General features: G+C 62.1%; 115 protein-coding genes and 2 tRNA genes (1 of these 117 only partly in view). 45 read left to right on the top strand and 72 right to left on the bottom strand.

The genetic code is table 11. The features are described 5' to 3' along the window. The 3 genes from AC1DWZ_RS08175 to AC1DWZ_RS08165 all read right to left on the bottom strand — a co-directional run. On the bottom strand, nt 1–113 hold the beginning of the coding sequence (locus AC1DWZ_RS08175) for an adenylate/guanylate cyclase domain-containing protein (RefSeq protein ID WP_477168385.1). It extends 991 nt beyond the left edge of the window; 113 of the gene's 1,104 nt are visible here — the first part of the coding sequence; the start codon lies at nt 111–113; its stop codon lies off the left edge, out of view. 69 nt (nt 114–182) lie between these two features. After that, a complete protein-coding gene (locus tag AC1DWZ_RS08170; protein WP_477168384.1) occupies nt 183–629 on the bottom strand; it encodes an SRPBCC family protein in 447 nt (148 codons plus the stop codon). A 227-nt stretch (nt 630–856) separates the two neighbouring features. Then, nucleotides 857–1,744 carry a LysR substrate-binding domain-containing protein gene (locus tag AC1DWZ_RS08165; RefSeq protein WP_477168383.1) on the bottom strand — a complete coding sequence of 296 codons (888 nt, stop codon included), beginning with the start codon at nt 1,742–1,744 and terminating at the stop codon, nt 857–859. 122 nt (nt 1,745–1,866) lie between these two features. On the opposite strand from AC1DWZ_RS08165, the gene AC1DWZ_RS08160 reads away from it, so the two are divergent. The 10 genes from AC1DWZ_RS08160 to AC1DWZ_RS08115 all read left to right on the top strand — a co-directional run bounded on the left by AC1DWZ_RS08160 (nt 1,867) and on the right by AC1DWZ_RS08115 (nt 15,432). Further along, a complete protein-coding gene (locus AC1DWZ_RS08160; protein WP_477168382.1) occupies nt 1,867–2,571 on the top strand; it encodes an SDR family oxidoreductase in 705 nt (234 codons plus the stop codon). 80 nt (nt 2,572–2,651) lie between these two features. Beyond that, nucleotides 2,652–3,779, top strand: coding sequence for a DMT family transporter (locus AC1DWZ_RS08155; protein ID WP_477168381.1), 1,128 nt, complete (start codon nt 2,652–2,654; stop codon nt 3,777–3,779). Between the two features lie 312 nt (nt 3,780–4,091). Further along, nucleotides 4,092–4,937 carry an ABC transporter permease gene (locus tag AC1DWZ_RS08150; RefSeq protein WP_477168380.1) on the top strand — a complete coding sequence of 282 codons (846 nt, stop codon included), beginning with the start codon at nt 4,092–4,094 and terminating at the stop codon, nt 4,935–4,937. Further along, the gene (locus AC1DWZ_RS08145) at nt 4,937–5,857 is read left to right on the top strand and encodes an ABC transporter permease (RefSeq protein WP_477168379.1); all 921 of its coding nucleotides are present in this window, start codon (nt 4,937–4,939) and stop codon (nt 5,855–5,857) included. Before AC1DWZ_RS08150 ends, AC1DWZ_RS08145 begins: the two co-directional genes overlap by 1 nt. 54 nt (nt 5,858–5,911) lie before the next feature. Further along, nucleotides 5,912–7,654, top strand: coding sequence for an ABC transporter substrate-binding protein (locus AC1DWZ_RS08140; RefSeq protein ID WP_477168378.1), 1,743 nt, complete (start codon nt 5,912–5,914; stop codon nt 7,652–7,654). Nucleotides 7,655–7,708: 54 nt separating this feature from the next. Continuing rightward, nucleotides 7,709–9,373, top strand: coding sequence for an ABC transporter substrate-binding protein (locus tag AC1DWZ_RS08135; RefSeq protein WP_477168377.1), 1,665 nt, complete (start codon nt 7,709–7,711; stop codon nt 9,371–9,373). A gap of 90 nt (nt 9,374–9,463) precedes the next feature. Continuing rightward, entirely contained in the window at nt 9,464–11,074 is a 1,611-nt protein-coding gene (locus tag AC1DWZ_RS08130) for an ABC transporter substrate-binding protein (protein ID WP_477168376.1), read from the top strand. 20 nt (nt 11,075–11,094) lie between these two features. Continuing rightward, nucleotides 11,095–12,066 carry an acetamidase/formamidase family protein gene (locus AC1DWZ_RS08125; RefSeq protein ID WP_477168375.1) on the top strand — a complete coding sequence of 324 codons (972 nt, stop codon included), beginning with the start codon at nt 11,095–11,097 and terminating at the stop codon, nt 12,064–12,066. Between the two features lie 169 nt (nt 12,067–12,235). Then, nucleotides 12,236–14,011 carry an ABC transporter ATP-binding protein gene (locus tag AC1DWZ_RS08120; RefSeq protein ID WP_477168374.1) on the top strand — a complete coding sequence of 592 codons (1,776 nt, stop codon included), beginning with the start codon at nt 12,236–12,238 and terminating at the stop codon, nt 14,009–14,011. An 11-nt stretch (nt 14,012–14,022) separates the two neighbouring features. Next, nucleotides 14,023–15,432, top strand: a complete 1,410-nt coding sequence (locus tag AC1DWZ_RS08115; RefSeq protein WP_477168373.1) for an amidase — start codon at nt 14,023–14,025, stop codon at nt 15,430–15,432. Between the two features lie 128 nt (nt 15,433–15,560). On the opposite strand, the gene AC1DWZ_RS08110 is transcribed toward AC1DWZ_RS08115, so the two are convergent. Continuing rightward, the gene (locus AC1DWZ_RS08110) at nt 15,561–16,061 is read right to left on the bottom strand and encodes a winged helix-turn-helix transcriptional regulator (protein ID WP_477168372.1); all 501 of its coding nucleotides are present in this window, start codon (nt 16,059–16,061) and stop codon (nt 15,561–15,563) included. Between the two features lie 239 nt (nt 16,062–16,300). Between AC1DWZ_RS08110 and AC1DWZ_RS08105 the strand changes: the two genes are divergently transcribed. The 8 genes from AC1DWZ_RS08105 (at nt 16,301) to AC1DWZ_RS08070 (ending at nt 26,196) form a co-directional block, all read left to right on the top strand. Further along, a complete protein-coding gene (locus AC1DWZ_RS08105; protein WP_477168371.1) occupies nt 16,301–16,747 on the top strand; it encodes a MaoC family dehydratase in 447 nt (148 codons plus the stop codon). Nucleotides 16,748–16,886: 139 nt separating this feature from the next. Beyond that, nucleotides 16,887–17,876 carry a bifunctional riboflavin kinase/FAD synthetase gene (locus AC1DWZ_RS08100; protein WP_477168370.1) on the top strand — a complete coding sequence of 330 codons (990 nt, stop codon included), beginning with the start codon at nt 16,887–16,889 and terminating at the stop codon, nt 17,874–17,876. Nucleotides 17,877–17,900: 24 nt separating this feature from the next. After that, a complete protein-coding gene (gene ileS / locus AC1DWZ_RS08095; protein WP_477168369.1) occupies nt 17,901–20,774 on the top strand; it encodes an isoleucine--tRNA ligase in 2,874 nt (957 codons plus the stop codon). Nucleotides 20,775–20,979: 205 nt separating this feature from the next. Further along, nucleotides 20,980–21,504: a signal peptidase II gene (gene lspA / locus AC1DWZ_RS08090; protein WP_477168368.1), complete on the top strand. Its 525-nt coding sequence runs from the start codon at nt 20,980–20,982 to the stop codon at nt 21,502–21,504. Nucleotides 21,505–21,507: 3 nt separating this feature from the next. Then, the gene (locus tag AC1DWZ_RS08085; protein WP_477168367.1) at nt 21,508–22,104 is read left to right on the top strand and encodes a DUF3035 domain-containing protein; all 597 of its coding nucleotides are present in this window, start codon (nt 21,508–21,510) and stop codon (nt 22,102–22,104) included. A 94-nt stretch (nt 22,105–22,198) separates the two neighbouring features. Then, nucleotides 22,199–23,536: a M16 family metallopeptidase gene (locus tag AC1DWZ_RS08080; RefSeq protein WP_477168366.1), complete on the top strand. Its 1,338-nt coding sequence runs from the start codon at nt 22,199–22,201 to the stop codon at nt 23,534–23,536. Further along, on the top strand, nt 23,533–24,864 hold the full coding sequence (locus tag AC1DWZ_RS08075) for a M16 family metallopeptidase (RefSeq protein WP_477168365.1): 1,332 nt from the start codon (nt 23,533–23,535) through the stop codon (nt 24,862–24,864). Before AC1DWZ_RS08080 ends, AC1DWZ_RS08075 begins: the two co-directional genes overlap by 4 nt. 129 nt (nt 24,865–24,993) lie before the next feature. Beyond that, the gene (locus AC1DWZ_RS08070) at nt 24,994–26,196 is read left to right on the top strand and encodes a multidrug effflux MFS transporter (protein WP_477168364.1); all 1,203 of its coding nucleotides are present in this window, start codon (nt 24,994–24,996) and stop codon (nt 26,194–26,196) included. A gap of 9 nt (nt 26,197–26,205) precedes the next feature. Here the strand turns inward: AC1DWZ_RS08070 and AC1DWZ_RS08065 are convergent, their stop codons facing one another. After that, entirely contained in the window at nt 26,206–28,272 is a 2,067-nt protein-coding gene (locus AC1DWZ_RS08065) for a transglycosylase domain-containing protein (RefSeq protein ID WP_477168363.1), read from the bottom strand. Nucleotides 28,273–28,498: 226 nt separating this feature from the next. Continuing rightward, entirely contained in the window at nt 28,499–29,629 is a 1,131-nt protein-coding gene (locus tag AC1DWZ_RS08060; protein WP_477168362.1) for a DUF2336 domain-containing protein, read from the bottom strand. Between the two features lie 552 nt (nt 29,630–30,181). On the opposite strand from AC1DWZ_RS08060, the gene AC1DWZ_RS08055 reads away from it, so the two are divergent. The 4 genes from AC1DWZ_RS08055 (at nt 30,182) to AC1DWZ_RS08040 (ending at nt 33,428) form a co-directional block, all read left to right on the top strand. Continuing rightward, nucleotides 30,182–30,266: transfer RNA gene (locus AC1DWZ_RS08055), tRNA-Leu, on the top strand. A 198-nt stretch (nt 30,267–30,464) separates the two neighbouring features. Beyond that, nucleotides 30,465–30,779, top strand: coding sequence for an ArsR/SmtB family transcription factor (locus AC1DWZ_RS08050; protein ID WP_477168361.1), 315 nt, complete (start codon nt 30,465–30,467; stop codon nt 30,777–30,779). A gap of 64 nt (nt 30,780–30,843) precedes the next feature. Beyond that, on the top strand, nt 30,844–32,205 hold the full coding sequence (locus tag AC1DWZ_RS08045; protein ID WP_477168360.1) for an FAD-dependent oxidoreductase: 1,362 nt from the start codon (nt 30,844–30,846) through the stop codon (nt 32,203–32,205). Continuing rightward, nucleotides 32,202–33,428 (top strand): MFS transporter, encoded by a 1,227-nt coding sequence (locus AC1DWZ_RS08040; RefSeq protein WP_477168359.1) that lies wholly within the window; start codon nt 32,202–32,204, stop codon nt 33,426–33,428. Before AC1DWZ_RS08045 ends, AC1DWZ_RS08040 begins: the two co-directional genes overlap by 4 nt. A 40-nt stretch (nt 33,429–33,468) precedes the next feature. Here the strand turns inward: AC1DWZ_RS08040 and AC1DWZ_RS08035 are convergent, their stop codons facing one another. After that, nucleotides 33,469–34,392 carry a LysR family transcriptional regulator gene (locus tag AC1DWZ_RS08035; protein ID WP_477168358.1) on the bottom strand — a complete coding sequence of 308 codons (924 nt, stop codon included), beginning with the start codon at nt 34,390–34,392 and terminating at the stop codon, nt 33,469–33,471. Nucleotides 34,393–34,432: 40 nt separating this feature from the next. Here AC1DWZ_RS08035 and AC1DWZ_RS08030 point away from each other — a divergent pair, with 40 nt between their 5' ends. The 3 genes from AC1DWZ_RS08030 (at nt 34,433) to AC1DWZ_RS08020 (ending at nt 38,136) form a co-directional block, all read left to right on the top strand. Continuing rightward, nucleotides 34,433–35,203 (top strand): glutathione S-transferase family protein, encoded by a 771-nt coding sequence (locus tag AC1DWZ_RS08030; protein ID WP_477168357.1) that lies wholly within the window; start codon nt 34,433–34,435, stop codon nt 35,201–35,203. Nucleotides 35,204–35,321: 118 nt separating this feature from the next. Further along, entirely contained in the window at nt 35,322–36,473 is a 1,152-nt protein-coding gene (locus AC1DWZ_RS08025) for a trans-sulfuration enzyme family protein (protein ID WP_477168356.1), read from the top strand. Between the two features lie 91 nt (nt 36,474–36,564). Next, on the top strand, nt 36,565–38,136 hold the full coding sequence (locus tag AC1DWZ_RS08020; RefSeq protein WP_477168355.1) for an adenylate/guanylate cyclase domain-containing protein: 1,572 nt from the start codon (nt 36,565–36,567) through the stop codon (nt 38,134–38,136). Nucleotides 38,137–38,147: 11 nt separating this feature from the next. Here AC1DWZ_RS08020 and AC1DWZ_RS08015 read toward each other — a convergent pair whose 3' ends face one another. Genes AC1DWZ_RS08015 through AC1DWZ_RS08005 form a run of 3 tightly spaced genes read right to left on the bottom strand, consistent with a single transcriptional unit; the run spans nt 38,148 to nt 40,825 of the window. Beyond that, nucleotides 38,148–39,500, bottom strand: a complete 1,353-nt coding sequence (locus AC1DWZ_RS08015) for an ATP-binding protein (RefSeq protein ID WP_477168354.1) — start codon at nt 39,498–39,500, stop codon at nt 38,148–38,150. Continuing rightward, nucleotides 39,497–40,153, bottom strand: a complete 657-nt coding sequence (locus tag AC1DWZ_RS08010; RefSeq protein ID WP_477168353.1) for a response regulator — start codon at nt 40,151–40,153, stop codon at nt 39,497–39,499. Before AC1DWZ_RS08010 ends, AC1DWZ_RS08015 begins: the two co-directional genes overlap by 4 nt. A 12-nt stretch (nt 40,154–40,165) precedes the next feature. Beyond that, nucleotides 40,166–40,825 carry a hypothetical protein gene (locus AC1DWZ_RS08005; protein WP_477168352.1) on the bottom strand — a complete coding sequence of 220 codons (660 nt, stop codon included), beginning with the start codon at nt 40,823–40,825 and terminating at the stop codon, nt 40,166–40,168. Between the two features lie 223 nt (nt 40,826–41,048). Between AC1DWZ_RS08005 and AC1DWZ_RS08000 the strand changes: the two genes are divergently transcribed. Next, nucleotides 41,049–41,468 (top strand): hypothetical protein, encoded by a 420-nt coding sequence (locus AC1DWZ_RS08000; RefSeq protein WP_477168351.1) that lies wholly within the window; start codon nt 41,049–41,051, stop codon nt 41,466–41,468. 14 nt (nt 41,469–41,482) lie between these two features. On the opposite strand, the gene AC1DWZ_RS07995 is transcribed toward AC1DWZ_RS08000, so the two are convergent. Then, nucleotides 41,483–42,397: a dihydrodipicolinate synthase family protein gene (locus tag AC1DWZ_RS07995; protein WP_477168350.1), complete on the bottom strand. Its 915-nt coding sequence runs from the start codon at nt 42,395–42,397 to the stop codon at nt 41,483–41,485. A 99-nt stretch (nt 42,398–42,496) separates the two neighbouring features. Here AC1DWZ_RS07995 and AC1DWZ_RS07990 point away from each other — a divergent pair, with 99 nt between their 5' ends. Next, nucleotides 42,497–43,159, top strand: a complete 663-nt coding sequence (locus AC1DWZ_RS07990) for a GntR family transcriptional regulator (RefSeq protein ID WP_477168349.1) — start codon at nt 42,497–42,499, stop codon at nt 43,157–43,159. Nucleotides 43,160–43,249: 90 nt separating this feature from the next. Then, nucleotides 43,250–43,714, top strand: a complete 465-nt coding sequence (locus AC1DWZ_RS07985; RefSeq protein WP_477168348.1) for a host attachment protein — start codon at nt 43,250–43,252, stop codon at nt 43,712–43,714. Nucleotides 43,715–43,749: 35 nt separating this feature from the next. On the opposite strand, the gene AC1DWZ_RS07980 is transcribed toward AC1DWZ_RS07985, so the two are convergent. Then, nucleotides 43,750–45,366, bottom strand: a complete 1,617-nt coding sequence (locus AC1DWZ_RS07980; protein ID WP_477168347.1) for an MBL fold metallo-hydrolase RNA specificity domain-containing protein — start codon at nt 45,364–45,366, stop codon at nt 43,750–43,752. A gap of 202 nt (nt 45,367–45,568) precedes the next feature. Here AC1DWZ_RS07980 and AC1DWZ_RS07975 point away from each other — a divergent pair, with 202 nt between their 5' ends. The 4 genes from AC1DWZ_RS07975 (at nt 45,569) to AC1DWZ_RS07960 (ending at nt 49,075) form a co-directional block, all read left to right on the top strand. Further along, entirely contained in the window at nt 45,569–46,123 is a 555-nt protein-coding gene (locus AC1DWZ_RS07975; protein ID WP_477168346.1) for a DUF2062 domain-containing protein, read from the top strand. Nucleotides 46,124–46,239: 116 nt separating this feature from the next. Then, a complete protein-coding gene (locus tag AC1DWZ_RS07970) occupies nt 46,240–47,646 on the top strand; it encodes a glutamine synthetase family protein (protein ID WP_477168345.1) in 1,407 nt (468 codons plus the stop codon). Then, the gene (locus AC1DWZ_RS07965; protein WP_477168344.1) at nt 47,643–48,239 is read left to right on the top strand and encodes a DUF2062 domain-containing protein; all 597 of its coding nucleotides are present in this window, start codon (nt 47,643–47,645) and stop codon (nt 48,237–48,239) included. Before AC1DWZ_RS07970 ends, AC1DWZ_RS07965 begins: the two co-directional genes overlap by 4 nt. A 53-nt stretch (nt 48,240–48,292) precedes the next feature. Next, nucleotides 48,293–49,075 (top strand): hypothetical protein, encoded by a 783-nt coding sequence (locus AC1DWZ_RS07960; protein ID WP_477168343.1) that lies wholly within the window; start codon nt 48,293–48,295, stop codon nt 49,073–49,075. 33 nt (nt 49,076–49,108) lie between these two features. Here AC1DWZ_RS07960 and recJ read toward each other — a convergent pair whose 3' ends face one another. From recJ to AC1DWZ_RS07940, 4 genes are read right to left on the bottom strand one after another with little or no spacing between them, the layout of a single operon-like run. Next, entirely contained in the window at nt 49,109–50,890 is a 1,782-nt protein-coding gene (gene recJ / locus AC1DWZ_RS07955) for a single-stranded-DNA-specific exonuclease RecJ (protein ID WP_477168342.1), read from the bottom strand. A gap of 16 nt (nt 50,891–50,906) precedes the next feature. After that, nucleotides 50,907–51,866, bottom strand: a complete 960-nt coding sequence (gene glpX / locus AC1DWZ_RS07950) for a class II fructose-bisphosphatase (RefSeq protein ID WP_477168341.1) — start codon at nt 51,864–51,866, stop codon at nt 50,907–50,909. A 14-nt stretch (nt 51,867–51,880) separates the two neighbouring features. Further along, nucleotides 51,881–53,197 (bottom strand): homoserine dehydrogenase, encoded by a 1,317-nt coding sequence (locus tag AC1DWZ_RS07945; RefSeq protein ID WP_477168340.1) that lies wholly within the window; start codon nt 53,195–53,197, stop codon nt 51,881–51,883. Nucleotides 53,198–53,254: 57 nt separating this feature from the next. After that, a complete protein-coding gene (locus AC1DWZ_RS07940; RefSeq protein ID WP_477168339.1) occupies nt 53,255–54,676 on the bottom strand; it encodes an OmpA family protein in 1,422 nt (473 codons plus the stop codon). A gap of 271 nt (nt 54,677–54,947) precedes the next feature. On the opposite strand from AC1DWZ_RS07940, the gene AC1DWZ_RS07935 reads away from it, so the two are divergent. Both AC1DWZ_RS07935 and AC1DWZ_RS07930 read left to right on the top strand, forming a co-directional pair. Next, on the top strand, nt 54,948–56,690 hold the full coding sequence (locus AC1DWZ_RS07935) for a PHA/PHB synthase family protein (protein WP_477168338.1): 1,743 nt from the start codon (nt 54,948–54,950) through the stop codon (nt 56,688–56,690). 206 nt (nt 56,691–56,896) lie between these two features. Then, a complete protein-coding gene (locus AC1DWZ_RS07930) occupies nt 56,897–57,556 on the top strand; it encodes an aquaporin (protein WP_477168337.1) in 660 nt (219 codons plus the stop codon). A gap of 197 nt (nt 57,557–57,753) precedes the next feature. Here the strand turns inward: AC1DWZ_RS07930 and AC1DWZ_RS07925 are convergent, their stop codons facing one another. After that, a complete protein-coding gene (locus AC1DWZ_RS07925) occupies nt 57,754–59,835 on the bottom strand; it encodes an elongation factor G (protein ID WP_477168336.1) in 2,082 nt (693 codons plus the stop codon). Between the two features lie 233 nt (nt 59,836–60,068). Between AC1DWZ_RS07925 and AC1DWZ_RS07920 the strand changes: the two genes are divergently transcribed. Next, the gene (locus tag AC1DWZ_RS07920) at nt 60,069–60,653 is read left to right on the top strand and encodes a TetR/AcrR family transcriptional regulator (protein WP_477168335.1); all 585 of its coding nucleotides are present in this window, start codon (nt 60,069–60,071) and stop codon (nt 60,651–60,653) included. A 28-nt stretch (nt 60,654–60,681) separates the two neighbouring features. After that, the gene (locus tag AC1DWZ_RS07915; protein ID WP_477168334.1) at nt 60,682–61,848 is read left to right on the top strand and encodes a glycosyltransferase family 2 protein; all 1,167 of its coding nucleotides are present in this window, start codon (nt 60,682–60,684) and stop codon (nt 61,846–61,848) included. A gap of 21 nt (nt 61,849–61,869) precedes the next feature. Here the strand turns inward: AC1DWZ_RS07915 and AC1DWZ_RS07910 are convergent, their stop codons facing one another. Continuing rightward, the gene (locus AC1DWZ_RS07910) at nt 61,870–62,352 is read right to left on the bottom strand and encodes a hypothetical protein (protein ID WP_477168333.1); all 483 of its coding nucleotides are present in this window, start codon (nt 62,350–62,352) and stop codon (nt 61,870–61,872) included. 117 nt (nt 62,353–62,469) lie between these two features. Here AC1DWZ_RS07910 and AC1DWZ_RS07905 point away from each other — a divergent pair, with 117 nt between their 5' ends. Next, nucleotides 62,470–63,720 (top strand): D-amino acid dehydrogenase, encoded by a 1,251-nt coding sequence (locus tag AC1DWZ_RS07905; RefSeq protein WP_477168332.1) that lies wholly within the window; start codon nt 62,470–62,472, stop codon nt 63,718–63,720. On the opposite strand, the gene AC1DWZ_RS07900 is transcribed toward AC1DWZ_RS07905, so the two are convergent. Continuing rightward, complete coding sequence (locus AC1DWZ_RS07900) at nt 63,717–64,310, bottom strand: hypothetical protein (RefSeq protein WP_477168331.1); 594 nt, start codon at nt 64,308–64,310, stop codon at nt 63,717–63,719. The genes AC1DWZ_RS07905 and AC1DWZ_RS07900 overlap by 4 nt on opposite strands. Nucleotides 64,311–64,312: 2 nt before the next feature. Continuing rightward, nucleotides 64,313–65,110, bottom strand: coding sequence for a maleate cis-trans isomerase family protein (locus AC1DWZ_RS07895; RefSeq protein ID WP_477168330.1), 798 nt, complete (start codon nt 65,108–65,110; stop codon nt 64,313–64,315). A gap of 214 nt (nt 65,111–65,324) precedes the next feature. Between AC1DWZ_RS07895 and AC1DWZ_RS07890 the strand changes: the two genes are divergently transcribed. Further along, complete coding sequence (locus AC1DWZ_RS07890; protein WP_477168329.1) at nt 65,325–65,936, top strand: DUF4136 domain-containing protein; 612 nt, start codon at nt 65,325–65,327, stop codon at nt 65,934–65,936. A 486-nt stretch (nt 65,937–66,422) separates the two neighbouring features. Continuing rightward, nucleotides 66,423–66,785 carry a hypothetical protein gene (locus AC1DWZ_RS07885; protein WP_477168328.1) on the top strand — a complete coding sequence of 121 codons (363 nt, stop codon included), beginning with the start codon at nt 66,423–66,425 and terminating at the stop codon, nt 66,783–66,785. Between the two features lie 52 nt (nt 66,786–66,837). Here the strand turns inward: AC1DWZ_RS07885 and AC1DWZ_RS07880 are convergent, their stop codons facing one another. After that, entirely contained in the window at nt 66,838–68,850 is a 2,013-nt protein-coding gene (locus AC1DWZ_RS07880) for a CocE/NonD family hydrolase (RefSeq protein ID WP_477168327.1), read from the bottom strand. Nucleotides 68,851–69,032: 182 nt separating this feature from the next. After that, nucleotides 69,033–69,914, bottom strand: a complete 882-nt coding sequence (locus AC1DWZ_RS07875; RefSeq protein WP_477168326.1) for an AEC family transporter — start codon at nt 69,912–69,914, stop codon at nt 69,033–69,035. Nucleotides 69,915–70,067: 153 nt separating this feature from the next. Between AC1DWZ_RS07875 and AC1DWZ_RS07870 the strand changes: the two genes are divergently transcribed. The 4 genes from AC1DWZ_RS07870 (at nt 70,068) to AC1DWZ_RS07855 (ending at nt 73,433) form a co-directional block, all read left to right on the top strand. Beyond that, complete coding sequence (locus AC1DWZ_RS07870; protein WP_477168325.1) at nt 70,068–71,660, top strand: 5-guanidino-2-oxopentanoate decarboxylase; 1,593 nt, start codon at nt 70,068–70,070, stop codon at nt 71,658–71,660. Between the two features lie 371 nt (nt 71,661–72,031). Beyond that, the gene (locus tag AC1DWZ_RS07865) at nt 72,032–72,274 is read left to right on the top strand and encodes a hypothetical protein (protein WP_477168324.1); all 243 of its coding nucleotides are present in this window, start codon (nt 72,032–72,034) and stop codon (nt 72,272–72,274) included. A 230-nt stretch (nt 72,275–72,504) separates the two neighbouring features. Next, complete coding sequence (locus tag AC1DWZ_RS07860; RefSeq protein WP_477168323.1) at nt 72,505–73,032, top strand: tetratricopeptide repeat protein; 528 nt, start codon at nt 72,505–72,507, stop codon at nt 73,030–73,032. A gap of 50 nt (nt 73,033–73,082) precedes the next feature. After that, nucleotides 73,083–73,433: a cupin domain-containing protein gene (locus AC1DWZ_RS07855; protein WP_477168322.1), complete on the top strand. Its 351-nt coding sequence runs from the start codon at nt 73,083–73,085 to the stop codon at nt 73,431–73,433. A gap of 13 nt (nt 73,434–73,446) precedes the next feature. On the opposite strand, the gene AC1DWZ_RS07850 is transcribed toward AC1DWZ_RS07855, so the two are convergent. From AC1DWZ_RS07850 to AC1DWZ_RS07805, 10 genes are all read right to left on the bottom strand, one after another. Continuing rightward, entirely contained in the window at nt 73,447–74,001 is a 555-nt protein-coding gene (locus AC1DWZ_RS07850) for a hypothetical protein (RefSeq protein WP_477168321.1), read from the bottom strand. Between the two features lie 8 nt (nt 74,002–74,009). Beyond that, nucleotides 74,010–75,284, bottom strand: coding sequence for an ArgE/DapE family deacylase (locus tag AC1DWZ_RS07845; RefSeq protein WP_477168320.1), 1,275 nt, complete (start codon nt 75,282–75,284; stop codon nt 74,010–74,012). A gap of 23 nt (nt 75,285–75,307) precedes the next feature. Beyond that, the gene (locus AC1DWZ_RS07840; RefSeq protein WP_477168319.1) at nt 75,308–75,910 is read right to left on the bottom strand and encodes a DsbA family protein; all 603 of its coding nucleotides are present in this window, start codon (nt 75,908–75,910) and stop codon (nt 75,308–75,310) included. 7 nt (nt 75,911–75,917) lie between these two features. After that, nucleotides 75,918–76,598: an SDR family oxidoreductase gene (locus tag AC1DWZ_RS07835; RefSeq protein WP_477168318.1), complete on the bottom strand. Its 681-nt coding sequence runs from the start codon at nt 76,596–76,598 to the stop codon at nt 75,918–75,920. Nucleotides 76,599–76,613: 15 nt separating this feature from the next. Continuing rightward, on the bottom strand, nt 76,614–77,000 hold the full coding sequence (locus AC1DWZ_RS07830) for a RidA family protein (protein ID WP_477168317.1): 387 nt from the start codon (nt 76,998–77,000) through the stop codon (nt 76,614–76,616). A 4-nt stretch (nt 77,001–77,004) separates the two neighbouring features. Further along, on the bottom strand, nt 77,005–77,178 hold the full coding sequence (locus tag AC1DWZ_RS07825) for a DUF1272 domain-containing protein (RefSeq protein WP_477169485.1): 174 nt from the start codon (nt 77,176–77,178) through the stop codon (nt 77,005–77,007). Between the two features lie 21 nt (nt 77,179–77,199). Then, complete coding sequence (locus tag AC1DWZ_RS07820) at nt 77,200–78,363, bottom strand: isovaleryl-CoA dehydrogenase (RefSeq protein ID WP_477168316.1); 1,164 nt, start codon at nt 78,361–78,363, stop codon at nt 77,200–77,202. Between the two features lie 44 nt (nt 78,364–78,407). Then, nucleotides 78,408–79,853 (bottom strand): magnesium transporter, encoded by a 1,446-nt coding sequence (gene mgtE, locus AC1DWZ_RS07815; RefSeq protein WP_477168315.1) that lies wholly within the window; start codon nt 79,851–79,853, stop codon nt 78,408–78,410. Beyond that, nucleotides 79,840–82,143: an NADP-dependent malic enzyme gene (locus AC1DWZ_RS07810; protein WP_477168314.1), complete on the bottom strand. Its 2,304-nt coding sequence runs from the start codon at nt 82,141–82,143 to the stop codon at nt 79,840–79,842. The genes mgtE and AC1DWZ_RS07810 overlap by 14 nt, the downstream gene beginning before the upstream one ends. 200 nt (nt 82,144–82,343) lie before the next feature. Continuing rightward, nucleotides 82,344–82,428, bottom strand: a tRNA-Leu gene (locus AC1DWZ_RS07805). 122 nt (nt 82,429–82,550) lie between these two features. On the opposite strand from AC1DWZ_RS07805, the gene lipB reads away from it, so the two are divergent. Together lipB and AC1DWZ_RS07795 are read left to right on the top strand one after the other, a co-directional pair. Beyond that, the gene (gene lipB, locus AC1DWZ_RS07800; RefSeq protein WP_477169484.1) at nt 82,551–83,198 is read left to right on the top strand and encodes a lipoyl(octanoyl) transferase LipB; all 648 of its coding nucleotides are present in this window, start codon (nt 82,551–82,553) and stop codon (nt 83,196–83,198) included. Between the two features lie 118 nt (nt 83,199–83,316). Next, nucleotides 83,317–84,360, top strand: a complete 1,044-nt coding sequence (locus AC1DWZ_RS07795) for an alpha/beta hydrolase family protein (RefSeq protein WP_477168313.1) — start codon at nt 83,317–83,319, stop codon at nt 84,358–84,360. On the opposite strand, the gene AC1DWZ_RS07790 is transcribed toward AC1DWZ_RS07795, so the two are convergent. The 40 genes from AC1DWZ_RS07790 to AC1DWZ_RS07595 all read right to left on the bottom strand — a co-directional run. Then, nucleotides 84,323–85,393, bottom strand: a complete 1,071-nt coding sequence (locus AC1DWZ_RS07790) for a helix-turn-helix domain-containing protein (RefSeq protein WP_477168312.1) — start codon at nt 85,391–85,393, stop codon at nt 84,323–84,325. The two genes, AC1DWZ_RS07795 and AC1DWZ_RS07790, sit on opposite strands and share 38 nt — an antisense overlap. Before the next feature lie 28 nt (nt 85,394–85,421). Next, nucleotides 85,422–86,198, bottom strand: a complete 777-nt coding sequence (locus tag AC1DWZ_RS07785) for an SDR family oxidoreductase (protein ID WP_477168311.1) — start codon at nt 86,196–86,198, stop codon at nt 85,422–85,424. A 22-nt stretch (nt 86,199–86,220) separates the two neighbouring features. Beyond that, a complete protein-coding gene (locus AC1DWZ_RS07780) occupies nt 86,221–86,517 on the bottom strand; it encodes an acylphosphatase (protein WP_477168310.1) in 297 nt (98 codons plus the stop codon). After that, on the bottom strand, nt 86,517–88,502 hold the full coding sequence (locus tag AC1DWZ_RS07775) for an acetyl-CoA carboxylase biotin carboxylase subunit (protein ID WP_477168309.1): 1,986 nt from the start codon (nt 88,500–88,502) through the stop codon (nt 86,517–86,519). The genes AC1DWZ_RS07780 and AC1DWZ_RS07775 overlap by 1 nt, the downstream gene beginning before the upstream one ends. Before the next feature lie 23 nt (nt 88,503–88,525). Then, complete coding sequence (locus tag AC1DWZ_RS07770; RefSeq protein ID WP_477168308.1) at nt 88,526–90,058, bottom strand: acyl-CoA carboxylase subunit beta; 1,533 nt, start codon at nt 90,056–90,058, stop codon at nt 88,526–88,528. Nucleotides 90,059–90,221: 163 nt separating this feature from the next. Next, a complete protein-coding gene (locus AC1DWZ_RS07765; protein ID WP_477168307.1) occupies nt 90,222–90,929 on the bottom strand; it encodes an ATP12 family chaperone protein in 708 nt (235 codons plus the stop codon). Nucleotides 90,930–90,933: 4 nt separating this feature from the next. After that, nucleotides 90,934–93,000 carry an AsmA family protein gene (locus AC1DWZ_RS07760; RefSeq protein ID WP_477168306.1) on the bottom strand — a complete coding sequence of 689 codons (2,067 nt, stop codon included), beginning with the start codon at nt 92,998–93,000 and terminating at the stop codon, nt 90,934–90,936. Nucleotides 93,001–93,032: 32 nt separating this feature from the next. Then, nucleotides 93,033–93,716 (bottom strand): HAD-IA family hydrolase, encoded by a 684-nt coding sequence (locus tag AC1DWZ_RS07755; RefSeq protein WP_477168305.1) that lies wholly within the window; start codon nt 93,714–93,716, stop codon nt 93,033–93,035. Nucleotides 93,717–93,734: 18 nt separating this feature from the next. Beyond that, nucleotides 93,735–94,748: an RluA family pseudouridine synthase gene (locus tag AC1DWZ_RS07750; protein ID WP_477168304.1), complete on the bottom strand. Its 1,014-nt coding sequence runs from the start codon at nt 94,746–94,748 to the stop codon at nt 93,735–93,737. Between the two features lie 25 nt (nt 94,749–94,773). Continuing rightward, entirely contained in the window at nt 94,774–95,430 is a 657-nt protein-coding gene (locus AC1DWZ_RS07745; RefSeq protein WP_477168303.1) for a cysteine hydrolase family protein, read from the bottom strand. Between the two features lie 293 nt (nt 95,431–95,723). Further along, nucleotides 95,724–97,073 carry a replication-associated recombination protein A gene (locus AC1DWZ_RS07740; RefSeq protein ID WP_477168302.1) on the bottom strand — a complete coding sequence of 450 codons (1,350 nt, stop codon included), beginning with the start codon at nt 97,071–97,073 and terminating at the stop codon, nt 95,724–95,726. Nucleotides 97,074–97,088: 15 nt separating this feature from the next. Further along, nucleotides 97,089–98,492, bottom strand: a complete 1,404-nt coding sequence (locus AC1DWZ_RS07735; protein WP_477168301.1) for a Do family serine endopeptidase — start codon at nt 98,490–98,492, stop codon at nt 97,089–97,091. Nucleotides 98,493–98,603: 111 nt separating this feature from the next. Next, nucleotides 98,604–99,029, bottom strand: coding sequence for a 50S ribosomal protein L17 (gene rplQ, locus AC1DWZ_RS07730; RefSeq protein WP_477168300.1), 426 nt, complete (start codon nt 99,027–99,029; stop codon nt 98,604–98,606). Between the two features lie 173 nt (nt 99,030–99,202). After that, nucleotides 99,203–100,216: a DNA-directed RNA polymerase subunit alpha gene (locus AC1DWZ_RS07725; protein ID WP_477168299.1), complete on the bottom strand. Its 1,014-nt coding sequence runs from the start codon at nt 100,214–100,216 to the stop codon at nt 99,203–99,205. Between the two features lie 167 nt (nt 100,217–100,383). After that, a complete protein-coding gene (rpsK, locus tag AC1DWZ_RS07720; protein ID WP_477168298.1) occupies nt 100,384–100,788 on the bottom strand; it encodes a 30S ribosomal protein S11 in 405 nt (134 codons plus the stop codon). Between the two features lie 60 nt (nt 100,789–100,848). After that, nucleotides 100,849–101,226 carry a 30S ribosomal protein S13 gene (gene rpsM / locus AC1DWZ_RS07715; protein WP_477168297.1) on the bottom strand — a complete coding sequence of 126 codons (378 nt, stop codon included), beginning with the start codon at nt 101,224–101,226 and terminating at the stop codon, nt 100,849–100,851. 163 nt (nt 101,227–101,389) lie between these two features. Then, entirely contained in the window at nt 101,390–102,046 is a 657-nt protein-coding gene (locus AC1DWZ_RS07710; protein ID WP_477168296.1) for an adenylate kinase, read from the bottom strand. Further along, the gene (gene secY / locus AC1DWZ_RS07705) at nt 102,043–103,392 is read right to left on the bottom strand and encodes a preprotein translocase subunit SecY (protein WP_477168295.1); all 1,350 of its coding nucleotides are present in this window, start codon (nt 103,390–103,392) and stop codon (nt 102,043–102,045) included. The genes AC1DWZ_RS07710 and secY overlap by 4 nt, the downstream gene beginning before the upstream one ends. A 122-nt stretch (nt 103,393–103,514) precedes the next feature. Beyond that, entirely contained in the window at nt 103,515–104,006 is a 492-nt protein-coding gene (gene rplO, locus AC1DWZ_RS07700; protein WP_477168294.1) for a 50S ribosomal protein L15, read from the bottom strand. An 11-nt stretch (nt 104,007–104,017) separates the two neighbouring features. Beyond that, nucleotides 104,018–104,203 (bottom strand): 50S ribosomal protein L30, encoded by a 186-nt coding sequence (rpmD, locus tag AC1DWZ_RS07695; protein ID WP_477168293.1) that lies wholly within the window; start codon nt 104,201–104,203, stop codon nt 104,018–104,020. A gap of 26 nt (nt 104,204–104,229) precedes the next feature. Beyond that, nucleotides 104,230–104,799, bottom strand: a complete 570-nt coding sequence (rpsE, locus tag AC1DWZ_RS07690) for a 30S ribosomal protein S5 (RefSeq protein ID WP_477168292.1) — start codon at nt 104,797–104,799, stop codon at nt 104,230–104,232. Between the two features lie 18 nt (nt 104,800–104,817). Next, nucleotides 104,818–105,180, bottom strand: a complete 363-nt coding sequence (gene rplR, locus AC1DWZ_RS07685; protein ID WP_477168291.1) for a 50S ribosomal protein L18 — start codon at nt 105,178–105,180, stop codon at nt 104,818–104,820. Between the two features lie 9 nt (nt 105,181–105,189). Further along, nucleotides 105,190–105,723 carry a 50S ribosomal protein L6 gene (rplF, locus tag AC1DWZ_RS07680; protein ID WP_477168290.1) on the bottom strand — a complete coding sequence of 178 codons (534 nt, stop codon included), beginning with the start codon at nt 105,721–105,723 and terminating at the stop codon, nt 105,190–105,192. Nucleotides 105,724–105,741: 18 nt separating this feature from the next. Further along, nucleotides 105,742–106,131 carry a 30S ribosomal protein S8 gene (gene rpsH / locus AC1DWZ_RS07675; protein ID WP_298681941.1) on the bottom strand — a complete coding sequence of 130 codons (390 nt, stop codon included), beginning with the start codon at nt 106,129–106,131 and terminating at the stop codon, nt 105,742–105,744. Between the two features lie 10 nt (nt 106,132–106,141). Continuing rightward, complete coding sequence (rpsN, locus tag AC1DWZ_RS07670) at nt 106,142–106,447, bottom strand: 30S ribosomal protein S14 (protein WP_477168289.1); 306 nt, start codon at nt 106,445–106,447, stop codon at nt 106,142–106,144. 20 nt (nt 106,448–106,467) lie between these two features. Next, nucleotides 106,468–107,010, bottom strand: coding sequence for a 50S ribosomal protein L5 (gene rplE / locus AC1DWZ_RS07665; protein WP_477168288.1), 543 nt, complete (start codon nt 107,008–107,010; stop codon nt 106,468–106,470). A gap of 14 nt (nt 107,011–107,024) precedes the next feature. Continuing rightward, the gene (gene rplX, locus AC1DWZ_RS07660; protein ID WP_477169483.1) at nt 107,025–107,342 is read right to left on the bottom strand and encodes a 50S ribosomal protein L24; all 318 of its coding nucleotides are present in this window, start codon (nt 107,340–107,342) and stop codon (nt 107,025–107,027) included. A gap of 22 nt (nt 107,343–107,364) precedes the next feature. Next, entirely contained in the window at nt 107,365–107,733 is a 369-nt protein-coding gene (gene rplN, locus AC1DWZ_RS07655) for a 50S ribosomal protein L14 (RefSeq protein WP_320502893.1), read from the bottom strand. Between the two features lie 38 nt (nt 107,734–107,771). Further along, nucleotides 107,772–108,017 (bottom strand): 30S ribosomal protein S17, encoded by a 246-nt coding sequence (gene rpsQ / locus AC1DWZ_RS07650; RefSeq protein WP_303980474.1) that lies wholly within the window; start codon nt 108,015–108,017, stop codon nt 107,772–107,774. Nucleotides 108,018–108,038: 21 nt separating this feature from the next. Continuing rightward, complete coding sequence (gene rpmC / locus AC1DWZ_RS07645) at nt 108,039–108,242, bottom strand: 50S ribosomal protein L29 (RefSeq protein ID WP_477168287.1); 204 nt, start codon at nt 108,240–108,242, stop codon at nt 108,039–108,041. 18 nt (nt 108,243–108,260) lie between these two features. Continuing rightward, nucleotides 108,261–108,677, bottom strand: a complete 417-nt coding sequence (gene rplP, locus AC1DWZ_RS07640; protein WP_477168286.1) for a 50S ribosomal protein L16 — start codon at nt 108,675–108,677, stop codon at nt 108,261–108,263. A gap of 36 nt (nt 108,678–108,713) precedes the next feature. After that, nucleotides 108,714–109,394: a 30S ribosomal protein S3 gene (gene rpsC, locus AC1DWZ_RS07635; protein WP_477168285.1), complete on the bottom strand. Its 681-nt coding sequence runs from the start codon at nt 109,392–109,394 to the stop codon at nt 108,714–108,716. Next, complete coding sequence (gene rplV / locus AC1DWZ_RS07630; protein WP_477168284.1) at nt 109,394–109,783, bottom strand: 50S ribosomal protein L22; 390 nt, start codon at nt 109,781–109,783, stop codon at nt 109,394–109,396. The genes rpsC and rplV overlap by 1 nt, the downstream gene beginning before the upstream one ends. A gap of 2 nt (nt 109,784–109,785) precedes the next feature. Continuing rightward, entirely contained in the window at nt 109,786–110,064 is a 279-nt protein-coding gene (gene rpsS, locus AC1DWZ_RS07625; protein ID WP_298681950.1) for a 30S ribosomal protein S19, read from the bottom strand. A 15-nt stretch (nt 110,065–110,079) separates the two neighbouring features. After that, on the bottom strand, nt 110,080–110,904 hold the full coding sequence (gene rplB / locus AC1DWZ_RS07620; protein ID WP_477168283.1) for a 50S ribosomal protein L2: 825 nt from the start codon (nt 110,902–110,904) through the stop codon (nt 110,080–110,082). Between the two features lie 3 nt (nt 110,905–110,907). After that, complete coding sequence (locus AC1DWZ_RS07615; protein WP_298681965.1) at nt 110,908–111,222, bottom strand: 50S ribosomal protein L23; 315 nt, start codon at nt 111,220–111,222, stop codon at nt 110,908–110,910. A 14-nt stretch (nt 111,223–111,236) separates the two neighbouring features. Continuing rightward, nucleotides 111,237–111,866: a 50S ribosomal protein L4 gene (gene rplD / locus AC1DWZ_RS07610; RefSeq protein ID WP_477169482.1), complete on the bottom strand. Its 630-nt coding sequence runs from the start codon at nt 111,864–111,866 to the stop codon at nt 111,237–111,239. 11 nt (nt 111,867–111,877) lie between these two features. Continuing rightward, nucleotides 111,878–112,570 (bottom strand): 50S ribosomal protein L3, encoded by a 693-nt coding sequence (gene rplC, locus AC1DWZ_RS07605; protein WP_477168282.1) that lies wholly within the window; start codon nt 112,568–112,570, stop codon nt 111,878–111,880. Between the two features lie 14 nt (nt 112,571–112,584). Then, nucleotides 112,585–112,899: a 30S ribosomal protein S10 gene (gene rpsJ, locus AC1DWZ_RS07600; protein WP_298681953.1), complete on the bottom strand. Its 315-nt coding sequence runs from the start codon at nt 112,897–112,899 to the stop codon at nt 112,585–112,587. A 27-nt stretch (nt 112,900–112,926) separates the two neighbouring features. Beyond that, on the bottom strand, nt 112,927–113,079 hold a 153-nt coding region (locus tag AC1DWZ_RS07595), incomplete at its 5' end, for an EF-Tu C-terminal domain-related protein (protein ID WP_477169481.1).

The raw sequence follows: 113,079 nt of genomic DNA, 5'->3' as shown, positions 1-113,079 counted from the left end.
AGCGGCAGGCTGTCGGCCAGCAGCCGGCCGCCGAGGTCGGCAAGGAGCCGGTCGGGACCAGATGAGGCGCCAGCCTCGTCCACCAGCCAAGCAAGAGGTGCGGGGAGATCCATACCGCGATCATGCGACGAAGGCCCCCACATTGTCACCCGTGCCTCGGCGATGTCGCGCAGCGGAGGTAGTTACTTCTTGCCGCGATTGCGATCTGGGCCAGGGTCCCGCCCGGCCGCGACCTCGACCAGACGGCCGATGTAATAGGTCCAGCCTTCCAGATGATTAGCGCATTGCTCGGCATTGGGCAGGCCAGTATGGGTGAAGCGCAGCAACGTTCCATCCGGCTGCTCTATGAGGTCGATCTCGACGAGGCTGGACCCCGGCGGCACCACTTCGTTGCCGTCCCAGCCGAAGCTGTAGGCCAGGCGATGCACCGGCACCACCTCGCGGAAGGAGCCGCGGGCGACGTTCGTGCCGGTGACATTGACGAGATAGAGCCCGCCGGGTTGCGGCTCGACCTGCGCCTCAGTTCCCATCCAGCGCAGGATCTTCTCCGGATCGGTGAGGAGGGCGAACACCGCGGCGGGCGGCGCTGGAATGTGCGTCTCGCGGCGGACGACGAGGGCATCTGGCATCGGGTTCCTCCATGACAGCAACTGTTAGGGGCAGCAACTGTTAGGGTTGCGGCAGGTGGAGCAAGTGCGGCCGAGGCCGCCTGCGGGCTCGCCTGCGTCGTTCGTGCCGGTTTTGATACACATGCTGGCGGTGATCGTCGGATAGACCAGGACCACTAAGTTAGAACCGGGTATCCGGCGGTGGAAGTGACAAGTGTGGGTGGATTCCGATCGTGACAGCGCGCGGCTCAGCATCGCTGCTGGAGCAGCCAGTTCCGGACTGTGGCGGTGGGACCCGGGCGGTGGGGTTTCCTGGGTGAGATCACAAAATAATCCGAGGGGCCGCGCATGGCCGCATCGAAGGCCCGCACCAGCCGGCCTTCGCGGAGATCGCGCTTCACCAGGAAGTGGGGCGCCAACGCCAGCCCCTGGCCCGCGAGGGCAGCGTCGATGGCGAGCGCCGTCTGGTTGAAGCGCACGCGCCTTGCAGCGGATGAATAAGGCTGTTGCAGGACCTGTTCCATGAACGCGTGCCAGAGATCGTGGCCATCGACCAGCAACGGAAACAGGCCGACCTCATCGGCGCGAAGTGGTGACGGTGCGTGGGTCAGCAAGGCCGGGCTGCAGACGGCCACCAGTTCCTGTTCAAACAGCATGTCGGCATCGAGGCCCGGGCCAAAGGGTGGCCGGCCCTGGCGCACGGCGATGTCGACGCCGTCCGATTGAAAGTTCGAGAGGCTTTCGGTGGCGAGGATACGCACGTCGAGATCGGGATGCGCGTCGGTAAATTCGGGGAGATGCGGGATCAGCCATTTCGAGGCGAAGCTCGGCGTGACGCTGATCGTCAATTGGCTTGGCGCCGGACGCAGGGCTGCCGTGGCATCAACCACGATGTCGAACGCCCGGCGGATCTCGTGCGCATAGGCGCGCCCTTGATCGGTCAAGGCAAGCGCGCGGGGCAATCGTTCAAAGAATTTCAGGCCGAGGTCAGCCTCGAGGCCCCGCACATGTTGGGCGACAGCGCCCTGCGTCACGCCAAGTTCCACGGCGGCGAGGCGGAAATTGAGATGACGCGCCGAGGCCTCAAGGGCCCTGAGCGCGTTGAGCGATGGCAACCGGTCTTTCGTCAACTTCATCCAGTAGTTTTCCTACAGTTATAAGGCACCTCTTCTGCATAGTCCCCTATCGCCCTTCCTGCTACATAAATGCTTAATTCAGCAAATATCCAGAAGATTTCATCCAGGCCGAGGACAAGAGAATGGCGATAGAAAAAGTAGCGATCATCACGGCTGGCGGCAGCGGCATGGGTGCCGCGGCGGCGCGCAAACTGGCGGCGGACGGGTTCAAGGTCGCCGTCCTGTCCTCCTCCGGCAAGGGCGAGGCCCTGGCCAAGGAACTGGGTGGGATCGGCGTCACCGGATCGAACCAATCGAACGAGGATCTGAAGCGGCTGGTAGATGAGACGATGGCGCGCTGGGGCCGGATCGACGTGCTCGTGAACAGTGCCGGCCATGGCCCGAGGAAGCCCGTGCTGGAACTGACCGATGAAGACTGGCACCGCGGGATCGATGTCTATTTCATGAATGTGGTGCGCGCGACGCGGCTGGTGGCGCCCATCATGGCGACGCAAAAATCCGGCACGATCATCAACATTTCCACAGCCTGGGCCTTTGAGCCCAGCCCGATGTTCCCGACCTCGGCAGTAGCCCGCGCCGGTCTTGCCGCCTATACCAAGATCTTCGCCGACCAATATGCGGCCGACAATGTGCGCATGAACAATGTGCTGCCGGGCTGGATCGACAGCCTGCCCGCGACGGAGGAGCGCCGCCAGGGCATCCCGATGCAGCGCTACGGCACCAGCGAAGAAGTGGCGGCCACGATCGCGTTCCTCGCATCGCAAGGGGCCGCCTATATCACTGGGCAGAACATCCGCATCGACGGCGGCATCACCCGCGGCATCTGACACGGCAAAGTCCGGCCACGGCCGGACTTTAAGGTCGTCACCGGACTTGTACGATTACGACATTGCCGAGGCACGCGCCGATGTGCAGACTGCGCGCGCCTTGGCTGCTTCATCGCGATAAACGAAGCGGCCCGGGCTTTCGCAGTTTTCAGCATCGGGCGTGTATTTTGGCGACATCAGGGGATACGCCCAGGCGGGATGGATCGGGGCGAGATGGATCGGGGCGGACTGGATCGGGGCGGGATGCGGCGCTGAAGGCATCGCCCCTGCCGGGCATTCTGTGCCTGTGCGCCGGGGCAGCGGTGTTTTCACTGCAGGATGTCGTCATCAAGCTGATGAGCGGGGGCGGTTATCCGCTCTCGGAAGTCCTCACCGTGCGCGGTTTCATCGCCTGCATTCCCTTGGCCTTCCTGCTGCATTTCGGTGGCGGCGGCTTCCGCGCCTTGCGGTCGGGGAAGATGGGCCTGCTGTTCTTGCGCGCCGGGCTGCTGCTGGTTTCCTACACGACTTATTATCTCGCCATGGCGGCCTTGCCGCTGGCGGTCGTGGTGGCCCTGTTCTTCGCCGCACCCTTGTTCATCGTGCTGCTGTCGGGACCGATGCTGGGCGAGAAGGTGCGCCTCAGCCAGTTCGTAGCGGTGATCGTGGGGTTCATGGGCGTGCTGGTGATCTGCCTGGGGCCGAGTTTCAGCGGCACAGAAGCCGGCACGGTCGGCAGTTTCCTCACGCCCGCGGCGTTCCTGGCGCTGGCCTCGCCCCTCTTCTATGGCTTGGCGGCGCTGATGGCACGCAAGCTTGCCGACACGGAAAGCGGCGCCGTGATGGCCAGTTATCAGAACATCGTCTTCCTCTTCGGCGCCATTGTCACGGCCCTTGCCACCAATCTGGGGCCGGATCTCTCAGTGGGGATTGCGGATCAGAGCTTCCAGTTCCTGCTGCGGCCCTGGGTCATGCCGGGAACGCGCGATTTGCTGCTCATCGCTTCCACCGGGTTGGTGGGGGCCTGCGGCAGTTACTTGCTCACACAGGCCTATCGCCTCGCGGAAGCCAATATCGTGACGCCGTTTGAATATATCTCGATCCTGTTCGGGGCCTTGTCCGGCTGGTGGATCTGGAACGAGGTGCCAAGTGTCACGACCCTCTCCGGTGTTACGCTGATCATCGGCGCGGGGCTTTACGTTCTGCGCGGGAAACCGGCGGCGGTTTGAGCATCCTCTTCGAGAGCGTATGGATACAATCTAGTTCAGATCGTCATGCCCGGGCGTGACCCGGGCATCAGCCAACAACCGAAAGACAGAGCCCCGTCATACCTGATCCCCGGGCCTGATCCCCGGGCCTGATCCCCGGGCCTGATCCCCGGATCAAGCCCGGAGATGACGATGAAGCAAGCCCGGCGGATGGCGGCAATCCAGAGAGAGCGATGCCGAAAGAGAGCGCGCGCGTACCCAACATGGCTTGATCGCCTTCTGGCGCGGCTCTATGTTCCAATGAAATTCTGAACCAACTCCAAGATTGCATCCATGATCATCGGCGCGATCCTGAAGCGCAAACTGGCGCTGCTGGGCCTCATCGTCATCGCCATCTTCGCCCTGGCGGCGATTCTGGCGCCGTGGCTTGCCCCCTATCCACCGGACCAGCAGTTTTTCGAAGGCTTGACGCTCGAAGGGGCGCCGCTGCCGCCGGGTGCACAATTCTGGCTGGGCACCGATCTTCTCGGCCGCGACCTGCTCTCCCGCCTCATCTATGGCGCGCGGGCGACCCTGATCGTGGGTGTGGTCGCCAATGGTGTGGCGATCGCGATTGGTGCGCTGATCGGAGTCACCGCGGGTTATCTCCGCGGCAATGTCGGCAGCGCTCTCATGCGCTTTACCGATTTGATGATGGCGTTTCCGGCCTTGCTGCTGGCCATTCTGCTCGCCTCCATGTTCCAGCCGAGCTTGTGGATCGTGGCCTTCGTCATCGCCATGGTGAGCTGGGTGCAGATCGCCCGCGTCATCTATTCCGAGACGATTTCTCTCGCAGAGCGCGAATATGTGACGGCCGTGCGGTCGGTGGGGGCCTCGACACCACGCATCCTATGCCGCCATATCCTGCCGCATCTCATTCCCACCCTCATCGTCTGGGGCACGCTCGGCATCGCCACCACTTCGCTCTTCGAAGCGACGCTCTCTTATCTTGGCATCGGCGTGCAGCCACCGACGCCGAGCTGGGGCAACATGGTCAACGAGAACCAGACCTATTTCGAAAGCGCGCCCTGGCTGGTGTTCTTTCCGGGTATCGCCATCGGCATGCTGGCGCTCTCCTTCAACCTGATCGGCGACGCGCTCCGCGACATCCTCGACCCCACCTTGCGGGGGCGGCACTGATGGCTGGCTATCTGATCCGGCGGATTTTCCAGGCGCTGCTCACGCTGATCGGCATCAGCCTCATCACTTTCATCATTCTGTTCGCCCTGCCCGCCGATCCGGCCCGCCAGGTCGCTGGCCGCACCGCCAGCGTCGCCCAAGTCGAGCAGGTTCGCCATCAACTGGGCCTCGATCTGCCGATCTGGCAGCAATACGGGCGGTACCTCGGCAAGCTTGCGACCGGCGATCTCGGCCGCTCCTATGTGCAGCGCAGCCAGGTTTCGGAGCTCATTGCCTCGCGTCTGCCGGCCACCTTGTGGCTGATGGCGGCTGCCATCGGCTTCGAGCTTGTCATCGGCCTGACCATCGGGGCCGTTGCCGCGTTCCGGCGCAACACGCTCATCGACCAGACCGTGATGATCGGCGCCTTCGTTTTCGTCTCGGCACCGCAATTCCTGCTGGGCTATACCATGCTCTATGTCTTTGCCGTGTGGCTGGGCTGGTTTCCGATCGGCGGCTACGGCAGCTTGAGGCAGATCGTGCTGCCGGCGCTGACCCTGGGCCTGCTGGGCGGTGGCTGGTATGCCCGCATGATGCGCTCTTCCGTGATCGAGGTGTTGCGGCAGGATTTCGTGCGGACCGCGCGGGCCAAGGGCTTGGGGCGCATGCGCATTGTCTTTGTCCATATCGTGCCCAACGCCATTTTGCCTATCATCGCCATGGTCGGCATCGATATCGGCATCTTCATGAGCGGCATCGTGGTGGTGGAATCGGTGTTCGGCTGGCCGGGGATCGGGCAGTTGACCTGGCAGGCCATTCAACAGATCGATATTCCGATCATCATGGGCGTGACGCTGGTCTCGGCCTGTGCCATCGTCCTTGGCAATCTGCTGGCCGACCTCGCGGCACCGCTGATCGACCCCAGAATAAGGCTTAAATAGGCATATGGCTTAAATCGACAAAAGAAACGCACACCCTTTGGACAGGAGGTCCCGATGACCCGTTTGCTCGCATCTGTTTCGCTCATTTCCCTGCTCGCACCCCTACTACTCCTGGGTGCTTGTGGCGAAGAAAAGAAGGAAGAGGCCCAAAGCCAGGCAACGCCGGCGGCCAACGCGACGGCGACGACCGAAGCGGCGCCTGCTGCGGCACCGGCTGCCACAGAGACGGCCGCCGCCCCGGCGGCGACCGGCGAGCCCAAGCAGGGCGGGTCGATCATCGTCACTTTCAAGGACGAGATCCCAACCCTGGATCCCGCCATCGGCTATGACTGGAAGAACTGGTCGATGATCAAGAGCGTGTTCGACGGCCTGCTCGACTACAAGCCAGGGACCACGGATATCATTCCGGATCTTGCCGAGAGCTACACCATTTCGCCCGATGGCCTCACCTATACCTTTGTGCTGCGCAAGGGCGTCAAGTTCCAGAACGGCCGCGAGATGAATTCGGCCGACGTGAAATACTCTTTCGAGCGCATGATCAATCCAGCGACGCAAAGCCCGGGTGCCGGCTATTACGGCGCCGTCAAGGGCTTCGAGGATTACCAATCCGGCAAGGCCAAGGAACTGGCCGGCGTCTCGGCGCCCGACGCCAACACGGTCAAGATCGAACTCAGCCATCCCGACGCCACCATGCTGCACCTCATGGCGCTCAACTTCTCGTTCGTTGTGCCGAAGGAAGAGGTTGAGAAATACGGCGCCGATTTCGGCAAGCATCCGGTGGGCACCGGCGCCTTCAAGATGACCGAATGGGCGCCCGGCCAGAAGATCGTGTTCGAGCGCAATGCCGATTATCGCTTTAAGGGCCACCCCTATCTCGACAAGATCACCTTCGAGATCGGCCAGGAACCTGTCGTGGCGCTGTTGCGCCTGCAGAAGGGCGAAGTGGATTTCGTCGGCGACGGCGTGCCACCGGCAAAGTTCGTCGAAGTGATGGCCGACCCCACCATGAAGGATCAGGTCCAAAAGGTCGACCAGTTGCAGACCGGCTATGTCGCCATGAACGTCAACATGCCGCCCTTCGACAAGGCGGCGGTGCGCCAGGCCGTCAACATGGCTATCAACAAGGACCGCATCGTCCAGCTGATCAACAATCGCGCGGTGCCGGCCAACCAGCCCTTGCCGCCCGCCATGCCCGGCTATGACAAGAGCTATAAGGGCTATGCCTATGACGTCGAAGGCGCCAAGGCGAAAATGAAGGAAGCTGGCCTCGAAGGCGGGATCGAGACGGACATGTATGTCATGAACACTGATCCGCAGCCCAGGATCGCCCAGGCGATCCAGCAGGATCTCAGCGCCATCGGCATCAAGGTCAATCTCAAAACCCAGGACATGGGCACCGTGATCGCTGCCGGCGGCAAGAAGGATGGTGCGCCGATGATCTGGTCGGGTGGCATGGCCTGGATCGCCGATTTCCCCGACCCTTCCAACTTCTACACCGCGATCCTGGGTTGCGGTGGCGCGGTCGACGGCGGGTGGAACTGGTCCTGGTATTGCAACAAGGATCTCGACGCCCGCGCCGATGCCGCGAACGCCATGACCGATCCGGCCAAGGCTGCGGAACGCGATGCCGAATGGGGCAAGATCTTCGTCGACGTGATGAAGGACGCGCCCTGGGCACCGATCTTCAACGAAGTGAACTACGTCGTCCATTCCAAGCGCGTGGCCGGCAACTACACCGATCCGATCCATATTCCCGTCGCCAATTACGACGAAGTCTATGCGACTGATGGCAAGTGATGTCATGGCGAGGGCGGCAACCTTGCCGCCCTCGCTTCTCTCAAGACAACAATCATGACGATGCGCAATCTCCTTGCGGCCGGACTTTTGGGCTTCTTGTGCACCCTGAGTGCGTGCGGCGCGTCTCCTCAGAACGTCGGCCCGGCGAAGACCACCGTCGCCACACGTGCCGCGTTGAAACCAGGCGGAAGCATTGTCGTCACGCTTCGCGACGATCTGTCGACATTGGATCCTGCCGTGGGTTACGACTGGCAGAATTGGTCGGTGATCAAGAGTGTGTTCGATGGCCTGCTTGACTACAAACCCGGCACCACAGAACTGGTGCCCGATCTTGCCGAGAGCTACTCCATTTCGCCCGACGGCCTGATCTATACGTTCCATTTGCGCCATGGCGTGAAGTTTCACAACGGCCGCGAAATGAAAGCAGGCGACGTGAAGTATTCGCTAAGGCGCATGATCTATCCGGGCACGCTCAGCCCTGGCGCCGGCTATTATGGAAATATCAAAGGCGTCGCCGAGTTCCAAGGCGGCAGTGCTGACGACATCTTCGGCATCGTCGTGGCGGATGACCATACGGTGAAGATCGAGCTTGTTGAGCCTGACGCTACGATGCTGCATCTCATGGCAATTAATTTCGCTTACATCGTGCCAAAAGAAGAAGTGGAAAAAATCGGCGGTGATTTCGGTCACCGGCCTGTGGGAACCGGCGCGTTCAAGGTCGCATCATGGGCACCCGATCAGAAAATCGTTCTGGAACGTTACGCCGATTATCACAAGCAGGGCCTGCCGCATCTTAACAAAATTACCTTCGAGATCGGTGTGGATCCGATCGTTGCCGTGCAGAGGCTTCAGGCCGGCGATGTCGACATTGCCGGCGACAGCGTGCCGCCTTCCATCTATTCTGACGTGGTCCTTGATCCGGCAACCCGCGACCTCGTTACGGCAACAGATCAATTGCAGACCGCCTTCATCGCCATGAATGTCAACATGCCTCCCTTCGACAAGCTGGCTGTCCGTCAAGCGGTCAACATGGCGATAGATAAGAAGCGTATCGTTGAGCTGATCGACGATCACGGCGTTGTGGCCGATCAATTGTTGCCGCCGGCCATGCCGGGCCATAACACGTCCTACAAGGGCTATCCTTACGATGTCGAAGGCGCCAAAGCCAAGATGAAGCAGGCGGGATTTGGTGGGGGCTTCGATACCGAACTTTATGTCACAAACATCGACCCCCAACCACTGATCGCCGGCGCCATCCAGCAGGATCTTGCTGCTATCGGCATAAGGGCTGAGATCAAGTCGCTCGATATAGAAAAAATCATTTCCCGCGGCGGCAGCCCGATCGGCGCCCCAATGATTTGGTCCGGCGGGCTTGCCTGGAATGCCCCTATACCCGATCCCTCGAATTTCTATGCCGTACCGTTGAGTTGTTTTGGCCGAACGGCAAAGTGGAACTGGTCATGGTATTGCAACGAAAACCTCGATGAACGCGCAGCCAAAGCCGATGCGATGGCGAGTCCGGCAAAAGCGGGGGAACGCATCGATATATGGGGCAAAATCTTCTCCGATATCATGGCAGATGCGCCTTGGGTGCCGGTCTTTCACGAACGAGCCATTGCCATCCATTCACGGCGTGTCGACGGCCCGGACGGCCAACTGGGCGACCCACTTCATATCCCGGTCAACTACGATGAAGTCTACGTGACGGATGGCGGTTAGACCGGATAACGTTTAGGTTCATGCGGGGCGGAAGGGACGCCAGCCCACCGCTTGATCTTCCCCCGCGTTCCAAAGTTTTCCGAGGTCGTCATGCAGCGCCTAATCAGCACCGTTTCCTTCGTAGCTCTCCTTGCCATCAGCCTTACCACCCTCGCAGCCGCCGACGAGCCCAAGCGCGGTGGCGAATACACGGTGCTGTTCAAGGATGATTTCGATTCGATGGACCCGGCCATCGGCTACACCTTCCAGAGCTGGTCGCCGATCCGCGCCGTGTTCGATGGGTTGATGGATTACAAGCCCGGCACGACGGAACTGGTGCCGGATTTGGCCGAAAGCTACGAGATCTCGCCAGATGGCCTCACCTACACGTTCAAGCTGCATGACGGGGTGAAGTTTCATAACGGCCGCCTCATGACATCGGCCGACGTCAAATATTCGATCGAGCGCGTTGCCGATCCGAAGACGCAGAGCCCAGGTGCTGGTTATTTCGCCTCGATCAAGGGCTATCAGGATTTCGCCGACGGCAAGGCGACGGAGATCACCGGCATCACCCTGCCGGACGAACACACGGTCAAGTTCGAGCTCTCGGCGCCAAATGCCACCATGCTGTCCGTGTTCGGCTTGAATTTCGGCATGGTCGTGCCGAAGGAAGAGGTCGAGAAATACGGCCAGGACTTTACCCATCACATCGTCGGCACCGGCGCCTATAGCCTTGCCGAATACACGCCCGGCCAGCGCATCGTGCTCGATCGCTTTGTCGACGGCTGGAACAAGGATAAGGGCTTTGCCGACAAGATCACCATCCAGTTCGGCATTGAGCCGGTGGTACAGGTCCTGAAAGTCCAGAACGACGAAGCCGACATCACCGGCGATATTTTTCCGCCGGCGAAGTTCCTGGAGATTTCCAAGAACGCCGCGTTGCAGGACCGCTTCATCACCGCCGACCAGCTCAATACCAATTATCTCGCCATGAATTTGAACCTGAAGCCGTTCGACAAGGTCGAGGTGCGGCAGGCCGTCAACATGGCGATCGACAAGGAGCGGCTGGCAAAGATCCTCAACAACCGCGCGACACCGGCAACGCAGGTGCTGCCGCCGGCCATGGGCGGCTATGACCCGGACTATAAGGGCTATCCGCAAGATGTAGCGGCGGCCAAGGCACTGCTCGCCAAGGCCGGTCTGGGCGACGGCTTCACGACGCAGCTTTATTTTCAGAACGCCGATCCCTGGCCGCGCCTGGGCCAGGCGATCCAGCAGGATCTCAGCGCCATCGGCATCACGGTGGAATTGAAGGGTCTCGACCTTGCGACCGAAGTCGGCATCAGCAGCAAGCCCGATGGTGCGCCGATGAGCCTCACCGAATGGTATGCGGATTTCCCGGACCCTTCCAATTTCTACACCGCGATCCTGGGCTGCGCCGGGGCGATCGAGGGTGGCTATAACTGGTCCTTCTATTGCAACAAGGATATCGACGCCCGCGCCACGGCGGCCGATTCCATGGCCGATCCTGCGAAAGCCGCAGAGCGGCTGGCAGCCTGGAAGGGCATCTATGCCGACATCATGAAGGATGCGCCCTGGGTCCCGCTGGTAAATGCGCGGCGCTATGCGCTGAAGTCGAGCAAGATCGACGGCGATCCCAGCTACTTCAAGGACATCATCACCCAGCCCTTCCCCTATGATTCCGTCTGGGTGAAGCAGTAACGGACGAGACGAGGCAGATCATGAGCGGTTCGCACAACGGTTCGACGACGGCAGGGCACGCGGCACATACCATTCACCGCCACCATCATCACCATGGCTGGGACAATTCAATAAAGCCGGTGCTGACCGTGGCACCGGGAACCGTGGTCGATCTCGAGACCATCGACAGTTCCGGCGGGCAGATCACGCCCGCCTGGACGGTCGCCGACATGGGCAGGCTCGATTTCGCCAAGGTCAACCCGACCACGGGACCGGTCTATATCGATGGCGCGCAGCCCGGCGATGCGGTGAAGGTGACGCTGCTCTCTTATAAGCCCAGCGGCTGGGGCTGGACGGCGAACATTCCAGGCTTCGGCCTGCTGGCCGACCAGTTCAAGGACCCAGCACTGCATATCTGGAAATATGATGCGAGCTCGCTGGCGCCAGCCATGTTCGGCGGCATCGCCAGCGTGCCGCTGAAGCCCTTTGCCGGCACGATCGGCCTGGCACCGGCGGAACCCGGCCTCCATTCCGTGGTGCCACCGCGGCGCGTCGGCGGCAATATGGATATCCGCGACATGTCGGTGGGGACCGAGCTTTATCTGCCGGTCGAGGTGGCCGGCGGCCTGTTCTCGCTGGGCGATACCCATGCCGCACAGGGTGACGGCGAGGTGTGCGGGACCGCCATCGAGAGCCCGATGGATGTGACCGTGAAACTCGATCTCATCAAGGGCGCCAACATCGCCTTTCCGCATTTCCGCACGGCGGGGCCGGTCACGCGTCACCTCGATGCCAAGGGCTATGATGTCGCCACCGGCATCGGGCCCGATCTGATGGCGGGCGCCAAGGCAGCGGTCAGTGGCATGATCGAGCTCTTGACCCGGCGCCACAAGATCAGTGCCATGGACGCCTATATGCTGTGCTCGGTCTGCGGTGATCTCCGCATCAGCGAGATCGTCGACATGCCGAACTGGGTGGTGTCCTTCTATTTCCCCCGCGTGGTGCTGGATTGAACGCGTATCAACCCCTCACCCCCACCCTCTCCCCGCTATCGCGGGGCGAGGGAGCTGTCTGTGCATTTGGCTATAGTCCAGCCCGCCTGTATGCGAAGTCCCTCGCCCCGCTTGCGGGGAAAGGAGTTGGGGTGAGGGGTGCTGTCTTACTTTCGCTTTGTCCGGCATCATGATTCCCCAAAAACCTGTCGGCGATATTCTCCTCGACGTGCGCGATCTCTGTGTCGAGTTCGCGTCACCCAACGGGGCGGTGCGGGTGATCGACAAATTGAGCTTCGATCTGCGCGCAGGCGAGACGCTCTGCATCGCGGGTGAATCCGGGTCGGGAAAATCGGTGACCGCCTTGTCGCTGATGGGCCTGCTGCCCAAGCCCGGTGGCCGCGTGGTGCAAGGCTCGGCACATTTCCTGGGGCGCGATCTGCTGACCCTGGGTGATCCGGAGATGTCGCGCCTGCGCGGCAACGAGATCAGCATGATCTTTCAAGAGCCGATGACGTCGCTCAATCCAGTGCTCTCCATCGGTACGCAACTGACCGAGGGGCTGGTGCGGCATCTGGGTGTCAGCTGGCAGGATGCGCGCAAGCGCGCCGTCGAAGCGCTGGAGGCCGTCCGCATCGCCGAACCAGCGCGGCGCCTCAAGCAATATCCTCATGAACTCTCCGGCGGCATGCGTCAGCGCGTCATGATCGCCATGGCGATGGCAGCACGGCCGAAGATCCTCATCGCGGACGAACCGACCACGGCGCTTGACGTCACCATCCAGGCGCAGATCCTGGAATTGATGGCGACTCTGCAGCGCGAGACCGGGACCGCCATCATCATGATCACCCATGATATGGGCGTGGTGGCTGAAATCGCCGACCGCGTCGTCGTGATGCGCAAGGGCGAGGCGGTTGAGCGCGGCACCACGGCCGAGATCTTCGCCCACCAGCAGCATCCCTATACCAAGGCGCTGCTTGCTGCCGTGCCGAGCTTTTCGCAAGGTGCCGCCGCACCGGCCATGCCTGATCTTGGGGATGCGAAGCCGCTCATCGAGGTGAAGGATCTCATTGTCCGCTTCGACGTCAAGGGCGGCCTGTTGCAGCGCGTGACACAGCGCGTGCATGCGGTGGAGAAGGTCAGCTTCGACCTCATGCCAGGGGAAACGCTGGCCCTGGTCGGTGAATCCGGTTGCGGCAAATCCACCACCGGCAAGGCGCTCCTCCATCTGGTCGCCTGCACCGGCGATATCCGCATCGAGGGCGAGGCGGCTGGCCATAAATCAACGGCTGAGCTCAAAGCAATCCGCCGCCGCGTGCAGATGATCTTCCAGGACCCGCTGGCCTCGCTCGACCCGCGCATGAGCGTCGGCGACCTGGTGATGGAACCGCTCGTCATCCACAATATCGGCACGCCGGCACAGCGCCGCGAAAAGGCAGCCGAGCTCTTCCGCCGCGTCGGCCTGACACCTGACCAGCTGGCTCGCTTCCCCCATGAATTTTCCGGCGGCCAGCGCCAGCGCATCTGCATCGCCCGCGCCCTTGCACTTGGCCCCAAGGCGATCGTGGCCGATGAATGCGTCTCGGCGCTCGATGTGTCGATCCAGGCGCAGATCCTGGAGCTGATGAAGGAATTGCAGGACGAGCTGGGGATTTCTTATCTCTTCATCTCCCACGACATGGCAGTGGTGGAGCGCATCAGCCACCGTGTCGCCGTGATGTCGCTGGGGCAGATCGTCGAGACCGGCCCCACGCGTGCTGTTCTGGGTAATCCGCAGCATCCCTATACCCGGAAGCTGCTGGCGGCGGTCCCCATTCCCGACCCGGCGCGCCGTCATTCCGACGATTGGCAGCGCGACCGCAAGCGCATCGAAGGCGAAGTGCCGAGCCCGTTCCGGCCCGTCGATTTCACGCCGGACTATGTCACCTTCCGCGAAGTGAGCGCCGGCCATTTCGTGGCGGCTTAAGGAGAATAAGCATGAGCGAATTCTGGCGCCTGTCCGCCGTCAAGGCCGTCGAGCTTCTGAAGAAGGGCGAAGTCACACCGCTCGATCTCATCGACGATGCGCTGGCACGCATCGAGGCGGTGGGGCCCAAGGTCAACGCCATGGTGACCCTGTGCGCCGACCGCGCCCGCGACCACGCCCGGCGCCTCATGCAAAAGCCGATCGCCCAGCGCGGGTTGCTGGCCGGCCTGCCCTTCGGCGTAAAGGAATTGAGTGACGTCGCCGGCGTGCGCACGACCTATGGTTCGCCGATCTTTGCTGACAATGTGCCGGTGAGATCCGACATCATGGTCGAGAAGATCGAAGAGAATGGCGGTATCGTGCTCGGCATGACCAACACGCCGGAATTCGGCGCCGGTGCCAACACCTTCAACGAGGTGCATGGCGAAACCTATAATCCCTGGAACATCAAGCTGAATGCCGGCGGCTCTTCCGGCGGTGCCGCGGTGGCGCTGGCCACGGGCCAGGTGTGGATGGCGACCGGCTCGGATCTTGGCGGGTCCTTGCGCACGCCGGCAGCCTTCTGCTCGGTCGTGGGCCTGCGTCCCTCACCCGGCCGCGTGCCATCGGGCCCGGGTGAGTTGCGCTTCGACATGCTCTCGGTCAATGGGCCGATGGGACGGAACGTGGCCGATACGGCCCTGATGCTGGATGCCATGGCTGGCTGGCATATCGAGGATCCGATCTCCTATCCGGTGGATGCCGAGCCCTTTCTCAGTGCCGCCCTCCGCCGCACGAAGCCGGGGCGCATTGCCTTCTGCCTCGATCCGGCCGGCCTGCCGATCGAGCCCGAGGTCAAGGATATCTGCCGCCGGGCGCTGGAGAAGCTGGCCGCAGCGGGCCTCAAGGTCGAAGGAGCGACGCCCGATTTCAGCGGTGTCGGCAATGCCTTCCAGACCCTGCGCGCAGCCGATTTTGCCGCCACCGTGCAGACGCTCCTCAACCAGCATCGCGACAAATTGAAGCCCGAAGTGATCTGGAACACGGAAAAGGGCCTGGCGCTCAGCAGCGCGCAGATCGGCAAGGCGCATCTCCGCCGTTCGCGCCTCTATGCCGACATGGTGACGCTGTTCAAGACCTATGACCTTCTCATCCTGCCGGCAGCCCCCATCCTGCCACGCGACATCAAGGAGCGCTGGCCGCGGGAGATCAACGGCGAGCAACTCGACAATTATGTCGAATGGCTGAAGCTCGCAGCACTCATCACCATGACCTCCTGTCCGGTTCTCTCGCTGCCCTGTGGCTTCTCTGAGGATGGCAGGCCGATGGGGATGCAGCTGGTGGGCAAACCACGCGGTGAAGGCGCGCTGCTCTCGCATGCGCTGGTCTGCGAGGAGATTCTGGGCATCCGCGATTTGGTACCGATCGACCCGCTTGGGTGAAGGAAGCAAGACCCCTCACCCCGACCCTCTCCCCGCAAGCGGGGCGAGGGAGTCTCTGACGAGCTCGCTCTCAAGCCCCTCGCCCCATGAAATGGGGAGAGGGGTTGGGGTGAGGGGCGTTTGTGCAACTATGCCTTCTCCTTGGCCACCGCCGCTTCATAGGCAGCCCGCAGTTTTTCGCTGGCGCGGGGGGCGGTGGATTTCAGCGGCAGCCCGAGATGGGTCTCGCGCAATTCGTCCATGAATTCCGCCCAGAAAGGCGGCCCGCCTTCCTCCAGCAATTTCGCCCGCACCGACAGCGTGTAGGTGGCCTTTGTGTGGCGGCTGCCCCAGGCGCCCATATGGGCGAGCAAGGGCACCAGTTGGATGGCCTTTTCCGAGAGGCTGTAGATCGCCTTCTGCTTGTGGCTGGGATCGTCGGCGCGGGTGATGAAGCCGGCTTCCAGGAGCCGCTTCAGCCGGTCAGCAAGGATGTTGGAGGCGATGCCTTCCTCGGATTTCCCCAGCAATTCGCGGAAATGGCGGCGGTTGCCGAACATCATGTCGCGGATGATGAGGAGGCTCCACCGGTCGCCCAGGGCCTCCAGGGTCAGGTTGATCGGGCATCCGGATCTTTGGCTTTCGCTCACGCAGGGCTCCGTTGATAACTGCTTGCAATTTAGGATCGGTAGGTGGGATGTGCAAGGGGCGCTCGCTTCCCCAGTTTGCTCGTCATCCCCGGGCGAAGACCCGGGCATGACAAAATGGGCCACAATCTTGCGCCGCCTGTCCTTGAGGCAGGTGGGGGCGGTCGCTATAGTGCGGCCCGATTTGTGCGGTGCGGTGCCCGTTGCGGCAAAGACCGACGCAGACCTTGGGAGAGGGTTTCATGAGCGCCGGTTACGCGGATGAGTTGCGCGGAAAATATGTCGATGAAATCGATACGGGCATGACCGCCGTCTTTTCAAAGACGGTGACGGAGACCGATATCGTGCTCTTTGCCGGCCTCTCCGGCGACACCAACCCGGTGCATCTCGACGAGGAATTCGCCAAGCCCACCATGTTCAAGGGCCGCATCGCCCACGGCATGCTGACGGCTGGCTTCATCTCCGCCGTGTTCGGCACCAAGCTGCCTGGGCCTGGCTGCATCTATCTGTCGCAGTCGCTGAAGTTCAAGGCGCCGGTCCGGATCGGCGATACCGTGGTTGCGCGCTGCACGGCCACCGCCGTCGACAAGGAAAAAGGCCGCGCCACCTTCTCCACCATCGCCAAGGTCGGCGAGACCGTGGTGCTGGAAGGCGAAGCCATGCTGCTGGTCCCGAAGCGGCCGGCGTGAGTTTTGTGATGTGTAGAGTTTTCAGTCACTACCCCCCTCCCCACCCCTCCCCCTCAAGGGGGGAGGGAGATTCCATCCAGTCCCCTCCGCCCTTGAGGGGGAGGGTTAGGGCGGGGGGTTCTCTCCGCGAGTCCGAACCATGCGCTTAATCCGGCATTTCCAGAATGTGACACCGGAGGTCCATGGTGCCGTGGTGGCGCTGGGGAATTTCGATGGGGTGCATCTGGGGCATCAGGTGGTGATCCGCCAGGCGGCGGAGATCGCGCATTCGACGAATGCGCCGCTGGCCATCCTGACCTTCGAGCCGCATCCGCGGTCCTTCTTCCGGCCGCAGGATCCGCCGTTTCGCCTGACGCCGTTCCGCATCAAGACGCGGCATCTGCAGGCACTGGGCGTCGATATCCTGTTCGAGCTGACCTTCGATGCCGACATGGTGGCGCGGACAGCCGAGGCGTTCGTGACCGAGATCCTGGTCGAAGGATTCCGCATCGCCCATGTCGTCGTCGGCTATGATTTCTGTTTCGGCAAGGGCCGCGCCGGCAACGCCGCCCTGCTCACCCAGTTCGGCGGCCGCCATGGCTTTGGTGTGACCTCGGTCGCAGCGGCGAAAGCCGGGGACGGCCCGGCCTATTCCTCGACCCTGGTGCGCGAGCAGCTGCAGGCTGGCGACCCCAAGAGTGCCACGGCCACCTTGGGCCGGCCGTGGGAGATCGAGGGCCGCGTCGAGCATGGCGATGCGCGCGGACGGCTGCTGGGCTTTCCCACGGCCAACATCGCGCTGGGCGACTATCTGGAGCCCAAGCTTGGCGTCTATGCCGTGATGGCAACCGATGACAGCGCGGAAAGCCCGCGCTGGATCAGCGGCGTTGCCAATCTTGGCCGGCGCCCGACCGTGGGTGGCACCCGCGTCCAGCTTGAGGTGCACCTCTTCGATTTTGCGGCCGATCTTTACGGCAAGCATCTGCGCGTGGCGTTGATGGACTTCATCCGCCCGGAAATGAAATTCAACGGGCTCGATGCCTTGAAGGCCCAGATTGCCGCCGACAGCCTCGAGGCGCGGCGCATGTTGAAGGATTACCAGGGCCCCGCCCCGGGACAACATCTGCCCGGCCACCTGCCGCGGCCATAACAGTCTAGAGATTCGGATCCGATCATGAGTACTGACGTCACGAAGCCCGATTACAAGAACACTGTCTTCCTGCCGAAGACCGACTTCCCGATGCGCGGCGACCTGCCGAAGAAGGAGCCGGCGATCCTGGAATCGTGGGCGGCGGAAGATCTCTACGGCAAGCTGCGCGCGAGTTCCAAGGGCAAGACCAAGTTCGTGCTGCATGACGGCCCGCCCTATGCCAACGGCAACATCCATATCGGCCATGCGCTCAACAAGATCCTGAAAGACGTCATCAACCGCTCGCAGCAGATGCTGGGCAAGGATGCGCATTACGTGCCGGGCTGGGACTGTCACGGATTGCCGATCGAATGGATGATCGAGGAGCAGTACCGCAAGGAAGGCCGGAACAAGGATGCGGTGGAGATCAACGAGTTCCGCCAGCAATGCCGCGAGTTCGCCGCCAAATGGATCGACGTGCAGCGCGAGGAGTTCAAGCGCTTAGGCATTGCCGGCGATTGGGATCACCCGTACCTCACCATGAGCTTTGCCGCCGAAGCGCAGATCGCACGCGAGATCGGCAAGTTCCTGATGAATGGCGGCCTGTTCCGCGGCTCCAAGCCGGTCATGTGGTCGGTGGTCGAGAAGACCGCGCTGGCCGAGGCGGAGGTCGAATATCATGACCATGTCAGCAACACGATCTGGGTGAAGTTCCCGATCGCCAAAGGCCCCGCGGGTCTCGAGAAGGCAGCCATCGTCATCTGGACGACGACGCCCTGGACCATCCCCGGCAACCGCGCCATCGCGTTTGGCAAGGACATCGACTATGTCGGGCTGGAAGTATCGGGCGTCGGTGAAGGTGCCCATGTGAAAGCAGGCGACCGGCTGGTCGTGGCCGCCGATCTGCGTGCGGCCTTCGAGGAGAAGGCTGTCATCACATCGGCCAAGGTGATCTGGTCCGGCAAGGGAAGCGAGCTCACCGGCACGGTGGCGCAGCATCCGTTCCATGGCCAAGGCTATGATTTCAACGTGACGGCACATGCTGGCGATTTTGTCTCGACCGAGGCCGGCACCGGCTTTGTGCATATCGCCCCCGGCCATGGCGCCGACGATTACGAACTGGGCCTTGCCAACGGCATCGAGGTGCCGCAGACGGTCGGTGGCGACGGCACCTATTACGACCATGTACCGCTCTTTGCCGGCAAGCGCGTGTTGACGCCCTATGGCAAGAAGGGCGATGCCGACGATGCCGTGATCGCCGCCCTCACCGACAAGAACATGCTGGTGGCGTCGGGCAAGGTGACCCATTCCTATCCGCATTCCTGGCGGTCGAAGGCACCGATCATTTTCCGCAACACGCCGCAATGGTTCATCTCGATGGAGAAGAACGATCTGCGGAAGACGGCGCTCTCGGAAATCGAGAAGACGCGTTTCGTGCCGGCTGCCGGCCGGAACCGGCTCTATTCGATGATCGAGAACCGGCCGGATTGGTGCATCAGCCGCCAGCGCGCCTGGGGCGTGCCCATCGCCATCTTCGTCAACAAGAAGACGCAGGAACCGCTCCGTGACCAGAAGGTGGTCGACCGCATCGCCGAGGCCTTCATGAAGGAAGGCGCCGATGCCTGGTATGCGAGCGAACCTTCGCGCTTCCTCGGCAACGACTACAACCCGGACGATTACGAGCAGGTGAAAGACATCGTCGATGTCTGGTTCGATTCAGGCTCGACCCATGCCTTCGTGCTGGAGCCGGAAAACCGCGCCGATCCCACCTGGGACATGCATGCCCCGGCCGATCTCTATCTGGAAGGGTCGGACCAGCATCGCGGCTGGTTCCATTCGTCGCTGCTGGAGAGCGTCGGCACCCGCGGCAAGGCACCCTATAAGGGCGTCCTCACCCACGGCTTCACGCTCGATGAGCAGGGCCGCAAGATGTCGAAGTCGCTGGGCAACGTCATCGCGCCGCAGAAGGTGATGGAGCAATACGGCGCCGACATCCTGCGCCTGTGGGTCGTCTCCACCGACTATGCCGACGATCAGCGCATCGGTAATGAGATCCTGAAGCATTCGGCGGAAGCCTATCGGCGCCTCCGCAACACGTTCCGCTATGTGCTGGGTGCCTTGGACGGCTGGTCGGATACGGAACGGCTGAAGCCTGCGGAGATGCCGGAGCTCGACCGCTGGGTGCTGCACCGCCTTTCCGATCTCGATGGCAAGGTTCGCGCCGGCATCGATGATTATGAGTTCCACGATCTCTTCATCGAGCTCCATAATTTCTGCGCGGTCGATCTTTCTGCTTTCTATTTCGATATCCGCAAGGACGCGCTCTATTGCGACCGGCCGGACAGCATCCGCCGCCGTGCCACGCGCACCGTGCTCTATGAAGTGTTCTCCTGCCTCACTGCCTGGCTCGCCCCCATCCTGTGCTTCACGGCCGAGGAAGCCTGGCGCGCGCGGCCCTGGGCGAATCAAGGGGGGAAAGATGGCGAGGACAGCGTCCATCTGCGCACCATGCCGGTCTTGCCGGCGGATTGGACAGATGCGGCTCTGGCGGAGAAATGGAGCAAGATCCGCGATACCCGGCGGGTCGTGACCGGCGCCCTGGAACTCGCCCGTGCCGACAAGAAGATCGGCGCCAGCCTGCAGGCAAAGCCCAAGGTCTATCTCTCTCCTGAGCGCATGGCCGACCTCAAGGACCTCGACCTTGCCGAGATCGCCATCACCTCGGGCATCACCGTGAGCACGGAAGCAGCACCGGCCGGTGCCATCACCCAGCCCGACGTCGCCGGCGTCGCCGCCTTGGTCGAACTGGCCGAAGGCGCGAAGTGTGACCGCTGCTGGCAGATCCTGCCGGAGGTGGGCACCGTTGCGGCGCATCCCACACTTTGCCATCGCTGCGCCGATGCGGTTGAGGCGGCGTGATGCATTTCAGCGAGATCTGGGCAGCGTCCCCCCTCACCCCAACCCCTCTCCCGCGAGGGGAGAGGGGCTTGGTGCCACCTCTGCAATATCGTGCGGTGTCGATGAATAGGCAAAATGTTGCCGGCACGAGCTCATCCCCTCTCCCCTCGCGGGAGAGAGTCAGGGTGAGGGGGCGGTTGTCCCAGCAAGCCTCAGGGGCAGCAATATGAATATGCGTATCGCCAGCCCTGCCCTGTTCCGTCAGGCGATCATCCTGGCTGGGTTGATCATCGTCGCCGACCAGTTCACCAAATGGCTGGTCATGGTCGAAATCATGAATCCGCCCCGGGTCATTCCGCTGCTCCCCGTCGGCAATATGGGCCTCAATCTGGTGATGGCCTGGAATACCGGGGTCAGCTTCAGCATGTTGCGTGGGACCGGCCCGTGGCTGCTCTCGGGCCTCGCCCTCGCGGTCAGCGTCGGGCTGGTCATCTGGCTTGGGCGCCTCAGCCACCGGCTGCCGGGCTATGCGGTAGGCCTCATCATCGGCGGGGCTCTCGGCAATGTGATCGACCGGCTACGATTCGGGGCGGTGTTCGATTTTATCGATTTTTACGTCACGGACTGGCATTGGCCGGCCTTTAACCTGGCGGATTCGGCCATTTCGATCGGTGTCGTTCTCCTGTTGTTCGACAGCTTGTTTCATCAGCCGGATCGGGGTAAAAATAGCGCCGGATCGGAGGCTCCATAACCCATGCGCACCAAACTCATTGTGACCGCTTTTGGCCTGTTGGCCCTGCCGGCTTTTGTCGGCGGCTGTTCCAACAGCACCAAAGAGGCGCTGGGCCTGACCAAGCGCTCGCCCGACGAATTCCAGGTGGTGTCCAACGCCCCGCTGTCGATGCCGCCGGATTACAATCTGCGCCCACCCGCACCCGGCTCGCCCCGACCCCAGGAAGGGACCGCCCGCGACCAGGCGCAGCAGGTGGTGTTCGGCTATCCGGGCGCCGGCGGCGCGCCGTCCAAATTGCCAGAGATCGGTGTCGGCGAGGCATCGAGCGCGCAGTCGGCTGGTGAGGCCTCGCTGCTGCAATCTGCCGGCATGGCGGGTGTCGATCCCAATATCCGTCAGGTGGTCGATGCCGAGACCAATGAAGACGAAGCGGATTCGAAGCAGCTGATCGACAGCATCGTGTTCTGGCGCAAGCCCGAGCCCTACGGCACCGTGGTCGACCCGGCCGAAGAACAGAAGCGCCTGCAGGAGAATGCGGCGCTGGGCAACGAGCCGACCCAGGGCGACGTGCCGATCATTCAGCGCAAGCAAAAAGGTCTGATGGAAGGGTTGTTCTAAGATCTTGAAGCCAACATTTTGCAGGTTGTTCCTGAGGCCGGCAGCTTTATGCGCCGGCCTTAGACTTTTGGGCCTTAGCTTTTTGGGCCTTGGTTTGGCCGCCCCGACACCGGCTGCGGCCGATCTGTTCGCCGCGGAGAGCTTCACCCTGCCCAACGGGCTGGAGGTCGTGGTGCTGCCACGGCATCTCGCCCCCGTGGTCTTCCAGGTGATCGTCTACAAGGTGGGCGCTGCCGATGGCGAGCCAGGCAAGAACGGCATCGCCCATTTCCTTGAACATCTGATGTTCAAGGCGACCAAGAAGATGAAGGCCGGCCAGTTCAGCCAGGATGTCGACCGGCTGGGCGGCACCGACAATGCCTTCACCAACCAGGACATGACCGCCTTTCACCAGGAGATCGCCGCCAAGGATCTGCCGATGATCATGGCGGCGGAGGCCGACCGCATGGTCAATCTGCAGCTTGACGATTCCGTCGTGCTGCCGGAGCGTGACGTCATTCTCAACGAACGCGGCCAGACGGTGGAAAGCGATCCCGGCAGCAGACTCTCTGAAGCGATGACTGCCGCCATCTACCAGAACCATCCCTATGGCTTGCCCATCATCGGCTGGCGCCATGAGATGGAGGCCTATACGACCGAGGATGCGCTGCGCTTCTATCGTCGCTGGTACGCGCCCAACAATGCCATCCTGATCGTGGCCGGCGACGTGACGGTGGACGACGTGAAAGCCCTCGCGGAGAAGAATTTCGGACCACTCGCCGCGCATGACCTGCCGGAACGCAACCGGCTGATGGAGCCGCCGCCCGAAGCACCGCGGCGCGTGTCGCTGGCCAGCCCCGAAGTCGAGCATCCCAGTGTCTGGCGGCGCTACATGACCGAAAGCTACCGCACCGCCGCCGTCAATAAGGACAACACCGCACCCTATGCGCTCAGCCTGCTCTCCGAAGTGATGGGCGGGGGTGCCGTCGGCAGGCTCTACCGGCGGCTGGTGATCGACCAGTCGATCGCGATCGGTGCCGGTGCCGGTTTCAACGGCGATGCCCGCGACTATGGCAGCTTCACCTTCTATGCCTCGCCCCGCGACCCGAAGGATCTGGCCAAGGCGGAAGCAGCGATCGATACCGAGATCGCCTTGCTGCTGAAGGATGGCATCACGGACCAGGAACTGGCGCAGGCCAAAGAGCGGCTGTTGATGGATGCCGCCAAGGCCCGCGACAGCCTGAACGGCCCGGCCCTGCTGGTGGCCGAGGCACTGGCCGGCGGCGAAAGCATGGCCGACATCCAGGCCTGGCCGGACCGGATCAAGGCGGTCACCGTCGCTGACGTCATGAAAGCCGCGCGCGCTGTGCTGACGCCGGAGAACAGCGTCACCTCGACCTTGACGCCCCAGGATTCTGTAGCTGGGGAACCTGCGGCGGGAACCGCACCATGATCATCAAGACAGTGAAGACCGCGGCCCTTTTCATCCTGCTGGTTCTGGCACCGCGGATCGCTGCCGCCACCGACATCCAGCGTGTCACCAGCCCGGCCGGGATCGAGATCTGGTTGATCGAAGATCATACCGTGCCGGTGATTTCCCTCGCCTTCGGTTTCGAGGGCGGGACGGCATCCGATCCCAAGGGCAAGGAAGGTGTCGCAACCCTTCTCTCCGGCTTGATGGATGAAGGTGCGGGTGACATCGATTCATCGGCCTTCCAGCAGCGCATTGCCGATCTCGGCCTCGATTATGGATTCAGCGCCAGTTCCGACAGCTTCACCGGCAGCCTGCGGACCTTGACCGAGAACAAGGATGCGGCAGCCGATCTCCTGGCGCTGGCCATCACCCACCCGCGCTTCGACCCGGAGCCGGTCGAGCGCATGCGCCGCCAGTTCCTGATTGCCATCGACGGCGAACAGCACGATCCGGATGCTGCCGCCGGCCGCCTGCTGGAGAAGAAGCTGCTGGGGGATCATCCCTATGCGCGCTCGAATTACGGCACCAAGGAAACGATGTCGGCACTGACGCCGGACGATCTCCGTCGCTTTGTGAAGGACCGGCTGACCCGCGATCATCTTTATGTCGCTGCCGCCGGTGATATCAATGCGGCCGATCTGGGCCTGCTCGTTGACCGCGCCTTTGCCGGCTTGCCGGCCAAGGGCGTTGCAGTCGATGTGCCGGAGGCGACCGTGGCCCCCAAGGGATCGCTCAGCATTCTCACGCGGAACATTCCGCAGGCGACGGTGCTCTTCTCACAGCCCGGCATCAAGCGCGCCGACAAGGATTTCTTCGCCGCGTACCTGATGAATTACGTGCTGGGCGGTGGTGGCTTCTCGTCGCGCCTGATGACCGAACTGCGCGAGAAGCGCGGCCTGACCTATGGCATCGACACCGATCTTGTGACCTTGGACCATGTCGGCTTCTTCAGCGGCCGGTTCGAGACACCCAATGCCAAGGTCAAGGAGACCATCGATCTCCTGCGCCAGGAATGGCAACGCATGGCCGATACCGGCCCGACTGCGGCGGAACTCGATGCGGCGCGCACCTATCTGCTGGGTTATTACCCACGCAATCTGACCACGACCAGCAAGGCCGCCGATACCTTGCTCGGCATCCAGATGGATCATCTGGGCATCGATTACATGGATCGCCGCCAGGTCGAGATATCCGCCGTGACGCTGGATGACGTGAAGCGCGTCGCCAAGCGCCTGCTCGATGCCAAGGCGCTCACCATCATCGTCACCGGCAAGCCGGAAGGCTTGGATGCAACGCCGGTGCAGTAACGTCTCGATACTCCCTAGCTGTCATGGTCCGCGAAGGCCGGCCATCCACGAGTTTGTTGACCATAAAAAAGCAACTCGTGGATCCTCCGCCTCCGCGGAGGATGACAATACATAAAAGACGCCATCCTCATGACCGCCACGCAGAACACATCCATCGGCCGCCTGACACTCATCACGCTGACGGCGCTGGTGGCGCTGGGGCCGCTCTCGACGGATTTCTATCTGCCGGCGCTGCCCTCGATCGCGCGCTATTTCGGGGTGGCCGAAGCGCATGCGCAGGCGACGCTCTCGGCGTTTCTCATCGGCTTTGCCGGCGCCATCCTGGTCTATGGGCCGCTCTCCGACCGCTTCGGAAGGCGGCCCGTCCTGGCTGGCGGCATCATCATCTTCACGCTGGCCAGCCTGGGATGCATGCTGGCAGAGAGCATCGGCATGTTGGTGTTGTTCCGCTTCCTGCAGGCGCTGGGGGCCTGCGCTGGACCGGTGATCTCGCGTGCCATGGTGCGCGACATTGTCGGGGCTTCCGGGGCGGCACGGGTCTTTTCCTATCTCAGCGCCGCGGTGGCCCTGGCACCAGCGATAGCGCCCATCGTCGGCGGGTTCCTGGCCGACGAATTCGGCTGGCGCGCCTGTTTTGCAGCCCTCACCCTTTACGGCCTGCTGGGTCTCGCTGCGATGTTCTTCGTGCTCAAGGAAACCAATACCGAGCGCGATCTTACCGCCGCCAACCCCCTTGCCTGGTTCCGCATCTACGGGTCGCTGGTCAAGCACCGCGGCTATTTCGGCTATGTGCTGGCCGCCACCTTCGGCTATAGCGGCATCTTCTGCWTCATCTCGGGCTCCAGCTTCGTCTTCATCGACGTGCTGGGCGTGCCGCCGAAATATTTCGGCTTCTGCTTCGGCGTGTTCGTCATCGGCTACATCATCGGCGCCACCACCGGCGGCAGGCTGGCCAAGCGCGTGGCACCAGCGCAGATGGTGGGTATCGGCTCGCTCATTGCTTTGTTGAGCGCCGTGGCGCTGGTCGCCATCAATGTGGTGATGCCGGCCTCGATATGGTCGGTGCTGGGGCCGCTGCTGCCCTATATGATTGGGATCGGCATGACCATGCCGGCGGCACAGGCGGGCGCCATCGGTCCCTTCCCGCGCTCGGCGGGGGCAGCCTCCGCCCTGCTGGGCTTCGTGCAGATGGCGGTTGCAGCCGGTGTCGGCGGCGTCCTGGGATTGATCGGTTCCCCCTCGCCCATGCCGATGAATTTGATGATCAGTGCCATGAGCGTGGCGCAGATCGCCTGCTACTGGTGGGTTATCCGGCCCTATAAGGGCCTCTAGTCGCGCGCCCTAGTCGCGCCCCTGGTCTTCGCGCTGCTGGTAATAGGGCTTCTTCTTTTCCTTGGTTTTGGCCTTTTGCGTGCCTGAGTCAGGTGCATCGGACCCACCGCCCAAAATCGTGCTGAGCAGCGCACCGATGCCGGATTCCTCGGCCGGCGCCGTTTCCACCGGCTTGGCAGCCTGCGGTGCGAGTTCGACCGGCGCGCCGGCACTCGCCACCAGCGTACCGCCGGTCGCCCGCGAGATGTCGCGTGGTGGCACATTGGCCAGCGCCTCGGCCATGAAATCGTGCCAGATGACGACCGGCAGCGAGCCACCAGTCACCTTGTCCATGGCGGCACCATTATCGTTGCCGACCCAGACACCCGTCACCAGATCGGCGGTGAGGCCGATGAACCAGGCATCGCGAAAATTCTGGCTGGTGCCGGTCTTGCCATAGACTGGGCGGTCGATCTTGGCCTTCTTGCCGGTGCCCCATTCGACGACGGCGTTCATCACATCGAGCATGGCGTTGGTGGCGGTGGCACTGGCGACGCGGCCAGGACCGGATCCGCCGCGTTCATAGAGCACGTCGCCGGCCCGCGTCGTGATGCGGTTGATCGAGAAGGGCCAGACACCCTTCCCCTGATTGGCAAAGACCGTATAGGCCGTGGTCATCTCAAGGAGCGTCGTCTCGGAGGTGCCAAGGGCGATCGAGGCGTCATTGCCGATCGGCGTGGTGATGCCAAGACGCTGCGCTGCCGCGATCACGTTCTTGCGGCCGACCTGTTCCGACAATTGCACGGCGACCGAATTCAGCGAGCGCGCGAAGGCCTCGCGCAGATTGACCTCGCCATAGAATTTGTCGTTGTAATTGCCCGGCTGCCATTTGCCGATGCGGATCGGCCCATCGGTGAAGATATTGCCCGGGCCATAGCCGGCCTCGAACGCCGCCAGAAACACGAAAGCCTTGAAGGCGGAGCCCGGCTGGCGAAGCGCCTGTGTGGCGCGGTTGAACTGGCTGTCACGATAAGAGACGCCGCCCACCATCGCCTTCACCGCGCCGTCCGGCGTCATGGCAACGAGGGCTGCCTGGCTGGCATTCTGCTTCGGGCCCATTTCCGCGATCGTTTTGGCGAGGTGCTGTTCGGCGGCACGCTGCTGTGCCGGATCGAGCGTAGTTTCGACAATGAGATCCTGGTCCGAAAAACCGACATAGGATGAGACCTGATCGAGCACCCAATCGGCATAGAACTGGCCGATCTGGCCGCGCGCCTCGGCACTGACCGAGGGGGCCGTCATGGTGGTGGCGGCATCGGCCACGTCGGCGGTGATGAACTCGGCCGCCACCATGTTCTGGAGCACCAGGCTTGCGCGGTCGCGCGCCAGGATCTTGTCGTTCAAGGGATTGTAGCGTGACGGCGCCTTCAGCATGCCGGCCAGCATCGCCGATTCAAACAAGGTCGCTTCCGCCGCGGGATGGCCGAAATATTTGCGCGAGGCCGCGTCGATGCCATAGGTGCCGGCACCGAAATAGACCCGGTTGAGATAGAGCTCGAGCAACTGATCCTTGGTGAAGTTGCGCTCCAGCCACAAGGCGAGGAGCACTTCCTGGCCCTTGCGATGGATCGACCGCTCCGGCGTCAGGAAGATGTTCTTGGCCAGCTGCTGGGTGATGGTGCTGCCGCCCTGCACCAGCCGTCCCTGCGTGAAATTGACGTAGAAAGCGCGCAACAGACCTTTCACATCGAGGCCGAAATGGCTGTAGAAGCGCCGGTCCTCAGTGGCGATCACCGCCTGCGGCAGATAGGCCGGCAAGTCGCGCAGCGCCACCGCGCTGCCGTAGAGATCGCCATAGGAGGCAATGAGGCTGCCGTCCGCCGCCACCAGGCTGACCGACGCGCGGCGCTTGATCTCGTTGAGCTTGGAGACGTCGGGCAGATCGTAGGCGCACCAGGCGACGAAGATGAGGGTGATGAACCCGCCCCAGATCGATGCCACCAGGCCCCATTTCAGGGTGAAAATGGCCAGCCGGCGGCGCCATTTCCGCTCCGATTTGGCTGACTTTCCGTCTTTATCCGAGTCGCTACTGGTCATGGCCGCCTTTTACCAGATCGCGACCCCAGTTCCAGCCTGCAGGAGGTCCAGCCGGCACGGCTACCGCCGGCAGGCGGTGCCGGGATCGCTCCAGACGGTCATATGGCCATGAAATGGGGCAGGATCAGGGCGTCCTGACGATTTCCCTTGGGAGGGCGATCATTTTCCGGTGAAACCGGTCCTGACCGCCCGCCAAGGTGATAACTGGGGGTGATTGCCGGCGCGATCACCGGCCGGAGGCGCGCCGCCCGACGCTGCCTTCATTGCCGTCGCCATGGGTGAGGCGGTTCGCCAGCACCAGCAGGGCTTCGGTGATGCGCTGCTCGAAAGCCTGTTCGGGATTGGCATCGCCGATCACGTCATCGAGCACCGGACGCACATTGTTGCGCCAGCCTTCCGGTGCGAAGCCGAAGCGCCGCACGCGTTCATGGCGCCCCAGCACCGTCAGCTGCAGGAACAGTTCGCGGAAAGCGGGGTCGAGCTGGCAGCGTTCGAACAATTGCTGCGGCCCACGATTGCCTTCGTCGCCCAACAGGGCGCGCACATTGCTGATCTGGATGCCGGCCTTGAGTGCCAATGCCGGCAGCACGAAGGCGAAATTGCCGAGACTGAAAGAACGCAGGATGAGCGTCGAGCTCAGCAGCTTGTTCTGATGCAGCGCCTCAATGAGGCCGCGCATTTCCTCGGCGCGCTGGCCAGGGGCAAAGCTGGTGAGCAGGATGTTTTCACGGCCATGCTCGATGAGCGCAGAGACGCGCGCCGGTTCGAGATTGTACTTGTCGATCAGCCGTTCGAGGATGCGGCCGGTGACGACCGTGGTCATCCGTTCGGCAACTGCCATGGGCAAGGCACGGCGCTGTGCCACCGCATCGGTCACATTGCTGTTCTCGGCGAAGCGGTCGAGCATGCGGTGATAGGCTTGCGTCGGAATGGCGGCATTCTCGTTGGCCGCCACGCGCAGGACCACGGTCTCGTCGTCGGTCTTGATCAGCGCCGTCGACACGGCGGCCGACAATTGCTGGCGGGTCGCCACGATTCTTGCATGTTCGATCGAGCGGTGCTCAATGACCGCGACCAGATCTTCGTCGGTGAGGGCAAGGCATTCGGCCAGGATCGGCCGCGCCACGTCCATCACATCCTCGGCCAGCCGCCGGGCAATGCTGCGGTCAAGGCCAGGGGCCGATTTCAGCGTTTCGGCGAGCTTCCGGCGGTAGTCGAGCTCCGCTTCCGGCAGCACCGTATTGATGATGGCATTGGCAATTTCGCGCTCTTCCGGCGTCATTTCGCCGGTCTGATAGACCCCTGCCACAGCCAGCATCGTGGCGGCCCGTTTTGCTGGGGTCGGGTCTGCGCTCAAGCGGGTTACATCTGCTTGCGTCAACCTTGCCACACTCTCGTCCCTTCTGTTTCCACCACCCCTGAATGGGGTGCCGGTCACGCCGATTCCCTTACACCGCATCTGCGAAGTCGGGTCGGATATTTACCAATGTTCCCCCGAGTCACCCCGGGCTTAATGATCGGAGCGCTCCAAGTCTCGTTCAGGAGGCGACTCTAATCTCGCACAGCAACAATAGTTTTTGCCTAGTAGCGACGTCCAGTAAGGATCGTCGCCAAAACCGTGATATCACGGATAAATCACGATAATTCAGCAATATAGTGTGAGTTCTTGTTGACTAAAAATTGCTCAAGTCTTTAGTTAATTTTGCGTAAATGCGCTGTGGCAAAGCTGGGACTGAACCGTGCGAAAAATGGAACCCCGGCTCAACGCGTAAGTTCCCGCACTGCGGTATAATTTAAGCCATATTGGTAGATGGGCCTGCAAGTGGGCCGTAACGCTTGCCAAGTGCAGGTCTTTGGCTAATATGCCGCCCGCGCCGCCCAGCGACCGCTGGCCTCGGCGATCACAGATGCCTCTGTGGCGAAATTGGTAGACGCGCCTGACTCAAAATCAGGTTCCGAGAGGAGTGCTGGTTCGAGTCCGGCCAGGGGCACCACTGACATATCAAGGGCTTAGCGCCCTTCTTCTAAAATCGTCCAATTCGCTGTCCAACTTCCGCTCAGTTGGATGTCCAACTCTCTACGCCAATGACGCTAGCCGCTTGCTGCTGACCTGCATGGATGTCTCGCCATATATTTCGATGATTATCGAAATATATCTTGCAGGGAGTTGGAGAGGACGGCATACTGTTTCCATGAAACTCGAAACAGCAGCGCAACAGCTTTCGTCGCTCGGCAGCCCGGTTCGCCTGAAGCTTTACCGGGCCCTCGTGCGGGCCGGTAGCGATGGGCTTCCGTGCGGCACATTGCAGGACAAGCTCGGAATCGCCGCCTCGACGCTGTCGCACCATATCAAGCAGCTGATCGACGCCGGCCTCATTCATCAAGAGCGGCAAGGCACGACGCTGATCTGCCACGCCAACTATCCGGCGATGCAGAGCCTGGTTGGCTATCTGGTCGACGAATGCTGCCTCGATGCCAAATGCAAGACGGCGGAAAAGGCCGCCTGAGCTTTTTCGCCCTGACCTTTTTTTGCCGATATATTTCGAGAATGCTGGAAATACGGAGAAGAGCATGACGCAGATCGAACAGCTGCCGGTGGCCGTCATCGGCGCGGGGCCGATCGGCCTTGCCGCGGCAGCGCATCTGACCGAGCGGGGTATCGATGTCGTGGTTTATGAGGCGGGCGATACGGTTGGTGCCAACATCCGCGATTGGGGCCACGTCCGCGTTTTCACGTTCTGGGATCAGAACGTCGACACAGCGTCGCGCCGCTTGCTTGAGCGGAACGGCTGGCATTTACCACCCACCAACCGGTTGCCGACCGGGGACGAACTCTATCAGCACTATCTCAAGCCGCTCTCCGAAGCTCTTGCGGGCAGGATCGTCACGGGCGCCAGGGTTACATCGATCACGCGCGCCGGTCTCGACAAGGTAACAAGCAAGGATCGCGATAAGAAGCCATTCGAACTGCGGATCAGGCGCGGCGACGAAGAGATCAAGGCGTACGCCAGAGCTGTTATCGACGCCTCGGGCACATGGGCAAATCCAAATCCGCTGGGTGCTTCCGGCCTCCCGGCTGCGGGTGAGCAACAGCTTAAGAGCCGGATTGATTACGGCATGCCCGATGTGCTGGGCGACCGGCGCGCCGACTATGCCGGCAAACGTATCGCCGTGGTGGGCGGCGGATATTCGGCCATCAACGTCCTGCTCGATCTCGCGCGCTTGGCTACGGAGGTGCCCGGCACGCGGCCCATCTGGATCGTGCGCGGCACGAACATGAACCGGGTCTATGGCGGCGGCTCGGCTGATCAGCTTGAGGCACGCGGTACGCTCGGCATGCGCCTCCGCGGCCTGGTCGATAGCGGGCAGATCCAGTTGGTGACGGGCTTTGCCACGCATAGCATCGGTGAGAAAGATGGCGGATTGCTGCTGGCGGGTGTTACCGCGGCAGGTGAATTCTCCCTGCCGCCCGTGGACCGGGTCGTGGTCGCGACGGGCCAGCGCCCCGACCTGGAGATGACACGGGAACTTCGGCTTGAACTCGACCCTTGGCTGGAGGGCGTGAAGGCGCTGGGGCCGCTTATTGATCCCAACCTCCATTCCTGCGGCTCGGTCCCGCCGCACGGTCACCGGGAAACCTCTCATCCCGAACCGGGCTTCTATACGATCGGCGTCAAGAGCTATGGCCGGGCGCCAACCTTCCTGCTGCTTACGGGCTATGAACAGGCCCGGTCGGTCGCCGCCGCGATCGCCGGCGATCTCGAGGCGGCTGACAATGTGCAACTGGTATTGCCGGAGACGGGCATCTGTTCGACCGATGCCGTAGATGACGGCTGTTGTGGCGGGCCGGCACCGGCCGAGAGCAATAGCTGCTGTGTCGCCGATGTGGTTGCAAAAGATGCCGGCAAGACGGGATGTGGCTGCGCCGCTTGACCGACAGCACCGACATAAGGCGATCGCCACGCTTCATCGTTCCGGTCCTGGGGATCACACAGATCCTGGCCTGGGGATCGAGCTATTATCTGCCGGCCGTATTGGCAAAGCCGGTTGCGGACGATACCGGCTGGTCTCTCTCGTGGATCGTCGGCGGCCTTTCGCTTGGCCTGCTGGTTGCCGGCTTGGCATCGCCCTTCGTCGGTCGGCAAATCAAGCAATTTGGCGGCCGGCCGGTCCTGATCGCCAGCGCTCTGTTCCTCTCGGCCGGGCTGGCCGGTCTCGCGCTGGCACCTAATCTGATTGCCTTTGTGGCGGCCTGGCTGCTGCTGGGGCTCGGCATGGGTTGTGGCCTTTATGACCCGGCCTTCTCGACCCTCGGCCGGCTCTATGTCGATCGCGCCAGGCAGCTGATCACGGCTCTCACCCTGTTCGGCGGATTTGCCAGCACGGTCTGCTGGCCATTGTCGGCCTTCTTCGTCTCGGAAATGGGATGGCGCGGCGCCTGTCTCGCTTACGCGGCCATTCATCTGTGCATCAGCTTGCCGCTCTATCTCTTCGCGCTGCCGAAAGAGCCGCGGGCCGCAGAGTTGACCCGGATCGAAAGCGAACCCGCAAAATCGATCGTGCCGCCAATACGCATCTTTCTTCTCTTGGCCCTGACCATCACAGTCTCGGCCATGGTGTCGACTGTCATCTCTGTCCATCTGCTGACCCTCCTGCAGGCGCGCGACATGTCCCTGGCGGCGGCGGTCGCACTGGGCGCCCTTGTCGGCCCGTCGCAGGTCGGCGCCCGCTTCGTCGAGAGTCTCATAGGCAAGTATCATCATCCCATTTGGACCAAGCTGGCTTCCGTCACCTGTGTGGCGATCGGCCTTGGGCTGCTCCTGGACAATCTGCCGTTCGTCTATGTGACGCTGATCTTCTACGGCGCCGGCATCGGGCTGGAATCGATTGCCCGTGCGACTCTGCCGCTCGCCTTGTTCGGCCCGGAGGATTATGCGCCGATCATGGGAAAGCTGGCGCGGCCGAGCTTGCTGGCACAGGCGGTCGCACCATCGATCGGTGCCTTCCTGATCGAGCAATATGGTGCCGTGCCGGCGCTGGCCACCGTCTTTGCCGTGGCGCTTGCCAATCTTTGCCTGGCAATCTCATTGTTCTGGGCGACGGCAAAGTTTCGGCAGCCGGTGATCAAGAGGGCAACAGCGGCCGAAATGCACTGACGACGCTCGTCGCATCGCCTTTGCCGATATCCAGCATCTGTTACGCAGCGCGTTCACCTGCAAAGAGCTTCCGCTGTGCAATCAATCCTTCGCCGACGACGTCGAAGAAGGCGCGGATGCGGGCGGTGGATTTTAGGTCCGTGTGGGTCACGATCCAGAGTTCTCGCTCGAGAGCCTTGATGGGGCCTTTGAGGGCGCGCTTGATGCCAGGTTCGAGATCACCGAGATAGCAAGGCAATACCGCAAGGCCGATGCCGGCCTTGGCTGCCGACAATTGGTTGATGAGGCTGTTGGCGCGGTAGACGATGGTGCCGGGCCCGGCCATGCGCTCCAGCCAATCGGCGGCGTTGATACCGGCTGCGTCTGTGTTCCAGCCGATGAAAGGGCCGCCGGCAAGACTGCCAAGATCGATTGCCACCGTCTTCTTTGGCCGTTTGAGGCGCGTCAGCAGTTTGGGGGCGCCGTAGATGGTCCAGGCGGCATCGGCAAGCTTGCGACCGTAAAGATCCGGCTCCTTCGGTCGCGCGACACGCAAGGCGATGTCCGCCTCGCGCCGCGACAGGCTCAAGATTCGGTTGTCGATGGCAAGTTCCACCTCGATGCCAGGATGCAGAGTCCGGAAGCGCGCCAGCTCCGTGGTCAGCAGGCGATAGGCCAGCGTCTCCGATGAGGTCACGCGCAGGCGTCCAGCGAGGCTGTGGTCGCGCCCGGCAATCTCGCGCCCCAGCGCATGGGTTTCGGTTTCCATCCGCTCGGCCACCAGAGTCGCCTGGGTACCGGCCGGGGTCGGCGCATATTGGCCGCCCTGCAGGCGTTCGAACAAGCGCACGCCGATTTTCTCTTCCAGCGCGTTGAGGCGGCGGAAGGCGGTCGAGTGATTGATGCCGAGCGCCTTGGCGCCGCCGGTGAGGCCGCCGGCGCGGGCGATCGCGAGGATCAGCTTGAGGTCGTTCCAATCATCCATCGCGGCAATTTAGCACGGATCGTCATTTGCGAAAATGCAAATGAGATTGCCAATATTGCCGATCGATTGTCATTGGCGCCAGGTACAGAGTGGGCAGATCGGCCGTGTGTCCCTCATGCAAGGTCCTGTCATCATGCGCAAACTGACCCTTATCAGCCATCATCTCTGCCCCTATGTGCAGCGCGTCGCCATCGCCTTGCGCGAGAAGGGCGCTCCCTTCGAGCAGGTCTATATCGACCTCGCCAACAAGCCGGATTGGTTCCTGGCGCTGTCGCCGCTCGGCAAAGTGCCGTTGCTGCAGGTCGAAGACGGAGATGGCAGGCAGACTGTCCTCTTCGAGAGTTCGGTCATCGCCGAATATGTCGAGGAGGCGATGCCGGGAGCGCAACTGCACCCCGCGGATTCCATCGAACGCGCCCGGCATCGTGGCTGGATGGAATTCGGTTCGGCCGCCTTAAGCGATATTTGGCGCCTGGAAACGGCGAAGGATGAGGCGAGCCTGGATGCCGCCTGCCAAGCGCTGGATGCCAAATTCGCACGCCTCGAAGCAGCGCTTGGTGACGGACCCTATTTCGCCGGCGCCGGCTTCTCCCTGGTCGATGCGGTCTTTGCACCGGCCTTCCGCTATTTCGAGGTGTTCGAGGCCTATGCCGATCTTGGCCTGTTCACGAACCGGCCGCGCCTTGCGGCCTGGCGCCGGGCATTGGCAGTGCGCCCCAGCGTCGTCGCTGCCGTGACGCCGGATTATCCAGACAGGCTGCGCGCCTTCCTGAAAGCCCATGATTGGCACCTGCTGCCGAAGGCGGCGTGAGCCCCGCTACCGAGACCGGACCTGCGGTGAGCTGAGGCGTTTGCCAAACCGCATCGTCCTTCCATCAGGGCACGCTGCTGCTTAGAGTGGCGTCGCGCCCCTTTGGCAGGAGAGATTGATGCAGGATCGGGATTGGCGGCCGGAGAGTCTCGCCGCTCAGGCGCTGGGCTGGGTGGATAAAGAGACGCAGGCGGTGACGCCGCCCATTCACATGTCGAGCACCTTTCTGCGGGCGCCAGACTATGGGTCGGAGCGGGCCTATATCCGCGACCAGAACCCGGCCTTCGACCAGGCCGAGGCGCTCCTTGCGAAGCTGGAAGATGGTGCTGCCGCCGCCCTGTTCGCTTCCGGCATGGCCGCCGCCACGTCGGTCTTCATGGGCCTCCGTCCCGGCGATCATGTGATTGTGCCGCAGATGATGTATTGGTCGCTGCGCCGCTGGCTCACCGGCTATGCCAGCGAATGGGGACTTGAGGTAAGCCTCGTCGACATGACCGATCTGCCGGCCCTCGCGGCCGCCATCCGGCCGGGCAGGACAAAGCTCATCTGGATCGAAACGCCGGGCAATCCGCTCTGGTCGGTGACCGACATCGGGGCCTGCGCGATCCTTGCCCATCAGGCCGGCGCACGGCTCGCTGTCGATTCCACGGTCGCAACGCCGGTCTTCACCCAACCGCTGCGATTGGGTGCGGATATCGTGATGCATTCGGCCACCAAATATCTCAACGGCCATTCCGATATCTGTGCCGGTGCGCTGGTGACGCGCGTGGCGGATGCCGCCTGGGACCGCATCGTCGAGGTGCGCTATACGCTGGGCGCCATCATCGGCTCGGTCGAAGCCTGGCTGCTGCTGCGCGGCATGCGCTCGCTCTTTCCCCGTGTGCGCCTGCAGGCGGCGACGGCGCAGACCCTGGCCGAGCGTTTCGCCGGGCACCCGTCGGTCAGTGCCGTCCTTTATCCGGGCCTCACCGATTTCCCGGGCCATGACATCGCCAGGCGGCAGATGCAAGGCGGCTTTGGCGGCATGCTGTCGGTCCGCGTCAAGGCCGGCAGGGAAGCAGCACTCGCTGCTGCATCACGGGTCGGCTTGTGGCAGCGTGCGACCTCGCTTGGCGGCACCGAAAGCCTCATCGAACATCGCGCCAGCATCGAGGGACCAGACAGCCCGGTGCCGAGCGACATGCTGCGCCTTTCGGTCGGGCTCGAAGATGCCGGTGACCTCTATGACGATCTCGACCAGGCTTTGCGCGGTGGCAATGCGCTTGGCTAATCAGCAGCAGCCACATCCTGTTACATCATTCCCCTAGTGTCCCTGCGGGCCACGACCTATAAAAGTGCATGACAAGCCGGGGGGCACGGGGATGAGCGAGGCGGATGTAACGACGGCCAGCCGGGTCAACAAGCGGGCCTGGTTGCTGGCCGTTCTCGTGCTTGTCATGTTGGCGGGGCTGCCGCTCGCGGTCTGGCTGGATCTCAGCGCACTTTCCAAGTCCGCGCTCGACCGTCAGGCGGCGGACCTCAGTTCCGTCATTACCAGCATCCGCAGCTATTACGCCACCAATGTGGTGGGCCGGGTGCTGGCGGGCGACGGCATGACCAAGGTCGCCCACAATTACGAAACCATTCCGGGTGCCATCCCGATTCCAGCCACCCTGTCGCTGGAGCTCGGCCGCGTCATCAGCGAGAAGCAAGCCAACATCACCTATCGCTTCATGTCGGACCTGCCCTTCAAGGGACGTGCCGCGCATCAGATGGATGCGTTTGAGGTCGCGGCCCTAAAAAAACTGCGCACCGATCCCACGGCGGTTGCCACCGATTTCACCTGGCGCGGCTTCACCGATTCCTTCCGCCTGGCCACGCCAGTGGTGATGGGAGCCGCCTGCGTCAAATGCCATAACAGCCATCCCGACAGCCCAAAGACGGATTGGAAGGTGGGCGATGTACGCGGCATTCAGGAAGTGATCATCAGCCAGTCGCTGGCCGGCAGCATCTTCTCGTTCAAATATCTGCTGGCCTATTTCATTTTCGTTGGCGCTCTGGGCCTCGGTTTCATCCTGCTGCAGCGCCAGCAGGCCCGTACCATCAGCGGCATCAACCGCGATCTCGAGACCGCCAATGCCTTCCTGGCATCCGTCTCGATGAAGATATCGCGCTATTTGTCGCCGCAAATCTACAAGAGCATCTTCAGCGGCCAGCGCGACGTCGTGGTGCACACCGAGCGCAAGCGCCTGACCATCTTCTTTTCCGACATCAAGGATTTCACCGCGACCACCGAACGGCTGCAGCCCGAAGCCCTGACGCATATGCTCAACGAATATCTGACCGAGATGTCGAGCATCGCTCAGCAATATGGCGGCACGCTCGACAAGTTCATCGGCGATGCGATCCTGGTCTTCTTCGGCGATCCGGAAACCAAGGGAGCGGCGGAAGATGCGCGCGCCTGCCTTGCCATGGCGATGGAGATGCAGCGGCGCCTCGGCGAGCTCAAGACCAAATGGCGCCATGAGGGAACCGAGGAGCCGTTCATCGTGCGCATGGGCATCAATACCGGCTTCTGCAATGTCGGCAATTTCGGCAGCAACGACCGCATGGACTATACCATCATCGGTGCCGAGGCGAATTTGGCGGCGCGCCTGCAATCAGTCGCCGAAGCCGGCCAGATCGTCCTCAGTTACGAGACCTTCGCGCTCACGGAAGATATGGTGATGGCGCATCCGCTGCCGCCGATCACCATGAAGGGCATCGCGCGCGAGGTCGTGCCCTATGTCGTCGACGGCCTGCGTGCCGGCCCTGGCGAACAGGCGCAGATCCTGAGCGAACATATCAATGGCCTCGATCTCCATCTCGATCTCACCCGCGTCACCGACGCAGAAGCCGATCGCGCCAAGACGGTGCTGCAGGAAGCGCTGAAGGCATTGGAGGAGCGACGCTAGGCACCAGGATTTTAAGCAGCCGGCAGATCGAGTTCGACCCGCAAGCCGCCCAGAGTACTATCGCCAAGGGACAGGCTACCGCGATAGAGCGTCACGATCTCGCGCACGATATCGAGGCCGAGACCGGAACCCGGCACCTGTTCATCCAGCCGCCGACCGCGGGTGAGCACGGCATCGCGCACCGGCGGGGCAATGCCTGGGCCATCATCTTCGATCGCAACCGACAGTCGGTCGCCCTTGCGCTGAGCTGTGATGTGGACGCGAGAGCGCGCCCACTTGCAGGCATTGTCGCCGAGATTGCCCAGCATCTCCATGAGGTCGCCACGATCGCCGGCAAAGGCGGCGGCCGGATCGATGTCCGTCGCCAGCGATAGATGCCGGTCGCGATGGATCGTCCCCAGCGAGAACACCAGATCCTCTGTGATCTCGGCAAGCTCGACGCGGGCATGTCCCGCAGCCGATGGTCCGGCGGTGCGGATGCGCTTCAATATCCGTTCGACCTGCCCGGTGATGGAGGTGATTTGAGCTGCGAGGACCCGCCGCTTGTCCGCCTCAAGCCCCGCGATCTCGTGCGCAAGGACCGAGAGTGGGTTCTTGAGCGCATGGGCGAGGTTGCCGGCCTCGTTGCGGGCCCGCTCGATCAAATGCCGGTTGTGGTCGATGAGCGCGTTGACTTCCGTCACCACGGGTTCGATCTCGTTCGGAAAAATCCGACTCAATCGCTCGGCGCGGCCGTTACGGATGGCGGCGATCTCACGCCGCAGGGAGGAAAGCGGCCGCAAGCCGAATCCCACCTGCAGATAGATTGCGATCAGGAAGGCAACACCGAGGCCAACGAAGGTCACGACAATATGGAAGGCGAATTGATGTACGTCGGCGTCGATCTCGTCACAGGGTGCTGCCACCAGCACGGTCACGGGTTGCGCCGTCCCCGGCAGCGTCACCTGGCGCCGGAACACGCGCAGTTCTCGGCCGCCGGGACCATTCAGTTCGGTGATGCCGTCCTGCGCAGAGAGCAGCGGCAGGGCGCCATCCCCCATCGGGCCGGCCGAGACCGATTGCCGGACGATGTCATTGCCCAAGGCCGCCTGCCAGTACCAGCCGCTGAGCGGCCGGGCAAAGCGCGGATCGGCGGGGATATAGGCCAAGGTCAACCTGCCCACCTTGTCGATGCTGGCCGCCGCCAGCAATTCACGCTGATAGGCCGCAAGCTCGTCATCCAGCTGCCGCTCCAGGTGGCTGCGGAACGTCCATAGCAGGAGGGCGCCAGCCAGCACCAGCACCGGGATCGCCCAGATCGATGCCGCCGCCATCAGCCGCAGCTTCAGGGAATGCGGAAATAATGTGCCGAGCCAGGCCTTCATAGCGCCAGCACATAACCCTGGCCGCGCCGGGTCTCGATGATGCCGGATCCGAGCTTCTTGCGCAGGCGATTGATCAGCACTTCGACGACATTGCTGTCGCAGTCGAAATTCTGGTCATAGATATGTTCCGTGATCTCGGTCTTCGAGATCACCGCGCCGCGCCGCATCATCAGGTAAGCAGTCAGGCGGTATTCGAGTGGTGTCATGACGATCGGGCTTCCATCGCGGAAGACCATGTTCTGTGCGCTGTCGAGTGTCAGGGGGCCGACCGTCAGCACGGCGCTGGCAATGCCCTTGGCACGCCGGATCAGCGCCTCGATGCGTGCGATCACCTCCTCCATCTGGAATGGCTTGGCGACATAATCGTCGGCGCCGGTGCGCAAACCTTTGACCTTCTCGGTCCAGGCATCCCGCGCCGTCAGGATGAGGACCGGCGCCGTGACGCCGTCCTTGCGCCATCGTTCAAGAACGGAAAGTCCGTCCAGCTGCGGCAGACCGAGGTCAAGAATGATCGCGTCGTAACTTTCCGTGGCGCCCAGATGATGACCGTCCTCGCCGTCGCTGGCGGTATCAACCGCATAGCCGGCCGCCGTCAGCGCCGTCGCCAGATGACGCTGCAAATCCCGGTCATCCTCCACAATCAGGATGCGCATGCTGCAACCATCTCAATCATCGCCACCACCTTCGCCGCCTTCACCGCCACCACCACTTCCGCCACTGCCACTTCCGTCACCGCCGCTACCACCTTCGCTACCGCCATCTGATCCGCCGCTACCCGAGCCGCCACCGCCAGATGAGCCACCCTCGCTGCCGCCCGAATCATCACCACCGCCGCTATCACCGTTGCCGCCGGAATCAGGCCCGTCGTCATCGCCGGTGCCGGCCGGGTGGTCCTCATCCGCATTGCCAGCTTTGTCGCGGCTGTTCAGCCGTTCATAGAGTTTGGCAATTTCCGGATCGTCGGCGGCACCTTCGACATGCCGCAGGCCGAGGTCCACGAGGTCAAAGTCGAGCAGAGCCACGCTGCCCTTAGCCGTCAGGACTTTGACTTCGTAGACCCAGGTGCAACTGCCGCCGATGGCACGCGCGGTGATATCCACCGAGAGGGGTTCAGCGCTGACACTCTCGGCAAGCTCTCCATAAAGGGCAGAGGTGCCGGCGGCATCCGGAGGGTTGGCGCCGGCCGCGCATTCCTGCGCCCAGGCCGGCCGTAACACGGGTAGCGCCGTCAGACCAGCAGCACAGCACAGCGCCGCCACGGCGAGATAAGGCCGCCTGGAGATGAATGCCGGTTTGAAAGCAGCAAAGGGTGCCACGATGCGCACTCGACTTCCCTGGGACGAAACGTTCCTGGGCAGAGGGGGACCGGCCGACCGGCCGGACATATCTTGCCCTCTCTATAACAAGCACTTTCCAACCTTAAGCCAAGCTGAAATAGCGCCTCAGGGTCGCGTCAGGTGGCGCTCTCTAGAGTGCCCTTCGTCGATGCGGCTCCAATGTCGGATTCCCGATCAGATTCTTGGGGGCGCCAACAACGAGGAGGACGACATGATCCAGTTCATTAATCGTAAGAAGACCAGCTGCAGCTACCTAGCCCGTCAGGTGCTTTTGAGCGGAACGGCAACTCTCGCTTTGGCCGCTGCCCTCAGCATGGCGCCAGTCAGCCTCGACCACCTCTCGGCAGGCCCCCTGTCGGTCGCGGCTCATGCCGATGGCGGTGGCGACGGTGGTGAGGGGGGCGGCAACAGCGGTGGTGGCGGTGAAAGCGGCAGCGGCAACGACGGCGAATCCGGTGGTGACGGCAGCGATGACCATGGCGAATCTGGTGATGGCAGCGACGATCAAGGTGAAACTGGCGAGGCTGGCGATGACGGTGCCGACGATAATCCGTCCGGCGACGACGATGGCACGCCGGACCAGGGCAGCGGCGACGTGGCCCGGTCTGCTGACCGGGCCCGCTTTTCATAGGAAGTTCGTGGCGATCAAGCCGCTTTCTTCAGCTGCGGGCGGCTGGCGAGCGCGGTCTCATAAAGACCGATCACGCGTTTCCGCTCTTCACCCGCCAGCACCATGCGCGGTGCCCGCACCGTCTCGGTGCCAAGACCCACGATCTGCTGGCCCAATTTGATGTGCTGCACCAGCTTGATCTCGGTATCGAGGTGGAGGAGCGGCGTGAACCAGCGATAGAGCGTGCGTGCTTCTTCATAGCGGCCGGCCTTGCACATGCTCCACAGCGCCACGGCTTCGTCGGGGAACACGTCGGAGAGGCCTGAGACCCAGCCATCGATGCCAAGCACAGCGCTTTCCAGCACGAGGTCATCGACACCGGCAAAAATCTTGAAGCGGGTGCCGGTCTCATTGTGAAGATCGGTGATGCGCCGGACGTCGTCCGAGGATTCCTTGATGGCGACGATGGTCTTCACATCGCCATAGGCCTTGAGCTGTTCGGGGCGGATGTCGACGCCATAGACCAGCGGATTGTTATAGATCATCACCGGCAGGCCGCTGGCTGAGGCCACCTTGGTGAAATGGTTGAGCGTCTCGCGCGGATCCGATTTGTAGACCATGCCGGGGAGCACCATCAGCCCGTCGATGCCGATCGCCTCTGCATCGCGGGCATATTGCATGCCGGAAGCCGTGGAGAATTCGGAGACACCGGAGATGATTGGCACCTTGCCGCCGGCCACTTCCTTGGCGGCCTTGAGGATCGCGCGCTTCTCCTCGGGCTGCAGCGAGCAGTTTTCACCGCAGGTGCCGAGCATGATCAGGCCATTGACCCCGGCCTTCAGCAGCGCCTCGATCTCCTTCTGGGTCGACGCCAGATCCAGGCTCTCATCCGCCTTGAACTGGGTAGTCACGGCGGGGAAAACGCCCGCCCAAGTCACCGAAACGCTCATCTTTTCTCTCCAAAAGCAGGGTTGGTGGTTGAAATTCCAATTTGAATATTGTATACAATATGCGAAATGAGTCAACAGGGCATCACACCGGGACATCTCATGGCCGACGACGGCATCATTTTGAAGCGCACCATGACGGAGGAAGTGGCCGACGTGCTGCGCGCCCGTATCCTTGCGGGGCGGCTCAAGGCAGGCGATCCCATCCGCCAGGAGCACGTCGCCAAGGAATTGGGGGTGAGCCGCATTCCGCTGCGTGAAGCCCTCTCCCAGCTCGCGGCCGAAGGTTTCGTGACGCTGGTAGCCCACAAGGGGGCCGTGGTCGCCCCCTTATCGCTGGCCGAGGTCGAGGAACTGTTCGAGCTGCGCATGGCGTTGGAGGAAGGCCTGCTGATGCGCGCCATCCCCAGGATGGACGAAGACGATTTTGCCGCCCTGGATGCCATCATCGATGAGAGCCGCGCCCCGGACGGTCTCGAACGCTGGGGCGTACTCAACTGGCGCCTGCATGAAGTGATGTATCTGCCAGCCGACCGGCCGGTGACGCTGAAATTGCTGAAGCGCGTCCACGACAATATCGACCGCTATCTGCGCCTGGAAATCACCCTGTCCGCCGAGGGCCGCACCCGTGGCTACCGGGAGCATCAAGGCCTGGTGGATCTGTGCCGCGCGCGCGATATCGAGGGTGCTCGCGCCCTGCTGCATGAACATATCGCCACAACGGCCCGAAACCTGACGGCGACGCTGGAATTACGTCGGATTTAACACGCCTGCGACCGATTACCGCTTGTGAATGCCTTGGCGGGCCCCATGTCACAAGGGACAGGGCAATCGAAACTTTGCGGGGAATAATCGATGAAACGCAAGACAACCTGGCTGGTGCTGGCCGATGGCCAGCGCGCGCGTGCCTACCGCTATCACGGCGAAGACCAGATGCCGGAGGCTGAAACGGATTTCGAATTCGAACATCAAGGCGTGCCGTCGCGCGATCTGCTGACCGACGAGCCCGGCCGCATGCAACCCAGCGCTGGCAGCGGTAGCGGGGCGTTCACGCCGCGCGTCGACCCACATGAACAGGCCGAAGAACGGTTTCTGGACCAGGTCGCAGCAAAACTGGCGGAGGCCGTCGATGCCGGCCGGTGTGACGCCGTCATTCTGGCAGCACCGCCAACGGCACTCGGTCATCTGCGCCGGAAACTGTCGTCGGCCACGCAAAAGCTGATCACGGCCGAGATCAACAAGGATTTCACGAAGACGGCTGTCCGCGAATTGGGCAAGCTTGTCGCCCATCATCTGGCGACGCATCCCGTGGCGGCCTAAAGTTTAAGCCAGACCCCGCCGCCGTAGCGGTGGGGTCATTTCCCGCTCACCACCTTTTCCAAATCGCGGATCATTTTGAGACGCGCCTTGTCGCTGCCCAGATTCTGCAGGCGCCGCCGCAGGTCGAGGTTGAAAGCCGACATCTCGTTGTGCCAATCCCACCCGCGCGCCACGGCATCGGTCGCGGTATCACCTGACAGGCGCGCCGGTGCCGTTTCCGGCAGCAGCAGCGGACCTTTGTCACGATCAAGCTGATAGGCCTGATCGAGTGATGGTGTCACGATGCGCTCCGCATCCACGCCGTCTTGCGCGACCAATCCCTGCGCCAGGCCAGCGAGGGCCTGCGGTTCGCCATGGGTGAGAAAGATGCCGCGGCTGATCGGCAGGCGCGCCTTGGCCCAGTCGAGCAGATCGGTCTGGTCAGCATGGCCGGAATAGATATCGAGCCGCCGGATGCGCGCCTTCACCACCAGTTCCTCGCCCATGATCCGGACGCGCTCAGCCCCCTCCTCCAGCAGTCTGCCCAGCGTTCCCGGGGCCTGAAAGCCGGTCAGCAGGACAGTGGCATCCGGGCGCCAGATATTGTTGCGCAGGTGATGCCGGATCCGCCCCGCCTCACACATGCCGGAGGCCGAGATAATGACGATGCCGCCATTGATGCGATTAAGCTGCTGCGACTGTTCAGGAGAGGTGGTGAAATGAATGTTGGCCGCGCGGAATGGACTCTCTCCTGCCGGCGTCACATCCAGCGTATGCGCATGGCGTTCGAATACTTCGGTGGCGCGAATGGCGAGCGGTGAATCAAGATAGACCGGGACGCGCGGCAGGCGCCCATCAGCCATCAAGGTCGTAAGATCCGACAGCAGCTCCTGCGACCGCTCGACCGCAAAGGCGGGAATGATGACATTGCCGCCGGCCGCCAGCGCATCGCGCATTTCACCAAGCAACGTGGCCTGACGCTGAGAATCGTCCATATGCGGCCGGGTGCGGTCGCCATAGGTTGATTCCATCACCAGATAGTCGAGATCGCTGGGTCCTTCGGCAGCTTCCTGCAGGGCCGGGTTCTTCGGGCCGAGGTCGCCGGAGAACATCAGTTTCAACTGTGGTTGAGCGGGATTGAAGGTCTCTACCACAAGCTCGATCGACCCCGATCCCAGAATATGCCCGGCATTCCACCAGCGCGCCTTGATCCCCGGCGCCACCTGCAGCCAGACCTGATAGTCGAGCCCGCGCAGCTGGGTGAGGCAGCGCGCGGCATCCATCTGGGTATAGATGGGCTCGATCTCGTCCTCGCCGGAACGGCGGCGGCGGCGGTTGAGCTGGACGACTTCGCTTTCCTGGATGTTGGCCGAATCCGGCAGCATCCAGTCAAGGAGCTCCGCGGTTCCCCGGATCGCGTGAATGGGACCGCGATAGCCCGCCCGCACCAGCTTGGGCAGCAGCCCCGAATGATCGATATGCGCATGTGTCACCAGCACCGCATCGAGCTTCGTGGGGTCGAAGGGAAACGGCCGGTAGTTCAGCTCCTTGAGCGTCTTGGGCCCCTGGAACATGCCGCAATCGATGAGGATGCGCGCCTTGGGCGTCGCCAGCACATACATCGATCCGGTGACGGTGCCGGCTGCGCCGAAGAAACTCAATGTCGTGGACATGTCTTGGACTCCTTTGCCGGCAAATATAGCAGCCGGAGCGCGGAGCCTAGCAGCAGGATCTGCTGCGACAAAAGCGTCGTGTTTTTGAGAGGGGTGCCGCCTTCGACGGCGCACAGACAATATAGGCCGGCAATACAGGCCGGCGCCTTTGCCAAGGCAGCCTTGACACAAGCCTGTCATGCGTCACCAGCCATGATGCGTCATGACCATCCACCGCGCATCATGGCTGCTGCACCGGCCCGCCGCCATCCTCCGGCGCTGCCACCGCCAGCTCCGCTTTCGTATGATGGTGCCGCTGCGGCGCTGCCGTCAGGCGCCGGAGCCAGCGATCCGCGCCACCATGATCGGCCTTGGCCTTGCTTTCACGCCGACCTTCGGCCTGCGCATGCCGCTGGTCTTCGCCATCTGGCTCATCACCCGGCATTTGCTGGGTTGGCATTTCAACCTGGCGCTGGCCTTGGCCTGGACCTGGACCACCAACGCGCTGGTGACACTGCCACTCTACTTCAGCTTCTTCATCACCGGCCGCCTGCTGCTCGGACAATGGCAGGATCTCTCCGGCTATGCCGAGATCGCGTCTCTGCTGGCCGCTGACCAGCCGTTCCTGGCCAAGATCCAGCACCTGTTCCTCGACTGGGGATTTACCTTGTGGCTGGGGGCGTTGCCCTGGGCGATCCTGATGGCCTGCCTCGGCTATCATGGCAGCCGCCGCCTCTTGAGACGGCGCTCCGTGCGACGCCTGCCCCGCCCAGCCTGATGAACCCCCGGCCTGACGAACCCTTGGCTTGATAAACCCCTGGCTTGATAAACATAAGCCGGGTGGCTAGGGTCGCCCCCGGCCGATCGATCGGGCCAGAATTGGGAATTTCAACCATGGCCAAGAAGCCGGCAAAGACGCGCTCGACTGCATCCAGCAACGAATTCGATGCGTTCCTCAAACGCTATCCGGCGACCGAGGATGTCGACGTCTTCGTCCATGACATGAATGGTTTCCTGCGCGGCAAACGCTTTCCCATTTCCGACGCCAGGAAACTCTGGGAGAGCGGCGTCGAAATGCCGCGCTGCCTGTTGTTCCTCGACCCCACCGGCGACGATCTCGACCCTGGCGGAAGGTCGGAAGCACTGGGTGATCCCGACGGAACGGCACATCCCATCCCCGGCCGCCTCGCACCCGTGCCCTGGGCCGCACATCCGACGGCGCAGGTGCTCCTCCAAATGCACGACCCCTTCATCAAGGGCGAAGGCAATGCCGGCAAACCTTCGAAGTATTGCCCGCGCGCGGCCCTCACCGGCACGCTGGCACGCCTGAAGAAGCTCGGTGTCACGCCGATGGTGGCGGTAGAGCTTGAATTCTATCTGCTCGATCCAGCGCGCGAGCCGGGCGCGCCACCCCTGCCGCCGAAGAATCCGCAGACTGGTCTGGTCGAATCCTCGAAGCAGCCCTACAGCATGGACGATCTCGACGCCTATGCGACCTTCATCCGCCGCGCGGCGGCGCACGCCAAGGCACAAGGCATTCCCTCAGCCGCCGCCATCACCGAATATTCGCCGGGCCAGTTCGAGATCAATTTGACCCATCAGCCGGATGCGGTCGCGGCCTGCGACAATGCGGTGCTGTTGAAGCGATGCATCAAGGGGACAGCGAAGGAGCTGGGCTATATTGCGAGCTTCATGTCGAAACCGTTCCTCCATGCAGCCGGCAGCGGCATGCATGTGCATGTGAGCCTCATCGACAAGGATGGCAGGAATCTCTTCGGCGAAACCGGCACCAAGGACGAAGCGATGCTCAAACACGCGATTGGTGGCCTGCAGGCGACCATGGCGGAATCCATGGCGATCTTCGGTGCCAACCCGAATGCCAGCCGTCGCTATGTGCCCGGCAACAATGTGCCGATGAGCCCGGAATGGGGCCACAACAACCGGACGGTCGCGTTCCGCATTCCAGCGGGCGGCCCGAAGGCCAGACGCATCGAGCACCGCGTCGCTGGCGCAGACGCCAATCCCTATCTTGCGATGGCGGCGATTTTGGCCGGCATCGCCTATGGGCTGGAGCAGAAGCTCGATCCCGGCCCCGCGGCCGAGACCGGGGATTTCAAGCGCCCGCCCGATCCCAGTATCCCGTTCAAATTCCAGGATGCGCTGGAGCGTCTCGCCAAGGCGAAAATCCTGCCCAGCTATATCGACCCGGAAGCCTTGAGCCTCTATGTCGATGTACGCCGCGCGGAGCTGGAGAAATTCTACGACGCCATCTCACCTCGCGAATACGATTGGTATCTGTGAGCAACCGGCCGCACCGTCATGTGAGCAGCAAGCGCCGGAGCCGACTCTACCGCGCCTTCCGCTATCGCCTGCTCATTCCCATGCTGCGCAGCCACCACCCGCCGGAATTCGCCGCGCGCGGGACGGCGGTCGGCCTCATCCTCGCCTTCACGCCGACGATCGGGCTCCACACGCTGCTGGCCGGCGGCCTCTGGGCCGCGACCGTGCGCAGTCCACGCTGGCATTTCGGCCTCATTCCGGCCATCGCCTGGACCTGGGCCTCGAATCCGCTCACGGCCTTGCCGATCTACTACCTGCTCTACGTCACGGGACAATTGCTCATGGGCCATTTCGGTGACGCCTCCGGCTATGAGGATTTCATCAACCTCTGGACCAACCTCACCGCCGGCAACCACACACTGTGGCAGGACGTGACGCTGATGGCCAAGATCATGCTGGAAGATTGGGGCCTCGCCATGGCGTTGGGCAGCGTGCCCTGGGCGGCGATCGCAGGCGGGACCGGTTACTGGCTAAGCCTGAAGTTCATTCGGGCGTACCGGCATGAGAAGGCGGTAAGGCGAGCGCGGCATGCAGCCGGCACGAGTAGACATTGACCGCTGCAGCCTAGGCGGGTAGCGTTCAAGGATTGATCTTTGGAGCCTTCACCATGAGCCTTGCACAATCTGATGCTCCTGAGCTCCGCGCCTGGTGGTCACCTGTTCATCTGTGGCGACAGTTCATTGCCTCGGCCGCTGCCGCCGTATCGTGTTTTCTGCTCGGCTATTGCTTGATCAAGGCCGGCTTCGCACCCTCGAACTTGCATACCGGGGTCATTGTAAAGGATGCCACCCTGCTTATGGCATTTGGCAGCGTGGCAATCATATCGTTCGTCACCTTCGATGCGTGTTGGCTGGCCGGCGCGTTCGGTGCCAGTTGGAAAGAGGTTCTTCTCTTCCCGCTGCAACGCCGCTTCTGGTACTTCGCTTTCGCTTGGGTGCTAATCGACTTTCTCTTTCTCTGCGCGTTGTTCAAGCTGCAGAGCGGCGCTGCCGCGGCGCAGGTCGACCCAGCCTTCAAATTCTCGCCCGGCAACTTTGTCGTCTCGCTCGGCATCCTGGCTGCAAGCTTGACACTAGTCTGGATTCGATGGCGCCTGATCTTCTGGCCGATTCATGCACTCGTGACAGGCAACTTGCTGAATCTGGAAGTGCCGTGGCGAATGACAGATGGCAAAACCGGTTCGTTGTTTGATTTATTGATAGGCCTCGGACTTGTCTGCGTCATTGTGCTGACGATGGCTGGCATTCTTGTCGTTGCTATCTTGCCTGGGCAGGCCTTCTTTGCCATCCCAATCATGGCCCTGGCATTCACCACAATTTTTCGCGCACTTCAACTGGCCGCCTTCGCCGAGCGTTACCGGTCAGCAGGCGGCAATCGCGCAAGAGACTGAAAGTTTGGGTTACCCCGTAGTCTCCGGTGCCCCTCACCCCGCCAGCGCGGCGTCCTCGACGACGAGTTGCACGCTGTCCCGGCCTTGCCAATTGTCGCGGCGGAGGTGGCCGGCGACGTGGAAGCGCTGCCCGCGGGCGGTCGTGAACAGGCGGCCCAGCTCGTTTTCCACTGCGCGGAAGGCGATGGCTTTGATGCGGGTGCCGTCAGCGCCTTCGAGGGAGAGACGGAGATGGGCGCCGCCGACCACATCGGCGAAGGCGAGACGCACGTTCGGCAAAGCAAAGCGCGGTTCGGCATTGCCGGCGCCGAACGGGCCCATGCGTTCCAACATCGTGATGAGATCGGTGGTGGCGGCGCGGGGTTGCAGAGCGGCATCGAGATCGAGTACCGGCACCAGTTTCTCGCCCTGCATGTGACCTGCAAAGCGCGCGCTCAAGAAGCCGCGCAGATCGTCTAGCCGGTCTTCGCTCACCTCGAAACCGGCGGCCATGGCATGGCCGCCACCCTTGGCGAGGATGCCGGCTTCACGCGCGGCGATGATTGCATTGCCAAGATGAAGTGAGCCCACCGAGCGGCCGGAACCTTTGCCGATGCCGCCTTCCAGCGACACGACACAGGCCGGGCGCTGATAGCGTTCCTTAAGCCTGCCAGCCACGATACCGATGACACCCGCATGCCAGTCATGGCCGGCGACGAAGATGAGGTAGGGGCTGTCATTCGCCTGCGCTTCGGCGGCGGCGATCGCCTGGTCGAGCACCCTTGCCTCGATATCGCGCCGTTCGGTATTGAGAAGATCGAGCTCGGCGGCGATGCTCCTTGCCACATCGACATCGTCGGTCGAGAGCAGCCTTGCACCGAGATCGGATCGCCCGACACGGCCGCCGGCATTGACACGGGGCCCGAGCAGGAAGCCCGCATGATAGGCGCTGGGACGTTCGTTGATGCGCGCGACATCGCTCAGCGCGTTGAGGCCGACATTCTTGCGCCCGGCCATCACCTTCAGCCCCTGCGCCACCAGCGCGCGGTTGATGCCGGTCAGGGGTACCACGTCGGCAACCGTGCCCAGGGCCACGATGTCGAGCCATTGCATGAGGTCGGGTTCCGGCCTTGCCGGTGTGTAATGGCCGCGCGCCCGCAATGTGCGGTTGGTGGCGACCACAAGCAGGAAGGCGACGCCGACGGCAGCCAGTTGACCATGCGCCCCCGTCTCGTCGAGCCGGTTGGGATTGACCACGGCAGCGGCCATCGGCAGCCTTGGTTCGGCGACATGATGATCGACCACCAGCACATCGAGCCCAGCGCCTTTGGCGGCTTCGAGTGGGGCGAAGGCGGTGATGCCGCAATCGACCGTGATCACCAGCCGGGCCCCCTGTTCCTTGAGGCCAAGAAGCGCCGGCGCATTGGGGCCGTAGCCTTCCTTCATGCGGTCCGGCACATAGAGGATGGGCGCCTTGGCACCGGCAGAATTTAGGAAGCGCATCAGCAGGGCCGACGAGGTCGCTCCATCGACATCGTAATCGCCGAAGATGGCGATCTGCTCTTGCTTCTCAATTGCATCGGCCAGGCGGGTCGCCGCCTGATCCATATCATGGAACTGTGAAGGGTCCGGCATCTGGTCACGAAGGCGCGGTTCCAGATAGGCGCTGGCCCTCTCCAGATCCTGGCCGCGGGCTGCCAGCAATTGGCCGATCAGTTCCGGGAGATCCAGGCGTTGCGCGATGGCAAGGCCCAGCCTGTCGTCACCCGCCCGCTGCCGCCACAAGCGGCCGCTGGCGGATTGGGCGACGCCCAAAAAGGCGTCGCTGTCCGTCATTTGCGCCGGGTCGGCATCAGAGCTTTTGCGGCTTCTTGATGTTCCAATTGTGCTGCGCCTCGATGATGCGGACAGTGCCGGTCTTTGAGCGCATGACCATGGAATGTGTCGTGGCGTGGGCGCCGACACGGCGCACGCCGGTCAGCATCGGGCCATCAGTGACGCCCGTGGCCGCGAACATCACATCGCCCTTGGCAAGTTCGAGGAGGTCATATTTGCGGTCGAAATCGGTGATGCCGATCTTGCGGGCGCGGCCCTTCTCATCTTCGTTGCGGAACACCAGGCGGCCCTGCATCTGACCGCCGATGCAGCGCAACGCAGCTGCCGCCAACACACCTTCCGGCGCACCACCCTGGCCCAGATAGAGGTCGACACCCGTGCCGGGCTTGGCGGTGGCGATGACACCGGCCACATCGCCGTCGGAGATCAGCATAATGCGCGCACCGGTCGCGCGCACCTGGGCGATGAGGTCGGTGTGTCGCGGGCGATCGAGGATGCAGACCACGAGATCAGAGACATCCATGGCCTTCGCCTTGGCGAGGTTCTTCAGATTCTCGGCCGGCGATGCATCGAGATCGACGATGCCCTTGGGGAAGCCCGGGCCGACGCTGATCTTGTCCATATAGGTGTCGGGCGCATTGAGGAACCCACCCGCTTCCGCCATGGCGATGACGGCCAGCGCGTTGGTGCCGCCCTTTGCTGTAATCGTGGTGCCTTCGAGTGGGTCGAGGGCGATGTCGATGGCCTGGCCGCCGGCGCCGACCTTTTCGCCGATATAGAGCATCGGCGCTTCGTCGCGCTCGCCTTCGCCGATCACGACCGTGCCGTCGATGGGGAGATCGTTGAGCGCGGTGCGCATGGCGTCAACAGCGGCCTGGTCGGCCGCCTTTTCATCGCCACGACCCATCAGGCGCGAGGCGGCAAGGGCGGCGGCTTCAGTGACGCGAACGGCTTCCAGCGCCAGATTGCGGTCCATCTCTCAAATCTCCTTCAACTCAGTGTCTCAATCGGGAGGACATGCGCCGGCTCCAGGATCGAGTTCACTTGGGCAAGACGCGCAACGACGCGGCCGATGGCCGCTTCGGTCGTCTCATGTGTGGTTAGAACAATCGGTACCGCTTCCCCTGGCGAGCGCGCGCGCTGGATCATTGCTTCCATCGACACGCTCTCGTCGCGCATGACGCCGGCGATATCGGCAATGACGCCGGGCTTATCGACCACCATCAGTCGCAGATAATAGGACCCGGCATGAAGCCCAACAGGTGCTGGGCGCGCTGGTTCCAAAGTTTCTGCCGGCGCTGAAAAAGCAGGCAAAATGCGGCCGCGTGCGATGTCCATGAGGTCGGCAACGATGGCTGAGGCCGTCGGACCACGTCCGGCACCGCGGCCAATGGCCATGTTCTCGCCGACGAAATTGCCGTTGGTGACGACCGCGTTGTAGACACCGTCGACCTTGGCGATGGTGCTGGCCACGGGCACCATGCAGGCATGGACGCGCTGCTCGATCCCGTGATCGGTCTGACGCGCGATGCCAAGGAGCTTGATCCGGTAGCCGAGCTCGTCGGCATAGGCAATGTCCATGGCCGAAACATTGCGGATGCCGCTGATGCGCACGCTCCCGAAATCGACCGCACAGCCAAAGGCGACCGACGTCAGGATCGAGAGCTTGTGGGCGGCATCGACGCCGTCGACATCGAAGCTGGGATCGGCCTCGGCATAGCCCAGCTTCTGCGCCTCAGCCAGCACATCGGCGAATTCGCGCCCGGTCTCGCGCATTTGCGTGAGGATATAATTGCAGGTGCCGTTGAGGATGCCGTAGACGCGGTCGATGCGGTTGGCAGCGAGCCCCTCGCGCATCGCCTTGATGACCGGGATGCCGCCGGCTACCGCCGCTTCATAGGCCAGTGCCACGCCAGCGCGTTCCGCAGCCAGCGCCAATGCCGTGCCGTGGTGCGCCAAGAGCGCCTTGTTGGCGGTCACCACATGGCGCTTGGCAGCGATGGCTTTTTCGACGACGTCCTTGGCCTTGCCCTCGGATCCGCCGATCACCTCGACCACGACGTCCACATTGGGATGGTCAGCGAGCTTTACCGCATCGTCGACCCAGTCGATTCCGGAAAGATCAAGCCCGCGATCCTTGCTTCGGTCGCGCGCCGAGACGGCGGTGACCGTTATCTTGCGCGGACAATGTTTGGCAAGGATGTCGGCATTCTGCTGCAAGAGCTCGATGACGCCGGCACCCACGGTGCCGAGACCGGCAATGCCGACACGCAAAGGAGAGATGGAATCAGGTTTTCGGTCAGCCACCACAGCAAAGCTCCCTCGGCCACGCCGAGCCCGGTCGTTGGTTCATGATCCCGGGACTCAGTAGGCCGAGAGATAGATCTCGACGCGGCGATTGTTCGCCTCACCGGCCGGCATGGATTCCGGCGCCACCGGATTCTGGGAACCTGCCGCCGCCACCTGGACCAGGGCTGCCGGCACGCCAGCGCGGGTCAGCGCCCGGGCGATGGCATTGGCCCGCTTCAGCGAGACGCTGTAGTTCACCTGATCCTGAGCATAGGGGTTCATGTTGCCGGTGCGCTGGCTGGCATGGCCAACCAGGCGGATGACACCACCATAATAGCGATGCATCTCGGCGACCTGCTTCACCACGCGGGCATCGTCGCGGCCAAGCTTGGCAGAACCGTTGTTGAAGAACACGATGCCGACCGGCTGGCCAGCTGCGGGCAGCGGCGGGACAGCGGCTGCCCCCGAATACGTCATGGGTGCGTAAGATTGGAAGCCCGGCGCGGCATAAGTGGCATAGGCCGGCTGATACGCCGCACCACCGTAAGCCACCGGCTGCGTCGCGCCATAGGGCGAGCGGTAATAGGCCTGGGCCGGGTTGTTGCGCTGATAGGGGTTGTAGCTCGCATAGCCATAGGTGCCGCCAGCGGCGACCGAGGAATAATCGACCATCACCGGCGTGGCGACCACGGTCGGTGCGCTAGCCTGCGGGACAGCGCCCGGCTGGACGATATACGCATTCTGCGCAGGAGCACTACCGCCCAGGGGTCTGGCCCCCGGCTGCGGTGTCCCGATATAGCCCTGGCTGACACCGCCCAGGGGGGTCATCTGCGGCGCCGGATACTGGCCGACCACGGCCGGCGGCAAGGGTTGCGGGGTGACCCCGGCCACTTGCGGGGCTGGCGTCCCAGCTGGCGCGGTTGCTGCCGGCGGGGTCGAGGGGATCACGGGCGCTGCGGCAGCTGCCGCCTGGCCTTGCACCGGGGTTGAGCCTGCCGGGGCGGCCGGCCGGGTCGCCGTCTGGTCCGGCGCCATCAGGGTTTCGTCGGTATATTGGGCATTGGCCTTGTCGGCAGCGAGGCCCTGCGAGACGCCGCTGTCGAGATCCGCCGGCACCGGGGCTGCTTTGGGCACGCTGTTGATGTCCGGGACACCTTCGCCCGAGGGCGGCACGACAGGTGCGCTGTCGGCTGCAGCATTGGCGGTCTGGGTGGCGTCAGCGCCTGCTGCTGCGGCTTCCTTCTTTGCTTGGGCGGCCTGGACTTCAGCCGCTTCCTTGGCGGCGGCTTCGGTCGAGGGGTGCTGCACATCGCCACCGAACCAGGAGGAGCAGCCCGTGATGGTGATGAAGGCGGCGACGGCGGCCCACCGCTTCATGGATTGCTTGGAATGTGGCAGGAAGGGCCGCAGGGCGGACCCTGAATTCAGCGCCAGACGACCGACGGCCTCGGCGACGGCGACACCGCGCGATGCGGCCAGATCCGAAAAATCAACCATCATATCCTCCCCAAGGGCCCCGGCCGCGCGCTCGGCAAGGAGCGCCGTCCTCTGCGCAAACTACTGGCGCAAAATAAAAGTTCCGATTTTTTAGACTGCGCTACTATAACAAACAAGCGAGATCATGGACGTGAAAAAGCGTTAGGTCCTAAATCTTTGTTATTTTTGTCCTTTCTAAGGTTCAATGATGGCTAAGAGCGACCCGGGAACCACCTCGAAGCCCGATCGGGCCAACGCAAATACGCAGGAACCGCAGGAAATCGCGGAATCCATGAGTCGCATCGCCGAACAGTCCCAGCGCCTGCTGCAGGATTTCCTCGGCCGGCATGCCCAGGATTTCACCATCGGGCCAGATGCCCAGAGCCTTGGCCGTGCCTTCCTGGAAATGACCACCCGCATGATGGGCGACCCGGCCAAGATGCTCGAGGCCCAGGTCTCGCTCTGGCAGGATTACATGAATCTGTGGCAGTCCACCGCTGCCCGGATGATGGGGCAGGAGCCAACCCCGGTGATCGCCCCGGCCAAGGACGACCGCCGCTTCAAGGACGCGGCCTGGAACGACAACCAGGTCTTCGACTATATCAAGCAATCCTATCTGCTGACCGCGCGCTGGATGCAGAACACCGTGCGCAAGGTCGACGGACTTGACGACAAGACGGCCAAGAAGGTCGACTTCTATACTCGCCAGTTTGTCGATGCGATGGCGCCCAGCAATTTCGTCATGACCAATCCCGAAGTGCTGCGCACGACGCTGGAAAGCCGCGGCGAGAATCTGGTCAAGGGACTGGAGAATCTCCTTGAGGATCTCGAGCGCGGCAATGGCAAGCTGAAGATCTCGATGACCGACCGCGAGGCATTCGAGATCGGCAAGAACGTCGCTGTCCAGCCCGGCAAGGTCGTGTTCCAGAACGACCTCATCCAGCTCATCCAATATACGCCGACCACGGCAAAGGTCGCCAAACGCCCGCTGCTGATCATTCCGCCTTGGATCAACAAATATTACATCCTCGACCTGAAGCCGCAGAATTCCTTCGTGAAATGGGCGGTCGATCAAGGCCAGACCGTGTTTATGATCTCCTGGGTCAATCCGGACGAGAAGCTCGCGGCCAAGACCTTCGCCGACTATATGCTGGAAGGTCCGCTCGCGGCCATCGAGGCGATCCTCCAGGGCACCGGCGAGAAGAGCGTCAACGTCATCGGCTATTGCTTGGGCGGCACGCTGCTCTCCTGCCTGCTTTCCTACCTGCAAACCAAGAAGCGCACGGAGATCATCGCCAGCGCCACCTTCCTCACCACCATGATCGACTTTGCGGAAGCCGGCGAGCTTTCGATCTTCATCGATGAGGAGCAGCTGACGGCGCTCGAGGACAAGATGAACGAGCGCGGCTATCTCGAAGGTGCCGAAATGGCGGCGACCTTCAACATGCTGCGCGCCAATGATCTCATCTGGTCCTTCGTCATCAACAATTACCTGCTGGGCAAGGAGCCGTTCCCGTTCGACCTGCTCTATTGGAACTCGGATTCCACGCGCATGCCGGCGGCGATGCACAGCTTCTATCTCCGCAACATGTACCAGAAGAATCTGCTCATTCAGCCGGGCGGCGTCGAACTCGATGGCGTGAAAATCGATCTTTCCAAGATTGATCTGCCAAGCTTCGTGCTGGCAACGCGCGAGGATCACATCGCTCCCTGGGTTGCAGCCTACGCCGCGACTCAGACGTACAAAGGTCCGGTCACCTTCGTCCTCGCCGCCTCCGGCCATATTGCCGGCGTCGTCAATCCACCGGCCTCCGGCAAATACAGCCACTGGGTCGGCAAAGGAAAAGCCTATCCGGCAAAGCCCGAGGACTGGCTGGCAACAGCCGAACAGCGCCCCGGCTCCTGGTGGCCGGAATGGCAAAAATGGATCAGCACCTTTTCTGATGGCGAGGTCGACGCAAGACAACCGGGCAGCGGCAAACTGAAAGCCATCGAAGATGCGCCGGGGTCTTACGTGAAGGTCATGGCGCAGTAACCATTTCGCCTTATCAGCACATCGCCATTCATCGTCATGCCCGGACTTAATCCGGGCGTCAACTGGCCATTGAAGAACGTAGCACCTGATTCCCGGCCCCTTTGATTCAAGGCTGGGCCCCATGGATGATGGGCAAGTACACACCTTTGTCGCGCGAACACTTTCTGATAGTTTGTTCGAACAACAAACTTCGGGGGAGAAGCGCCATGAACAAACTGATTGCCGAATTCATCGGCACGCTGACGCTTGTGCTGTTCGGCTGCGGTGCTGCGGTCTTGGGTGGTGAGCATGTCGGACAGCTGGGTATCGCGCTTGCCTTCGGGTTTGCCATCGTCGCCATGGCCTATGGCATCGGCCCGATCTCGGGCTGCCACGTAAATCCCGCGGTCAGCCTCGGCGCCTTTATCGCCGGCCGCATGGAAGCCAAGGACATGGTCTCCTATTGGATCGCCCAGGTGCTGGGTGCCTTGGCGGGTGCGCTCGTCCTCATGATTATCGCCGGCGGCACTGCACATGGCCTCGGCCAGAATGGCTGGGGACCGGGCTATCTCGGCGAATACAGCCTCGCCTCCGCCCTGGTGTTCGAGATCGTGATGACTGCCTTGTTCGTGATCGTGATCCTGGGTTCGACCGGCGAAGATTCAAGTCCGGGCTTTGCGGGATTGGCCATCGGCATCACGCTTGCCGTCATCCATATCGTCGGCATCCAGGTAACCGGCGTCTCGGTCAACCCGGCCCGTAGCATCGGCCCGGCGGTCTTCGTCGGCGGCCAGGCCCTGGCCCAACTCTGGCTGTTCATCATCGCCCCCGCGATCGGCGCGGTGGTCGGCGGACTGCTGTTCAGGTTGAAAGTGCTGAAGGTGTAGGCGGCGCCGAATTCTGCGTCGACCCCCTCTCCCCTACCCTCCCCCACCGCCGACGAATGTCGGCCTTCGCCGACTGCGGGGGGGAGGGAGTTCTGTCGAGTTCACTCCATCGACCGCGCTCATTCTCGCTGTGGTCCCCTCCCCCCAACGTGGGGGAGGGTTAGGGAGAGGGGGTGGATCGATTGACCTCGATTATTTTACGCAGCCCCCTTCTGTGCCACGGCTTGTCGCTGCTCGATCACCTTGTCGGCCAAGCGCCCGCTCAGTTCCTGTAGATGGTCGAACTGGTATGAGAAATTGCCGATGCCCAGTGTCAAGGACCGAAGCTCAATGATCATGTCATGGAGTTCCGATTGCGGCACCAGGGCCTGCACCACTTCCCAGCCGACCCAATCTTCCTTGGCCTGGAAGCTGACGATCTGGCCACGTCGTCCGGTGACGAGGTTGTGAACACGGGCGGTGAATTCCGCCGGCGCTGATACTTCCACGGAGAAGATCGGCTCCAGCAGCACCGATCCGCATTGCGGCATGCCTTCCTGCATTGCCTGGCGCGCCACGGTCTTGAAAGCCATGTCGGAACTGTCGACCGCATGGAACTGGCCGTCGAACAGGGCCACGGCGACATCGACCACCGGAAAACCCATCGGTCCGCGCGCGAGATAATCGCGTGCACCATCTTCGACCGAGCCGATGAACTGCCGCGGCACCGAACCACCCACGACGCGGTCATGGAATTCGAATCCCTTGCCGCGTTCCAGCGGCCAGATCTCGATATGAATATCGGCGAACTGCCCATGGCCGCCGGATTGCCGCTTGAAGCGCGAATGCTGCTTCACCCCGTTGCGGATGGTTTCCTTGTAGCTCACCTGCGGCCGCCGATGTTTCATCGGCAGGCCGAAGCGCGACTTCAGCCGGTCGAAGGCGATGTTGAGATGGATCTCGCCCTGGCCCGAGAGCAGCATTTCATGGGTGCTGGCATCGTGGGTGAAGGTGAGCGAAGTATCCTCCTCGATGAGCTTGGCGAGCGCTGCAGTAAGCTTCACCTCATCGGCCCTATTCTCAGCGTCCATGGCGAGGACGAAGAGCGGTTCCAGCGGCTGTGGCCAGATGAAATCGGGATTCTTCTTGCCGGACGCCGTCAGCAGGTCGCCGGTCTTAACCTCCTCCATCCGCGCCAATGCCACCACTTCGCCGGTATTGGCATGCGGCACTTTTTCGAACGTATTGCCCTTTGGCCGCAAGACACCGGCAACGCGGGTGCCGTTGAGCACCGAGCCTTCGCTGACCCGGCCGCCAAAGATGCGCGCCAACGACAATTTGCCGGCATGGGGCTGATGATAGGTTTTGAACACCAGGGTCGAGGCATCGTAGCTGGAGATGCCAAGGCGCTGCGCCAAGGCCTCCGGTCCCGGCACTTCGTGACGCAGCGCCTTCAAGAGGCGCCGCACGCCACCGTCGCGCTCAGCTTCGCCGAGCAGCACCGGCACGATAAGATCGGCGGCAAGGTCCTTGGCGAATTGCTGGTAGATCTCGTCCTTCGGCGGCACGACGTCACTGAGGATTTCCTCCATCAGATGGTCATCGAAGTCGGCCAATGATTCGAGCATCTTGTTGCGCGCTTCCTGTTCGCGCGGCAGCACTTCCTCCGGCATCTTGATGAGGTCGGATTCCTGGCCCGGATGATATTTGTAAGCGCGCTCGCTCACCAGATCGACATAGCCGGTGACTTCACCACCGTCCTTGCCGGCACCGCGGATCGGTACCTGGCGCAGCACCAGCGGGCGGCTGGAAACCGCCTGAAGGGCGTCCATCATTTCGCGCACCTGGCGGCTCGACACATCCATCTTGTTGATGAACAGGATATGCGGGATCTGGTGATCGTCGAGGAATTTCAAGGTCGGCGCCAGCATCAGCGCCTTGTCGATCAGCGGTTCGGCAACGACGATGGCAACATCGGCCACCATCAGCGCATTGCGCGCTTCCTGCGCCAGCTCGACCGAGCCCGGACAATCGAGGAAGCACCAGCGTTCACCCAGATAGTCGGTGGTGGCGGCGGTCACTTCGACCGACATCTTGCGTGCCCGCGCCTCGGCGGATGAATCGGAAACGGTGTTGCCTTCCTTGGCCGATCCCTTGCGGTGGATCGCTCCCGTGATAAAAAGCAGGCTTTCGAGGAGTGCCGTCTTGCCGCTGAGGTAGGGACCCACGATGGCGGCGCAGCGTGGCGCCCCCGGTTCTCTGCCGTTTTGTGTTCCAGCATGTTGAGTGACAGTAGCCATCTCGACCTCCTTTTCGCTGATGAAATTTCGCGTGAGAGGTCCGGTCTTCTGCGGGGCCGGTATGACTGAAGTGTTTCAGGCCGCGCGGCCCGCTGGCAAGGATAAAAGGCGCGGCAAACAAGGATCAATTTGTGTGCGTCGCAAAATGAAGGTGAGTCTTGCTGACGCTTGGCAAGGTGCACATGATCGGGCATCCTGTGAACGGTTGTTCACAGCAGCTTAGCAGGGGAAGCATGCCGCGGGGCGTTGCCACACGAGACCGGATCAAACAGGCGGCTCTGGAACTCTTCGTCACCAAGGGCGTGCTCGGCACCTCTGTGCGCGACATCGCTGCCTTGGCCGGGATCGCGGAAGGCGGGCTCTATCGCCACTACGCTTCCAAGGAAGATCTCGCCTGGAAATTGTTCTCGGAAAATTATGCGGCCCTTGCCAAGGAATTGCAGGATCTCGCCAAAGAAAAAGGCGATTTTGCCAGCCGCCTTGGCGCCATGATCCGCCGCTTCTGCCGCTTCTTCGACGATGAGCCGCTGATGTTCCGCTTCCTGCTGCTGACCCAGCACCAGGAATTGCCCAAACTGCGCTCAAAGACCCAGTCGCCGGTGCAGGTACTCCACAAACTGGTGAGCGAGGCACAAAAGCATAACGAGATCGCAATCGGGAATGTCGATCTAACGACCGCGCAGATCCTCGGGCTCATTCTGCAGCCGGCCACCTTCATGGTCTACGGCCTGCTGGCCCCCGGCATGCAGCGCATTGAAGCGGAGACGGTGAGCTGTTGCCGACAGATCCCCGGGTCAAGCCCGGAGATGACGGCCTGAGAATGCGCCCACGCACGGCAGGCAAGCCATGACCAACCCCGCCCCCAACTCCTGCGAGCTCACCATCCTGATGCCGTGCCTCAACGAGGCCGAGACGCTGGAAGTCTGCGTGCGCAAGGCACGGCAGTTCCTGGAACGGCACCATATCGACGGCGAAGTGCTGATCGCCGACAATGGCAGCACCGACGGGTCGCAGGATCTGGCGCGAACCGCTGGCGCCCGGGTCGTCGACATTCCGATGAAAGGCTATGGCGCCGCCCTGATCGGCGGTATCGATGCTGCTGCCGGCCGCTTCATCATCATGGGCGATTCCGACGACAGCTACGATTTTGCCGATCTCATGGCGTTTGTCGAACAGTTGCGGGCAGGCCATGAGCTGGTCATGGGCAACCGTTTCAAAGGCGGCATCAAGCCAGGTGCCATGCCGCCCCTGCACCGCTATCTCGGCAACCCGGTCCTCACCGGCATCGGCAAGAGACTGTTCAAGAGCCCGCTCGGCGATTTCCACTGCGGCCTGCGCGGCTTTTCGCGTGAGGCGATCCGCAAGCTTGATCTGCGCACCACCGGCATGGAATTCGCCAGCGAAATGGTGGTGAAGGCGACCCTCAACGGCCTCAAGGTCACCGAGGTACCGACCATTCTTTCGCCGGATGGCCGCTCGCGCCCACCGCATCTCCGGAGCTGGCGCGATGGCTGGCGGCATTTGCGGTTCCTGCTGATGCTCAGCCCCGAATGGCTGTTCTTCTATCCCGGCCTGTTGCTGGCGATGCTTGGGATCATCGTGTTGATCGCCCTGTCCGTGGGGCCGATCCGAATCGCCAACATCACCTTCGACATCAACACGCTGCTGCTGGCGGGCGTTGCCGTCATCGTCGGGGTCCAGGCCGTGGGCCTTGCGGTGCTGGCCAAGCAATTCTGCATCGCCAACCATCTGCTGCCGCCAAGTGCCCGCTTTCGCTCGCTGGCCGATCGTCTGTCGCTGGAATTCCTGCTGCTGGTGGGAACAGCCCTGACCCTGGCCGGTCTCGTCGGCATCGCCATCGCCGTGCTGACATGGCAGGAAACCGGGTTCGGCAATCTCGACACCGCCAGCATGATGCGCCTGCTGGTACCCTCATCGACGGCGCTGTGCGTCGGCTTGCAGCTGGCTTTCACCGCCTTCTTCAAGGGCGTACTCGGCCTCGCCCGCCGCTAGCGGGCCAGCATTGCCGCTGCGTCACTGCATCGTGCAGACCAGATCCTTCTTGGCCTGGTCGACGTCATAGGCGTAGCGTGGGCGATTGACGCAGGTTTCGGTATATTTGGCGGCCTTCGCATTGTAATCGGCAACCGCCTGGTTCAAGGACAAGCGCACATCGGATTGAATGAGATCCCGCAGTGCTGCCGCCTGGGCCATGGAGTTCTTCAGCAGTTCCTGGCCGATGAGATCGTTGGGATCGAGCGTCTTCCGGCGCTCGGCAATCTGCGCATCGAGTGCCGTCAGCTGCGCCTGACGTTCATCCAGGATGGCGCGGCGCGTGGCAATGTCCTGGCGCGCCATCTCCAATTGCGGCTCCTCGCACAAGCAGCCGCGCAACTCCTCGACCGAGAGGGCCGGGCCTGCGGGTATCGTCGTTGCGTTCTGTGCCTGGGCAGAGATCGTCATGCCAGCACACAGGATCAGGGTGGCAAAAGAGGCAGCAATCATCCGACAGGTCATCTAGGGCTTCCGTCTTCCATTCTTCTGATCAGACCTTATGCTCTAGGGCCGGTTTATGGCAATGTTGCGGCCAAATCATCAAGAAAAGCTGATTCATAGAGGCATGGGCAGGGTGGCATGAAGATCGTCGTTCTGGGCGCCGGTTTGCTGGGCGTCACCAGTGCTTATTACTTGGCCAAGGAAGGCCACGAAGTCATCGTCATCGACCGGCGGCCGGAACCGGCGCGGGAGACGAGCTTTGCCAATGCCGGGCTGGTGACGCCGGGCCACGCCAGTTCCTGGGCGAGCCCGCGGGCGCCGATGATCCTGTTGAAATCACTGTGGCGAAATGACACATCGCTCCGCTATCGCCTGCGCCTCGATCCCCGCATGTGGCTGTGGAGCCTGCAGTTCCTCAGGAATTGCACCACCGCGCGCAACCGCGCCGCCACCAAGACAAAGATCAAGCTGTGCCTCTACAGCCAGGCTGAAACATTGCGCATCGGCCGCGAAGAAGGGCTGGAATGGGATCGCACGGCCAAGGGCGCCATCTATCTCTATAACGATCCCGCGGCGTTTCGCGCCGGCAAGGAGAGCATGCGCTTCCTCGCCGATCAGGGCATCGTGGTCAATGTGCTCGACCCCGATCAATTGGTGGCATTGGAACCGGCCCTGGCGTCCACCAAGGGCAGACTTGCCGGCGGCATGCACACGCCGGGCGACGAATCCGGCGATGCGCGGAAATTCACGTTGGGCTTGGCTGAGCGCGCAAAGGCGTTAGGGGTGACGTTCCGTCTGGGGGAATCGATCGAGCGGATCGCCACGCAAGGCAAGCGTGTCACCGAAATCGTGACCGACAAGGGCATTGTGACCGCCGATCAATTCGTCCTGGCGCTGGGAAGCTATGCCCCGCTGCTTACGCGCAAGATCGGCTTCAACCTGCCGATCTTCCCGGTCAAAGGCTATTCGGTCACCCTGCCGATCGCCGACCCGGCGGAGGCCCCTGTCATCGGCGGTGTCCATGAGGAACATCTGGTGGCGTTCTCGCGGCTGGGTGACCGGCTGCGCTTGACCGCCACGGCGGATTTCGCCGGCTACGATACCGAGTTCGAACCCGCGAACTTCGCCCATATGCTGCGCGTGGCGCGGGAGCTGTTCCCCAAGGCCGCCCTCTATGACCGGCCGGACTATTGGGCATGTCTGCGCCCCATGACCCCGGACGGGCCGCCCATCATGGGCCCCTCCCCCATCTCCAACCTCTGGCTTAATGCCGGACACGGGCATATGGGCTGGACCATGGCCTGTGGTTCCTCGCGCATCCTGGTCGACCAGATGCTGGGCCGGAAGCCGGAGATCGACGAAACGCCGTTCCACTACACGCGCTATTAGGGGCCGATTTTTGTGATCCGCAAATGAAGCAGTGCGTCATAGGGAAAGCGCTCCGATAGACCCGGCTGCGCGGCCTTGGTGAGAACCTTCTCGGCTGACGCGCCATCGATGCGATAGCCATACTCGGCCAGCACGTCGGCAAAGGGCGGCAAATAAGGGTGGCCGACCAGATCCTCCTTGAACATCGCTGACAAGGCATCAACGACATATTGATTGTCATTGCCGTCCGAGGCGTGACCTTTGACTGGATCCCAGAAACCCAGGCGACCGCTGTTGTTCATTGCATGCCCGGTCAGCTTACGTGACAACCAGGGATAGTTTTCAAGACGGCCCAGAAAAATGAGCGCAAGTTTGGAGTTCGCCCGCTGCCGGTCGAGAGCCATGTAGAGGGCTGACTGCACCATCAGCGGGGTGACCTCGCAACCCTTCCCGGCCGGCATGATGGGGCGGAAATGCAGCATCTGCTCGCGAGCCTCATAGTCGACCGTCACGCGACAGCCGTCGGGATCGCCGACCATGATTGGGGCCTCGCCGGCCCATGTGGGCGCGGCACCAAGCACAAGGAAAATGCCGATCAGAAATGCCCGCATGCTCAAATCCGGAACAGCCTGCCCCAACCCTCGATCGGTTCCATCACACCGGCAAGGCGCAGGCAATGCCAGGCCATGGCGTGGTTGGAAGAGGTGACGGGCTTGCCGAGCTCGCGCTCCAAGGGTTCGGCGATTTCGGCGACACGGAGTGACGTGCAGGAGACGAAGACCCCATCGACTTCCGGATGGCGGCCGAGCTCCAACGCCGCATCATAGATCGAGCTCGTGGAGATGCGCGCCACTTCGTTATCGTTCTCATGGTTGAAGGAACCGATCACCGGCACCTCCAGCCCTTTTGACTCGATATAGGATTTGAAGCGCGCATTGACGCTGTCGATATAAGGCGTGAGCAGAGCGATGCGCTTGGCGCCCAGCGCTTTGAGGCCCAGCACGCCGCCGGTAATGGGTGTCGTGCATTTGGCTTCCGGCCGGGTTTCGTGGATGCGCTTGAAAACATTCTCCTCGCCGATCACGACGGAGGCTGAAGTGCAGCCATAGGCGACCACGTCCAAGGGAATGCCAGGCAGGATCACATCGGCCGCGGCGGCCAAGCCCGCTTCCATGGCGGCCAAGGTGGTCGGGTTGATCTCGGCGGCGTTGCGGATGCGGGTGGCATAGAATGCGACGCCGGGGATTCGGAATATCTGGCGGAACTCATGCTCCAATGTGTGGTCGGTTGCCAGCACGATGAGGCCGATCCTGGCCCGCGCGGCAACGCCGCTATCGAGGGCAAAAGGCATATGCGTGCGGTTGACCAATAATCCGGCAGAATCCGCAACAATCGTTTGGGCGAGAGACATTCGAGGCCACTCCCTTCCGAATTCGGACGGCGACCCATGCCAAACGGGCATAGGGGAACGCCGGGATCACCGTTTATGATGGCGCGAGCCGGAAACTAAAGCAAATGCCACGTGTTGTATTGGCGGCCCGATTTCCGCTATGTGGTGCAACCGGATGGAGGCCGCGCGACGTTTCGCCGGCCGGGTGGAGCCGGCAAGTTATGGATGGGCAATCATGTCAGCGACATACCTGCGCAGCTTGAAAAAACCGACACTTCCGGCGATTGCCGTCGGATTCCTGGCGCTGGCCCTTCTCACCCCGGCTGCCGCCCAGGACCCCAAGGCCACCACCGCCACCATCGAAACGGTGGCCTATCAGCCGATTCCCCCGGGCGCTGCCTTGCAGACCCAGCCGGAAACCGAGAGCCAAATGGATGACGACGCCTTGCGGCAGGTCGATGCCGACCTCGCTGCGCGTGGCTATGCACTGGGTGGCGATGGCAATCTGGTGGTGACGGTCGCGACCCAGCTGGTTTCGCGACTCTCCGCCGACCAGACGGTGGGCGAATTCAATGCCAAGAAAAGCGACCCCAAGAACGCCAACCTGTTCAGCACCGAGGGCGGCACCCTACTCAATCCCAACGCCCCGATCAACACCGTCGACCGGGTGTTCCGCGTCAACATGACAGTCTATGACCGTCCGAGCGGTCATTACATCTGGCGTGGCACGGTCGAACGCGGCGACGCCAATGTCGATCCCTCGACCGCCATGCGTGAAATGCTGCCGGCCCTCCTCGATCATTTCGGCGAAACGACGAGCGGCGTCACCATTCCGATCGCGGAATAACACCAGGCCCATCAGGCTTTTTGGCCTTCGTTTTTGGCCATCGGTTTTTGGCCTGGCGAAACGGGTATTTGACCATCACCGCGTTCAATAGTGCACATTGACGGGTTCAATGTCGGCAACACTGTGCCTGATCTGATGCACGCGACGATGGCTGATCGCTGATGCCGGCTGAAGCCGCGGCACCGTTGCGCGACCAACATCAATGCAACTGTCTCGATCAGATGGAGTCACTGATTTCAAAGACTTGAACGGCAATCGGCACATGCCGGAATTCGCGTCGATTTTGTGACAAAGAGCCATGCCGGAGATCATGTGCCAACATGTGCCAAGCGGTGTGGTGACACATGCCACCCGTGGCTAGACAGGCAGAGCTGGCAGCACAGCAGTCTCCATGCAAGCCGTGCGTATTGAAACCACGCGCCATCTTCACCAACTCGTGATCCCTATCGCCCAACCTTAGCGAACCGATCATTGAAGGATTGATACATGAGACATTCTTATCTTCTGGCCATTGGCATGGCCCTGATGCTTTCGGCCTGTGCAAATGCAAATGTCAGCCCCGCATCGTCGGGCGATCAGCAGGTTGTGGAATCGCAGTCCGATGACGCCGTGGTCGCGGCCGTGGCCGCAAATCTTCGTAACGGCGCAACGGTGGAAACCGCCACCCAGAAACAGCTGAACAAGGCCGTCAAGCGAACGGTTCAAAATAATCCAGAGATGAAGGGCTCAATTGTACCCGCTCTGACAAAGGTCGCTCCCGGGCGAGCCATCATGTTCAAGAAGGCTGTCTCTGCCGCGATGGCGCCTTATGCCCGGCCGAATGGCAACGGTCGCAGCGGTATACGCTGACGCAGAATATTCTCGAAAGCCCATCGCCCATGGAAAGGGCGATGGGCTTTGGTCAGCAGAAATCGCGCGTGAGGTCATACGCATCTTCATCGCTGAAGATGCGCATCCCGGAATCATAGGCGTCCATGCGGGCGGTGATGCGGAAGGTGTCTTTCCCGGCCTTGAGGCTGGTGACGCTCGCCGTCTTCGCTTCCCAATCCGGACCCTTCAGCATCTGCTCGTAGGATATCTCGACTTGATAGCTGAGCGGATCGTTTGGCTTGATGCGATAGGTCTCGATCACCCGGCAATCCGAGGTGACGCCGATATCGCTGAAATGATAACCGCCAGCATCCTTGTGATTGACGAGCACGGTCTCGCCCGTCGCGATGTCGACCCTGGCTTCGCGCTTGGCTGATCCCTCGCGCGTGACATGGCCGGGGGCATGCGGCGCCTTTTCCGGGTCCGGCAGGGTAAAGGCCGGGTCACCGCATCCCGTCGGGCGCACCGGCAGTTCCAAATGGCAGCCATCCGTGAAGAGAGTAAGGGTGGGCGCTTCAGGCGCCGGCATCATCATCGGCCAGTAATTGGTCGAGACCGCGACACGCAGCCGATGGCCAGGCAGAAAGGCATGGGCGATATAGTTCAACGGCACGCGCGCCACGTAGCGTTGCCCCGGTACCAGGTCCTGCGGGTTGGCCTGATCGTCTTTGTGATTGAGGCTGAAGACGCAGAAGGTGACCCGGGTCGAGACACCGTCCGGCGCCACATCGTTCAAACGCACCGCCACCCGCGCCACCGGCTTGTCGACGGCAAAGGCCAGTTCCACAACGGCCATGCCGAAAATCTCGCAACGCGCCTCGAGCGGCAGCCCATCAAAGCAGAGCGACATGCCATCGTCGGCCCGCTGGTCGGAGGGATAATCGCCGTCGCTGCCGCCATAGGAGCACCATTCGACTGAGCCCAGTCCGCATGTCTGTGGCGATTTCACCTGCAGGGTCGCGGTCGACGCGGCGTGCCCCAGCGTGTGGCGGCCAAAAGCCAGTTTCTCGATCTTGATGTGCGGGGCCGGCCAGGTGCCTTCGGCGATCCAGCGGCCAGGCCGTTCCAGTGCGCAAGGGTCGGGTTCGTAGGAATCATTCATCCAGGCGATCAATTTCGGGTCGCGTCTGACGCCCGTGTCGATGCCCTTCAACCACTGGTCCCACCAGCGCRGGGCTTCCTGCAGGAAGCCGGCCGCGGGCCCAGGCAGCCCATTGTGCGGATAGGTGTGGCCCCAGGGACCGACCCAGCCCTTGACCGGCGCCTTGATATGTTCGGCCAGGCGCGGGACGGCATTGGAATAGCCATCCTCCCAACCACCGACGGCGAAGACGGCACAGGTGATGGCGCTGTAATCCTCAATGACCGAGGCCTGGCGCCAATAGGCATCGCGCCGCTGATGGGCACCCCAGATACGGAAGGGAAATTTGTAATGCTGCAGGCGCTGGAGCCACATCTCGCGCCAGCGGTCGCCGACCAATTCCGGGTCCGGCGGCAGGACGGCATAGGCATACATGGCCGAGGCCCAGGAAAAATTATCATGCAGCAGAACGCCCTGCATGTAATGGACATCATCATTGTAGCGATCGTCCGAGGCATCGACGGCGATGATCGCCTTCAGCGCCGCCGGCCGGCGCGCCGCCACCTGTAGGCTGTTGAAGCCACCCCAGGAGATGCCCATCATGCCGAGTTTGCCTGTGCACCAGGGTTGGGCCGCGATCCAGGCGATGGCTGCGATGATGTCGTCCTGCTCGGCCACCGTATATTCGTCGTCCGGTAGGCCTTCGGATTCACCGGTGCCCCTGAGATCGATGCGCAGCACGGCATAGCCGTGACCCGCGGTGTAGGGATGCATCTCATCATCCCGGTAGCGCAATCCGTCGCGCTTGCGATAGGGCACGCACTCGATGATCGCCGGCACCGGGTGCGCTTCCGCATCCTTCGGCAGCCACAGTCGTGCAGCGAGGTTGATGCCGCCCACAACGGGAATCCAGACATTCTCGATATGACGGACGGCGCGCGGAAATTCGCTGACGATACGCATGTTGGTTTTCCCCTGTTAGCCCATGTTCTTTTCTTCAAATCATCAATCGCGCCGATGATAACCACCCCCTCACCCTGACCCTCTCCCGCAAGGGGAGAGGGAATGAGCTATGCCGGCAAGATCGAATTTCACCAAAGCAATCTGGGTGAGGCGGTGGCAACCAAACCCCCGCGTGCTCTGGCTCACAAAATGAAATAGAGCAGCACCGGCAGTGTCACGAAGGACAAGGCCGTCGTGATCACCACCATCGAGGCGACGTCTGCCGGTTCCCGGCTGTAATATTGCGCAAAGAGATAATTGAAGACGGCAACCGGCATGGTGCTTTGGATCATCAGCACACCGGTGGCGAGATCCGAGGCGCCGACGAAATGCCCGACGGAGAAGCCGATGAGGGCGCCGCCGCCCAGACGCACGATCGACAGCAGCAGGTTGCGCGGCAGACGCGTGACACGGAGCTGCGCCAGCGAGACGCCCAGCGCCAGCAGCATCAGCGGAATGGTGAGGCCACCCAGCAATTGCAGCGTGTTGCTGACATAGACCGGCAATTGCCAACCGAAAGACAGCACGACAAGGGCAAAGATGATGGCGTAGATGAGCGGCATGCGCAGCAGGCGGGTGACACTGAAACTGCCGGAAGCCAGCGACATGCCGAGGGTAAATTGCGACGTGATCGAGATGGCGAAAAAGACCACGGCAAATGCAAGGCCTTCATTTCCGAAGGCAAAGAGCGCGAGCGGCAGGCCCATATTGCCCGTGTTGGGAAAGATCAGGGCCGGCAGATAAGAGTGATTGGGCAAACGCATGATCTTGAGGACGACCAGGCCGAGGATAATGAAGCCGGCAAAGCAGAGCGCGGTGAGGCCAGCCATTTCCACGAGCGCCCCGGTATCGACGCGGATGCGCGTCAACGCATCGGCCGCCAGGGCCGGCGTGCCGATATTGGTCACCAATTGGGTCACAAAGCGGTTGTCGAAAGTATTGCCCGACCGCGCCCAGATAAAGCCAATGGCCGGCACCACCAGCACCGGCAGGATGATGGCGGCAAGTTGCTGCAGCAGATCCATGGAATGCACCTCTAAGGCCCATTTCTAGCCGGAAAAGGGCGGTTCCGTCTATTGCTGCATACAGCTGCTTTCGGCTAAAGTCCGCCACCAACGAAATAGCCGCCACGCGCGGCAGATCCAGCAGCAATCGAAGATACCAAGTCAGGGGATATGATGGGTGCCAACCAAATAGGCGGTCACGCCGCCATTGCTTTGCTCGAAACCTATGGCGTCGATACCGTGTTCGGTATCCCTGGCGTGCATACGCTGGATCTCTACCGTGGACTCGCTGACCGCAAGATGCGCCACATCGGTGTGCGCCACGAGCAGGGTGCCGGCTTCATGGCGGATGGCTATGCGCGCGCGTCGGGTAAGCCAGGCGTTGCCTGCTTGATCACGGGGCCTGGCCTCATGAATGCCGCAACACCGATCGGCCAGGCCTTTTCCGATTCTGTGCCGGTCCTTATCCTGTGCAGCGTCAATGCGACCGGCGATCTTGGCAAGGGACGCGGGCGTCTCCATGAAATCACCGACCAGCGTGCCGCCATTGCACCGCTTACGGGATTCACCAAGACCATCAAAACCGCCGCCGAACTGCCGCAGGCGATGGCTGATGCCTATAAGCTGTTCGAGACCGGCCGGCCGCGCCCGGTGGTTCTGGAGTTTCCGCTCGACATGCTGGCGGCGGCGGCCGATGTCGGCCAGCCCAAGCGGCAGACCGCGCAGCGCCCGAAAGCCAGTGCCGCCGACATGGCTGCAGCCATCGCCCTCATCGACGGCGCCAAGGCGCCGATCGTCATCGTTGGTGGCGGTACCGTCGACTATGCTGCCGAGGTCAAGGCCTTCGTCGAGAAAGCGGGGGCGCTCTGCGTCACCACCACGGCCGGCAAAGGCGTCCTGCCCCACAGTCATCCGCAGAGCCTGGGCAGTACCATGTTGCTGCCGGCGACGCAGAAGCTGCTGGCTCAAGCCGATCTGGTCATCGCCGCCGGTACCGAGATGGCGGAAACGGATTCCTGGGTCGACCGGCTGACCTTCAATGGCAAGCTTATCCGCATCGACCTCGACGCCCATACGCTGACCCGCGACTATCAGCCCAGCGTCGGCCTGCTCGCTGATGCTGGCCCGACCTTGACGGCGCTCACCGACGGCATAAAGGCCGGGCGCCGTGCTGACCTCGACACCGCGGCCGAGTTGCGCGGGTCGGTGCGGGCGAATCTCACCCCCTTGCAGCAAAAGCATGTGAAGGTGCTGGATACGTTGCGCGCCGCTTTGCCGGCGGACGGCATCGTGGTCAGCGACATGACCCAGATCGCCTATACCGGCAATTTCACCTTCCCGTTCGAAGGCCCGCGCCGCTGGTTCCACCCCTGCGGCTTCGGCACGCTGGGCTATGCACTGCCGGCCGCTATCGGCGCCAAGATCGCCTGCCCGGAGAAGCCGGTGGTGGCCTTGGCCGGCGATGGCGGCTTCATGTTCACGGTCCAGGACCTGGGAACGGCGGTCGAACAGCGCCTGCCCCTCCCCATCATCGTCTGGAACAATGACGCCTTCGGCCAGATCGCCAAGGACATGATCGAGCTCGACATCCCCGAACTGGGGGTGAAGCCGCGCAATCCCGATTACCAGGCCCTGGCCTTGGCCTTCGGCGCCCATGCGGTGAAGCCGGGGAGCCTTGCCGAGCTCAAGGCCGCCATCGAGCTGGCCCTCAAGGCCGACGGCCCGACCCTCATCGAGGTGCATGAGCAGGCGGCGTTTCTGAAGTGAGTAGGAGACCACCCTCTCCCTTTAGGGGGAGGGTCGGGGTGGGGGCGGCCTTCAGTTTCGTTTTGCCAGGATCATCACCCATGCCCCTACCCCGCCGACGAATGTTGGCATTCGCCGACTGGCCTCCCCTGAAGGGGGAGGAACTACGCTGTGGCGCTCGGCAGTATTTTCCCCCGAATCGGGAATGCAGTCAGCGTTGTTAATCACTTGTTATGAGGCTACAGGTCTAATCGCCACAACGACTCGTTGGACGGTAAGCATTCACCCCAATATCCTGTGATGATTCAGTTTTGGCACGGGGTTTGCTGAGGATGACACGGTCCACGTTCAAGGAGATGGCTATGGAGACCGCATTGTCACAAGGGCAGAAAATGAGCGCGCCCCCGATCACCGACGAGGAACAGCGCAAGCTGTGCTTCGATATGTTCAACGCCTATTGGGAAGACGCCTTCAAAAAGGGCGTTCCCTTCGACACCATCGGCACGATGTCGATTTCGGCAGCCTTGTTCGCCTTGGTCGCCAAGCATGGCACTGAGACGACCGCCGAGTTCGTGCAGGATCTGGTGAAGAGCATTCTCGAAGACCAGTTTACCAGTATCCGCAAGGACAATTGACCAGAACGGCGGCCGACCGCCTTTTCGGACGGCCTGTGCCACCGTTCCCGGTCAGATTCCTTGGATAACGTCCTTTTCTGGCGCCCGGTTGGGCGGCGGAACGGGGCAGATTATGCCGACAGTCCATTCGCCTGACCCCCCATGATGCCGTCTGTGACGGGTGTCACGGGGGAGCAATTTTCATTGCTGCCGCAGTTGCATGGCCGCCCAAGATCGGCAATTCTCCCGCCATGTCGAAGCACACATTCATTCGTCTCGCCCTGGCCGCGTCCCTGCTGACCGCAGCCGTCCCGACCATGCTTGCCACCACGGCCTGGGCTGCGCCGGAGGACCTTCAGGAGGTCCTCAAGAAGGAGCTCGAGGGCGATAAGGTCGGCGCCTATCTCAAGCTGAAGGAGATGGCGCCGGAAGGCGACCCGGAGGCACAATACCGCCTGGGTGGCTATTATCAGTATGGCTGGGCCGGCCCCACCAATTTCAAGCTGGCGCGTGAATGGTATGGCCGGGCTGCAGCCCAGGGTCATCCCGAAGCCATGCTCGGCCTCGCTGTCATGGATGCGCAGGGCCAGGGATCGCCGGTCGACAAGAAAGCCTCCTTCACCTGGCTCACCATTGCCGCCACCTATCTCAAGGAACCGGGCGAGCTCAACAAGGTCGCTGGCCTGCGTGACAAGTATAAAGGCGAGCTGTCGAGCAGCGACCTCAATGCAGCCCTCGCCGAGGCCATGGCGTTCCAGCCGGTCAAAGAACAGCACTAATCTTCATCGGCAGATCTCCTGCCGCCATCATGCCTCTTGGGAGTCTTTCCATGATTAAGCGCCTTGCCAACACTGCCGGCATCAACTCGGCGGCCCTTGAAGATTGGGGCAAGGTTGCAGAACCGTTGGGTGAGCCGGTGGCGCAGTTGCGCGGCACCTCGCCTACCGACAAAGGGAAAGAACCCGATTTCGGTATCTGGGAATGCAGCCCCGGCAAATGGAACCGGCAGATCCGCAAAGCGGAGTTCGCCCATTTCATCAGCGGCCGCGCCACCTTCCACGCCAAGAGCGGCCAGGTGATCGAGATCAACGCCGGCGATGCCCTCTATTTCCCCGCCGAAAGCCTCGGCGTGTGGGAGATCCACGAGACAGTGCGCAAGACGTATATTCTGCTGCCGTAAGGAACGGCACCCGTCAGCTGCACTTCTGATGAACGAGGGCCGCCAGTTCGTGCTGGCGGTCGTTCTTACCAAAGCGCTTTTCGTGTTGCTGGCGCACCGATTCCGCGATCTCGCAGGCACCAGCCGCGACCGCGGTTCTTGTAGCATCGACGTAATTCGCTTGGTTGCTCGGATCTTTGGTGGATGCCAGCAAGTAGTTCACGGATGCAAGTAGATAGTTGCTTGCAGACAGAAGATCGTTGGCGCTATCCAGTACAGTCTGTTTCTGGCCAGCCCACATGCTGAATGCGTCCCCGAGCTTGCGGAAAGGGAGGGCGGACTTGTCGTCACGCTCCTTCAACACGTCCAGATATTCGATCGCCGGCTCCGGCTTCTCGTGCGAAAGGTGTAATTCTGCAATGGCCATCAGCACATCGTTGACGGATTTCGCCTGGAGGTTCCGCTGCTGAAGCAGCGTCAGACACTCGCCGACCGGCAACGGCTCGCAGGCCCTGACATTCGGATCAGCAGGCGGTGTGGCTACGCAAGCCGCCAGCAGAAGCAAAAGGCCAACACCCAGCGTTCTCATGATACCCCTCACTTCTTCTCCACCCCGCACCAATCGGCCATGAAGAGGGCTATGCCCTGCGTGATTTTCTTCAGCGAGCTCAAACTCACACGTTCGTCGAAGCCGTGGATGTCTTCGGAGAGCGGGCCGTAGACCAGGGCCGGCGTGTCGGCATAGAGGCCGAAGAAGCGGGCGTCTGTCGTGGCGGTGGTAGCGACCCGCGGCAATTCCGCCTCAAAGGCCAGGCGATGGGCGCCCTCAAGGCAGGCGATCGCGGCATCGCCATTCTGCAGCACATAGGGTTCCGCCTGGAAGCCGTGATAGACCACCTGCGGTGGGTTGTTGGCGAGATAGGAATGACCGGTCGCGGCAGCGCGCACGGTTTCCTCGACATCGCGGCGCACGCGCGCCAGCTCCATGCCGGGGTAAAATGAGATGCGCATGTCGAAGGTGCACCAGGCAGGGACACTCGAGGTCCAGTCGCCACCTTCGATCTTGGAGACCACGAAATTGATCGGGTGGCGGTGCTCAGCCCAGATCTCGTGCTTCTCGGCATTCCAGCGCTCTTCCAGCTTGTGGAGCGCCTGGATCACCGGGAAGGCAGCCTCGATCGCGTTCGAGCCGGTGCCGGCATAGGCGACATGGACCGGCTTGCCACGCAGCTTCACCTGGAACCACATGACGCCGAGCTGGGCGTGGAGCAGCTTGTCACCCATCGGTTCAGGGATGATCGCCGCATCGGCGCGGTAGCCGCGCTGCAAGCAGGCCAAAGCACCATTGCCGGTACATTCCTCCTCGACGACCGATTGCAGATAGACCGGTGCCGCCGGACGCAACCCCAAGCGATCCAACGCGTCAAAGGCCGCCAGGCAGCCGTAGAGCCCAGCCTTCATATCGCCGGAGCCGCGGCCATAGAGCCAGTCGCCAGAGACATATGATTCAAAGGGCGGCCGCGACCAGAGATCATGCGGACCTGTCGGTACGACGTCGATATGGCCGTTCAAGATGAGCGAACGGCCTTTGACCTCACGCGGCCGGTGCGCACCCACCACGTTGAAGGCATTGTCGTAGGAAACCGCCACCGGCGAGAAGCCGGGCAGATGCTGGATGTCCTCGACATTGATCTTCCAATGATCGACGCCGAGGCCGCGCGCGCGGTAATGCTGCGCCATGAAATCCTGCGCCGTCGCCTCCGCCCCGCGCAGGGACGGTAGCGCGGTCAATGCCATCGTCTCCTTGACCTGCGTGTCGAAGCCGGCATCGACGGCAGCGATGATGTCACGGGCCAGCGTTTGATCGAGCATGGGACGTTCCTTGAATGAGGGGACTACCAGCCGCCGGTCTGCAGCCAGTCGCGTAGATCGGGGATACGGTCATTGCCCCAGAAGGCCTCGCCCCCGACGATAAAGAAGGGCGAGCCGAAAATGCCACGTTCGATGGCACCATCGGTCTCCATCTTGAGGCGTTCCTTGATGGAGGTGGTGGCAATGCCAGCGCAGATATCCTCGGCATCGAAACCGGCTTCCGCCGCGATGGCGGCCACCGCGTCGGTGGTGGCGGTGTTGATGCCTTTGGCAAAGGCCGCGTCGAACAAGGCGAGGCCCAGGCGCTTGGCGTCGGCCGGTGATTGTTGCTCGGCCCAGTAGAAGGCGCGCGAGGCCGCGATGGCAGCGATCGGGAAACCGTCGGGCAATTGGAACGGCAGCTTCAGGCGCCGCGCCGTCCGCTGCATGTCATGGAGGTGATAAGGGCCGCGCATGGGCTGGCTCACCAGTGGCGATTGCCCAGACGCCTTGAACACTGCCCCCAGCAGGATCGGCCGCCAAATCACCTCGCGCCCGAATTCGGCACCTACCGCGTCGATGCGGTGAGCGGCGAAATAGCCATAGGGCGAGGAGAAGTCGAAATAGAATTCGATCGCGGTCGACATGAGGAGGTCACCAGGCAATGGTTTTGCCGTCATAGCCAAAGAAGCTGCCGGAATTGTCGGCGTCCAGGCCCGCAATCACCTTGATGATGCCGGCGGCACTGTCCTCGACCTTCAGCACGGCATTCTTGCCGCCCATGTCAGTCTGGACCCAGCCCGGGCTGATGGCTGCGGCCAGGATGGCCTTGCTCTTCAGATCGAACGCCAGCTTCCGGATCACCATGTTGAGCGATGCCTTGGAGGCACGATAGGCGTAGGAGCTCGCCTCATTCACATTGGTGATCGAGGCAAGGCCGCTGGTAATGGCCACGATCTTCTTTTCCTTGGACTTCCGCACATGGACCGCAAAGGCCTCGGCCATCAGCAGCGGGCCGAGCGCGTTCACCTGTTGCAAGGACAAGAACTCCTTGGCGTCCGCCTTGCCGAAGCCCACACGGCGGCCGAGGATGCCGGCATTGTTGAGGAGAACGTCGATGCCACGCCCCTTCAAAGCTGCCGCCAGCTTCACGATCGAGGCGGGTTTCGCGACGTCGAGCGCCTTCAGCTCGATCTTGCCTTTGAGTTTGGCGAGGGCTGTCGCCTCTTTCGGCTTGCGGCAGCAGGCGATGACGTCCCAGCCGCCCGCCGCATATTGACGTGTCAGTTCGAGGCCGATGCCGCGATTGGCGCCGGTGATGAGAACGGTCGGCATGTCAGGCACCCCCACTCAATTTCCGGACCGTTTCGCCGTGACCTCGATCTCGATCTTCATCTTGGCATCGACCAGACCGCAGATAATCGCCGTCGAGGCCGGGCGGATATCGCCGAAATACTGGCCAAAGACGGGCGCCACGACCGGCCAGTCGGCCGGATTGACGATGATGTAGCGCGCCCGCACCACATCCTTGAGGCTGGAGCCGGCCTGCTTCAAGGCCGCTTCGATGTTGCGGAAGGTCTGGTGAGTCTGTTCGACGACATCTTCCGAGATGCTCATCTTGGCATAGTCGAATCCGGTGGTGCCGGAAACGAAGATCCAATCGCCGTCGACGACAGCGCGGGAATAGCCGGCAACTTTTTCAAAGGCGGAACCGGACGAAATCAACTGACGCGGCATGTGATCAACTTTCCTTTTTTCGAGTCGGGCGGTGTTGCAGGTCACCACCGCAATTAGGGCAGATATGGTTCATGGCTTCGGTGCAGGGCGCGCACCAGGTACATTCATAGGAACAGATATAGGCGATATCGGAATCGGGCGGCAGGAGCCGCGCGCATTTTTCGCATTCACTGCGCATCTCGAGGGTCATGGAATCACCTCACGCCGATTCGTCGAACAATTCGCGGCCGATCAGCATGCGGCGGATTTCCGAGGTGCCCGCCCCGATCTCGTAGAGCTTGGCATCGCGCAGCAGGCGGCCGGCCGGATAGTCGTTGATATAGCCGTTTCCACCCAGACATTGAATGGCATCGAGCGCCAAAAGTGTGGCTTTTTCTGCCGAAAACAGAATGGCGCCAGCGGCGTCCTTGCGCGTGGTCCGGCCCTTGTCGCAGGACTTGGCGACCGCATAGACATAGGCGCGGGCGGCATTCATCAGGGTATACATGTCGGCGACCTTTCCCTGCATCAACTGGAAGGTGCCGATCGGCTGGCCGAACTGGCGGCGCGTGTGAATATAGGGCAGCACCAGATCGAGGCAGGCCTGCATGATACCCAAGGGACCGCCAGCCAGCACGGCGCGCTCGTAATCGAGACCGCTCATCAGCACGCGGACGCCGCCGTCCAAGGTGCCCAGCAGCCGATCCGCGGGGATAAAGCAATTCTCGAAGATGAGTTCACCTGTGTTCGAGCCGCGCATGCCTAATTTGTCGAGCTTCCTTGCACAGGAGAAGCCCTTGTCGCCGCGTTCGACGATAAAGGCGCTGATGCCGCGTGGGCCCGCACTGATATCGGTCTTGGCATAGACGATCACCACATCGGCGTCCGGCCCGTTGGTGATCCACATCTTGGCACCGTTGAGCACATAGCCACCGCTGGCCGCATCGGCCTTCAAGCGCATGGAAACGACGTCGGAGCCAGCCTCCGGCTCGCTCATGGCCAAAGCACCGACCTTGCTGCCATCGATGAGGCCGGGCAGATACTGGCGCTTCTGCGCCTCGGTCCCGTTGCGGCGCATCTGGTTGACGCAGAGATTGCTATGAGCGCCATAAGAAAGGCCGACCGAAGCGGAGGCACGGCTGATTTCCTCCATGGCGATGACATGCTCGAGATAGCCCATGCCGGCGCCGCCATATTCCGGCTCGACCGTGATGCCAAGGAGGCCCATGTCGCCGAATTTGCGCCATAGATCGGCCGGAAAATCATTGTCGCGGTCGATGTCGGCAGCCCGCGGTGCAATTTCCGCAGCCGCGAAGGCCGCAACGCTTTCGCGCAGCGCATCGGCAGTCTCGCCGAGATCGAAATCGAGGGTGGGGAAATTCATATGAGATACCTCGCGCCAGTGGCGGGAGGCATCCTGCCACCCAATCAGGTCAGGAACAAGGTCGCCAAACCCAGGAAGGCGAAGAAGCCGAGACAGTCGGTGGTCGTGGTGAGGAACGGGCCGGCGCCGGTCGCCGGATCGAAGCCGAGCTTGTCCATGGCAAGTGGGATGACGGTACCGGCAAAACCGGCCCAGACCATGTTGAAGATCATGGCGCCGCCCAGCACGAAACCAAGGCCGAGATGCCCGAACCACAGACCGCCCAGCGTGCCTAAGATGACGGCAAAGACGATGGCGTTCATGAAGCCCACCGCCAGTTCCTTGCCAATGAGGCGCATGACATTGGAGGTTGGCGTGATGTCCTTGGTTGCCAGCGCGCGCACGGTCACGGTGATGACCTGCACGCCGGCATTGCCACCCATGGCCGCCGTGATCGGCATGAGAACGGCCAGGGCCGGATAGCTGCCGATCGTGCTTTCAAAGCGGGAGATCACAAAGCTGGCAACCAGGGTGTTGATCAAGGTCACCACCAGCCAGCGCACGCGCAAGAAGGCGGTCTTATAGGCCGGTGCATGAAAATCAGTGTCACCGACGCCGACGATGTTGAGGAGATCTTCCTCGGCCTCTTCGTCAATAACGCGCACGATATCGTCGACAGTCACCACGCCGATGAGCCTGCCATCGCCGTCAACCACCGGCGCTGAGACCAGGGCATATTGGCGGAAAAGATAGGCGACGGCTTCCTGGTCGGTATCCGCCGGCACCAGGCGTAACTCCTCGTCCATGATCTCGGTGAGCTTGGTTGCCCGTTCACTACGCATGGCGCGCGACAAAGGAATGGAGCCCACCGGCTTGTGGGCCAGGTCGATGACGAAGAGATCGTAGAAATCGTCCGGCAGATCCTCGGCCGTGCGCAGATAGTCGACCGTCTCGCCCACCGTCCAATGCGAGGCGATGGCAACCAGCTCGCGCTGCATCAGGCGGCCGGCGCTGTCTTCCGGGAAAGTCAGACCCTGTTCGAGGAATGCGCGATCCTCTGCCGGCACATTATCCAGCACCTGCTGCTTGGTGTCTTCGTCGAGGTCCTCGAGAATGTCGACGGCGTCATCAGTGTCGAGCTCGCTCACCATCTCGGCGAGTTCGGCCGGCGCCATCTGGTCAACGACCTCGTCGCGCAGCGACTCGTCGAGATGCGAGATGGTCTCCGGTTCCAGCGCGTGCCGGGTGATGTCGAGGAACAGCTTGCGCTGGTCGGGTTCGAGATGTTCGATGAGGTCGGCGACGTCGGCCGGGTGCAGCGGCTCAATGAGCGCCTCGACCAGCGGAATGTCGCCGGCACTCAAGGCTGCATTGATATTCTCCAGCAACTCTTCCGAGGGACCGTAAAGCTCTTCCTCATCCACCGTCTCGACGGTAGGGACTCTGTCGGTCTCGTCGCCAGGGACCTGCTTGGACTCCTCAGGGACCTTAGGTGTTTCAGGGCCGGCCATGGCCAACCGCCTCGCGCGATTTCTTATCCTGGGCCTCGACGGCCGCAACGGCGCTCATATTGATGAGGCCGCGCACGGAAATACTCTGCGAAACGATATGGGCTGGCAAATTGGTGCCGAGCAGGATGGGGCCGATGGCGAGGCCTTCGCCCAGGACACGCAACAGATTGAGGGTGATGTTGGCCGCGTCCAGATTCGGCATGACCAGCAGATTGGCCCGGCCTTTCAAACGCGACGAGGGGAACATGCGTTCGCGGATCGCCTCGGAGACGGCGGAATCGCCCTTCATCTCGCCTTCGACTTCCAGCTCCGGATCACGCTGCAGAATGAGGCCGAGAGCCCGGCGCATCTTGCGCGCGGAATCGGTATCCGCGCTACCGAAATTGGAATGCGACAGCAAGGCCGCCTTGGGCACGATACCGAAGCGCCGCAGCCAGGCGGCCGACAGGACAGCGCTTTCTGCCACTTCATCCTCGGTCGGGTTGGCGGTCACGTCGCTATCCGTGATGAAGAAGGTGCCCGAGGTGAGAAGCACTGCGGTCAGGGTCGAATAGGCGCGGAGGCCCGGCTTGCGGCCGATCACTTCGTTGACATAGCCCAGATGCCGCTCGAAGCGGCCGACGGCGCCACAGATCAGCGCATCGGCTTCGCCACGCCGCACCATGAGGGCAGCGATGAGGGTATTGCGCGTCCGCACCAGCGTGCGAGCCGAATCCGGTGTGACACCACGCCGTTCGGTCAGCGAATGATAGAGTGTCCAATATTCATTGTAGCGTGGATCACCTTCGGGATCGCACAACTCGTAATCCTGCCCCTCGGTCATGCGCAGGCCGATTTTGGCAATGCGCCGCTCGACCACGGATTTGCGGCCGACCAGGATGGGATAGGCCAGCCGCTCGTCGACCACGGATTGAGCAGCACGCAGCACGCGCTCGTCTTCGCCTTCGGCATAGACGATGCGGCGCCTGTCGGCGCGGGCGCGTTCGAAGACCGGCTTCATCACCAGGCCTGAGCGGAACACGAATTGCTCGAGGCTACTACGATAGCCGGCCCAATCGGTGATCGGTCGGGTAGCGACACCGCTGTCGATGGCAGCACGCGCAACGGCCGGTGCCAGTTCGACGATAAGGCGCGGATCGAAGGGCTTGGGGATCAGGAATTCCGGGCCGAACTCCGTTTCCTGCCCGCCATAGGCAGAGGTCACCACGTCGCTGCTTTCAGCGCGCGCGAGCTTGGCGATGGCATAAACGCAGGCAACCTTCATCGCTTCATTGATCTGCGTCGCACCCACATCAAGGGCGCCACGGAAGATGAAGGGGAAGCAGAGGACGTTGTTGACCTGGTTTGGGTAGTCGGAACGGCCGGTGGCGATGACGGCATCGGGCCGCACCGCTTTCACTTCTTCCGGCAGGATTTCCGGTGTCGGGTTGGCAAGCGCGAAGATGATCGGGCGCTGGCCCATCTGCGCCACCATGTCCGGCTTCAACACGCGGGGCGCGGAGAGGCCCAGAAAGATATCAGCATTCTTGATGGCATCGCCCAGGGTGCGCGCATCGGTCTTGCGCGCATATTTGGCCTTGCGCGGGTCCATCAATTCCGTGCGGCCTTCATAGGCCACGCCGACAATGTCGGTCACGGTGATGTTGTCAACGGACAGGCCCAGCGCCACGAGGAGATCTAGGCAGGCAAGAGCCGCGGCACCGGCACCCGAGGTTACCAGCTTCACATCGCCGATCTTCTTGCCGACCACCTCCAGCGCATTGATGAGGGCGGCTGCGACGACGATGGCGGTGCCATGCTGATCGTCATGCATGACCGGGATCTTCATCCGTTCGCGCAGCTTGCCCTCGACCTCGAAACATTCGGGGGCCTTGATGTCTTCGAGATTGATGCCGCCGAAGGTCGGCTCAAGGCTGGCGATGATGTCGACCAGCTTCTGCGGATCGGTCTCGTTGATCTCAATATCGAACACGTCGATGTCGGCGAATTTCTTGAAGAGGACAGCCTTCCCTTCCATCACCGGCTTGGCAGCGAGCGGCCCGATGGCACCCAAGCCCAAGACAGCTGTCCCGTTGGTGACCACGGCGATGAGGTTGCCACGGCTGGTATATTCGGCGGCCATGGCGGGATCGGCGGCGATGGCTTCCGATGCTGCGGCCACGCCCGGGGAATAGGCCAAGGCCAGATCGCGCTGGTTGGCCAGCGGCTTGGTCGCCTGGATGGCGATCTTACCGGGCTTGGGATGCCGGTGATATTCGAGGGCACCTGCCCTGATGCTGTCGTCCGCCATGTCACCCCTGCCCAAATAATGCGGCACCAGCCGCTGTTGGCCGGGTTAAGTGGCGCGGATTATAGCCATCAGCGTCAGGGATGCCACCCTGCGCCGTGCCCCGGAGGGCGATTTTTTGGATGTCGATTCATGGAGATAGCCGGGGCCAGCGCCCGGACTATCCGATGGCCCTGAGGTTGGGCCCAACTACCTGGAGATTATGGTGCGGTCGAGAAGACTCGAACTTCCACGGGTTGCCCCACAGCGACCTCAACGCTGCGCGTCTACCAATTCCGCCACGACCGCGCCCGAAAGGTCACTTGACCCTTGCCAGACAGCGCCGCGGGGAATAGCAAATCGGGGCGTGAGGATCAAGCAAACAAAAAACCCAACCTTTCAAAGGACTTGCCGTGGGTGAATTGCAGGAATTGGCGTGGCGGATCACCGACGAGCGTATCCCCTACCCGGAAGCGGTCGAATTCATGGAGCGGCGGGTGGCCGAGATTCGCGCCGGAACCGCCTCGGAAATGATCTGGCTGCTGGAACATCCGCCGCTTTACACCGCCGGCACCAGCGCCAAGCCTGGGGATCTTCTCAAGCCCGACCGCTTCCCGGTCTATGAAACCGGCCGTGGCGGGCAGTTCACCTATCACGGCCCCGGGCAGCGGGTGGCCTACACCATGCTGGATGTGAAGAAGCGCGGCGCCGATGTGCGGCGGTTTGTGCACGATCTTGAGGAATGGGTGATTCGCACCCTCGCCCGCTTCAATGTACGGGCCGAGCGGCGCGAGGGCCGGGTCGGCATCTGGGTGGCGGATGGCTCATTGGGATCCGGGCGCGAAGACAAGATCGGCGCGATCGGCATCCGCTTGCGCCATTGGGTGAGCTTCCACGGCATCGCCATCAACCTCGACCCCGACCTTTCGCATTTCGACGGCATCGTGCCTTGCGGGATCAGCGAGAGTGCGGTCAGCCCCTACGGTGTCACCTCATTGGCCAAGCTGGGGCAGATGGTAACCATGCCGGAACTCGACATGGCGCTGAAAGCAGCGTTTGAGGAGGTGTTTGGGGGATGAATAGCTCAGATATTTTGCCTCCTGGCACGACCTAGATCGCGTTTGAGGTCTCCGCCCCGCTCATTTCGGGGCACAGCTGACAGACCAAACCCAATGGCCTGTCGCTGGAGATGTCACCATGCTGCGTCACCTTTTTACTTTTCTTGCCATCGCTTGCTTTTTTGGCCACACGGCCCAGGCTGCCGATGCCGTCGGCTTTCGTGCGGTCACAGTGTCCCCGGCCGGTGGCGGCCGGTCCCTCGATATGGGCATCTGGTATCCGGCCAAGGGTAGCCGGACGCCGACGCCTGTCGGCGACAATCCAGCCTTTGTGAGTCTGCCCGTTGTCAAAGATGCGCAGCCGACCCCCGGGCGTCATCCGCTCGTCGTCATGTCGCACGGCTATGGCGGCAATTGGACGAACCAGGCCTGGCTGGCGGACGCACTTGTCCGGCAGGGATATATCGTAGCGGCGACCAATCATCCCGGCACGACCAGCCGCGATATGAACACGCCCATGTCCGGCAGGCTTTGGGAACGGCCGCACGACCTGAGCCGCGTCATCGATGCGCTGCTGATGGATTCTGCTCTGGCCAGCCTCATCGCATCGGATCGCATTGCCGTCATCGGTCATTCGCTCGGCGGATGGACGGCCATCGAGATTGCAGGCGGCCGCCTCGATCCGGGCCGCTTGACGGCCGATTGCCAGACCCATCCAGTACTGGCAGCCTGCGCTGTGTACCGGGAGATCCATGCCGGAGAGGATTCGGCGTCAAAAGCCATGCTGGGTACGGACCTGAAGGACATGCGCGTCAAGGCCGCGGTTTCGCTCGACCTGGGCCTTGCCCGAGGCTTCGATCCGGCAAGTCTCGCTGCGGTCGATGTGCCTGTCCTGGTGATTGCCGCAGGTGCCCCGAATCCCAAGATTCCGGCCCGTCTCGAATCCGGTTACCTGGCAGATCATTTGCCAGCAGCGACCACGCGCTATGTTGAGCTCGCCGACGCGGCGCATTTCAGCTTCCTGCCCATCTGCAAACCAGGCGCCGCGGCCATGATCGAAGAAGAAACGCCCGGCGACGGGATCGTTTGCCAGGATGGCGGCGGACATGATCGGGCTGCCATCCATCAGCAGGTGGCCGACCTAATCATTGCGTTTCTGATGGATGCGCTGCCACAGAAGTAACCGGCTCAATTCCGGGGCCCGAGCGGCGATAGTCACTCGGGCTCATGCCGGTGATCCGGCGGAACTCGCGATTGAAGTTCGATTTGGTCTGAAAACCGCACTCGAACATGATCGTAGTGACGGGCTCATCGGTCACCTTGAGTCGTCGCCTGGCTTCCTTGATCCGGTATTCGTTGACCATCTGGGAGACGTTGCAGCCGTGCAGGCGATTGATGGCTCCCGATATCTGACGTGCTGGAAGCCCAGCACGCCGCGCCAGGCGGTTAAGGGTAAGATCGGGATCGCGGAACAGGGATGTCTCTCGCATCAACTTATCGACGGCAGTACCGATGTCTCTATCTGAGGGTGCTATTTCCACCTGTTGTGCGGGCACCGCCGCGTCCATGTCGAGCGCTGGGCGGCTGCGCCCGACCATGGCAACCAGATAGGCGAGGGGTGCCAGCAGCAGCAGATTGGCAATGGCAACGATCGATACCGCGTGAATACCCCGATTGACGTCAAAATCGACCGCGACCAGGAGATCGACGAAGGCAGATCCAATCAGCATCAAGCCAGCCAGTTTCACCGCCAGATGAGCATTCTTGGCATCGCTCAACCGGGCTGCGCCAAGTGCGTCAGGGCCGCCCGAGGCCAGCCGCAGCAAGGCAAATCCGTAGCCGAAGAACTGGGCGAACAGCACGACGTCAATCGGCGATTGCCATATCCGCCAAGTTGCCGAGAGAAGAATGATGAGCGCAACCGGGACAGCATGCCCCCACAAGCGCCACCGCGCCAATGGCCTGCGGTGCGCCAGCCCGGTGAAACATATCCAGGCGGTCGGCGGCAGCAATGCTGCGACAATCGGTTGAATGAATCGCACCACCGCCAGATCGAGGCTCCAGCGCAACCCGACAGTCGTCACCATGACCAGGCACATGCCGACAAAGATCATGGCCGGGCGGTCGGCGGCTTCGTCCTTCATGCTGCCCGACATGCGCACCAGCAGAATGACCAGCAGCAGCGCGACAACAAAGGGCAGCGGTATCGCCGGCATCAATCAGACCGCCTGGTTTATGAAGATCTCAACTGCCACCACGGCTTGACCCACCATCCAGACGAAAGAAGGCGCCGGTGGTATAGGCGGATTGCCTGCCGGCAAGGAACGCGACCATGGCACCGAATTCTGTGGGGTCGCCGTAGCGGCCGACCGGAATGCCGGCAGCACCTTCGGCGGCCACCTCTTCCAAGGCACGGCCGGCGCGCTTGGCGGCGGCGGCATCGAGGGAATGGGTGCGTTCGGTGGCAAAGGCACCGGGTGCCACGGTGTTGACGGTGACGCCTTGCGGTGCCAGTTCGTCCGACAGCGATTTCAGCCAGCCATTGAGGCCGGCCCGCAAGGCATTGGAATAGACGAGGCCCGGGATCGGTTCCTGCACTGACGTTGATGCGATCGAGATGATGCGCCCCCAGCCGCGGGCTGCCATGCCTTTGGCGAGATGGCCAGCGAGATCGATCTGGTTGAGGAACATCGAATCGAATTGCTGGGTCCAGGCAGCGCGATCGACCATACCGGCCTTGACCGGCGGTGGCGGCGGCGAATTCAGCACCAGGATGTCGTAGCCGCGTGCATCGCCGAGAATGGATTGGAGATCGGCGGCACGGCCGAGATCGGCCACCAGTGCCGACGCCTTGCCACCCTTGGCGGCGATCTCCGTGACCTGGCCCTGGAGCTTGTCGGCGCTGCGCGCAAGCAGAACCACCTCGACACCCTCCGCCGCCAGCGCTGCCGCGGAGGCGGCCCCCAGGCCTTGGCTCGCACCCAATACCAGCGCGCGTTTACCACTTAGTCCCAGGTCCATGTTGATCTCGCTCTTCTTGTTTTCAGGAACCGGATCTTTTCGCGAAAGTATCGGGAATGTCGCCTGCGAAATCCTCAACACCGACACCCGTCACACGCGCGGCTGGCGGGCCTTGGTGGCAAGCCGCGATCATGTCATCGACCTTGGCCTGCGGGCCGGCAAAGAGCGCTTCGACCGACCCATCTGCACAGTTGCGCACCCACCCCTTGAGGCCGCGCGCCTGGGCTTCCTGAATTGTCCAGGCGCGGTACCAGACACCCTGCACCTTGCCCATGATCTGGCAGCGCCTGGCAACCCAGCCGGCGGGCAGGAGGGGCATCAGGCGAATTCCACAATGACCTGGTCGACGCTAAGGCTATCGCCGGATTTAGCGTGGATCTTGGCGACCGTGCCGTCGCGCTCGGCTTTGAGAATGTTCATCATTTTCATCGCCTCGACCACGCAAAGTTCCTCGCCGGCCTTAATCTCCTGGCCATCCTTGACCGCCAGCGACACCAGCAGGCCCGGCATCGGGGAGAGCAGATATTTCGACATGTCCGGCGGCTGCTTCACCAGCATGTGCCGGTCGAGTTCGGCCGCGCGCGGTGCCAGCACCAGGACATTGGCCTGGGCACCGGCATAGGTCAGGCGATAGCCGATGCCGATCCGGTCGATCTGGATCGTGATATTGCGCCCATCGATACGGCCGCGCCACAACACGTCGCCCAGCTTCCAGTCACTCACCAACTCATGGCTCTTCCTGCCGGCGATGACGGCGAAGCCCGCAGCGGTCTCAGCCACAGTCGCCTCATGCTTGGTGTCGCCAAGCTTCACGACCCATTTGCCGTCGACCATGCTGCCATTGGCATGGAAGCGCGGTGCGCGGGCGTGGGCGCGCAGCTCATAGCGGTGATGGACGACGGAGGCCACGGCAACCAGGTCGGAGAGAGCTTCTGCCGGCAGGGCAACGCCATGGAAGCCGTCGGGGAACTCCTCGGCGATGAAACCGGTGGTGAGACGGCCGGCAGCAAAGCGTTCATGGGCCATCAAGGCGGAGAGGAACGGCATGTTGTGGTTGAGGCCGCGGATGTAGAACGCATCCAGCGCCTCGCGCATGGTTTGTGTCGCCGATTTGCGGTCGGGGCCATAGGCCACCAGCTTGGCGATCATGGGGTCGTAGAACATGCTGATCTCGGCACCTTCATAGACACCGGAATCGACACGCACGCTGGACCCGCCTACCGGCTCTCGGTAGCGCACCAGGCGGCCGGTCGAGGGCAGGAAATTGCGCAAGGGATCTTCGGCATAGACGCGGGCCTCGATCGCCCAGCCTTTCAGCTTCACGTCCGCCTGTTTCAGCTTGAGTTTCTCGCCATAGGCAATGCGGATCATCTGTTCGACGAGGTCGAGGCCGGTCACCATTTCAGTGACCGGATGCTCGACTTGGAGGCGCGTGTTCATCTCGAGGAAATAGAAATTACGCTTGCCATCGACAATGAATTCGACCGTGCCGGCGGATTTGTATTTGACCGCCTTGGCCAGCGCCACCGCCTGTTCACCCATGGCGGCCCGGGTCTTTTCATCGAGGAAGGGGCTTGGCGCCTCCTCGATTACCTTCTGATGGCGGCGCTGGATCGAGCATTCGCGCTCGCCCAGATAGAGGCAGGTACCGTGACCGTCGGCCAGCACCTGGATCTCGATATGGCGCGGCTCCTCAATGAACTTCTCGATGAAGATCCGGTCATCGCCGAAACTGGCCTTGGCCTCCGACGTCGCGGAGCGGAACCCGTCCTTGGCTTCGGCATCGTTATAGGCAACGCGCATGCCTTTGCCGCCACCGCCGGCCGAGGCCTTGACCATGACCGGATAGCCGATCTCGCGGGCGATCTTGACGGCATGATCGCCGTCCTTGATCACCTCGAGGAAGCCCGGCACCATGTTGACGCCGGCAGCCTTGGCGAGTTTCTTCGATTCGATCTTGTCGCCCATGGCGTGAATGGCATGGGGATCAGGACCGATGAAGGTGATCTTGGCCTTCTTGAGCGCCTCCGCGAACTTCATGTTTTCGGAAAGGAAGCCGTAGCCGGGATGGACGGCTTCGGCGCCCGTGGCCTTGCAGGCTTCCACGATCTTCTCGATGACGAGATAGGAGTCGCGTGCCGCCGCCGGACCGATCGCCACGGCTTCGTCAGCCAGTCGCACATGCAACGCATCCGCATCGGGTTCCGAGTAGACCGCCACGGTCTTGATACCCATGGCCTTGGCGGTCTTGATGACGCGGCAGGCGATCTCGCCGCGATTGGCAATCAGGATCTTCTTGAACATGGCCCTACTTCTCCCGCCCCGGCTTAAAGCGGGATGTTGTCGTGCTTCTTCCAGGGATTCTCGATCTTCTTATCCCTGAGCATGGCGAGTGACCGGCAGATGCGCTTCCTCGTCGAATGCGGCATGATCACGTCGTCAATGAATCCGCGCGCCCCAGCGACAAAGGGTGTGGCGAATTTCTGGCGGTATTCCTCGGTCCGTTCGGCGATCTTGGTCGCGTCGCCCGCATCAGCGCGGAAGATGATCTCGACCGCGCCCTTCGGGCCCATGACTGCGATCTCGGCCGTGGGCCAGGCGAAATTGACGTCACCGCGGAGATGCTTCGAGCTCATGACGTCATAGGCACCGCCATAGGCCTTCCGGGTGATGACCGTCACCTTCGGCACCGTCGCCTCGCCATAGGCAAAGAGCAGCTTGGCGCCATGCTTGATGATGGCGCCATGTTCCTGTGTCGTACCCGGCAGAAAGCCCGGCACATCAACGAAGGTCACGATGGGAATCTCGAAGCAATCGCAGAAACGCACGAAACGCGCGGCTTTACGGGATGAATCGATGTCGAGGCAGCCGGCCAGCACCATCGGCTGATTGGCAACGATGCCCACCGTCTCGCCACCCAGCCGCGCAAAGCCGGTGAGAATGTTGTGTGCGAAATTGGGCTGCAGCTCGAAGAAGTCGCCCTCATCCACCACCTTCTGGATGAGTTCCTTCATGTCGTAGGGCTTGTTGGGGTTGGATGGGATCAAGGTATCCAGCGACATCTCATCGCGGTCGATCGGGTCCGTCGTCGGCCGCGCCGGCGCCTTCGACCGGTTCGAGGCAGGCAGCATGTCGACAAAGCGGCGCACTTCCAAAAGTGCCTCGACATCATTTTCGAAGGCGAGATCAGCAACGCCGGATTTCTGGCTATGGGTGACAGCGCCGCCCAATTGTTCGAAGGTTACGGTCTCATGGGTCACGGTCTTCACCACTTCGGGACCGGTGACGAACATGTAAGAACTGTCCTTCACCATGAAGATGAAGTCTGTCATGGCCGGCGAATAGACCGCACCGCCGGCACAGGGGCCCATGATGACGCTGATCTGCGGCACGACGCCGGATGCCATGATGTTGCGCTGGAACACCTCCGCATAGCCAGCGAGCGATGCTACCCCTTCCTGGATGCGGGCACCGCCGGAATCGTTGATGCCGATGACGGGGGCGCCGACACGCAAGGCCTGATCCATCACCTTGCAGATTTTTTCGGCATGCGCCTCGGAGAGCGAACCACCGAAGACGGTGAAATCCTGGCTGAAGACAAAAACCAGCCGGCCATTGACGGTGCCATAGCCGGTCACCACACCATCGCCCGGGACACGCTGCGAGCCCATGCCGAAATCATGGCAGCGATGTTCGACGAACATGTCCCATTCTTCGAAGGAATCCGGGTCGAGCAGCAATTCGATACGCTCGCGCGCTGTGAGGCGGCCCTTGGCATGCTGCGCCTCGACGCGCTTCTTGCCACCGCCGGCACGCGCTGCGGCGCGCTTCTCTTCCAGCTGTTTCAGGATTTCCTGCATCGGCTAGTCCCCCTCCCACGAAAGAGTTCGCCCCGCGCTTATTTTCCGCAGGTGCGAAAAGCGCGTCCTGGATAGCATGAAGAATCGGCAAACCCAAGGAAAAGCGTGCTTTTCCAGGCGTTGTCGGAGGGTTCAGACCGCCTAATCATCACATGAATGGGTTTCAAGCCAACAGATCGAGAAAGCGCCGGGCCGAAACCAGTTCGGCCAATTGACCAATGCGCCGGTCGACGGCTTCCTTATCCTCGCCCCACCGTTCGGCCTGATAAAGCTCGTCGAGCTGGGCCGCATGAGCCCCCTGTTCCGCGGTCAGTTCCCCTTCCGCGACGGCGAGCGCAATGACCAGCGACCCGGCGCCATAGACCAGCGTCGCCAGCGCCGAGAGCTTGAAGGCGTCGTAGCCGTCGACGACCCGTGTCAGCGCTTCCAAAGTGGCCGGAGGCTGCGGGATGGCGACGATACCATTGGTCACGTTGAGCGAGACGTCATAGCGGCGGCGCAGCCAATCCAGGAGCGGATCCCAGACCTGGGTTTCCCGTTCCACCAAGGTCGGCGGTTCGCTGGCGCGGTAGCAGATGAGGTCCGTGGCGGCATAGCCTGCCAGATCAGCTACGATGCGGGCGCGTTCCGCCGCGACCCGGTCGATGGCGGTGGCGGCGAACTGCATCAGGGGCATGCTGTGCGGGCGAATCTTTTCGCTCTGCGCGTCCCATTCCCCCGCAATCGCCACGGCCATGGCCTTGGTCGGCAGATAGAGATCGTTCTTTGCCGGCGAACGCAGCACCTTGCCATCCAGCGTCACCTGCCAGCCACGCGCATCTTCGGTCATGGCGACGGATTTATAGAAGCGGCGCGGTGCCGAACCCAACATTTGATCAATTCCCGAAGATATTGGTGATGCCGTCGCCGATCGATTCCAGCGCCTTGCCTGTTTCCTTGCCGATCTTCTTGGCACCGTCGCCGACACCTTCGATGACCTGACCGGCACCTTCGCCCACCCCTTCGATCACCTGGCCCGTGCCGTTGATGATCTTCTCGCCCGGTGCCGCCGAGCTGCCAGCCTTGACGCCGGCATCGAGCGCCGAGCGGCAGGGATTGGGGCCAAGATCCTGCGACGAACCCAGGCCGGTCACGGCCGATAAGGCGCCGAAGGTCGCGAAATTGGCGGCGCGGGTGGCAAAACCCGCTGTGTTTTCAATGGTCCCCAGCGCATCGGGCGTCACGCTCGGCTTTGACAACGGGCCGGTGACATTCATCGGTACGGCGAGATTGGCTAGGTTGACCTGCTTCGACTGCGTGTCGAGATGAAGGTTGAGACGCTCGGCACCGAGATCGATGGTGCCCGACCCCAGCACCGTGGCACCTGGCGTATCCAGCACAATGCCGCGCGACTGGGCGATACCGTTCTTGATGTCAAAACGCGTCACCAGGCAATTCACCTGCGAGGCATCGTTGCTGCCGCCGAAGGAAATGAGCCCAAACACATCGGCGAATAGCAGGCGCACGAAATCATTCTGCAGCCGGCCGCTGCCGGTTTCGAACAGCACGTTGCCATTGGCAGATGCCATCAACGCGCGCAGGGAAGCGGCCGGGCCGCTCAATTCGACTTCGAGATTGGCGTTCTTGGCCTGCAACACGCCGGCAAGACCCATGGTTTCGAGCAGCGGAACCGCCGCCACATCGTCCGCCCGCATGCGCACCACCGCAGGCGGCGGGGATTGCATGCTGTCGAGCGTACCGCCGGCAGAGAAACGTCCGTCGACCAGATTGCCTGTCACATTGGTGAGGTCGAGCTTGCCGTCCCGCAGATGCAGTTCGATGCTGGCATTCTTCAGCGGATAGGGACCATGGGCAAATTCCTGCGCGGTCCACAGGACATCGGCGTCCAGCATGTCGAGCTGCGGGATGTCCCAAGGCTCGCCTGAGAAAGCCTTGCCGTCCTTGGGGCCTTTGTCCGGCCCCGAGAGAACCGGCTCCAGGCCGAAATCCTTGCTGGCAAGATGCGTCGAGGCGAGACGGAGGCCGACGAACGGCCGCTTTTCACCCAGTGTATATTCCATGTCGCCGGTAAAATCGCTGTCCCCCACACGGCCGCTGGCGGCGGTGAGCTTGTAGCTGCCCTTGGCACCAGCCAGATGTCCGGCGATGCGATAGGGTCCCTCGCCCGGCAGCTTGAAATCGCCGAAGGTGACAGCACCATTGGAGATCAGCGACAGGTCGAGATCGATCCCCTCGAGCTGGGCCGGATCGGCGATCTGTCCGCTGGCCGTAAAAGCGACCGCGCCAACGCTGCCCTTGAGGTCGAGCGGCAATGGCCCCTGGGTGAACTGCCGCAAGGCGCCGATCTGCCCGTCGGCAGCAAGCTTCTCGCCCGCCATTGTGGCGCGCAAGGCAAGCGTGATCGGCGCACCGATCGCGGCCGATTGAGCTGCGAGGTTGTCGATGTCGATGCGCCGCGTGACGCCGGATTGACCGTCGTGGTAGCGGATGCTCAGGCGATCGACCAGCACATCTGCGACATGGGGCAGAGGCGCCGAGCCACTGGTGCCACCACCCATCACCCAATTGCCGGTGCCATCCTTGTCCGTTTCCAGCAGCACGTCGGCGTCGGACAGGATGAGGCGCTTGATGATGATCTGGTCAGAGAGCAGCGGCAGCAATTCGATCTCGGCGGTCAGCCGATCGAATTTCACCATGGCGGGCTCGGTACCCCATTCGGCATTGCGGAAGGTGACCTGGCTCACCGTCAAGGTGGGTGACATGGAGATGCCAAGCTCGACATTGCCAGCCAGAACTAGATCGCGCCCGGTCGCCGCCTTCACCTGGGCCGCGATGAGGTCCTTATAGGCGTTGAAGTCGGTCGATTTGACGATGGCGACCAATGTCACCGCGAGGCCGATCGCCAGCATCACCAGCCCGGCCAGAATGGTCTTCAACCGCATCGGGCGCTTCCTCCCATAATCCGGTGGGGATTTTAGCGGTTGGCGGAAAGGCTTTGCAAATAGGGGATGAGCTCAGTCGGAGAATTCAGCACCCGGTGCGCGCCGGCAGCCGTTAATTCCTGCCCCGGATGATAGCCCCAGCTGACCCCGATGGCGGTCGCACCGGCGGCACAGGCCATTTCCATGTCGAAGCTGGTATCGCCGATCATGACCGTTTCCGGCGCCTCGCAGGCGGTCTCCGCCATGGCGCGGAGGACCATGTCGGGGTGGGGCTTGCTCAACGCCCGGTCGGCCGTCTGAAGCGTGTGGAAGCGCTCCCGGAGGCCGTGGAGGGCCAAAGTATGCTCCAACCCCACCAGATTCTTGCCCGTGGCCACCCCTAAGAACAATTCCGGGTGGTCAAGGGCAAGGATGAGGTCACGGATTCCCTCATAAAGCGGCTCGGCAATGCCCCCCTCGCTGCGCAGGGCCCGGACGATGACACGATAGGCTTCGGCGATCTCGCCGGCGGCAGCCTGCTCTTCCGCCGGCAGCAGCCGCGCCACGGCGATTTCAAGGCTGAGGCCGACCTGGCGACGCACGGCATCAGGTGTCGGCAGCGGCCGGCCGAACTGGCCGAAGGCACCCTGCATGGCGGCGATGATGTTCTGCTGACTGTCCACCAGCGTGCCGTCGCAATCGAAGATCACGAGGCGATAGCGACCAACCGGCGGCATCCTGGATCTGTCCCCGGCTCAGATATCGAGGTCGGCGAACGGGTCCGAATCCGGCTCGCTCGCGAACTCGAAGAAATCCCAGGTCTTCTGCATGTGGGGCGGCAAAGGCGCCGTCACATTGATGACGCCGCGGGTCGGGTGCGGAATGCGGATCGAGCGTGCGTGGAGATGCAGCTGGTTAGCCAGCGACTCCCGTGCGAAATAGGCTTTGGCGCCGGCATATTTGCCGTCGCCAAGGATCGGCGTCCCCAAGGCCACGCAATGGGCGCGCAGCTGATGGGTGCGGCCGGTGACCGGCATTAAGGCAAGCCAGGCCGCCTTGTCATGGGCGCGCTCAACCACCGCGTAATAGGTGACGGCCTTCTTGCCGTCATCCTCGTCGATCTGCACGCGCTCGGCAGATCGCCTGCCGACGGCCGCGACACTCTGCTTGGCGAGCGGCGCATCGATCTTGCCCTCGTTCATCTTCGGGGCGCCGACGGTCACCGCCCAATAGACCTTGCGGGCGGTCTTGTGCCGGAATGCCTCGGCAAGCTTCCTTGCTGCAGCCTGACTGCGCGCCAGCACCAGGCAGCCTGAAGTGTCACGGTCGAGGCGATGGACGAGACGGGGCCGTTCGGGCGCATCGAATTGCAAGGCTTCGAGCATGGCATCGATGTTGGTGTCGAGACCGGTACCACCCTGGACGGCGAGCCCGGCCGGCTTGTTGAGGACGATGACGTCGGCATCCTTGAAGAGGACCGCCTTGCGCAGCATCTCAGTTTCCTTGGCCGTGATCGGCCGCGGGCCGCTTGGCGCATCCATGTCGGGACGCGGTTCATTGGCATCGCCCAGCGGCGGAACACGCACGACCATGCCGGGCGCCAGGCGGTCAGCAGCCTTGGCGCGCTTGCCGTCGATACGCACCTGGCCGGTGCGCAGCAGCTTCTGCAGACGCCCATGGGTGAGATGCGGGAACTTGCCCTTGAACCAGCGGTCGAGCCGCTGATCGCCATCCGATGCGGTGATGGTGAATTGTTGGACGCCACTCATGACGCGTGGCCGGAAGAGATGTTCATCAGGCGGCTTGCCGGCTGCGTGACAACCAGTCGAGCAATTGTTCCGTCGCCATCAGGTAAACACCAATCTGCGCCAATTCATTGAGACCGACATCGGTGGCACCCGAAATGGCGTCGGTCGCCAGCACCATGCGGAAATCGCGGTTGGCCGCAGCATACACGCTGGAGCGTGGCGAGGTGGAGAAATCGGTCCCGCAGATGACAATGGTGCTGATACCCAGCGCCTTCAGATGTTCCTCAACCGGGGTCTGGAAGAAGGCGGAGAGGCGCGGCTTGTAGCCGATCCATTCCTTGGGTCCGATCTCCTGCAGCTTGCCGTCGAGCAGCAATTCGGGCTCGATCCGCTGTGTTGCGTCGGGCTTGAGATCATCAATCAGTTCGCAGCCCAGAGTCCCCGGCATGACGATGCGCTGGCCGGATTCAATCTGCGCGCGGTGGCAGAGATCAACATTGGAACCGTTACAGCGATAGAGCCGCACCATGTGGACGATGGGGGCACCCAGCTGCCGGAAGGCCTGGGTCAGGCGCTGCATCTGCGGCACGGCCGAGAGCGAACCGCTGACGGAAGCAGGCCCATTGGGCAGGATAAAATCGCGCTGAGCGTCGATGGTGATAAGGGCTACACGATCACGTTCGGGCGAAAGATAATCTTGCATTCTGACAGCTCGCCTTTATCCAGCGGTTTGGCCGCCACCACTGAGGAACACCGGTGCCCTGCTGGGCAAGCGCGGCATCCCTCTTTTGGATTGCCTCGTATTCCTTAGGCTTTCTGCGGGGACCCTAACCAAGCTGGTTTCAGGCGACAAGCCCTTCATCTTGCATGGCGAAGCCGCCTCCCATGCAGACCTTGCCCCTTGCCTTTTTACGCGGAGCAAGTCCGGACTTTGCCGTATCGTTAACACTCACATCCGGCTTGACTACACCGGACGGTCTAGGTGTGGTTCAACGTTCAAGCATCGTTCTCGTCTTCGGGCTTGTCGGCAGCGGGCCTGTCTATTGGGGTCTTGGGACGCTGCTGCCGCTTGGCACGCAGCTTGTCCCAATAGTCCTGGCGCTTGACCAGCTCGCGCTCAAAGCCGCGTTCGACCGGCTGATAGAAGCGTTCGCGCCGCATGCCATCAGGAAAGTAATTCTGACCTGAAAAACCATCCTCGGCATCGTGATCATAGGCATAGCCTGCGGAATAGCCGAGTTGCTGCATCAACTTTGTGGGCGCGTTGAGGATGTGCTTGGGCGGCATCAGGGAGCCATGCAGCTTGGCCGCCTTGCGCACGGCATTATAGGCCCGGTAGGCGGCGTTCGATTTAGGCGCGGTGCCCAGATAGATGACGGCCTGGGCGATCGCCAATTCGCCTTCCGGCGAGCCCAACCGCTTATAGGTGTCCCAGGCAGCAAGTGCCTGCGTCAGCGCCTGTGGATCGGCCAAGCCGATATCCTCGGCTGCAAAGCGCACCAGCCGGCGGGCGATATAGAGCGGGTCCTCGCCACCGTCCAGCATGCGGGCGAACCAATAGAGCGCTGCATCGGTGTCAGAACCCCGCAGGGATTTATGGAGCGCTGAGATGAGGTTGTAATGCCCCTCCTGCGCCTTGTCGTAGAGAGGAGCACGGCGCTGGACCGCTTGGCCGAGGCCTGCCGGGTCGAGCAGCACATCGGGCGGCAGGCGGAAGAGTTCCTCGGCGAGGTTGAGGAGATAGCGGCCATCGCCATCGGCCATATCGAGGAGCACTGCACGCGCCTGCTCATCGAGCGGCAGGCGGTAGCCCATGAGACCTTCGGCGCGGGCCAGCAGCAATTCCTCGGCCGCGACATCGAGCCGATTGAGCACGAAGACCTGCGAACGTGACAACAAGGCAGCGTTCAATTCGAAGGAGGGATTTTCCGTGGTGGCGCCCACCAGCACGATGGTACCGTCTTCGACATAAGGCAGGAAGCCATCCTGCTGGGCGCGGTTGAAGCGATGGATTTCGTCGATGAAGAGGAGGGTTCCCTGCCCCATGCGGCGGCGATCGCGGGCTGCCTCGAACACTTTGCGCAGATCGGCAACGCCGGAGAAGACCGCCGAGAGCAACTCAAAATGCAGCGAGACACCATCGGCCAGCAACTTCGCGAGTGTGGTCTTGCCACAACCCGGTGGGCCCCACAGGATCATCGACGAGACCTGACCAGCCGCCAGCATGCGCGAGATCGGTCCGTTGGGACCGATGAGATGATCCTGGCCGACGATGTCGCCCAGCTTTTGCGGGCGCAGTCGGTCAGCGAGCGGTCGCGGTGCCTGTGATTCGAAGAGCCCGCTCACGACCGCCTCCTCATGCTAGTCGAGATCGAACGTTTTGGTCTGACCACCGCGATTGATGGTGATCGCCCAAGGTGCCGAGGTTCCATTCATCGTCGCTGCGAGACCGGCAGCGGACTCGATCGCCTGGTCGTTGATCTTCACGATGAGGTCGCCGGCTTCAAACCCGACCCGGTCGGCGATGCTGCCGCGCTTGATCTTGGCGATGGCAACACCTTCCCAGGCACCGATGTTGAGATCGTCGCTGGTCGCCGGTGACAGATCGACCACCAGGGCGCCGGACAGCGGCTGACGGCCATCCAGCAAGGTTTCATGCGGCGCCGGATCATCGGGCGGTGCGATGAGGTTGACCGGCAGATCAAGCGGTTCATTCTTGCGCAGCACATTGAGCGTCGCCGATTTGCCGACCGGCAAGGTGGCGAGACGGAAACGCAGGCCTTCCGGATCCTCGACTTCGCGGCCATTGACGCCAACGATGATGTCGCCGGCTTTGATGCCCGCCTGTTCGGCCGGACCCTTGGCGTAGAGCTGCTGCACCACCACGCCGAAGGGGCGCGACAGGCCCAGGCTCTTGGCGATATCGGAGGTAACAGCCTCGCCGGCGGCGCCGATCCAGGGCCGCACCAGCTTGCCGCCGGCCCCCTCGGCAGCGACCACGGCCGCCACCATGTTGGCGGGGATGGCAAAGCCGATGCCGACCGAACCACCGGTCTTGGAGAAGATCGCGGTCGGAATACCGATCAGTTTCCCGTCCATGCCGATGAGCGCGCCACCGGAATTGCCGGGGTTGATGGCAGCGTCGGTCTGGATGAAATAGCCGAAATCGCCGATGCCGGTATTGGTGCGCGCGACGCCTGAGACAATGCCGGAAGTCACGGTCTGGCCGACACCGAACGGATTGCCGATCGCCAGCACCAGATCGCCCACCTCAAGCTCGTCGGAATCGCGCAAGGAGAGGGTCGGCAGCGCTTCGCCTTTGGTGTCGACTTTCAGCAAGGCGAGATCGAGCCGTTCTTCGGCAGCAATCACCTTGGCTTCAAACTCTCGCTTGTCGCTGAGCACGACGCGGATCTGGTCTGCGCCCTCGATGACATGGTTGTTGGTGACGATAAGGCCGTCGGTCTGCACGATAACGCCCGAGCCCAGAGCGCCCTGCACCCGCTCCTTGGGCTGACCCAGTTTGAGCTGGTCGCCGAAGAACTGGCGAAAGAAAGGATCGTCGAAGAAGGGCGAGGCAGCCCGTTCCTTGACCACCGTGCGGGTATAGATGCTGACGACGGCAGGTGCTGCCGCCTTTACCAGCGGGGCAAAGGTGAGATCGATCTGTGCCTTGCTGGTCGGCACCGTGTCGTCAGCCTTGGCTGGCGCAAGGACCGGGGCGATCGTCAGAAGAGCTATGAGGGCGGCACAGATTGGCTTCATGGCAAGATCCGATTTCCTGGCGGTCAGTTCCATCGATCAACAGATGATAGCAAAAAGGGCGGCCGACAAGGCCGCCCTTCGCATTTCCGTGGCCGTAGCCGCGCCCGCAGCTTACGCCGCGGCGTCCTCGGTAGCACCGGCATTCTGCTTCGGCCCCGAATCCTGGCCCTTGGCGGCGAGGTCGCGATCAACGAATTCGATCACAGCCATCGGCGCCATGTCGCCATGACGGAAGCCAGCCTTCAGCACGCGGGTGTAACCGCCAGCGCGGGTCTTGTAGCGGGTGGCCAGAACCGTCATGAGCTTTTCGACAAGCGCTTCGTTCTGCAGCTGGGCGATCAACAGGCGACGGTTGGCGAGGCCACCCTTCTTACCCTTGGTCACCAAGCCTTCGACGATCGGGCGCAAGTCCTTGGCTTTCGGTAGCGTGGTGGTGATCTGCTCGTGCTTAATCAGCGCCTGAGACAGATTCATAAACAGCGCCTTGCGGTGGCTGCTGGTGCGGTTGAGCTTACGGCCCTTAATACCATGACGCATTGTCGTGCTCCTTCAGTCTGGCCTGCGACTTGATGCCGGCGATTATCTCGGCGGCGGTCGTAGATCCGATGGCAATCCCAAATCCGGCGCAAGAATGCATCTCAGGCTCGGCAGGGGCGGGTCACCATGACCCGACATGGATCGGCACACGCCGATCCATGCCTATCTCAAAATCAATACGGCTCGTCGAGACGGCGGGCCAGATCCTCGATGTTCTCTGGCGGCCAGTTCGGGATTTCCATGCCGAGATGGAGACCCATCTGCGCCAGGACTTCCTTGATCTCGTTCAAAGACTTGCGGCCGAAGTTCGGCGTGCGGAGCATTTCTGCTTCGGTCTTCTGCACCAGATCGCCGATATAGACGATGTTGTCGTTCTTCAGGCAGTTCGCCGAACGGACCGAGAGCTCGAGCTCGTCGACCTTCCGAAGCAGGTTGCGGTTGAACGGCGGCTCGGAGGTCGCGACTTCGGCAACAGCCGCCGTCGGCTCTTCGAAATTGATGAACAGCTGCAGCTGGTCCTGGAGAATGCGCGCGGCAATGGCCAGCGAATCTTCCGGGGTCACGGCGCCGTTGGTTTCGATCGTCAGCGACAGGCGGTCATAATCGGTGACCTGGCCTACGCGGCTGTTGTCGATCTTGTAGGAGACTTTCTTCACCGGCGAGAAGATGGCATCGACCGGGATGAGGCCGATCGGCGCGTCTTCGGGACGGTTGTTGGAGGCGGGCACATAACCCTTGCCGGCTTCGACGGTGAATTCCATCGACAGGTTGGCACCCTGATCGAGCGTGCACAGCACCAGATCCGGATTGAGGATCTCGATGTCGTGACCGACTTCGATCTGGCCAGCCTTCACTTCGCCGGGGCCCTGGGCCTTCAGGCGCATGCGCTTCGGACCATCGCCACCCATGCGCAGCGCGATCTGCTTCACGTTGAGGACGATATCGGTCACGTCTTCACGAACGCCGGGAATCGAGCTGAACTCGTGGAGCACACCGTCGACATGGATCGCGGTCACGGCAGCGCCCTGCAGCGAGGAGAGCAGCACACGACGCAACGCATTGCCGAGCGTCAGGCCAAAGCCGCGCTCAAGCGGTTCCATCACCAGGGTGCCGCCACGCTTGGCATCGGTACCCGCGTCGAACTTCTTGTTCGGCTTAATCAACTCGGTCCAGTTTTTCTGAATCACGGCATTCGTCCTTTCATAGCCGGCCGACAACCATTCTGTCGTTGCGGTCCGGAGATCCGATTTGGCCTAAAGCAAGGCTGGGGTCTTAAAACGCGTGTGGCGGGAAGCATTGCTTCCCGCGCACGTCGCCTCTGGATCCGGCAAAACGTGCCGGAGCCGAATTCTGATCAGACGCGGCGACGCTTCGGCGGGCGGCAGCCGTTATGCGGGATCGGCGTCACGTCGCGGATCGAGGTGATGGTGAAGCCGGCGGCCTGCAAGGCGCGCAGCGCGCTTTCACGGCCCGAACCCGGACCCTTCACTTCGACTTCGAGCGTCTTCACGCCATGTTCCATCGCCTTCTTGGAGGCCGCGTCGGCGGCAACCTGGGCGGCATACGGGGTCGACTTGCGCGAACCCTTGAAACCGGAGGCGCCGGACGAAGCCCAGGCGACAGTGTTGCCCTGATCATCGGTGATCGTGATCATGGTGTTGTTGAAGCTCGCATTCACATGGGCGATGCCCGACGTGATGTTCTTGCGTTCGCGCTTACGTACGCGGGCGCCGGGTGCGGCTGCTGCAGCTTTCGCCATTTTTTCGTCCGTTCCTTGAGCAAAATGCAGCGGCCAATGAGCGGCCGCGGCACATCAAAATTACTTCGTCGCCTGCTTCTTGCCGGCGATCGCAACGGCCTTGCCCTTGCGGGTACGGGCGTTGGTATGAGTGCGCTGACCATGAACCGGCAGGCCCTTGCGATGGCGCAGGCCGCGATAGCAACCGAGATCCATCAGACGCTTAATGTTGATGGCAACCTGGCGGCGCAAATCGCCCTCGACCATGTAATCCTGGTCGATGGTTTCACGAATCTTACCGACTTCGGCGTCGGTCAGCTGATGCACACGACGTTCGGCCGGAATGCCGACCTTCGTGCAGATCTCGCTGGCCTTCTTCGGACCAATGCCAGTGATGTAGGTCAACGCGATGACCACCCGCTTTTGCGTCGGAATGTTCACGCCAGCAATACGCGCCACGTCGGCTCTCCTTAAATCATGCGATAAACGCAAGTCGAAACGCCCGAAAACCCTGGGTTCGCCGGGGGTGTCGAGAAGGCGCGCATTATATGGCGAAATGCCCGCCCGTCAACCTCTGGTCCGCCTTTCCAGCGATTCCAGATTTTCGCTTTAAATCAAAGCCTTAGGCTTTGATTTTCGTTAACACTTGCTCGATCGCTTTGGTGACTTCATCAAGATCTGCCATGCCGTCCACCTGATGCAGCAGTCCTTTGCCCTTGTAATAGGGCAGAATCGGAGCTGTCTGCTGGCGATAGGCGACCAGCCTGGCCTTTACCGTTTCGGCATTGTCGTCCTTGCGTCGGGTGAAGTCTTTCCCCCCGCAGGAATCGCACACGCCGGCGACTTTCGGTTTCTGGAAAACGTCGTGATAGCCGGCACCGCATTTGGCGCAGGCATAGCGGCCGGAGATGCGCTCAACCAGCGCTGCCTCATCCACCGCGAGTTCAATGACGCCATCGATCTTGGCGTTGTGCTTTGAGAGCATCGAATCGAGAGCCGTCGCCTGGCCTTCGGTGCGCGGAAAACCGTCAAGGACGAAGCCGTCCTTGCAGTCCGGCTGCTCGATGCGCTTTTCGATCATGCTGATGACGATGGCGTCCGGCATCAGCTGGCCGGCATCCATCACCTGCTTGGCCTGTGCGCCCAAAGCAGAACCCGATGCAACCTCGGCGCGGAGCATATCTCCGGTCGAGAGCTGGATCAGGTGATGTCGGTCGAACAGTCGCTTTGCTTGTGTACCCTTGCCCGCCCCCGGCGGCCCCAGCAGGATCAATTTCATCCGCGCCGCCCCTTCAGCTTGGACTTCTTCAACAGGCCTTCATACTGATGCGCCAGCAGATGCGAATGGATCTGCGCCACTGTGTCCATGGTCACCGAGACCACGATCAGCAAGCTGGTGCCGCCGAAATAGAACGGCATGGCATAGTTGGCGATGAGAATTTCCGGCAGCGCGCAGATGACGGCAAGGTAGGCCGCACCAATCACAGTCAGGCGCGTCAGCACGTAATCGAAATAGTCCGACGTGTTCTTGCCCGGCCGGATGCCCGGCAGGAAGCCGCCATGTTTCTTCAGATTCTCAGCGGTGTCGTCCGGGTTGAAGACGATCGCGGTGTAGAAGAAGGCGAAGAAGACGATCAGCGCGATATAGGACACGATATAAAGCGGCTTGCCGTGGCCGAAATAGGCCATCGCTTCCTGCAGCCAACCCGGCGTATCGGCGCCCGTGCCATAGAAGCCAGCGACGGTCAGCGGCAGCAGCAGGATCGACGAGGCGAAGATCGGCGGAATGACGCCCGACGCATTGAGCTTCATCGGCAGATGCGAGGATTCGCCGCCGAACATCCGATTGCCGACCTGGCGCTTAGGATATTGCACAATGAGGCGCCGCTGAGCACGCTCGAAGAACACGATGCCCGTGATGGCCGCCACGGCAACGACGGCAAAGAGGAGCACGGTAAAGCCCGAAATCGACCCGGCCCAAAGCTGCTCGAGGAGCTGGCCGAGCGACGTCGGCAGACGCGAGACGATGCCTGCGAAAATAATGAGTGAAATGCCGTTGCCGATGCCGCGCGCGGTGATCTGTTCGCCCAGCCACATCAGGAAGAGGGTGCCACCGGTGAGCGTCACCACGGTCACGAAGACGAACATCATGCCCGGGTTGATGACGGCGCCGCCAGAAGGACCAGCCATGCTCTGAAGGCCATTGGCCATGCCGAAAGCCTGCACCATGGCCAGGATGACCGTGCCATAGCGGGTATATTGATTGATCTTCTTGCGACCGGCGTCGCCTTCTTTCTTCCAGGCTTCAAGCTGCGGCGAGACACTGGTCAGCAGCTGCATGATGATGGAAGCAGAGATGTACGGCATGATGCCGAGGGCAAACACGGTCATGCGGCTGATGGCGCCACCAGCGAACATGTCGACCATGCCGAGAACGCCGCCCGAATGCTGCGAGAAAATCGCGGCAAAGGCCGCCGAATCGATACCCGGCAGCGGGATATAGGCGCCGATGCGGGCGACGATCAGGGCGCCCAGCGTGAACCAGATGCGCGCCTTGAGCTCTTCGGCCTTGGCGAAGGCACCGAAATTGATATTGGCGGCAAGTTGTTCAGCAGCGGAGGCCATCAGTTACCCTTCGGCGCGTCGGTGCAACATTAACGCTATCGCGTTGGTGCGGTGTTAACGCTATTTAGTGATCAGGCCCCCGCATTGCATCGGGGGCCTGATTATTTTTGAGCCGCCGTAACTTACGCCGCGGCGCCTTCGACCTTGGGCTTCTTGGGGGCCTTTACGACCACCGTACCGCCTGCCTTCTCCACCGCTTCGATGGCTGCCTTGGAGGCACCGACGACCGTGATGTTGAGCTTGGTCTTGAGTTCGCCCTTGGCCAGCAGACGGACACCGTCGCGGACCCGGCCGATGAGACCGGCGGCCTTCAGTACCTTGCCGTTGACCGGCTTCGTGGCGTCAAGACGCTTGGCATCGATTGCATCCTGCAATGCGCCAAGGTTCACGACCGCGAAGTCGAGACGGAAAATGTTGTTAAAGCCACGCTTCGGCAAGCGCCGATAGAGCGGCATCTGACCGCCTTCGAAGCCATTGATCGAGACGCCCGAACGCGCGGTCTGGCCCTTGCCACCCTTGCCCGAGGTCTTGCCTTTGGTCGAACCGATACCGCGGCCGACACGGATGCGCTTCTTGCGGGCACCCGGATTGTCTGAAAGCTCATGCAGCTTCATGGAACTGTTCCTTACTTCACCGGCTCGATCAGCAGCAGATGCTGAACCTTGGCGATCATGCCGCGGATCGACGGCGTATCGTCGACTTCACGCGAGCGGTTGATCTTGTTAAGACCGAGGGCCTTCAGCGTATCCTGCTGATCGGCGCGGCGGCCGATGCTGCTACCGGTCTGCGTGATTTTGACTTTGCCAGCCATGTTCTAAACTCCCTTGCCCGACGCGCTTATTCGCGCGCTTCGGCGGCGGCATCCTTGCGGCCAATCACGTCGCTCACCTTCTTGCCGCGGCGAGCAGCCACGGAACGGGGCGAGGAGCAATGATTGAGCGCGTCGAAAGCGGCGCGGATCATGTTGTGCGGGTTGGACGTGCCGACCGACTTCGCCACGACGTCATTGACGCCCAGGGCTTCGAAGATCGCACGAACCGGACCGCCGGCGATGATGCCGGTACCGGCATCGGCAGCGCGCAGCACAACGCGGCCGGCGCCGTAATGGCCGGTCACATCATGATGCAATGTGCGGCCTTCGCGGAGCGCCACACGGATCATGCCGCGCTTGGCATGTTCAGTGGCCTTGCGGATGGCTTCCGGCACTTCACGTGCCTTGCCGGCGCCGTGGCCGACGCGGCCCTTGCCGTCACCGACGACAACGATCGCAGCAAAACCAAAGCGCTTACCGCCCTTTACCACCTTTGCAACGCGGTTGATCCCGACGAGCTTTTCGATGAGCTCGACCTCGGTCTCCCGATCACGGCGCTCGCGGTCACGGCGCTCGCTCTTTGCTGGTTTGGCCATAGTCTTGAGGTCCCTTCCTTAGAACGCCAGCCCGGCTTCGCGGGCAGCGTCGGCCAGGGCCTTGACCCGACCGTGGTAAATGTAACCGCCGCGATCAAAGACCACTTCTTTGATGCCCTTGGAGACGGCGCGTTCAGCAATGAGTTTCCCCACAGCCTTGGCGGCATCGATATTGGCACCGGTCTTGATCTTGCCCTTCAGTTCCTTGTCCACCGTCGACGCGGCAGCAAGCGTGTTGCCGTTAACGTCGTCGATGATCTGAACGTAGATATGCAGGCTCGAACGGAACACCGACAAACGCGGGCGCCCGATCGACTTATTCCGGAGCGAGGTCCGGACGCGCGCCCTGCGGCGCTCGAAAAGTTCTTTCGTTTTCGACATGTCCAGCCCTTACTTCTTCTTGCCTTCCTTACGCAGGATGGTCTCGGTCGAGTACTTGATACCCTTGCCCTTGTAGGGCTCAGGCGCACGATAGCTGCGAATCTCCGCAGCAACTTGACCAACCGTCTGCTTGTCGAACCCGCTAATCGAGATCGACGTCGGCTTATCGCATTTCACCGTGATGCCTTCCGGAATCGGATAGCTCACGTCGTGGCTGTAGCCGAGATTGAGTTGCAGGTTCTTGCCCTGGACGGCAGCACGGTAACCGGTGCCGTTGATCTCGAGAATCTTGGTGAAGCCTTTGGAGACGCCTTCGACCATGTTCTTGAGATTGGCGCGGGTAGCGCCCCAGCTCATACGAGCCTGTTTCGTTTCGGTGATGGGTTTCACCCACACCTTGTCGCCATCCACTTTCACTTCGACATGGGACGAGATCGGCAGTTTCAACGAGCCGAGCTTGCCCTTCACCGTGGCCAGGCCACCGGCGAGATCGACGCTGACGCCTTGCGGCAGGGCGACGGGATTTTTACCAACGCGAGACATGACTTCGGTTCTCCTCGCTTAGAACACGCGGCACAGCACTTCGCCGCCCACGTTCTGGGTACGCGCTTCGCTGTCCGAGAGGACGCCACGGGGCGTCGACAGGATGGAGATGCCGAGGCCGTTATAGTAGCGCGGCAGGTCGGAGATCTTCGAGTACACCCGACGACCGGGTTTGGACACGCGGGCGATCTCCTGAATCACGGGCTGACCCTCGTGATACTTGAGCTCGACCGTGATCTCGCCGCCGGGCTTCGTGCCATCGACGCTGAAATTGCGGATATAACCTTCACGCTTCAGAACTTCGAGCACATTGGCGCGAAGACGTGAAGAAGGACTGGTCACTGCCGACATCCGGGCCTTCTGGCCGTTGCGGATGCGCGTCAGGAGATCTCCCAAGGGATCGTTCATCTCTTGCTCCTTACCAGCTCGACTTGACCATGCCAGGAATCTGGCCGGTCGAAGCGAGCTCGCGCAACGCAATGCGCGACAGCTTAAATTTGCGATAGGTGGCGCGCGGACGGCCGGTGAGTTCGCAACGATTGCGGATGCGGACCTTCGACGAGTTGCGCGGCAGTTCAGCGAGCTTCAGGCGCGCGGCAAAGCGCTCTTCCATCGGCAACGCTTCGTTATCGGCAACCGCCTTCAGGCGCGCACGACGCGCAGCGAACTGCTTCGTCATCTTCTCGCGCTTCTTGTTCTTCTGAACGGAGCTAGTCTTAGCCATGTCTTTTCCTCCGGCCCGGCTTAATTGATGAAGGGCATTTGAAAGCCCTTCAGCAACGCCTTGGCCTCAGCATCGGTCTTGGCGGTTGTGACGATAATGATGTCCATACCACGCACCGCATCGACCTTGTCGTAGTCGATCTCGGGGAACACCAGCTGCTCCTTGAGGCCCAGGGCATAGTTGCCACGGCCGTCGAAGCTGTCGCCCTTCACGCCGCGGAAATCGCGGACACGCGGCAAGGCGATGGTGATCAGGCGGTCCAGGAATTCGTACATCTTGGCCCGGCGCAGGGTGACCTTGGTGCCGATCGACATGCCTTCGCGCAGCTTGTAGACCGCGATCGATTTGCGAGCCTTCGTCACCACCGGCTTCTGGCCGGCGATGGCGGTGAGCTCGTCAACCGCAACGTTGATCTTCTTGCTGTCGGCCGTGGCTTCGCCAACACCCATGTTGATGACGATCTTCTCGATCTTCGGGCACTGGTGGACGTTCTCGTACGAGAACTCCTTCATCAGGGCCGGACGAACGACGGTTTCAAAATGCTCATGCAAGCGGGTACGCATCTGTCCTCGCTCCCTCAATCAATCTTTTCGCCGGAACGACGAGCCACGCGAACCTTCGCGTCGCCTTCGATCCGGTAGCCGATACGCGTCGGCTTCTGCGTCTTGGGGTCGATGTGGGCGATATTGGAGACGTGAATGGTTGCCTCCTTCTCAATGATCCCACCCGGCGTCTGCATGGACTGCTTCTGGTGATGCTTTGCCATGTTGACGCCGCGCACCTTGACGCGGTTTGCAGCGGGCTGGACCTCGATGATCTCGCCGGTCTTGCCCTTGTCGCGACCGGTGATCACAACCACCTTGTCGCCCTTTTTCACTTTAAGCTTTGTTGCCATTTTCAGCACCTTGCCTCTTCGCTCACAACACTTCGGGAGCGAGCGAGATGATCTTCATGAACTTCTTGCCACGGAGCTCGCGAGTCACCGGGCCGAAGATGCGGGTGCCGATAGGCTCACCCTGCTTGTTGATCAACACCGCAGCGTTGCGGTCGAAGCGAATGGCGCTGCCATCGGCGCGGCGAATTTCCTTGGCGGTGCGCACGATGACGGCGCGATGGACATCGCCCTTCTTCACCTTGCCGCGCGGAATGGCTTCCTTAATCGACACGACGATAACGTCGCCGACTTCGGCTGTGCGGCGGTGTGAGCCACCCAGCACCTTGATGCACTGCACCCTGCGCGCGCCTGAGTTGTCGGCGACATCCAGGTTCGTCTGCATCTGGATCATGGTTCAGATCCTCTCGTTACAATTACGCTAGTTAACAGTTAAGCCTGGGCGGTGGCAGCGTCGACCACTTCCCAATGCTTGGTCTTCGACAAGGGACGGCATTCGCGGATGAACACCACGTCGCCAACCTTGCACTTGTTCTCAGCGTCGTGCGCAGCATAGCGCTTCGAACGACGGATGATCTTCTTATAGACCGGGTGCATGACGCGACGCTCGACCAATACTGTGATGGTCTTGTCGGTCTTGTCACTGACCACGGTGCCTTGCAGAACGCGCTTGGGCATTCTCTCTCTCCTACTTCCCGCTTAGGCCGAGGCCTTCGACTGCACCTTCTGGCGCAGCGAAGTCTCAATGCGGGCGATGTCACGCCGAACGACGCGCACGCGCGCGGTGTTTTCAAGCTGCCCCGACGCGCGCTGGAAGCGCAGGTTGAAGGCCTCTTTCTTCAAGGTAACGAGGTCAGCCTTGAGCTGGTCCTCGGTCTTCAGGCTAACGTCTTTCGCCTTCATGATCGGGTTCCTCGTTTCTTATTCTTCGCCGAGACGGCCCACGAGGCGCGTCTTGATCGGCAATTTGGCAGCGGCGAGGGTAAACGCCTCTTCCGCGAGTTGGCGCTGAACGCCGTCGATCTCGAACATGATGCGACCCGGCTTCACACGGCACATCCAGAATTCCGGCGTACCCTTGCCCGAGCCCATGCGGACTTCGGCAGGCTTGCGGCTGACCGGCACATCCGGGAACACCCGGATCCACACCTTGCCGACGCGCTTCATGTGACGCGTGATGGCGCGGCGGGCCGCTTCGATCTGCCGCGCCGTGATACGGCCCGGTTCCATCGCCTTCATGCCGAAGGCGCCGAAATCGAGCGTGTAGCCACCCTTGGCATCGCCCTTGATCCGACCCTTATGGGCCTTACGGAACTTTGTACGTTTAGGAGAAAGCATCGTCCTATTCCCTATCGCTCAACCAAGGCCAAAGCCTTAGCGCGCCGGCGCCTGATGTTCCATGGACCGCTTGTCCATGGCCATCGGGTCGTGGCCCATGATCTCGCCCTTGAAGACCCAAACCTTGACACCGCAGGTGCCATAGGTGGTCTTCGCCGTACCTTCACCGAAATCGATCTCGGCGCGGAGCGTGTGCAGCGGCACGCGACCTTCGCGATACCATTCCAGACGCGCGATTTCCGCGCCACCCAAACGGCCCGAGCAGTTGATCCGGATGCCCAAGGCACCCAAACGCATCGCCGACTGCACCGCACGCTTCATGGCGCGGCGGAAGGCAACACGGCGCTCGAGCTGCTGCGCGATGTTATCGGCGATCAGCTTGGCGTCAATTTCCGGCTTGCGGATTTCGATGATGTTGAGGCTCACTTCCGAGCCCGTCATCTTCGAGAGTTCGCTGCGCAGCTTTTCGATGTCGGCGCCCTTCTTGCCGATCACCACACCCGGACGCGCCGTGTGAATGGTGACACGGGCCTTCTTGGCCGGACGTTCGATCACGATACGGGCGACACCGGCCTGGTTGAGGCGCTCGGTCAGGTACTTCTTCAGCCGCAGATCCTCATGGAGGAGCTGGGCATAGTCCTTATCGGCGAACCAGCGCGAATCCCAGGTGCGGTTGATACCGACGCGCAGCCCGATCGGGTTGACTTTCTGACCCATTACTTTGCCTCCTCGGCTTCGACGCGCTCGCGCACGACGACCGTCAGGTTGCTCCAGAGCTTCACGACCTTCACGCCACGACCGCGGGCGCGGGCATGGAAACGCTTCAGGCGGAAGCTGTTGCCGACATAGGCTTCGGCGACGAACAGGCGATCGACGTCGAGCGAATGGTTGTTTTCCGCGTTGGCGATCGCCGCCTGCAGCACCTTGCGCACGTCCTGGGCCGCACGCTTCTTGGAGAAGGTGAGGGCCGCCAGGGCCGGCTGGGCGTCGAGGCCACGGATCATCTGGGCGACGAGGTTCAACTTACGCGGCGTCGTCTGAACGACGGAGGCCACGGCTTTCGCCTCGGTTTCCTTGAGCACGCGGGCTTTCTTCTGCTTGCTCATCGTTAGGCCCTCTTCGCCTTCTTGTCGGCGGCATGACCGTGGAAGGTCCGGCTCGGCGAGAACTCGCCGAACTTGTGGCCGATCATGTTCTCGGTGACGAGAACCGGCAGGAACTTCTGGCCGTTATAGACGCCAAAGGTGAGGCCGACGAACTGCGGCAGGATGGTCGAACGGCGTGACCAGGTCTTGATCACTTCGTTGCGGCCCGAAGCACGCGACGTCTCTGCCTTCTTCAGCAGATAGCCGTCGATGAACGGACCTTTCCATACGGAGCGAGCCATTTTCTGTCGCCCTCCTTATTTCTTCGCTGCGTGACGGCGGCGCAGAATCTGGCCATCCGTCTTCTTGTTGTGACGGGTCTTCTTGCCTTTGGTCGGCTTGCCCCAGGGAGTTACCCAGGCGCGGCCACCATTGGTACGACCGCCGTGCGGATGGTCGACCGGGTTCATCACGATACCGCGCGTGGTCGGACGGTAGCCCAAGTGACGGGCGCGGCCGGCCTTGCCGATCGAGGTGTTCTGCTGGTCCGGATTGGAGACCGCACCGATCGTCGCCATGCATTCGGCTTTGACCATGCGGACTTCGCCAGAGGGCATACGCAGCAGCGCATTGCCCTGGTCGCGGCCCACGAGCTGCAGGAAAGTACCAGCGGAACGGGCCATCTGGCCGCCCTTGCCGGGCTTCAGCTCGACATTGTGGATGATGGTGCCGACCGGGATCGAGCGCAGCGGCATGGCATTGCCCGGCTTCACGTCGACGCGATCGCCAGAGACGACCTGGTCGCCAGCCTTCAGGCGCTGCGGCGCCAGAATGTAGGCGAGCTCGCCGTCGCTGTACTTCACCAGCGCGATGAAGGCCGTGCGGTTCGGATCGTATTCCAAACGCTCGATCGTTCCCACCACGTCGAACTTGCGACGCTGGAAATCGATCAGGCGATAGCGGCGCTTATGGCCACCACCGGTGCGGAAGGCCGTGATGCGACCGCGATTGTTGCGTCCACCGGACTTCTTCAGGCCCTCGGTCAAAGCTTTGACCGGATCGCCCTTGTGCAGTTCGCTGCGGTCCACGAGGACCAGCTGGCGGCGACCCGCGGAAGTCGGCTTGAATGTCTTCAAAGCCATGGCTTAGATCCCCGTCGTCACGTCGATCTTGTGGCCCTCGGCGAGGGTCACGATCGCTTTCTTGAAATCCGGACGCTTGCCCGAACGGCCGCGCCACAGCTTGGTCTTGCCTTCGACACGGATCGTGTTGACGGCATCGACCTTCACCTTGAAGACGCCTTCGACTGCAGCCTTGATCTCCGGCTTGCTGGCATCGAGCGGCACCTTGAAGGTGACCTGATTATGTTCCGAACCCATAGTCGACTTTTCAGTCACATGGGGACGGCGAATCATCTCTAGCATCGCTGCTTCGGAGAGCTTCACCTTCGGTGTAACCATCTTCCGTGCGCGGCTCATTTCAAGCGCTCCACCAGATGTTGCACAGCGTCCTTGGTCAGAACCAAGGTGTCGCGGCGCAGGATGTCGTAAACGTTGGCACCCTGCTGCGGCAGCACATCCACATTGGGAATGTTGCGCGCGGCGCGGGCGAAACCTTCGGTGACCGCCGGGCCTTCGATGAGAAGAACCGACTTCCAGCCCAGGGCTTCGAACTTCTTGACCACGTCCTTGGTCTTGGCGTCGGTGCCGACGCCGTCGAGGACGATGAGCTTGCCTTCCTTGACCTTGGAAGAAAGCGCCGTCTTCAGGCCCAAAGCCCGGAACTTCTTCGGCAGATCATGCTCATGGCTGCGCACGACCGGGCCGAAAATCGTCGCACCACCGCGGAACTGCGGCGAGCGCAGCGAACCCTGACGGGCGCGACCCGTGCCCTTCTGGGCATAGGGCTTCTTGGTGGTACCGGAAATGTCGCCGATTTCCTTGGTCTTGTGATTGCCGGAGCGGCGCTTGGCGAGCTGCCAATTGACCACGCGGGCGAGGATGTCCTTGCGCACAGGGCGAGCAAAGATGTCGTTGAACGTGGCGTCGTCCAACTCGATCTCGCCTTGCGGCTTGTTGTTGATGTCGATGACCTTGAGCTTCATGATTTCCTCGCTCACTCAGCCGCTTCGGCTTTTGCCTTGAGGGCGGCCGGGAACGGCGCATCCTTCGGCAAAGTGCGCTTCACGGCGTCTTTGATAAGGACATAGGAGCCCTCGTGGCCCGGAACATTGCCCTTCACCATGACGATGCCGAGCGCCGGATCAGTACCGACGACCTTCAGATTCTGCGTGGTGACACGCTCGTCACCCAGGTGGCCGGCCATCTTCTTGCCTTTGAAGGTACGGCCCGGATCCTGACGCTGACCGGTCGAACCGAGGCTACGGTGCGAGACCGAGACGCCGTGGGTCGCACGCAGACCGCCGAAGTTCCAGCGCTTCATGCCGCCGGCAAAACCCTTGCCGATGGTGGTGCCGGTGACATCGACGAACTGGCCGGTCACGAAATGATCAGCCGACAGTTCGGCGCCGACTTCGAGCAGCGCATCCTTGTCGACGCGGAATTCCGCGATCTTCTTCTTCGGCTCGACCTTCGCCTTGGCGAAATGGCCACGCTGGGCCTTCGAGACGTTCTTCACTTTCGCTTTGTCGAGACCGAGCTGCACGGCGTTATAGCCGTTCTGCTCTTCGGTCCGAACCGCGATGACTTGACAACCAGCGACCTTCAACAAGGTCACGGGCACGTGCGCGCCATCTTCGGCGAAGACGCGGGTCATGCCCAGCTTCTGGGCGATGAGGCCGGTTCGCATAGGTGCCCCTCCTCTTAATTCTTCAACTTGATCTCGACATCCACGCCGGCGGCGAGGTCGAGCTTCATCAGCGCGTCCACCGTCTGCGGGGTCGGATCAACGATGTCCAGGAGCCGCTTGTGTGTGCGGATCTCGAACTGTTCGCGGCTCTTCTTATCGACGTGCGGCGAACGGTTAACGGTGAAGCGTTCGATGCGCGTCGGCAGCGGGATCGGCCCACGAACCTGTGCGCCGGTGCGCTTCGCCGTGCTGACGATCTCGTTGGTCGACTGATCGAGCACACGATGATCGAACGCCTTCAGGCGGATGCGGATATTCTGGCTTTCCATCTTCTGGATCCTTCGGCCTTGCAGCCCTTACTCGACGATCTTGGCGACGACGCCGGCGCCGACGGTGCGACCGCCTTCGCGGATGGCGAAGCGCAGACCTTCATCCATGGCGATCGGGGCGATCAGGTTGACCACCATCGCGATGTTGTCGCCGGGCATCACCTCACCATTTCGGTGCCT

The organism is Dongia sp. P2_B8 (assembly GCF_056404715.1).
This window is presented reverse-complemented; position numbering and strand designations above follow the sequence as displayed.

Coding starts and splice junctions, on each gene's coding strand:
- AC1DWZ_RS07910 (WP_477168333.1), bottom strand. CDS start 62,352: ATGACCTGTCGGATGATTGCTGCCTCTTTTGCCACCCTGATCCTGTGT.
- AC1DWZ_RS07925 (WP_477168336.1), bottom strand. CDS start 59,835: ATGGCTACTGTCACTCAACATGCTGGAACACAAAACGGCAGAGAACCG.
- AC1DWZ_RS08125 (WP_477168375.1), top strand. CDS start 11,095: ATGAGCGGTTCGCACAACGGTTCGACGACGGCAGGGCACGCGGCACAT.
- AC1DWZ_RS07770 (WP_477168308.1), bottom strand. CDS start 90,058: ATGCAGGAAATCCTGAAACAGCTGGAAGAGAAGCGCGCCGCAGCGCGT.
- rplV (WP_477168284.1), bottom strand. CDS start 109,783: ATGAGCAAGCAGAAGAAAGCCCGCGTGCTCAAGGAAACCGAGGCGAAA.
- AC1DWZ_RS07960 (WP_477168343.1), top strand. CDS start 48,293: ATGAGCCTTGCACAATCTGATGCTCCTGAGCTCCGCGCCTGGTGGTCA.
- AC1DWZ_RS08155 (WP_477168381.1), top strand. CDS start 2,652: ATGTGCAGACTGCGCGCGCCTTGGCTGCTTCATCGCGATAAACGAAGC.
- AC1DWZ_RS07735 (WP_477168301.1), bottom strand. CDS start 98,492: ATGAAGCCAATCTGTGCCGCCCTCATAGCTCTTCTGACGATCGCCCCG.
- AC1DWZ_RS07750 (WP_477168304.1), bottom strand. CDS start 94,748: ATGAGTGGCGTCCAACAATTCACCATCACCGCATCGGATGGCGATCAG.
- AC1DWZ_RS07820 (WP_477168316.1), bottom strand. CDS start 78,363: ATGAATTTCCCCACCCTCGATTTCGATCTCGGCGAGACTGCCGATGCG.
- AC1DWZ_RS07990 (WP_477168349.1), top strand. CDS start 42,497: ATGGCCGACGACGGCATCATTTTGAAGCGCACCATGACGGAGGAAGTG.
- recJ (WP_477168342.1), bottom strand. CDS start 50,890: ATGACGGACAGCGACGCCTTTTTGGGCGTCGCCCAATCCGCCAGCGGC.
- AC1DWZ_RS07755 (WP_477168305.1), bottom strand. CDS start 93,716: ATGCCGCCGGTTGGTCGCTATCGCCTCGTGATCTTCGATTGCGACGGC.
- rplF (WP_477168290.1), bottom strand. CDS start 105,723: ATGTCTCGCGTTGGTAAAAATCCCGTCGCCCTGCCGCAAGGCGTCAGC.
- AC1DWZ_RS08075 (WP_477168365.1), top strand. CDS start 23,533: ATGATCATCAAGACAGTGAAGACCGCGGCCCTTTTCATCCTGCTGGTT.
- secY (WP_477168295.1), bottom strand. CDS start 103,392: ATGGCCTCCGCTGCTGAACAACTTGCCGCCAATATCAATTTCGGTGCC.
- AC1DWZ_RS08135 (WP_477168377.1), top strand. CDS start 7,709: ATGACGATGCGCAATCTCCTTGCGGCCGGACTTTTGGGCTTCTTGTGC.
- AC1DWZ_RS07810 (WP_477168314.1), bottom strand. CDS start 82,143: ATGGCGGACGACAGCATCAGGGCAGGTGCCCTCGAATATCACCGGCAT.
- AC1DWZ_RS07875 (WP_477168326.1), bottom strand. CDS start 69,914: ATGGATCTGCTGCAGCAACTTGCCGCCATCATCCTGCCGGTGCTGGTG.
- AC1DWZ_RS08065 (WP_477168363.1), bottom strand. CDS start 28,272: ATGACCAGTAGCGACTCGGATAAAGACGGAAAGTCAGCCAAATCGGAG.
- rpsN (WP_477168289.1), bottom strand. CDS start 106,447: ATGGCTAAGACTAGCTCCGTTCAGAAGAACAAGAAGCGCGAGAAGATG.
- AC1DWZ_RS07760 (WP_477168306.1), bottom strand. CDS start 93,000: ATGCGGTTGAAGACCATTCTGGCCGGGCTGGTGATGCTGGCGATCGGC.
- AC1DWZ_RS07615 (WP_298681965.1), bottom strand. CDS start 111,222: ATGGTTACACCGAAGGTGAAGCTCTCCGAAGCAGCGATGCTAGAGATG.
- AC1DWZ_RS08165 (WP_477168383.1), bottom strand. CDS start 1,744: ATGAAGTTGACGAAAGACCGGTTGCCATCGCTCAACGCGCTCAGGGCC.
- AC1DWZ_RS08120 (WP_477168374.1), top strand. CDS start 12,236: ATGATTCCCCAAAAACCTGTCGGCGATATTCTCCTCGACGTGCGCGAT.
- AC1DWZ_RS07895 (WP_477168330.1), bottom strand. CDS start 65,110: ATGTCTCTCGCCCAAACGATTGTTGCGGATTCTGCCGGATTATTGGTC.
- rplQ (WP_477168300.1), bottom strand. CDS start 99,029: ATGCGTCATGGTATTAAGGGCCGTAAGCTCAACCGCACCAGCAGCCAC.
- AC1DWZ_RS07840 (WP_477168319.1), bottom strand. CDS start 75,910: ATGTCGACCGCGATCGAATTCTATTTCGACTTCTCCTCGCCCTATGGC.
- AC1DWZ_RS08020 (WP_477168355.1), top strand. CDS start 36,565: ATGAGCGAGGCGGATGTAACGACGGCCAGCCGGGTCAACAAGCGGGCC.
- rplB (WP_477168283.1), bottom strand. CDS start 110,904: ATGGCTTTGAAGACATTCAAGCCGACTTCCGCGGGTCGCCGCCAGCTG.
- AC1DWZ_RS07870 (WP_477168325.1), top strand. CDS start 70,068: ATGGGTGCCAACCAAATAGGCGGTCACGCCGCCATTGCTTTGCTCGAA.
- AC1DWZ_RS07775 (WP_477168309.1), bottom strand. CDS start 88,502: ATGTTCAAGAAGATCCTGATTGCCAATCGCGGCGAGATCGCCTGCCGC.
- AC1DWZ_RS08140 (WP_477168378.1), top strand. CDS start 5,912: ATGACCCGTTTGCTCGCATCTGTTTCGCTCATTTCCCTGCTCGCACCC.
- rplD (WP_477169482.1), bottom strand. CDS start 111,866: ATGAAGCTCAAGGTCATCGACATCAACAACAAGCCGCAAGGCGAGATC.
- AC1DWZ_RS08170 (WP_477168384.1), bottom strand. CDS start 629: ATGCCAGATGCCCTCGTCGTCCGCCGCGAGACGCACATTCCAGCGCCG.
- mgtE (WP_477168315.1), bottom strand. CDS start 79,853: ATGGCCGGCCCTGAAACACCTAAGGTCCCTGAGGAGTCCAAGCAGGTC.
- AC1DWZ_RS08030 (WP_477168357.1), top strand. CDS start 34,433: ATGAGATTGCCAATATTGCCGATCGATTGTCATTGGCGCCAGGTACAG.
- ileS (WP_477168369.1), top strand. CDS start 17,901: ATGAGTACTGACGTCACGAAGCCCGATTACAAGAACACTGTCTTCCTG.
- AC1DWZ_RS07710 (WP_477168296.1), bottom strand. CDS start 102,046: ATGAAATTGATCCTGCTGGGGCCGCCGGGGGCGGGCAAGGGTACACAA.
- rplE (WP_477168288.1), bottom strand. CDS start 107,010: ATGCGTACCCGCTTGCATGAGCATTTTGAAACCGTCGTTCGTCCGGCC.
- AC1DWZ_RS07920 (WP_477168335.1), top strand. CDS start 60,069: ATGCCGCGGGGCGTTGCCACACGAGACCGGATCAAACAGGCGGCTCTG.
- AC1DWZ_RS07765 (WP_477168307.1), bottom strand. CDS start 90,929: ATGTTGGGTTCGGCACCGCGCCGCTTCTATAAATCCGTCGCCATGACC.
- AC1DWZ_RS07865 (WP_477168324.1), top strand. CDS start 72,032: ATGAGCGCGCCCCCGATCACCGACGAGGAACAGCGCAAGCTGTGCTTC.
- lspA (WP_477168368.1), top strand. CDS start 20,980: ATGAATATGCGTATCGCCAGCCCTGCCCTGTTCCGTCAGGCGATCATC.
- rpsE (WP_477168292.1), bottom strand. CDS start 104,799: ATGGCCAAACCAGCAAAGAGCGAGCGCCGTGACCGCGAGCGCCGTGAT.
- rpmC (WP_477168287.1), bottom strand. CDS start 108,242: ATGAAGGCGAAAGACGTTAGCCTGAAGACCGAGGACCAGCTCAAGGCT.
- AC1DWZ_RS07855 (WP_477168322.1), top strand. CDS start 73,083: ATGATTAAGCGCCTTGCCAACACTGCCGGCATCAACTCGGCGGCCCTT.
- AC1DWZ_RS07795 (WP_477168313.1), top strand. CDS start 83,317: ATGCTGCGTCACCTTTTTACTTTTCTTGCCATCGCTTGCTTTTTTGGC.
- AC1DWZ_RS08035 (WP_477168358.1), bottom strand. CDS start 34,392: ATGGATGATTGGAACGACCTCAAGCTGATCCTCGCGATCGCCCGCGCC.
- AC1DWZ_RS07935 (WP_477168338.1), top strand. CDS start 54,948: ATGAGTCGCATCGCCGAACAGTCCCAGCGCCTGCTGCAGGATTTCCTC.
- AC1DWZ_RS07940 (WP_477168339.1), bottom strand. CDS start 54,676: ATGGTTGATTTTTCGGATCTGGCCGCATCGCGCGGTGTCGCCGTCGCC.
- rpsQ (WP_303980474.1), bottom strand. CDS start 108,017: ATGCCCAAGCGCGTTCTGCAAGGCACCGTGGTCAGTGACAAGACCGAC.
- AC1DWZ_RS08100 (WP_477168370.1), top strand. CDS start 16,887: ATGCGCTTAATCCGGCATTTCCAGAATGTGACACCGGAGGTCCATGGT.
- AC1DWZ_RS07890 (WP_477168329.1), top strand. CDS start 65,325: ATGTCAGCGACATACCTGCGCAGCTTGAAAAAACCGACACTTCCGGCG.
- AC1DWZ_RS08150 (WP_477168380.1), top strand. CDS start 4,092: ATGATCATCGGCGCGATCCTGAAGCGCAAACTGGCGCTGCTGGGCCTC.
- rpsJ (WP_298681953.1), bottom strand. CDS start 112,899: ATGGAAAGCCAGAATATCCGCATCCGCCTGAAGGCGTTCGATCATCGT.
- rplP (WP_477168286.1), bottom strand. CDS start 108,677: ATGCTTTCTCCTAAACGTACAAAGTTCCGTAAGGCCCATAAGGGTCGG.
- AC1DWZ_RS08025 (WP_477168356.1), top strand. CDS start 35,322: ATGCAGGATCGGGATTGGCGGCCGGAGAGTCTCGCCGCTCAGGCGCTG.
- AC1DWZ_RS08115 (WP_477168373.1), top strand. CDS start 14,023: ATGAGCGAATTCTGGCGCCTGTCCGCCGTCAAGGCCGTCGAGCTTCTG.
- AC1DWZ_RS07970 (WP_477168345.1), top strand. CDS start 46,240: ATGGCCAAGAAGCCGGCAAAGACGCGCTCGACTGCATCCAGCAACGAA.
- AC1DWZ_RS07995 (WP_477168350.1), bottom strand. CDS start 42,397: ATGAGCGTTTCGGTGACTTGGGCGGGCGTTTTCCCCGCCGTGACTACC.
- AC1DWZ_RS07845 (WP_477168320.1), bottom strand. CDS start 75,284: ATGCTCGATCAAACGCTGGCCCGTGACATCATCGCTGCCGTCGATGCC.
- AC1DWZ_RS07860 (WP_477168323.1), top strand. CDS start 72,505: ATGTCGAAGCACACATTCATTCGTCTCGCCCTGGCCGCGTCCCTGCTG.
- AC1DWZ_RS08000 (WP_477168351.1), top strand. CDS start 41,049: ATGATCCAGTTCATTAATCGTAAGAAGACCAGCTGCAGCTACCTAGCC.
- AC1DWZ_RS07745 (WP_477168303.1), bottom strand. CDS start 95,430: ATGCAAGATTATCTTTCGCCCGAACGTGATCGTGTAGCCCTTATCACC.
- AC1DWZ_RS07830 (WP_477168317.1), bottom strand. CDS start 77,000: ATGCCGCGTCAGTTGATTTCGTCCGGTTCCGCCTTTGAAAAAGTTGCC.
- AC1DWZ_RS08105 (WP_477168371.1), top strand. CDS start 16,301: ATGAGCGCCGGTTACGCGGATGAGTTGCGCGGAAAATATGTCGATGAA.
- rplN (WP_320502893.1), bottom strand. CDS start 107,733: ATGATCCAGATGCAGACGAACCTGGATGTCGCCGACAACTCAGGCGCG.
- AC1DWZ_RS07930 (WP_477168337.1), top strand. CDS start 56,897: ATGAACAAACTGATTGCCGAATTCATCGGCACGCTGACGCTTGTGCTG.
- AC1DWZ_RS08010 (WP_477168353.1), bottom strand. CDS start 40,153: ATGCGCATCCTGATTGTGGAGGATGACCGGGATTTGCAGCGTCATCTG.
- AC1DWZ_RS07980 (WP_477168347.1), bottom strand. CDS start 45,366: ATGTCCACGACATTGAGTTTCTTCGGCGCAGCCGGCACCGTCACCGGA.
- rpmD (WP_477168293.1), bottom strand. CDS start 104,203: ATGGCTGGCAAAGTCAAAATCACGCAGACCGGTAGCAGCATCGGCCGC.
- rplC (WP_477168282.1), bottom strand. CDS start 112,570: ATGCGAACCGGCCTCATCGCCCAGAAGCTGGGCATGACCCGCGTCTTC.
- AC1DWZ_RS08145 (WP_477168379.1), top strand. CDS start 4,937: ATGGCTGGCTATCTGATCCGGCGGATTTTCCAGGCGCTGCTCACGCTG.
- AC1DWZ_RS07850 (WP_477168321.1), bottom strand. CDS start 74,001: ATGAGAACGCTGGGTGTTGGCCTTTTGCTTCTGCTGGCGGCTTGCGTA.
- AC1DWZ_RS07905 (WP_477168332.1), top strand. CDS start 62,470: ATGAAGATCGTCGTTCTGGGCGCCGGTTTGCTGGGCGTCACCAGTGCT.
- AC1DWZ_RS07780 (WP_477168310.1), bottom strand. CDS start 86,517: ATGCCCCTCCTGCCCGCCGGCTGGGTTGCCAGGCGCTGCCAGATCATG.
- rpsS (WP_298681950.1), bottom strand. CDS start 110,064: ATGGCTCGCTCCGTATGGAAAGGTCCGTTCATCGACGGCTATCTGCTG.
- AC1DWZ_RS07900 (WP_477168331.1), bottom strand. CDS start 64,310: ATGCGGGCATTTCTGATCGGCATTTTCCTTGTGCTTGGTGCCGCGCCC.
- AC1DWZ_RS07790 (WP_477168312.1), bottom strand. CDS start 85,393: ATGCCGGCGATACCGCTGCCCTTTGTTGTCGCGCTGCTGCTGGTCATT.
- AC1DWZ_RS07825 (WP_477169485.1), bottom strand. CDS start 77,178: ATGCGCAGTGAATGCGAAAAATGCGCGCGGCTCCTGCCGCCCGATTCC.
- AC1DWZ_RS07785 (WP_477168311.1), bottom strand. CDS start 86,198: ATGGACCTGGGACTAAGTGGTAAACGCGCGCTGGTATTGGGTGCGAGC.
- AC1DWZ_RS08050 (WP_477168361.1), top strand. CDS start 30,465: ATGAAACTCGAAACAGCAGCGCAACAGCTTTCGTCGCTCGGCAGCCCG.
- AC1DWZ_RS07975 (WP_477168346.1), top strand. CDS start 45,569: ATGACCATCCACCGCGCATCATGGCTGCTGCACCGGCCCGCCGCCATC.
- AC1DWZ_RS08160 (WP_477168382.1), top strand. CDS start 1,867: ATGGCGATAGAAAAAGTAGCGATCATCACGGCTGGCGGCAGCGGCATG.
- rpsH (WP_298681941.1), bottom strand. CDS start 106,131: ATGAACGATCCCTTGGGAGATCTCCTGACGCGCATCCGCAACGGCCAG.
- AC1DWZ_RS08015 (WP_477168354.1), bottom strand. CDS start 39,500: ATGAAGGCCTGGCTCGGCACATTATTTCCGCATTCCCTGAAGCTGCGG.
- AC1DWZ_RS07985 (WP_477168348.1), top strand. CDS start 43,250: ATGAAACGCAAGACAACCTGGCTGGTGCTGGCCGATGGCCAGCGCGCG.
- rplO (WP_477168294.1), bottom strand. CDS start 104,006: ATGAAGCTGCATGAGCTTTCAGACAATCCGGGTGCCCGCAAGAAGCGC.
- AC1DWZ_RS07915 (WP_477168334.1), top strand. CDS start 60,682: ATGACCAACCCCGCCCCCAACTCCTGCGAGCTCACCATCCTGATGCCG.
- rpsK (WP_477168298.1), bottom strand. CDS start 100,788: ATGGCGAAAGCTGCAGCAGCCGCACCCGGCGCCCGCGTACGTAAGCGC.
- AC1DWZ_RS08085 (WP_477168367.1), top strand. CDS start 21,508: ATGCGCACCAAACTCATTGTGACCGCTTTTGGCCTGTTGGCCCTGCCG.
- AC1DWZ_RS08045 (WP_477168360.1), top strand. CDS start 30,844: ATGACGCAGATCGAACAGCTGCCGGTGGCCGTCATCGGCGCGGGGCCG.
- glpX (WP_477168341.1), bottom strand. CDS start 51,866: ATGGACCGCAATCTGGCGCTGGAAGCCGTTCGCGTCACTGAAGCCGCC.
- AC1DWZ_RS07885 (WP_477168328.1), top strand. CDS start 66,423: ATGAGACATTCTTATCTTCTGGCCATTGGCATGGCCCTGATGCTTTCG.
- rplX (WP_477169483.1), bottom strand. CDS start 107,342: ATGGCAACAAAGCTTAAAGTGAAAAAGGGCGACAAGGTGGTTGTGATC.
- rplR (WP_477168291.1), bottom strand. CDS start 105,180: ATGTCGAAAACGAAAGAACTTTTCGAGCGCCGCAGGGCGCGCGTCCGG.
- rpsC (WP_477168285.1), bottom strand. CDS start 109,394: ATGGGTCAGAAAGTCAACCCGATCGGGCTGCGCGTCGGTATCAACCGC.
- AC1DWZ_RS07835 (WP_477168318.1), bottom strand. CDS start 76,598: ATGCCGACCGTTCTCATCACCGGCGCCAATCGCGGCATCGGCCTCGAA.
- AC1DWZ_RS08130 (WP_477168376.1), top strand. CDS start 9,464: ATGCAGCGCCTAATCAGCACCGTTTCCTTCGTAGCTCTCCTTGCCATC.